The 115,343-nt window shown below is 54.6% G+C and carries 96 protein-coding genes and 1 pseudogene; 55 read left to right on the top strand and 42 right to left on the bottom strand.

The window, feature by feature from the left end:
- Nucleotides 1–219 precede the first annotated feature (219 nt).
- Nucleotides 220–1,239, bottom strand: coding sequence for a multiple monosaccharide ABC transporter substrate-binding protein (chvE, locus tag BGK68_RS08375; RefSeq protein WP_233149446.1), 1,020 nt, complete (start codon nucleotides 1,237–1,239; stop codon nucleotides 220–222).
- A 327-nt stretch (nucleotides 1,240–1,566) separates the two neighbouring features.
- On the opposite strand from chvE, the gene BGK68_RS08370 reads away from it, so the two are divergent.
- Together BGK68_RS08370 and BGK68_RS08365 are read left to right on the top strand one after the other, a co-directional pair.
- Nucleotides 1,567–5,190 (top strand): autotransporter domain-containing protein, encoded by a 3,624-nt coding sequence (locus tag BGK68_RS08370; protein ID WP_083657763.1) that lies wholly within the window; start codon nucleotides 1,567–1,569, stop codon nucleotides 5,188–5,190.
- A gap of 376 nt (nucleotides 5,191–5,566) precedes the next feature.
- Nucleotides 5,567–5,788, top strand: a complete 222-nt coding sequence (locus BGK68_RS08365) for a hypothetical protein (protein WP_143432994.1) — start codon at nucleotides 5,567–5,569, stop codon at nucleotides 5,786–5,788.
- Nucleotides 5,789–5,981: 193 nt separating this feature from the next.
- Here BGK68_RS08365 and BGK68_RS08360 read toward each other — a convergent pair.
- The 3 genes from BGK68_RS08360 to BGK68_RS08345 all read right to left on the bottom strand — a co-directional run bounded on the left by BGK68_RS08360 (nucleotide 5,982) and on the right by BGK68_RS08345 (nucleotide 9,368).
- Nucleotides 5,982–7,072, bottom strand: a protein-coding gene (locus BGK68_RS08360; protein WP_143432993.1) for an IS3 family transposase whose coding sequence is annotated in 2 segments (ribosomal slippage) — nucleotides 5,982–6,820 and nucleotides 6,820–7,072 — 1,092 coding nt in all. Because the reading frame shifts where the segments join, the coding sequence is not laid out codon by codon here.
- Between the two features lie 331 nt (nucleotides 7,073–7,403).
- Complete coding sequence (locus tag BGK68_RS08350) at nucleotides 7,404–8,270, bottom strand: Rossmann-like and DUF2520 domain-containing protein (RefSeq protein ID WP_233149262.1); 867 nt, start codon at nucleotides 8,268–8,270, stop codon at nucleotides 7,404–7,406.
- A 708-nt stretch (nucleotides 8,271–8,978) separates the two neighbouring features.
- Nucleotides 8,979–9,368, bottom strand: a complete 390-nt coding sequence (locus BGK68_RS08345; RefSeq protein ID WP_075256715.1) for a MarR family winged helix-turn-helix transcriptional regulator — start codon at nucleotides 9,366–9,368, stop codon at nucleotides 8,979–8,981.
- Between the two features lie 357 nt (nucleotides 9,369–9,725).
- Here BGK68_RS08345 and BGK68_RS27390 point away from each other — a divergent pair.
- Nucleotides 9,726–9,860: pseudogene (locus BGK68_RS27390) on the top strand (transposase); the annotation flags it as partial.
- A 30-nt stretch (nucleotides 9,861–9,890) separates the two neighbouring features.
- On the opposite strand, the gene BGK68_RS28660 reads toward BGK68_RS27390, so the two are convergent.
- From BGK68_RS28660 to BGK68_RS27150, 3 genes are read right to left on the bottom strand one after another with little or no spacing between them, the layout of a single operon-like run.
- Complete coding sequence (locus BGK68_RS28660) at nucleotides 9,891–10,016, bottom strand: ABC-three component system protein (RefSeq protein ID WP_407645645.1); 126 nt, start codon at nucleotides 10,014–10,016, stop codon at nucleotides 9,891–9,893.
- Nucleotides 10,017–10,041: 25 nt separating this feature from the next.
- A complete protein-coding gene (locus tag BGK68_RS27385; protein WP_198937181.1) occupies nucleotides 10,042–10,653 on the bottom strand; it encodes a hypothetical protein in 612 nt (203 codons plus the stop codon).
- A 23-nt stretch (nucleotides 10,654–10,676) separates the two neighbouring features.
- A complete protein-coding gene (locus tag BGK68_RS27150; protein ID WP_083657762.1) occupies nucleotides 10,677–10,973 on the bottom strand; it encodes a three component ABC system middle component in 297 nt (98 codons plus the stop codon).
- Between the two features lie 34 nt (nucleotides 10,974–11,007).
- On the opposite strand from BGK68_RS27150, the gene BGK68_RS08320 reads away from it, so the two are divergent.
- Complete coding sequence (locus BGK68_RS08320) at nucleotides 11,008–11,232, top strand: ABC-three component system protein (protein ID WP_324617595.1); 225 nt, start codon at nucleotides 11,008–11,010, stop codon at nucleotides 11,230–11,232.
- The gene (locus BGK68_RS08315) at nucleotides 11,199–12,512 is read left to right on the top strand and encodes a TrlF family AAA-like ATPase (RefSeq protein WP_143432990.1); all 1,314 of its coding nucleotides are present in this window, start codon (nucleotides 11,199–11,201) and stop codon (nucleotides 12,510–12,512) included. The genes BGK68_RS08320 and BGK68_RS08315 overlap by 34 nt, the downstream gene beginning before the upstream one ends.
- A gap of 305 nt (nucleotides 12,513–12,817) precedes the next feature.
- Here BGK68_RS08315 and BGK68_RS08310 read toward each other — a convergent pair whose 3' ends face one another.
- The 7 genes from BGK68_RS08310 to BGK68_RS08280 form a co-directional block, all read right to left on the bottom strand.
- Nucleotides 12,818–13,888: a PDDEXK nuclease domain-containing protein gene (locus BGK68_RS08310; protein WP_075256711.1), complete on the bottom strand. Its 1,071-nt coding sequence runs from the start codon at nucleotides 13,886–13,888 to the stop codon at nucleotides 12,818–12,820.
- On the bottom strand, nucleotides 13,885–15,084 hold the full coding sequence (locus tag BGK68_RS08305) for a tyrosine-type recombinase/integrase (RefSeq protein WP_075256710.1): 1,200 nt from the start codon (nucleotides 15,082–15,084) through the stop codon (nucleotides 13,885–13,887). The genes BGK68_RS08310 and BGK68_RS08305 overlap by 4 nt, the downstream gene beginning before the upstream one ends.
- 339 nt (nucleotides 15,085–15,423) lie before the next feature.
- Nucleotides 15,424–16,908: a DegQ family serine endoprotease gene (locus tag BGK68_RS08300; RefSeq protein ID WP_075256709.1), complete on the bottom strand. Its 1,485-nt coding sequence runs from the start codon at nucleotides 16,906–16,908 to the stop codon at nucleotides 15,424–15,426.
- A gap of 220 nt (nucleotides 16,909–17,128) precedes the next feature.
- Nucleotides 17,129–18,463, bottom strand: coding sequence for an ATP-binding protein (locus tag BGK68_RS08295; RefSeq protein ID WP_075256708.1), 1,335 nt, complete (start codon nucleotides 18,461–18,463; stop codon nucleotides 17,129–17,131).
- On the bottom strand, nucleotides 18,460–19,116 hold the full coding sequence (locus BGK68_RS08290) for a response regulator (protein ID WP_075256707.1): 657 nt from the start codon (nucleotides 19,114–19,116) through the stop codon (nucleotides 18,460–18,462). Before BGK68_RS08290 ends, BGK68_RS08295 begins: the two co-directional genes overlap by 4 nt.
- 22 nt (nucleotides 19,117–19,138) lie before the next feature.
- A complete protein-coding gene (locus BGK68_RS08285) occupies nucleotides 19,139–19,333 on the bottom strand; it encodes a DUF2905 domain-containing protein (protein WP_006461312.1) in 195 nt (64 codons plus the stop codon).
- A 10-nt stretch (nucleotides 19,334–19,343) separates the two neighbouring features.
- Entirely contained in the window at nucleotides 19,344–20,504 is a 1,161-nt protein-coding gene (locus BGK68_RS08280) for a class I SAM-dependent methyltransferase (protein WP_075256706.1), read from the bottom strand.
- A 78-nt stretch (nucleotides 20,505–20,582) separates the two neighbouring features.
- Here BGK68_RS08280 and BGK68_RS08275 point away from each other — a divergent pair, with 78 nt between their 5' ends.
- The 4 genes from BGK68_RS08275 (at nucleotide 20,583) to BGK68_RS08260 (ending at nucleotide 22,587) form a co-directional block, all read left to right on the top strand.
- Entirely contained in the window at nucleotides 20,583–21,350 is a 768-nt protein-coding gene (locus BGK68_RS08275; RefSeq protein WP_075256705.1) for an SDR family oxidoreductase, read from the top strand.
- Nucleotides 21,351–21,367: 17 nt separating this feature from the next.
- Nucleotides 21,368–21,763 (top strand): dihydroneopterin aldolase, encoded by a 396-nt coding sequence (locus BGK68_RS08270; RefSeq protein WP_075256704.1) that lies wholly within the window; start codon nucleotides 21,368–21,370, stop codon nucleotides 21,761–21,763.
- Nucleotides 21,764–21,883: 120 nt separating this feature from the next.
- Nucleotides 21,884–22,177 carry a type II toxin-antitoxin system HigB family toxin gene (locus BGK68_RS08265; protein WP_075256703.1) on the top strand — a complete coding sequence of 98 codons (294 nt, stop codon included), beginning with the start codon at nucleotides 21,884–21,886 and terminating at the stop codon, nucleotides 22,175–22,177.
- A gap of 11 nt (nucleotides 22,178–22,188) precedes the next feature.
- Nucleotides 22,189–22,587: a helix-turn-helix domain-containing protein gene (locus BGK68_RS08260; RefSeq protein ID WP_233149261.1), complete on the top strand. Its 399-nt coding sequence runs from the start codon at nucleotides 22,189–22,191 to the stop codon at nucleotides 22,585–22,587.
- A gap of 89 nt (nucleotides 22,588–22,676) precedes the next feature.
- On the opposite strand, the gene BGK68_RS08255 is transcribed toward BGK68_RS08260, so the two are convergent.
- Both BGK68_RS08255 and BGK68_RS08250 read right to left on the bottom strand, forming a co-directional pair.
- The gene (locus BGK68_RS08255; RefSeq protein WP_013236323.1) at nucleotides 22,677–23,309 is read right to left on the bottom strand and encodes a YitT family protein; all 633 of its coding nucleotides are present in this window, start codon (nucleotides 23,307–23,309) and stop codon (nucleotides 22,677–22,679) included.
- Complete coding sequence (locus BGK68_RS08250) at nucleotides 23,302–24,492, bottom strand: amino acid aminotransferase (protein WP_075256702.1); 1,191 nt, start codon at nucleotides 24,490–24,492, stop codon at nucleotides 23,302–23,304. Before BGK68_RS08250 ends, BGK68_RS08255 begins: the two co-directional genes overlap by 8 nt.
- Before the next feature lie 14 nt (nucleotides 24,493–24,506).
- On the opposite strand from BGK68_RS08250, the gene BGK68_RS08245 reads away from it, so the two are divergent.
- The 7 genes from BGK68_RS08245 (at nucleotide 24,507) to rfbC (ending at nucleotide 31,178) form a co-directional block, all read left to right on the top strand.
- Nucleotides 24,507–24,797: a hypothetical protein gene (locus BGK68_RS08245; protein ID WP_075256701.1), complete on the top strand. Its 291-nt coding sequence runs from the start codon at nucleotides 24,507–24,509 to the stop codon at nucleotides 24,795–24,797.
- A gap of 177 nt (nucleotides 24,798–24,974) precedes the next feature.
- Nucleotides 24,975–25,898 (top strand): LysR family transcriptional regulator, encoded by a 924-nt coding sequence (locus tag BGK68_RS08240; RefSeq protein WP_075256700.1) that lies wholly within the window; start codon nucleotides 24,975–24,977, stop codon nucleotides 25,896–25,898.
- A 177-nt stretch (nucleotides 25,899–26,075) separates the two neighbouring features.
- Entirely contained in the window at nucleotides 26,076–27,038 is a 963-nt protein-coding gene (gene ttcA / locus BGK68_RS08235) for a tRNA 2-thiocytidine(32) synthetase TtcA (RefSeq protein WP_198937179.1), read from the top strand.
- A 428-nt stretch (nucleotides 27,039–27,466) separates the two neighbouring features.
- On the top strand, nucleotides 27,467–28,540 hold the full coding sequence (gene rfbG / locus BGK68_RS08230) for a CDP-glucose 4,6-dehydratase (RefSeq protein ID WP_198937178.1): 1,074 nt from the start codon (nucleotides 27,467–27,469) through the stop codon (nucleotides 28,538–28,540).
- Between the two features lie 54 nt (nucleotides 28,541–28,594).
- Nucleotides 28,595–29,605: a UDP-glucose 4-epimerase GalE gene (gene galE, locus BGK68_RS08225; protein ID WP_075256699.1), complete on the top strand. Its 1,011-nt coding sequence runs from the start codon at nucleotides 28,595–28,597 to the stop codon at nucleotides 29,603–29,605.
- 14 nt (nucleotides 29,606–29,619) lie between these two features.
- Complete coding sequence (gene rfbB / locus BGK68_RS08220; protein ID WP_075256698.1) at nucleotides 29,620–30,636, top strand: dTDP-glucose 4,6-dehydratase; 1,017 nt, start codon at nucleotides 29,620–29,622, stop codon at nucleotides 30,634–30,636.
- Nucleotides 30,633–31,178, top strand: coding sequence for a dTDP-4-dehydrorhamnose 3,5-epimerase (gene rfbC, locus BGK68_RS08215; protein WP_075256697.1), 546 nt, complete (start codon nucleotides 30,633–30,635; stop codon nucleotides 31,176–31,178). Before rfbB ends, rfbC begins: the two co-directional genes overlap by 4 nt.
- A gap of 152 nt (nucleotides 31,179–31,330) precedes the next feature.
- Here rfbC and BGK68_RS27380 read toward each other — a convergent pair whose 3' ends face one another.
- The gene (locus BGK68_RS27380; protein WP_143432988.1) at nucleotides 31,331–31,681 is read right to left on the bottom strand and encodes a hypothetical protein; all 351 of its coding nucleotides are present in this window, start codon (nucleotides 31,679–31,681) and stop codon (nucleotides 31,331–31,333) included.
- On the opposite strand from BGK68_RS27380, the gene BGK68_RS08205 reads away from it, so the two are divergent.
- The 8 genes from BGK68_RS08205 to BGK68_RS08170 all read left to right on the top strand — a co-directional run bounded on the left by BGK68_RS08205 (nucleotide 31,674) and on the right by BGK68_RS08170 (nucleotide 39,286).
- On the top strand, nucleotides 31,674–32,672 hold the full coding sequence (locus tag BGK68_RS08205) for a GHMP family kinase ATP-binding protein (protein WP_075256695.1): 999 nt from the start codon (nucleotides 31,674–31,676) through the stop codon (nucleotides 32,670–32,672). The two genes, BGK68_RS27380 and BGK68_RS08205, sit on opposite strands and share 8 nt — an antisense overlap.
- Entirely contained in the window at nucleotides 32,672–33,661 is a 990-nt protein-coding gene (locus tag BGK68_RS08200) for a GDP-L-fucose synthase family protein (protein ID WP_083657761.1), read from the top strand. Before BGK68_RS08205 ends, BGK68_RS08200 begins: the two co-directional genes overlap by 1 nt.
- An 84-nt stretch (nucleotides 33,662–33,745) precedes the next feature.
- The gene (locus BGK68_RS08195) at nucleotides 33,746–34,900 is read left to right on the top strand and encodes a DegT/DnrJ/EryC1/StrS family aminotransferase (RefSeq protein WP_233149260.1); all 1,155 of its coding nucleotides are present in this window, start codon (nucleotides 33,746–33,748) and stop codon (nucleotides 34,898–34,900) included.
- A 3-nt stretch (nucleotides 34,901–34,903) separates the two neighbouring features.
- Nucleotides 34,904–35,626: a sugar phosphate nucleotidyltransferase gene (locus BGK68_RS08190; protein ID WP_075256693.1), complete on the top strand. Its 723-nt coding sequence runs from the start codon at nucleotides 34,904–34,906 to the stop codon at nucleotides 35,624–35,626.
- Nucleotides 35,623–36,210, top strand: a complete 588-nt coding sequence (locus BGK68_RS08185) for a D-sedoheptulose-7-phosphate isomerase (RefSeq protein ID WP_075256692.1) — start codon at nucleotides 35,623–35,625, stop codon at nucleotides 36,208–36,210. The genes BGK68_RS08190 and BGK68_RS08185 overlap by 4 nt, the downstream gene beginning before the upstream one ends.
- Nucleotides 36,211–36,359: 149 nt before the next feature.
- A complete protein-coding gene (gmhB, locus tag BGK68_RS08180) occupies nucleotides 36,360–36,950 on the top strand; it encodes a D-glycero-beta-D-manno-heptose 1,7-bisphosphate 7-phosphatase (RefSeq protein WP_075256691.1) in 591 nt (196 codons plus the stop codon).
- Between the two features lie 10 nt (nucleotides 36,951–36,960).
- Entirely contained in the window at nucleotides 36,961–38,109 is a 1,149-nt protein-coding gene (locus BGK68_RS08175) for a glycosyltransferase (protein ID WP_143432987.1), read from the top strand.
- Nucleotides 38,110–38,215: 106 nt separating this feature from the next.
- Nucleotides 38,216–39,286, top strand: a complete 1,071-nt coding sequence (locus BGK68_RS08170; protein WP_075256689.1) for a class I SAM-dependent methyltransferase — start codon at nucleotides 38,216–38,218, stop codon at nucleotides 39,284–39,286.
- 92 nt (nucleotides 39,287–39,378) lie between these two features.
- On the opposite strand, the gene BGK68_RS08165 is transcribed toward BGK68_RS08170, so the two are convergent.
- Both BGK68_RS08165 and BGK68_RS08160 read right to left on the bottom strand, forming a co-directional pair.
- Nucleotides 39,379–40,299, bottom strand: a complete 921-nt coding sequence (locus BGK68_RS08165) for a hypothetical protein (RefSeq protein ID WP_233149259.1) — start codon at nucleotides 40,297–40,299, stop codon at nucleotides 39,379–39,381.
- A 47-nt stretch (nucleotides 40,300–40,346) separates the two neighbouring features.
- A complete protein-coding gene (locus BGK68_RS08160) occupies nucleotides 40,347–41,396 on the bottom strand; it encodes a glycosyltransferase family 4 protein (protein WP_075256687.1) in 1,050 nt (349 codons plus the stop codon).
- A 264-nt stretch (nucleotides 41,397–41,660) separates the two neighbouring features.
- Here BGK68_RS08160 and glmU point away from each other — a divergent pair, with 264 nt between their 5' ends.
- Nucleotides 41,661–43,019, top strand: coding sequence for a bifunctional UDP-N-acetylglucosamine diphosphorylase/glucosamine-1-phosphate N-acetyltransferase GlmU (glmU, locus tag BGK68_RS08155; RefSeq protein ID WP_075256686.1), 1,359 nt, complete (start codon nucleotides 41,661–41,663; stop codon nucleotides 43,017–43,019).
- 49 nt (nucleotides 43,020–43,068) lie between these two features.
- On the opposite strand, the gene BGK68_RS08150 is transcribed toward glmU, so the two are convergent.
- Nucleotides 43,069–44,115 carry a glycosyltransferase family 4 protein gene (locus tag BGK68_RS08150; protein WP_075256685.1) on the bottom strand — a complete coding sequence of 349 codons (1,047 nt, stop codon included), beginning with the start codon at nucleotides 44,113–44,115 and terminating at the stop codon, nucleotides 43,069–43,071.
- A gap of 171 nt (nucleotides 44,116–44,286) precedes the next feature.
- Nucleotides 44,287–44,766: an Lrp/AsnC family transcriptional regulator gene (locus BGK68_RS08145; protein WP_069375136.1), complete on the bottom strand. Its 480-nt coding sequence runs from the start codon at nucleotides 44,764–44,766 to the stop codon at nucleotides 44,287–44,289.
- A gap of 159 nt (nucleotides 44,767–44,925) precedes the next feature.
- On the opposite strand from BGK68_RS08145, the gene glmS reads away from it, so the two are divergent.
- Entirely contained in the window at nucleotides 44,926–46,743 is a 1,818-nt protein-coding gene (glmS, locus tag BGK68_RS08140; protein WP_075256684.1) for a glutamine--fructose-6-phosphate transaminase (isomerizing), read from the top strand.
- 177 nt (nucleotides 46,744–46,920) lie between these two features.
- Here glmS and BGK68_RS08135 read toward each other — a convergent pair whose 3' ends face one another.
- Together BGK68_RS08135 and BGK68_RS08130 are read right to left on the bottom strand one after the other, a co-directional pair.
- The gene (locus BGK68_RS08135; RefSeq protein WP_075256683.1) at nucleotides 46,921–47,424 is read right to left on the bottom strand and encodes a dual specificity protein phosphatase family protein; all 504 of its coding nucleotides are present in this window, start codon (nucleotides 47,422–47,424) and stop codon (nucleotides 46,921–46,923) included.
- Between the two features lie 48 nt (nucleotides 47,425–47,472).
- Nucleotides 47,473–48,015, bottom strand: a complete 543-nt coding sequence (locus BGK68_RS08130; RefSeq protein WP_075256682.1) for a DUF6471 domain-containing protein — start codon at nucleotides 48,013–48,015, stop codon at nucleotides 47,473–47,475.
- Between the two features lie 1,032 nt (nucleotides 48,016–49,047).
- Here BGK68_RS08130 and BGK68_RS08125 point away from each other — a divergent pair.
- The 9 genes from BGK68_RS08125 to BGK68_RS27365 all read left to right on the top strand — a co-directional run bounded on the left by BGK68_RS08125 (nucleotide 49,048) and on the right by BGK68_RS27365 (nucleotide 60,537).
- Complete coding sequence (locus tag BGK68_RS08125; RefSeq protein WP_233149258.1) at nucleotides 49,048–50,418, top strand: ATP-binding protein; 1,371 nt, start codon at nucleotides 49,048–49,050, stop codon at nucleotides 50,416–50,418.
- Between the two features lie 38 nt (nucleotides 50,419–50,456).
- Entirely contained in the window at nucleotides 50,457–50,717 is a 261-nt protein-coding gene (locus BGK68_RS27375; protein ID WP_143432986.1) for a hypothetical protein, read from the top strand.
- A gap of 488 nt (nucleotides 50,718–51,205) precedes the next feature.
- A complete protein-coding gene (locus tag BGK68_RS08120) occupies nucleotides 51,206–52,453 on the top strand; it encodes a TnsD family Tn7-like transposition protein (RefSeq protein WP_158035431.1) in 1,248 nt (415 codons plus the stop codon).
- A 19-nt stretch (nucleotides 52,454–52,472) separates the two neighbouring features.
- Nucleotides 52,473–54,119 carry a TniQ family protein gene (locus BGK68_RS08115; RefSeq protein ID WP_075256679.1) on the top strand — a complete coding sequence of 549 codons (1,647 nt, stop codon included), beginning with the start codon at nucleotides 52,473–52,475 and terminating at the stop codon, nucleotides 54,117–54,119.
- Nucleotides 54,116–55,180, top strand: coding sequence for a PDDEXK family nuclease (locus BGK68_RS08110; RefSeq protein ID WP_075256678.1), 1,065 nt, complete (start codon nucleotides 54,116–54,118; stop codon nucleotides 55,178–55,180). Before BGK68_RS08115 ends, BGK68_RS08110 begins: the two co-directional genes overlap by 4 nt.
- 97 nt (nucleotides 55,181–55,277) lie before the next feature.
- On the top strand, nucleotides 55,278–55,865 hold the full coding sequence (locus tag BGK68_RS27370; RefSeq protein ID WP_143432985.1) for a hypothetical protein: 588 nt from the start codon (nucleotides 55,278–55,280) through the stop codon (nucleotides 55,863–55,865).
- A 395-nt stretch (nucleotides 55,866–56,260) separates the two neighbouring features.
- Nucleotides 56,261–58,528: a hypothetical protein gene (locus BGK68_RS08095; protein ID WP_075256675.1), complete on the top strand. Its 2,268-nt coding sequence runs from the start codon at nucleotides 56,261–56,263 to the stop codon at nucleotides 58,526–58,528.
- A gap of 13 nt (nucleotides 58,529–58,541) precedes the next feature.
- Nucleotides 58,542–58,838: a helix-turn-helix domain-containing protein gene (locus BGK68_RS08090; protein ID WP_075259729.1), complete on the top strand. Its 297-nt coding sequence runs from the start codon at nucleotides 58,542–58,544 to the stop codon at nucleotides 58,836–58,838.
- 790 nt (nucleotides 58,839–59,628) lie between these two features.
- Complete coding sequence (locus BGK68_RS27365; RefSeq protein ID WP_143432984.1) at nucleotides 59,629–60,537, top strand: PDDEXK family nuclease; 909 nt, start codon at nucleotides 59,629–59,631, stop codon at nucleotides 60,535–60,537.
- Nucleotides 60,538–60,616: 79 nt separating this feature from the next.
- Here BGK68_RS27365 and BGK68_RS27800 read toward each other — a convergent pair whose 3' ends face one another.
- Nucleotides 60,617–60,757, bottom strand: a complete 141-nt coding sequence (locus BGK68_RS27800; RefSeq protein WP_158035429.1) for a hypothetical protein — start codon at nucleotides 60,755–60,757, stop codon at nucleotides 60,617–60,619.
- Nucleotides 60,758–61,124: 367 nt separating this feature from the next.
- Between BGK68_RS27800 and BGK68_RS08075 the strand changes: the two genes are divergently transcribed.
- The 5 genes from BGK68_RS08075 to BGK68_RS08055 all read left to right on the top strand — a co-directional run bounded on the left by BGK68_RS08075 (nucleotide 61,125) and on the right by BGK68_RS08055 (nucleotide 67,686).
- Nucleotides 61,125–61,868: a hypothetical protein gene (locus tag BGK68_RS08075; RefSeq protein ID WP_075256672.1), complete on the top strand. Its 744-nt coding sequence runs from the start codon at nucleotides 61,125–61,127 to the stop codon at nucleotides 61,866–61,868.
- A gap of 263 nt (nucleotides 61,869–62,131) precedes the next feature.
- Entirely contained in the window at nucleotides 62,132–62,650 is a 519-nt protein-coding gene (locus BGK68_RS08070; RefSeq protein WP_143432983.1) for a hypothetical protein, read from the top strand.
- 95 nt (nucleotides 62,651–62,745) lie between these two features.
- Complete coding sequence (locus BGK68_RS08065; protein WP_075256670.1) at nucleotides 62,746–64,482, top strand: ATP-dependent nuclease; 1,737 nt, start codon at nucleotides 62,746–62,748, stop codon at nucleotides 64,480–64,482.
- Nucleotides 64,472–65,905: a UvrD-helicase domain-containing protein gene (locus BGK68_RS08060; RefSeq protein ID WP_075256669.1), complete on the top strand. Its 1,434-nt coding sequence runs from the start codon at nucleotides 64,472–64,474 to the stop codon at nucleotides 65,903–65,905. The genes BGK68_RS08065 and BGK68_RS08060 overlap by 11 nt, the downstream gene beginning before the upstream one ends.
- A 353-nt stretch (nucleotides 65,906–66,258) precedes the next feature.
- The gene (locus BGK68_RS08055; protein ID WP_075256668.1) at nucleotides 66,259–67,686 is read left to right on the top strand and encodes a Shedu immune nuclease family protein; all 1,428 of its coding nucleotides are present in this window, start codon (nucleotides 66,259–66,261) and stop codon (nucleotides 67,684–67,686) included.
- A gap of 385 nt (nucleotides 67,687–68,071) precedes the next feature.
- Here the strand turns inward: BGK68_RS08055 and BGK68_RS08050 are convergent, their stop codons facing one another.
- Nucleotides 68,072–68,758 (bottom strand): hypothetical protein, encoded by a 687-nt coding sequence (locus tag BGK68_RS08050; protein WP_143432982.1) that lies wholly within the window; start codon nucleotides 68,756–68,758, stop codon nucleotides 68,072–68,074.
- A 38-nt stretch (nucleotides 68,759–68,796) separates the two neighbouring features.
- Between BGK68_RS08050 and BGK68_RS08045 the strand changes: the two genes are divergently transcribed.
- The gene (locus BGK68_RS08045) at nucleotides 68,797–69,228 is read left to right on the top strand and encodes a hypothetical protein (protein ID WP_143432981.1); all 432 of its coding nucleotides are present in this window, start codon (nucleotides 68,797–68,799) and stop codon (nucleotides 69,226–69,228) included.
- Between the two features lie 110 nt (nucleotides 69,229–69,338).
- Here BGK68_RS08045 and BGK68_RS08040 read toward each other — a convergent pair whose 3' ends face one another.
- The 5 genes from BGK68_RS08040 to BGK68_RS08020 all read right to left on the bottom strand — a co-directional run bounded on the left by BGK68_RS08040 (nucleotide 69,339) and on the right by BGK68_RS08020 (nucleotide 76,330).
- Nucleotides 69,339–71,081, bottom strand: a complete 1,743-nt coding sequence (locus BGK68_RS08040; protein ID WP_075256665.1) for a hypothetical protein — start codon at nucleotides 71,079–71,081, stop codon at nucleotides 69,339–69,341.
- Nucleotides 71,078–72,235 carry a dsDNA nuclease domain-containing protein gene (locus tag BGK68_RS08035; protein ID WP_143432980.1) on the bottom strand — a complete coding sequence of 386 codons (1,158 nt, stop codon included), beginning with the start codon at nucleotides 72,233–72,235 and terminating at the stop codon, nucleotides 71,078–71,080. The genes BGK68_RS08040 and BGK68_RS08035 overlap by 4 nt, the downstream gene beginning before the upstream one ends.
- Before the next feature lie 574 nt (nucleotides 72,236–72,809).
- Entirely contained in the window at nucleotides 72,810–73,973 is a 1,164-nt protein-coding gene (locus BGK68_RS08030) for a RelA/SpoT domain-containing protein (RefSeq protein ID WP_198937177.1), read from the bottom strand.
- Nucleotides 73,974–74,404: 431 nt separating this feature from the next.
- A complete protein-coding gene (locus tag BGK68_RS08025) occupies nucleotides 74,405–75,778 on the bottom strand; it encodes a nucleotide-binding domain-containing protein (protein ID WP_083657759.1) in 1,374 nt (457 codons plus the stop codon).
- Nucleotides 75,779–75,790: 12 nt separating this feature from the next.
- Nucleotides 75,791–76,330 (bottom strand): Pycsar system effector family protein, encoded by a 540-nt coding sequence (locus BGK68_RS08020; RefSeq protein ID WP_143432979.1) that lies wholly within the window; start codon nucleotides 76,328–76,330, stop codon nucleotides 75,791–75,793.
- A gap of 880 nt (nucleotides 76,331–77,210) precedes the next feature.
- On the opposite strand from BGK68_RS08020, the gene BGK68_RS08015 reads away from it, so the two are divergent.
- From BGK68_RS08015 to BGK68_RS07995, 5 genes are all read left to right on the top strand, one after another.
- A complete protein-coding gene (locus tag BGK68_RS08015) occupies nucleotides 77,211–78,152 on the top strand; it encodes a hypothetical protein (RefSeq protein WP_075256660.1) in 942 nt (313 codons plus the stop codon).
- Between the two features lie 127 nt (nucleotides 78,153–78,279).
- Nucleotides 78,280–79,536, top strand: coding sequence for an HNH endonuclease (locus BGK68_RS27145; protein ID WP_083657758.1), 1,257 nt, complete (start codon nucleotides 78,280–78,282; stop codon nucleotides 79,534–79,536).
- An 80-nt stretch (nucleotides 79,537–79,616) separates the two neighbouring features.
- Nucleotides 79,617–80,774, top strand: a complete 1,158-nt coding sequence (locus BGK68_RS08005; protein WP_075256659.1) for an AlbA family DNA-binding domain-containing protein — start codon at nucleotides 79,617–79,619, stop codon at nucleotides 80,772–80,774.
- 58 nt (nucleotides 80,775–80,832) lie between these two features.
- Nucleotides 80,833–81,786: a lysozyme inhibitor LprI family protein gene (locus BGK68_RS08000; RefSeq protein WP_075256658.1), complete on the top strand. Its 954-nt coding sequence runs from the start codon at nucleotides 80,833–80,835 to the stop codon at nucleotides 81,784–81,786.
- Nucleotides 81,787–82,072: 286 nt separating this feature from the next.
- Nucleotides 82,073–82,837: a hypothetical protein gene (locus BGK68_RS07995; RefSeq protein WP_075256657.1), complete on the top strand. Its 765-nt coding sequence runs from the start codon at nucleotides 82,073–82,075 to the stop codon at nucleotides 82,835–82,837.
- A gap of 1,131 nt (nucleotides 82,838–83,968) precedes the next feature.
- Here the strand turns inward: BGK68_RS07995 and BGK68_RS07985 are convergent.
- Nucleotides 83,969–84,571, bottom strand: a complete 603-nt coding sequence (locus tag BGK68_RS07985; protein WP_075256655.1) for an XRE family transcriptional regulator — start codon at nucleotides 84,569–84,571, stop codon at nucleotides 83,969–83,971.
- 286 nt (nucleotides 84,572–84,857) lie between these two features.
- Nucleotides 84,858–86,399 (bottom strand): type II toxin-antitoxin system HipA family toxin, encoded by a 1,542-nt coding sequence (locus BGK68_RS07980; protein ID WP_143432978.1) that lies wholly within the window; start codon nucleotides 86,397–86,399, stop codon nucleotides 84,858–84,860.
- A gap of 395 nt (nucleotides 86,400–86,794) precedes the next feature.
- Here BGK68_RS07980 and BGK68_RS27360 point away from each other — a divergent pair, with 395 nt between their 5' ends.
- Both BGK68_RS27360 and BGK68_RS07975 read left to right on the top strand, forming a co-directional pair.
- The gene (locus tag BGK68_RS27360) at nucleotides 86,795–86,995 is read left to right on the top strand and encodes a hypothetical protein (RefSeq protein ID WP_143432977.1); all 201 of its coding nucleotides are present in this window, start codon (nucleotides 86,795–86,797) and stop codon (nucleotides 86,993–86,995) included.
- Between the two features lie 113 nt (nucleotides 86,996–87,108).
- A complete protein-coding gene (locus BGK68_RS07975) occupies nucleotides 87,109–88,260 on the top strand; it encodes a hypothetical protein (protein WP_143432976.1) in 1,152 nt (383 codons plus the stop codon).
- A 1,143-nt stretch (nucleotides 88,261–89,403) separates the two neighbouring features.
- Here the strand turns inward: BGK68_RS07975 and BGK68_RS07970 are convergent.
- The gene (locus tag BGK68_RS07970) at nucleotides 89,404–89,907 is read right to left on the bottom strand and encodes a DUF6471 domain-containing protein (protein ID WP_143432975.1); all 504 of its coding nucleotides are present in this window, start codon (nucleotides 89,905–89,907) and stop codon (nucleotides 89,404–89,406) included.
- Nucleotides 89,908–90,721: 814 nt separating this feature from the next.
- Here BGK68_RS07970 and BGK68_RS07965 point away from each other — a divergent pair.
- The 6 genes from BGK68_RS07965 to BGK68_RS07930 are packed head-to-tail and all read left to right on the top strand — an operon-like array spanning nucleotide 90,722 to nucleotide 99,148.
- Nucleotides 90,722–92,110 (top strand): hypothetical protein, encoded by a 1,389-nt coding sequence (locus BGK68_RS07965; RefSeq protein WP_075256652.1) that lies wholly within the window; start codon nucleotides 90,722–90,724, stop codon nucleotides 92,108–92,110.
- Nucleotides 92,095–93,849 (top strand): hypothetical protein, encoded by a 1,755-nt coding sequence (locus tag BGK68_RS07960; protein ID WP_075256651.1) that lies wholly within the window; start codon nucleotides 92,095–92,097, stop codon nucleotides 93,847–93,849. Before BGK68_RS07965 ends, BGK68_RS07960 begins: the two co-directional genes overlap by 16 nt.
- Nucleotides 93,850–95,391, top strand: a complete 1,542-nt coding sequence (locus tag BGK68_RS27355; RefSeq protein ID WP_143432974.1) for a TniQ family protein — start codon at nucleotides 93,850–93,852, stop codon at nucleotides 95,389–95,391.
- A complete protein-coding gene (locus tag BGK68_RS07950; RefSeq protein ID WP_143432973.1) occupies nucleotides 95,388–96,362 on the top strand; it encodes a PDDEXK family nuclease in 975 nt (324 codons plus the stop codon). The genes BGK68_RS27355 and BGK68_RS07950 overlap by 4 nt, the downstream gene beginning before the upstream one ends.
- Nucleotides 96,359–98,797: a hypothetical protein gene (locus BGK68_RS07935; RefSeq protein ID WP_143432972.1), complete on the top strand. Its 2,439-nt coding sequence runs from the start codon at nucleotides 96,359–96,361 to the stop codon at nucleotides 98,795–98,797. The genes BGK68_RS07950 and BGK68_RS07935 overlap by 4 nt, the downstream gene beginning before the upstream one ends.
- A gap of 12 nt (nucleotides 98,798–98,809) precedes the next feature.
- The gene (locus tag BGK68_RS07930; RefSeq protein WP_075256645.1) at nucleotides 98,810–99,148 is read left to right on the top strand and encodes a helix-turn-helix domain-containing protein; all 339 of its coding nucleotides are present in this window, start codon (nucleotides 98,810–98,812) and stop codon (nucleotides 99,146–99,148) included.
- Between the two features lie 54 nt (nucleotides 99,149–99,202).
- Here BGK68_RS07930 and BGK68_RS07925 read toward each other — a convergent pair whose 3' ends face one another.
- The gene (locus BGK68_RS07925) at nucleotides 99,203–99,733 is read right to left on the bottom strand and encodes a HipA domain-containing protein (protein ID WP_267889737.1); all 531 of its coding nucleotides are present in this window, start codon (nucleotides 99,731–99,733) and stop codon (nucleotides 99,203–99,205) included.
- Nucleotides 99,734–101,630: 1,897 nt separating this feature from the next.
- Nucleotides 101,631–103,181, bottom strand: coding sequence for a methyl-accepting chemotaxis protein (locus BGK68_RS07915; RefSeq protein ID WP_075256642.1), 1,551 nt, complete (start codon nucleotides 103,179–103,181; stop codon nucleotides 101,631–101,633).
- Between the two features lie 844 nt (nucleotides 103,182–104,025).
- On the opposite strand from BGK68_RS07915, the gene fliD reads away from it, so the two are divergent.
- Complete coding sequence (gene fliD, locus BGK68_RS07910; RefSeq protein WP_075256641.1) at nucleotides 104,026–106,050, top strand: flagellar filament capping protein FliD; 2,025 nt, start codon at nucleotides 104,026–104,028, stop codon at nucleotides 106,048–106,050.
- Nucleotides 106,051–106,516: 466 nt separating this feature from the next.
- Here the strand turns inward: fliD and BGK68_RS07900 are convergent, their stop codons facing one another.
- The 7 genes from BGK68_RS07900 to BGK68_RS28215 form a co-directional block, all read right to left on the bottom strand.
- The gene (locus BGK68_RS07900; protein WP_075256639.1) at nucleotides 106,517–109,579 is read right to left on the bottom strand and encodes an efflux RND transporter permease subunit; all 3,063 of its coding nucleotides are present in this window, start codon (nucleotides 109,577–109,579) and stop codon (nucleotides 106,517–106,519) included.
- Entirely contained in the window at nucleotides 109,579–110,640 is a 1,062-nt protein-coding gene (locus tag BGK68_RS07895) for an efflux RND transporter periplasmic adaptor subunit (protein WP_075256638.1), read from the bottom strand. The genes BGK68_RS07900 and BGK68_RS07895 overlap by 1 nt, the downstream gene beginning before the upstream one ends.
- Nucleotides 110,633–112,000, bottom strand: a complete 1,368-nt coding sequence (locus BGK68_RS07890; protein WP_158035427.1) for a TolC family protein — start codon at nucleotides 111,998–112,000, stop codon at nucleotides 110,633–110,635. Before BGK68_RS07890 ends, BGK68_RS07895 begins: the two co-directional genes overlap by 8 nt.
- Before the next feature lie 65 nt (nucleotides 112,001–112,065).
- On the bottom strand, nucleotides 112,066–112,827 hold the full coding sequence (locus tag BGK68_RS07885; RefSeq protein WP_075259726.1) for a COG4705 family protein: 762 nt from the start codon (nucleotides 112,825–112,827) through the stop codon (nucleotides 112,066–112,068).
- Nucleotides 112,828–112,913: 86 nt separating this feature from the next.
- Nucleotides 112,914–113,780, bottom strand: a complete 867-nt coding sequence (locus BGK68_RS07880) for an FTR1 family iron permease (RefSeq protein ID WP_075256636.1) — start codon at nucleotides 113,778–113,780, stop codon at nucleotides 112,914–112,916.
- A 63-nt stretch (nucleotides 113,781–113,843) separates the two neighbouring features.
- On the bottom strand, nucleotides 113,844–114,383 hold the full coding sequence (locus BGK68_RS07875; RefSeq protein ID WP_158035425.1) for a phosphatase PAP2 family protein: 540 nt from the start codon (nucleotides 114,381–114,383) through the stop codon (nucleotides 113,844–113,846).
- A gap of 506 nt (nucleotides 114,384–114,889) precedes the next feature.
- A partial coding sequence (locus BGK68_RS28215; protein ID WP_233149256.1) for an integrase core domain-containing protein occupies nucleotides 114,890–115,343 on the bottom strand: 454 nt, incomplete at its 5' end.

The following is a 115,343-nucleotide window of genomic DNA, read 5'->3' as shown; positions in this document are numbered from 1 at the left end:
CGATGCAGATCACTTCGGCGTTCTGAAGTCAGGCCAAGCCTATCTCTTTTCGGAAGAATCAAAAACATCGAAGAATTGATGCACAAGACGGTATTTATATTCGGACACATGAAGGATGGCTGTTTCTGGCCTCAGTAATCGACCTGTTCTCTCGTCAAGTAATTGGTTGGTCAATAGGGCCTTTATTCGAAGCGCTCAAACGATGCAGGCTGAACCTGGCTACTTGACTTGTGTTTCGGTGTAGTAGCCGCTGTCGACCAATACCTTTTTCCAGTTATTGCGGTCGACACTAACTGGCTTCAATAGAAAGGCCGGCACAACCTTGACACCGTTGTTGTATGTTGTGGTGTCGTTGATCGTCGGCTGTTTTCCCGACAACATAGCGTCAACCATGGAAACAGTAATTTTGGCTAAATCACGCGTGTCCTTGAAGATGGTGGATCGTTGCTCACCTCGGATGATGGACTTGAGCGAAGGTATTTCCGCATCTTGGCCTGTAACGACAGGCATCGGTAATTTCGGTGTACCGTAACCAACTCCTTTGAGCGAGGAGATGATGCCGATGCTCATTCCGTCATATGGCGACAGCACCGCATCGACGTGTGCGTTGGTGTAATAAGCACTTAGTAAGTTGTCCATACGGGATTGCGCAGTCGCGCCATCCCAACGCAACGTGGCGACTTTGCCCATACCAATCTGTTTGCTGCGCACAACCAGCATGCCTTTGTCGATGTAGGGCTTGAGCACTGACATGGCACCATTGTAGAAGAAAAATGCATTACTGTTATCAGGCGAACCACCAAAGAGTTCAATGTTGAACGGGCCTTTGCCTGACGTTAGATCCAGTGATTTTTCGATGTAAGAAGCCTGCATCACACCGACCTGAAAGTTGTCGAATGTTGCATAGTAATCGACGTTCTTGGTCTTTCGAATCAGACGATCATAGGCGATGACTTTAATGCCTTTGTCTGCTGCTTTCTGGAGTACCTCAGACAAGGCAGTGTCGTCGATGGCGGCGATGACCAGCACTTTCACACCCTTGGTCACCATGTTTTCGATTTGCGCCAGTTGATTTGGAATGTCGTCTTCAGCGAATTGCAGGTCAGTCTGGTAGCCCTTTTCCTTGAATACCTTGACCATGTTGTTACCGTCTGCAATCCAGCGTGCCGATGATTTTGTCGGCATGGCAATTCCAATCAGAGCTTTGTTCTGAGCTCTAACTTGCACATTCATCGCCATCAGACTTATGCACAGGCCGAACGCCAGTCCGATCAACACCAATTTGAGTTTCATAATTTTGGTTTCCTCAGTTATTTGTTGTTTTACTCACAAATGCGAAGCGTGCCAAAATCACGGGGGGGGGGCGAGAAGATCAATGCTTCGCAAGGCTTCCACGATAATCATTAAAGCAATGTATCGCCAATGTTTTTTTCCGCAAAAGAAATATTGTTTTGAATATCGGTCTTTCTTGTGGGGGGTCTTTCAAATGATGTTCCAGATCCAATATCAATCACACCATGACTATGAGTAAATCGTCATGATGCAAATGCGATCTATAGCTCTCCAATGGTGTTTCCAATACAAGCCCTTTTCAAGGCTGGCCAACCCTCAATAAACCAAGAATATTTTCAATCAGGAAAAGTCGAAACATTTAATTATGCCGTAACAATTTTTTCAAATAATAGCCCCTTTCTTAACATGGATTTGCATGTGCATAGGGGACTATCAATGAATTTTTTTCTTAGTAAATTCTGCAAATTCAACGCCGCGCCTCATTGCTCTTCTATCACGATGATCGCTGCAACCATGATCACTTCACCTGCGGTCGCAGAAGATGCGAAGCAATTTACGAAAGTATTGGTCGACCAGTACGATAAACTGAGACAAAGCGATCCGAAATTCCAAGAAAAAAATCTTCAGATGGTTCGAGACATCATGAGCAACACCACGCAAGTACGGAAAGACCTTGCAGTTCGAGACAATGCCACCTTCAACATGGCAAACATGATGGATCGTGCCAAGGGTGGTTTGGATGCAGGACTATTTAGTGGTATTGGCGGTGAGAATGCTAATCCTTTCATGAATTCGGGCGATTTCTCACCGGGCAAATTGCACGAATATGGTAAGGGGATGTCTAACTCACCACGTCCTTGCGCTGCCAGCCTATCTGGTCACATTATGCCGCTTTTTGGTTGCTCGACAAGTAGTTCGTATCCGAGTGGTCACACTGCAAAAGCTACCGGTGCGTCACTTCTCGCAGCTTATTTGTTTCCAGAGCGTTTCCAGCCATTCATTGCCCGTGCTCAGGAATATGGCGAAAGCCGGATCGTGGCGGGGCAACACTATGCACTTGACGTGATGGCCTCCAGAGTGATGGCCTATAAAGCGGTCGCTGATCTGTTAGCGCAGCAGAGCCAAAATCCGACGAGTTGGCTTAATACTGCTGCTAATCCCGAACGGATACGCCAAAACATGGTGGAGCGGTGTGGCGGGATGGCACTTCAGGCATGCGCAGATAAGCGTACTGATAGTTTTTCTGATCATGATCGAAACAAAGCTTTTTACAATTACACGAAATATTATCGATTTGCGCCAATCGGCCCAACTGACAAGCCGATGATCGTGCCAGAAAATGCGGAATATCTCATTCAGACACGATTTCCTTATCTTTCGGCCGACCAACTCCGAGAGATCATTCGCACCACCTCTGATCCATCAGGGCAGATACTCGACGATCCTTGGAGTCGCATTAATCTCTTCGCAGCCGCTGATGGTTATGGTCGCTTCGATACCGATGTATCGGTAACGATGGACATGACCAAAGCCGCGAACCAAGCCAAGCCGGGCGCAGGCTACAATGCCACCGATATTTGGCGCAATGACATCGGCGGTACGGGCCGCCTAACCAAGGCGGGTGGCGGCGCACTGACGCTGACCGGTACCAATAGTTTTGGTGGTTTTACACTTCAAGCTGGTACGCTTACACTGACTGGCACGAACACCTTGACCGGTTCCTCCAATACCACAGGTGGGCAACTCGTCCTTGATCATGGCTCGCTTTCGACTAGAGGAGATCTGTCCGTATCAGACAATACCAAGTTGAGTCTTCAAGCTGCGTCGATTTCTGCCAGCGGACAACTGGATGTAGCAGCAACTACCGTTCTGCAAGGATCCGCCGCCATCACAGTTGGCCAAGGGCGGATGGGGTCCATATCCGGCACGATTAATGGCGGCGGAGGGCTCGTCAAACGTGGTGATGGGAGATTGTTACTGGCGGGAGCCAATAGTTTCTTGGGGGATGTGAAAGTTGAAAAAGGTACGTTGGCGCTCGGCACATCCACAGCGGCAGGGAAGGGCGATATCATTCTCGCCGATCAAACCACACTTGCCTATATCGACGGAATCAATGTCAAGAACCGGCTCGTCCTGGAGGGGGGGGGCAATCTCGACGTTGCCACTGGCCGTGCGACCCAGTCCGGCACCATCGGGGGCTCGGGAAATTTCCGGATTAGCGGCGCAGGTATTCTCGACATTACCGGTGATTTTTCTGGCTTCGGTGGCACGACCAGAATCTCCGGCACCACCGTTGTCGCCAACAATGCGTTCGGTGGCAAGGTTGCCATCGCCGACGGTGGCGTGTTTATCGCAAATGGGCCAACCATCGCAACAGTTGAAGTGGAAAAAAACGGGACATTGAAGGGATTAGGCAGTGTTGGCACAACTACCATTGGCACTGGTGGCGTCATCGCTCCGGGAAATTCGCCTGGTACGATTACCATCTTGGGCGATTTGACCTTTAAGGTTGGCGCGACGTACCAAGTGGAAGTCAGTCCTTCTGGTGAAAATAGCGATTTCATCAAGGTTTCAGGTCTCGCTCGTATTGACGGCGGCAATGTCCAACATGTCGGACTTGATGGCAATTATGCGCCTTTCGTTACTTACCGTATTTTAAGTGCTGACGGTGGTGTACAGGGAAGATTCGACACCGTCACCTCAAACTATACTTTTCTAACGCCCAATCTTGTCTACTCGGCCAATGCGATCGATTTAACGCTTGTACGAAACCGTACAACCTATGCCTCCGTGGCAGTCACGCGCAATCAGAAGTCGGTGGCGAATGCCCTCGATAGCGCGCCAGAGGCTAACGCAGTTAGCCGAAATCTTGCAACGCTGAATCCACCGTCCGCTCGTGTCGCTTTCGATTCGCTTTCGGGGGATATTCACTCTTCGATAGTTGCCTCCCTGCAAGAAGAAACAAAGTCAATTCGTACCGTCGTGTCCGAAAGATCACACTTTGGCGTTGATTCCGCTAAGGCGACTTTAATGTCCAACTCCGATGGGAAAAGCCTTTCAGACGATTCCTCATCAACTGTAAACACCAGTTGGGGTTATACGTTCGGTAACTTCGGGAGTCGGAAGGGAAATGATTCAACAATTGGAGTCGATACCAGCGGTCTATTGGTAGGAGCAGACATTCCTTTTATGCAGAATGCGCGACTCGGCATCATCGGTGGATATAGCCACAGCACCTACGACGCCGGAAGTCGTTCCGGTTCGGCCAACAGTGACAGTTATCATATTGGCCTTTACAGTTCAACAAAGGTTGATGGTATTTTACTTTCAGGCGGAACTGCTTATTCTTGGCACCAAATTACCAACCAGCGCTCTACATCGGTTGGAGATGGGCTGGTGGAGCGTGTGCGCGGCGACTACCATGGCCGTACCTTCCAGATTTTCGGTGAGGTGTCCCGACCATTCACCAATCACGTGGCAAGCCTTGAGCCGTTTGTCGGGGTTGCCTACGTTCGTACTGGCATCGACAACTTCCAAGAAGAGGGTGGCTTGACCACCCTGTCTTTCCCTTCGCAGAGTATTGACACAACCTTCAGTACGATCGGACTACGCAACTTAAGCACTTTTTCCATAGGCCAAACGGAAGCCGCACTTCGTGCCACGGTCGGTTGGCGTCACGCATTCGGCGATCGGGATGCGAGTCTTATTCGCCAGTTTTCCTCGGGTCCTAATTTCTCCATCGCTGGTGCGCCAATCGCCGAAGATGCCATACTTATTACTGGTGGCTTTGATTTTCAGGTAAATAGAAATACGAAAATTGGTGTCGCTTACAATGGTCAGTTCGGTGGTGGCACCAGAAGTAATGGATTAAATGTGAAACTTAACGCTAGCTTCTGATAGGTTTTTCCTCGAATGAGCCGAGATGGAACACTAGGCCATTTTAAGGGTTAGTTTTCGGCGTTAAATTTTCTTGGGCAAGGCCGAATGCCTTGCGAGCAGAAGAACGGAGCGATAGACGTGGCACTACTTGGAATAATTCGACACTGGTATTTAGAGACCGCGTCCCAATTAGAGAAATTGCCAGGCGACTGGATATATCAAGAAACACGATCACGATATATACGATCGTCTGAAACGATCGAATCAGTCTATACCACCTGACAATCGCCTCAGCTCTTTCGTACACGGGTCAATTAATGAGGGGGCAATTCTGCGAGCAAATCAACATGCTGCATGGTGAATTTTCCTCATTCAAAACCCGAAAAAGCATGCCTTGCCAGCAAAGATTTTGGAAAGCGCATTCGATCTTTCAGAGCACCGTCTTAAACGGCAACTGGCCGAGCATCCCATTGAATGGATCGGCGTTGCAGTGTGTGTTCAGAAAGTATTGTGGAGTGGGAAGAACGAAGACATTCCATTGGCGATCGCCATGGATCAAGTCATCCCGTGGTTCGAGTCTCTCGTTCAAGAGCATCCGGCGATACTCTTGAATTAAGCAAAAAAAAAGTTTTATTACACGTTATCGATAAATAGCGGCATGGCGTTTTAATGGATTGCCCAGGAGAAATCATGTCCCCTAAGATGCAAAAAGATTCATATCATTTTCTCGTCGTGGACGATTTTTCGACGGTGCGACGGATCGTCAGTGGTAATCCCCCCATTTCTAGCGTTTGGCAGAAGTAGAAACGTTAAGCAGCCATGGCCAGCCGCTGTTTCGGGGTGATTCCGCCCAAGGCCATATTAGGGCGTTCATGGTTATAGGTCCACATCCAGGCGGTGGCGAATCGCTGCACGTGGTCCAGATCATCCCAGTGATACTGGGATAGCCATTCGTAGCGCACGGTTCTGTTAAATCGTTCGACGTAGGCGTTCTGCTGAGGATTTCCAGGCTGGATGTAGTGCAGCACAATTTCGGCCTGTAGCGCCGCCCATTCTGTAATGGCTGCACTTAGGTATTCAGGGCCGTTATCACAGCGAATCATTGCAGGCTTTCCGCGCCATTCTATGATTTGTTTCAAACTACGGATCACACGCTCCGAAGGCAGTGAGAAGTCCACCTCGATACCCAGTGCCTCCCTGTTGAAATCTTCAATGACATTGAACACGCGGATGCTGCGACCATCATCCAGTTGATCGTGCATGAAGTCCATCGACCAAGTTTCGTTAACGTCGATCGGAACACTAAGCGGTCCTGGTTTCTGCCTTACCAGGCGCTTGTGCGGCTTGATACGCAAGTTCAATTCAAGCTCACAATAGATCCGATATACCCGCTTGTGATTCCAGGCGAATCCACGCACGTTGCGCAGATACAAGTAACACAGCCCGAAACCCCAGTTGCGGTGGTTGTCCGTCAAGCGCATCAGCCAGTCTGCAATGTCGTCGTTCTCAGCCTTGTGCTTACCCACGTAGCGATAACAAGCCTCGCTGACATTGAACGCGCGGCATGCCAATCGGATCCACACCCCACGTTCCTGCACTACCCGTTTAGCCATCTCGCTACGGCGAGATGGCTTTACCACTTTTTTTCGAGTGCCTCCGTGACGATCTCCGCCTTCAACTTTTCCTCGATGTACATCTTGCGCAGTCGGGCATTCTCCGCCTCCAGCTCTTTCATCCTCGCCATGAGCGATACGTCCATGCCGCCGTACTTCCAGCGCCATTTGTAAAAAGTGGCTGAGCTGATGCCCAGATCGCGGCATAGATCGGGCACGCCTAAACCGGCCTCGACCCGTTTGATCGCTTCAATGATCTGGCTATCGGTGAATTTGGATCTTTTCATGCTGTAGAACTACTCAATGAGAATATTCTACTTCTGACGACGCTGGTTTTAAGGGGGGATTACCCAAGAAAACACATGAATTCCTGCAAAATGAATATTCTCTGCAAAAGAGCCACGCAAAATTCTTAAGCGGTACCACCTTCTGCCTACAAGACGCACCATCCAATCTACTCAATAGGAACCAGGTCGAGTATCTCAGACACCACTCTTCAGGACAGATTCGGCATTTTCCCCGCCATCATTGGAGTGCCCCTCGACTTATCTTTAGCAACTAAATGTGGTCAAGAAAATAGCGATTGACCGGTTAATGGCCATTGAACAAGTGCTTTGTTCAATTTGAGTTCTGCAATAAAGCCGCTATATCATCTGCTCGCGGTGGTGCTAACGTCCCCCGCTCGATTGCCAGTGGGATATTTCTGGTAGCCAGTTCTCGATACAGGTTGGCAGCGGCGCTGTCGAAATCTTCGAGCGCTCTGAGATGCTTCTCAATGGTTCCAATATCCCCTCGTGCCACGCACCCGCCCATGCCTTTTGCCAGGCCACCATCCAGAACGGCAGCCACAGTTCCTTGCAGAAGAGGCGTCATGGCATCCAACGCTTGCCGCTCTGTTGCGCCAAAGCGAGACCACAAATTGGCCCCTTCCTTCAGTAGTGTGATCAAAAATGGGCCTACGTAATAGGCGGAAGCATGGTAAAGCGGACGAACGTCGGCGGGCAGAGAAAACGGTACGCATTTGATCGATTGCGCCAACGATTGCAAATTGCGTAGAAGATCGCCTTCGGCCTCAATACCAACAGTACAGCCCGGAAGGCCTGCCAGAGCAACATCGGGGTTCGCGAACATCTGCATCGGATGAAAACCGCCGACCTGGGCGCCGGCTGCACGAGCGGCATCCAGCGCCGCGACCTCGGTGGCGCCAGAACAATGCACCACCGCGACGTCGGATCGCCATCGAACACTCGCACAGACCGGGCCGATCGCGTCGTCGCTAACGGTCAAAAACACGATACTGGCCTGATCCGCCACCTCTTGCGCTGAGTCAACAACGATGGCATCTGGACACCGAGTGCGAAACTCTGCCAAATTGGAGGCACTTCTGGTGCTTACAGCAACCACTTGACAGTTGGCTTGCACAAAGGCCGCAGCTAGCGTCTGTGCTACGCGGCCGGCCCCTACGAACCCGATGCGAGAAAGCATTGCATCTGCTCCCATGACGTTTTTCCCCGTTGATTAAAGAACAGGCCGCAAACGGCACCTGCGTTGGTTGATTATACGGACCGTACAAAATACTGGTGACCAACCCAGTCACTGTTGCACCAAGCAACGCCGCAAATCCCGAAATGCTGGTCGTATGCGGTCCTGCTTGTGCAGTTGGAGCGCTCAGCAGATAGGCCACACCGGAGACGGCAAGCGCCACGCCTACGAGCTTGAGCGGGCTGTAGGCTTCACGCTTTGTCACGATCGCCAGGCACATCGTGAACAATGGCATAGTCGAAAACACGATAGCACATGTCGTGGCCTACAAAGTGGTCAGCGCATGGTTAAGAAGCAGCATAAGCAATGCGAACTGGAAGATCCCCAAAACAGCAATCGCCATCCCATCGCGGGCTTTGAAGCGCACACCTTGAGATAGTCCGATTGGCACGATGAATACGGCAATGCCAATCAGGTATCTCAATCAAGAAGGCCAACGTCGCCAACGAAACGTCTCCAGACACGGTCTTAGTGGACACCATGGCCACGCCAACTCCCCCCAGTTGCTGAAGCCGCAAGAGCAGTTTTACCTGATGCACTCATAGAAACCACCGAATACGTTAGGGAAGCTTTCTGACAAGGCGCTGCTCAAGGAATTCCTTGCCCTACTGGCTGCCTGGAGTCTCTTCAACGCAGGCAAAACCGTAGGATTCATAGAGAATGCCGGGCAGGGAGCAAACCGGAGAACGTCCACAGGTGGGTTTCGTCAAATTTGTAACCCTGAACGATCTTGAATTTGGGAGCGCTTGTCCGTTCGGTTTCGGCTACAAACGCATTGGTGTAAAGCTGCAGCCCCTCCAGCACAGTGTTGTCCTGACCAGGCTCCAAACGAGCCAACGCAGTGGCCACCTGGCGGCGCCCGAAAGCGTGAATCGAGCGCGCTCTTGCCTGTCCTGACTCGGTCAAGAAAAGCCGCTTTGCCCGGCCATCACCTTCGTCCATCTGTTCTACGATATCGCCTACAAGGACTAGCTTGTGGAGCATCCGGCTGACGCTGGATTTTTCTAATCGCAAGACGGTGCCTAATTCGCTGGCGCTCATGCCTGGTGCATGGTCTAGCTCAAGAGCGTGTGAACGGCCGATGGCGACAAGCTGGTGCCAGCAAAATCTCCGCCCATAAATCCGAGTTCTCGCACTAAGGCGCGTGATGCGGTCCGAATTCCGTCGACGACTTTTGGGTTATTGGTCATACTGCTTTCCATTTGGTTGTATTTTGCAACTATATTCCTAAGCGAGGCCTTTGAAAAGGCCTTTCCTCAAAAGCTGTTGCTAGCCAAGATGATCCAGGACGTCAGCCTGACCGTGCGCGAGGGGATCCGCCAGAAGGTTCTGACCAGTTGATCTGCATCGGTAGACCCAGACCACCCCGAAAGTGAGTTTTTCGGCAAGCTAGGCCTTATAACGAAGGAGGTTTGCCATGAAGAAAAACGTTTCTCAATAGAACAGATTGTTGCGGTTCTGAAACAGGCTGAATTGGGTATGCCCGTAGCAGAAGTGATTCGTAACATCGGGATATCGGAACAGACGTTTTTTTGACTTCAAATGGTCGTTGATCCCATCTTTTCATTCTGCGTCCCCCAACAACTGGCCGACACGGCTAAGGAAACGTGGATGCCAATAGACTCTTGGAAGTGGTCGGCTGTTTGCAAGGATATGGAATCCGCCGCGCACAACATAGGGCTCGGTCACACGCTCCCGAATGCGAAGCGTGCTGCTATTGTCGCTTCGCTTCCGTGACCTTCTTGTCTCGGAGCTGCTTTTCCTCGTCGCGCAGTTTTTTGAGTTCGTCTTCCCAGGCTTGAATCTTCTCTGTCGCAACCTTGGACTCTTCCTTGGCTGCATCCGATGCTGTGGGGTCCTCGACTTGCGCGGGCTTTGCTCCTTCGAGGGCAGTCAACTCGGCGACCTTGGCGTCGAGTTTCTCTTGGAGGGACTGCTTGAACTCCGACGTAAGACGGCGTTCGGTTTGCAATATGTCGGCATTGGCCTTCGAGATTTCTTTGAGCACTTGCTCGCGCGCACTGTCGATCTCGGCGACTTTGAAATTTAGCAGCTCATCCATGGAGTTGTAGCCCAACCGGGCCTCTTCCGGGACGTGCGTGTAAATGATCTTACGCAGCTCGGCGTCAAACGTCGCTGAGCCGCCATCGCCAAGCTCGTTACACAGCGTCTCAAGGTAGTTGTGAACAATCGACGATGGCGTGTGGACATGCAAGTCCCACTTCTTCCAGGTAGAGCCAGCCGGTTCATTTTTCATTCCTCCTCCATCTTCTTGTTGAACGGAATATACGGCGCCAATGACGGAATTCGGAATCTTGTTAGTCATGGTTCCCCATCCAGTTCTTCTGATCAAGACGTTGACTTAGACATCAAGGGCCAATCTTCCGGCACTAGCGCTGGCGGTTTGGTCCATGGCTGCTCAACCAAGGAATCTTGGAACCATTGGTCCCGAAGATTGGCATGTTCTGTCACGATGAGTTGGAAGCCAACCAGCAACTGCGGATTCTTTTCGACGATTTTCAAAAGATAGCTGCGAGAACTGCCCGCAATCACTTCGCGAGCGTCTTTCTGCAAACACAGCGGCAGTACCAACAGCGCAAGAGAGAACGGCATGCTGTCCGGGTTCTCCTCCTCATAGCCTTGCAATGCTCTGAATAGAACCAGGCCGCAGAATGCGGGATTGAAAAGTTACCGAGCTTTCGAGCAGAGGTCTTCCTGGGCTCGCCAAAACCTCCTTGTCTCGGGAGAAATGGAAGAATACGAAGACCGCCTTATTGATGAATGGAGTCGATACCGGGATGTGGTCTTCGAGGAGCTTGATGAGGATAGTGCTGATGCAGTTCTTTTGGAAGCGGGTAAAGCGCTGTATCAATGGGCCGACTTGGAGAGTGGCAAGCCGTCCTGAGCCGGATCACTCAAGCCATCGCCAACCACAAAAAAGCCCACGACCAGTTTGTCGCCCAGTTGACCCCGATGCTGTTAGAGGTTAGCGGGGATTTGAAAGCGGACGAGTTGGATTTGAAGATCGACACCACGAAAATCGAGGCGCTCAGCAAGGCGACGAAAGATTCGATCACGAGCGTCGACGCGGCGCTCGCCAACCAAGACCCATCTGGTCTCAACAAGAGGCGCGAAGCGGCCGAGGCTGCCGTTGCCGAGATCAAGAGCAAGCTCGGCGAAAAGCAGCGCTTGTTCGTCCTCTTCAAAGAGCAGGTCGCCAGGTGGGAGCGAGCCAAGGAAGAGCTCGTGGGCAGCAAGGAAAAGTCCCAATCAATCGAATGGTTCAAGGCAGAAATCGAGTCGCTGGGCGCCCTTCCAGCCAAGCTCGCGGAGTTGAGAGCCAGCCGCATGGAGTTGGCCAAGAAAGTCCTTGAGCAGATTGTCAAAACGGTTGAGGAATACCGCCGGCTGTATGAGCCCGTGCAGGAATTCGTCAAGTCAGCCGCCCAGATGGACATGCATCTACCACTGGACTTCGATGTGCGCATCGAAGAGCCCAACTTTCAAGAGCAGTTTTCCCCGCGAATCAACCGCCAATCTCGTGGCAGCTTTTCTGGCGTGGACGACAGCAACCAGCTCATGCGCGGGCTGTTGAAGGAGGTCAATTTTGGGGACGTGGACTCCACCCTGAAATTTCTCGACACCATCGATGACATGCTCCACTTCGACCGTCGCGAATCAGGCGGCGGTCGTGAAACGAAGATCGCAGACCAGCTCCGGCGTGGCGGTGAGCCTCAGGACATCTTCGACTACCTCTTCGGCATGAGCTACCTTGCGCCGAGATATTCGCTGACGTTCGACCAGCAGGAAATCAGCCAGCTTTCGCCCGGCGAGCGCGGACTGCTTCTGCTTGTCTTTTACCTCCTAGTGGACAAGGACGACATCCCGATCATCATCGACCAACCGGAAGAGAACCTCGACAACCAGACGATCTTCAAGGTGCTCGTGAAATGCATCAAAGCGGCCAAGCAACGCCGCCAGGTCATCATGGTGACCCACAACCCCAACCTCGCCGTTGTGTGCGATGCCGAGCAAATCATCTGTGCCACATGCGACAAGGCGACGAACACCTTCAACTACATCTCCGGCGGCATCGAGTCGCCATTGATTAAGGCCAAGGTCGTCGAAATCCTCGAAGGTACCGAACCGGCTTTCAAGAACCGGAAACGGAAATACGGCTTGTGAGGCGTCCCTTTCAATTGGGTTGCCGGCAAGCCGACATCGACGAGTGACAGCTACGCTGTAAAGCGGCTGGCGTTGGCGCCTATCGTACATACATCGTGCAACACATGGGCGTGGCATCGAACCGTCGAAAATTGTTTCGTCAGAAGCTCGTTTGGCCGTTCATGCGTCGCACACCATTGTGATTTTCGTGATGGAGCGCTGGCTCGGCCAACGTCGCGTGTTGGATTAATAGCTTTAAAATCAATACTGCGCAGAGGCGTTGAGCCCGCACGTTAATCTGGTTCCTCTGTCATCTGAGTTGTTCGTCATGACTCGTCTTCTCGATTGCCGCGTTGCTCAATCTGCAACTGTGCCCGCTGGGTGGCTTGCTGCAACCGCTTCACTAGGACCGCACGCGGCGGCAAGGTCGTCAGGTACTCGGCGACATGGATGCCGGACTTGTCCAGTTCCAGCAACTCGATCTGCTCGGACTTCTTGCCGGTGCAGAGGATGATGCCTAGCGGTGAGGCTTCCTCCGACTCTCGCTCGAACTTGTCCAGCCAGCGCAGGTACAGCTCCATCTGCCCTTTGTATGCCGCCTTGAAATCGCCGACCTTCAGCTCGACTGCCACCAGCCGCCGCAGTTTCCGGTTGTAGAACAGCAGGTCGAGATAAAAGTCATCTCCATCCAGCTGAATGCGCTTCTGGCGAGCGACGAAGGTGAAGCCCACGCCCAGTTCCAGCAGGGACGACTCCATTTCGCGGATGATCGCTGCCTCCAGGCCGCCTTCCTGCCAGGTGTCGCGCAGCCCCAGAAAGTCTAGGATGTACGGGTCTCGCATGACCAGGGCCGGCGACATTCGCTCGGTGCCCTGCAGGGTCGCCAGTTCCTGCGCGATCAACGCGTCGGGCTTCTTGGACAACGCCGTGCGCTCATACAGCATCGAGTCGATGCGCTCGCGCAGCGTCCGCACGCTCCAGTGTTCGGCGCTGGCCATCTGCGCGTAATAGTCCCGCTGGAGCGGGTCTTTCAGCGGAATCAGCGCGATGAAGTGGGTCCAGCTCAATTGTCGTATCAGCGATACGACAATCTGTTCATCCGGGAAGGTTGCGGCGAACTGGGCCATGCGGCGCAGGTTTTTCACGGCAAAGCTGCCGCCGTAATCCTGCACTAGCTGAGCAGCCAGCGTGGGGAGCACTTCCTCGCCGTAGTCGGCCCGCCGCCCCTCCAAGACCTGCGTATGGATGCGTTGGCCAACGAGCCAGTAAAGCATTGTCAGTTCGCTATTCACCGCCGATGCGGCGCGCTGCCGCGCTGCATCGATCAGTGCCCGAATGTCACCCAGCAGCGCCGAAGGCCCTGCGGGCGACGATATAGATGCTTTGGGTCTGATCATGCGGCCACCTCTTCGTTGCGGTGTGCCCCGGTGATGGTCTTGCGCCGGTTGGCCACCAGTTCGGCGGCCTTGCGCACCGGATCATCCTCGGTATGTACATAGCGCATGAACATGGCCACGGTCTTGTGCGCCGTTAGGACCATGCCGACCTTGACGGGAATGCCCGAATTGGCAATGTCGGTGGCCGAGCGGTGGCGGATGCCATGCGTCCCGACATGTGTCGCACCAGCCATCTTGAGCGCACGGCTCCAGCCACCGTAATACTCGCCCGTGGTCAAGTGCTTGCCCGGGTGGCGCGGAGAAGGCAGGACATAGGGATTGCCCTTCTGCCGGGGTGCCGTCGAGAGTAGCCGATAGGCTTCCTCGCTCATGGGTTTGGACATGCCGCCGGTCTTACTATCGGGCCAGACCACCCGACGGTTGTCTAAATCCACCCACTGCCATTCGAGCGCGACGATTTCGGAGCGACGGCCAGCGAACTCGAATTGCAGGCGGATGGCCAGGGGGATAACGTAGTTCTCCAGCCCTTCGGCCTCAATCCTGTCAAGCTGTCGAAACAGCTTGCCCATTTCTTCGTCGCTGATGAGGTGGGTGGACTTGCCAGCGGGGTACATAGGGACATGCCGGCAGGGGTTGGTGCCATCTGGCCGATAGCCCCAGACCTCGGCCAAGTTAAACATCTTGCGCAAGACGCTGAAGACCTTGTTGGCTTCGGTTTTCTTGTACGAGAGTTTTTGCATCAGCGCAGCAATGTCGGGGCGCTTCACGTCATGAACCTTCTTGCGGCCCAGTAGTGGAATGACGTTGCGGTTGATGACGGCCCGATAGCCTTTCTGGGTGCTGGGCTTGTTGCGCTGCTTGGAATAGTCCGCCATGAACTTCTCGCATAGCTCAGTCACCGTGGGGGCTTTGCGCGCTTCGGTTTTGGCGGCGCCGGGATCACCGCCCCGGCGCACCTCGGCCAGCCACTCCTGGGCGAGAGAACGGGCCTGATCGACCGTCAGTTCCCCATACAAGCCCAAAGCAGGCTTACGTCGTTCACCAGCATTCGTGCGGTACCGGAGCATGAACACCTTGCGACCTACTGGTGTAATCTTGCACAGGAAGCCGGGAACCAGCGTATCGCGCAGTTCGACGGGCTGCGCCTGGGGTTGTGCCGCATCGACAGCGGACTTGGTGAGCTTGATCTTGGCCATGACCACTCCTAGAGAAACCCCGATTTCCAGGTGTCGGCTGGGAGCCGAGCGAAGGAAAAGCGGAGCGGGTTGCGGAAAGCACCGGCATATGGTGAACCCGTTTGCTCCCTAGGAAAACTTGTTGTGGCGAGCCTTAGCGAACGTCAGCCAAATTCGATGCTAACGTCATGGTGAAATAAAAAAGGGCCGGAGACGCTTGCGCGCATCCGGCCAAATCCCTCACTGCTTACTGCTTACCACTTACTACGAGGCTACTGCTCACTACTTACTGCTCACCGGTACTACTCACTGCTAAACACAAAACCAGATAAATCATTTAAATAATTCAAAGAATCGGACTCAATTCAGCGCCAGCGGCACGAAGATCTTTTCGTCACCGCGCTCCACCAGCAAGGCCACGTTCTTGCCCGCGTCGGTGGCCAGCTTGCGCAGCTGCGCCACGCTGGAGACCGGGGTGCCATTGACCGCCAGGATCACGTCCCCGCTCTGGATGCCCGCCACCGCTGCCGGACCGCTCACGTCTTCCACCAGCAAGCCCTTCTGCCCGCCCAGCTGGGCCTGTTCATCCTTGTCCAGCGGACGCACCGCCAGGCCCAGGCGGCCCTGGTCATCGGACTTGCCAGCCTTGGCGTCATTCTTGGCCTGCTTCATCTCACCCACGGTCACGTTGATGGTGCGCACCTTGCCGGCACGCATCACTTCCATGGGCTTGGTGCTGCCCGGCGGCGTATCGGCCACCAGGGTCGGCAGATCCACCGAATGATCGATGGCATGACCATTGAAGCTGATGATCACGTCGCCAGCCTGCAGCCCCGCCTTGTCAGCCGGACTGCCCTTTTCCACCGAACTGACCAGCGCACCCTCAGCCTTCTTCAGTCCGAAGGAATCCGACAAGGCCTGATTGAGGTCCTGCACCGAGACGCCCAGGCGGCCACGCGTCACCTTGCCATGCGTGACCAGTTGCTGTTCCACCTTCATGGCCACGTCGATGGGAATCGAGAACGACAAGCCCTGGAAGCCGCCGGTCTGGCTATAGATCTGCGAATTGATGCCGATCACCTGGCCGTTCAGGTCGAACAGCGGACCGCCGGAGTTACCCGGATTGACCGCCACATCGGTCTGGATGAAGGGCACGTAGTTGTCATCCGGCAGGCTGCGCGACTTGGCGCTGATGATGCCGGCCGTGGCCGTGTTGTCAAAGCCGTAGGGGGAGCCGATGGCCAGCACCGGCTGGCCGACCTTGACCCGGGAAGGGTCGCCGATCTGCACCGTCGGCAGGTTCTTGGCATCGATGCGGATGACGGCGATATCGCTCTGCTTGTCGATGCCCAGCACCTTGGCCTTGAACTCGCGGCGGTCGGTCAGCTTGACCACCACTTCCTGGGCGCCATCGACCACGTGGGCATTGGTCAGGATCAGGCCATCCGGCGAGATGATGAAACCGGAGCCCAGGCCATGCATGATGCGCGGCTGCTGCGGCATCTGCAGTTGCGGGCCGAAGCGCTTGAAGAATTCGGAGAAGGGATCATTGGGGTCGAGACCATTGTCGTCATCATCGGCCACCTTGCGCGCCTTGCCGGTGACGCTGATGTTGACCACGGCCGGGCCGTAGCGCTGCACGATGCCCGAGAAATCGGTTGCCGCCGCGACCACCGGTCCGGCCGGGGCAGCGGGCGCGGAATTGGACGCCACCAGCGGGGCGTTGACCGCGGCCGCGTGCGCCGACGGCAGGTCGGCGCCGCGAAAATAGACGTAGCTGCCGCCGACCACTGCGGCAATCATGACAGCCAAAGTGTTACGAACGAAAACGATGCGACGGCTCATCTTCTTCTCCTTGATCGAACGGGTAATCGATGGTCGGGGCTGTCCTGCCGCACCTGGCGGCGTATCGGCCTCAACCGTTGGAGTGAAGATTAAGCAGCGAAAATTAAGACAAACTTAAGGCTGGATGAATGCTGGCTTAATGCTGGCTTAATGCTGGCTTAATGCTGGAAAAAGGAGCATTCATCCCAGCTGAATACTCCCTTGCCGGGAGCAAGCGCCCTCACGCAGGCGATAGCGGAAACACCACCCGCGCCTGCAGCCCATGGCCGGTATTGCGCAACTCCACCGGCACCCGATGCAGGTCGGCAATCTGGCGCACGATGGCCAGACCCAGCCCGCTGCCGAAGGCGGCCCGGCTGCCGCTGCCCTCCTGGCCGTGCTGGGCGCGATAGAAACGGTCGAACACACGCGGCAGTTCGCTCTCGGCGATGCCCGGCCCGCTATCCTGGACCACCACCGTGCAATATCCGGCGGTGGATAAATCAACTCCCACATCGACCACCCCACCGGCCGGGGTATAGCGCAGCGCATTGTCCACCAGATTGTTGAAGAGAATGCGCAAGGCATCGGCATTGCCTGTCACGCGCAAGGGCCGGCCATCATCGCCCTGGTCCGACAATCCAAGGTCGATGCCGCCATGCTCGGCCACCGACGCCAGGTCGCCCACCACACTGCCCAGCAAGGCGCGCAGATCGACTTGCGTGAAGTTCATGGCGTCGGGCTCTTGCCGGGCCAGCGTGAGCAGCTGGTGGACCAGATGGGTAGTCCGTTCCAGCCCGTTCTTGAGATCGGCGAAGGCGGCGCGGCGCTCCTCCTCATCCACAGCGCGCTCGGCCAGTTGCGTCTGCAGGCGCAGGGCGGTGAGGGGCGTGCGCAATTCGTGGGCGGCATCGGCAACAAAGGCGCGCTGGGTTTCGGTAGCGTGCTTGAGCCGCGCCAGCAGATCGTTCAAGGCGTGGGTAAGCGGCTGGATTTCCTGCGGCATGCCCACATCGGCCAACGGCTGCAGCGAATTCATGTCGCGCGCGGCCACCTCGGCCGCCGCCTTGCGCACCGGCGCCAGCCCACGGCTGACCGCCACCCACGAGAGCACGCCGATGAGCGGGAACAGCAACAGCAAGGGCACCACCGTCTTGACCGCCATCTGCGCCGCGATCTCATCACGCGCACTCTGCGGCTGCGCCACCTGCACCACGGTGCTGCCGATCTGGGCGCTGTAGACGCGCCACATGCCGTTAGGACCGCTGACGTTGGCAAAGCCCAGTTCCGCCTGGCGCGGCATGGCACCGCGTGCATGCGAGTGATAGATCACCGCGCCACGGCTGTCCCAGATCTGCATCATGATCTCGTCTTCCAGCTCGGGGAACTGCTGGCCCGGCGAGATCGGCGAAAACGCCTGGCGCGGCAGCGAGGCGGCGATCTGGCGCATCTGGTAATCGAAGATCTGGTTGGCTTCGCCACGCGCCTGGAAATACAGCGCCACCCCGGCCAGCACGATGATGGAGAACAGGCCCAGGCCCAGCCACAACAGCAGCTTGTTGCGCACCGAGTTCATGCCGGCACCAGATAGCCTACGCCGCGCACGTTCTTGATGAAGTCGCTGCCGACCTTCTTGCGCAGGGCGTGGATGTGGACTTCGACGGCATTGCTCTCGATGCTGTCATCCCAGCCATAGAGCTTTTCTTCCAGCTGCGCGCGCGAGAGCACCACGCCAGGCCGGTCCATGAAGGCCTGCAAGAGCGTGAACTCGCGCGCCGACAGGTTGACCGGCTTGCCACCCACCGTCACTTCATGGGTCGCGGGATTCAAGATCACTTCGCGCACCTGCACCAGGCTCTCGGCGCGCCCCGCCTGGCGGCGCGAGAGGGCGCGCATGCGGGCCGACAGTTCTTCCAGGTCGAAGGGCTTGATCAGGTAATCGTCGGCGCCGGCATCGAGCCCGGCCACGCGGTCGGCCACCGCGTCCCGCGCCGTGGTGATCAACACAGGGATGGCGTTGCCGCGTTCGCGCAGCGTGCGCAAGACCGCCAGCCCATCCTTCTGCGGCAGTCCCAGGTCCAGCAGCAGCATGGCGTAGTCCTCGGTGCGCAGCGCCACGTCGGCCGACTTGCCATCCTGCACCCAGTCGATGGCAAAGCCATCCTGGCGCAAACCCTTGCGCACCGCTTCGCCCACCATGGGATCGTCTTCCACCAGCAATACGCGCATCTCAGGGCTCCTTGGATCAATCTCAGAGTAGCTTCGCCAGCAGGAAGACCACCACCGAGATCAGGATGGTCGAGGCGAAGGGCAGCGAAAAGATGCGGCCAAACAAACGGAAACGCAAGTCCCCCGGCAAGCGGCCTATCCCCAGCTTTTCCAGCCAGGGCAAGAGCGTCGAGAAGACGATGACCGAGAGAAAGATGACGACGATCCAGCGAATCATGCGCCTCTCCTCAGAGCCGGTGGGTACGGTCGTGGCGCAGCATGCGGGCCGGCCATTCGACATTCTTGCCAATGGCCAGCACCTTGAAGAGCTCGCCCATCTCGGCCGGGGAAATCAGTTTCTGCATGCCATTGGCCAGTGGCAGGTAGCGTGCGCTGTCCTCGGGCGAGGTGCGCAGCAGCAGCTCGCCGATGCCGGCATTGAGCAGGAAGGCGCCCTGGCTGGTATAGGCCAGCACTTCGGCGCCCTCTTCCACGGCGGCCACCGCCATGGCGGTGAAATCGACGTGGGCGGTGATGTCCTGCAAGCCCGGCCAGTAGAAGGGATCGGTATGGGCGTGATGGCGGTAATGGCACATCAGCGTGCCCTGGTCGCGCTCGTGCAGATAATATTCTGCGGCCGGGAAACCATAGTCCGGGAGGATCGCCAGCGCACCCGGGCCGCTGGCCAGCATGCGGCCCAGCGTGTGCATGAAGCCGATGGCCACCGGCGCGACTTCGGTGAGATAGCCTGGCGGCAGCTCGTAGGCGTCGGGAATCTGCGCCACCGGCAAGTCGTCCACGCTGCGGTCCTCGAAGCGCAAGCGGCCTGCTGCATCGAGCGCCACGCCGCGCTCCTGCCAGCCTTGCTCGGCCTTCACGGCCAGCCGCACCGGCATGGCGTCCAGCACTTCATTGCCGACCACTACACCCGAAAATGTTGCCGGCAAGGCATCGAGCCACTGCACCAGCGGCGCAAAGGCGGCCAGTGTCTCCTGTTGTCGTGCGCGCAACTGGGCCGAGATTTCCACGATGAAATAATGTTGCGGCAAGGCCGCGCGCGCTTGCAGTTCGGTCAGGATGTCGTGCGCCAGCTTGCCGGTGCCGGCCCCGAACTCCAGCAGCACATTGTCCACCGACGGGCTGGCGGCGATCACCTCGGCGGCCAGGCTGGCCAGGGTCGCGCCGAACAGCGGCGAGATTTCCGGTGCGGTTGTAAAATCCCCCTCTTTGCCCAGCTTGGCCGAACCGCCGCTGTAGTAGCCGACCTGCGGCGCATACAGCGCCAGTTCCATGTAGCGCTGGAAGGAGATCCAGCCACCGGCCGCGGCGATCTCGCCGGCGATCTGGTGCTGAAGAGTGTGCGAGGCGGACTGTGCGTCCTCGCCGGGTTCGGGTAGTTGCAGTTGCATGGGCCGTATTGTAGTAGAACTCATTTCATCAATAGGTATCGCCGTGAAATGCGTTCCAGCGAATTGGAAACCGGGAACATGACATCACCCTCTTCTGCAGGCATCGCGCTGGTCACCGGCGCAGCACGGCGCATCGGCCGCCACATCGCCCTGGCCCTGGCGCAGTCGGGCTGGGACGTGGCCGTCCACTACAACCGCTCACGCGAAGAAGCCGACACGCTGGTGCGCGAGATCCAGGCCCTGGGCCGGCGCGCCCTGGCCGTGCAGGCCGAGCTGGGCGATGAAGCCCAGGTGCGCAGCCTGCTGCCCCAGGCCGCCCCACTGGGACGCATCTCCTGCGTGGTCAACAACGCTTCGCTATTCGATTACGATGACGCCGCCAGCTTCGGCAACGCGCGCCTGTTGCGCCACATGAGCGCCAATGTCGGCGCGCCGGTGCTGCTGGCGCAGGCCTTGTATGAGGCCACGCCGCCAGGCCAGCAGGCCGTTGTCATCAACCTGCTGGACCAGAAACTGTACAATCCCAATCCCGACTTCCTGTCCTACACCCTTTCCAAGGCTGCGCTGCACAGCGCCACCACCCTGCTGGCGCAGGCGCTGGCGCCCAAGGTGCGGGTAGTGGGCGTGGCGCCGGGCCTGACCATGGTCTCGGGCGACCAGACCGAGCAACAGTTCGAAAAAGCCCACCAGGTCACCCCGCTGGGCCATGGCAGCACGCCCGAGGACATTGCCGCCGCGGTCTGCTACGTCGCTTCGGCGCGGGCCGTGACGGGTACCACCCTGCTGGTCGATGGCGGCCAGCATTTGCTTCCCCTTTCGCGCGACGTCATGTTCGTGGCGAAATAACCTTTATATTTCTGATCATGCTCTTCCTGTCCCATCCTTCCCTGCAAGATTGCCGCCGCCTGTTCCTGCGCAACTACGAGGTGTTCATCAACATCGGCGTGCACGAGTTCGAAAAGAAGGGTGAGCAGCGCATCCTGATCAACGTCGACCTCTACGTCCCGCTGGCCGAAACCACGCCCACCGCCGACCACCTCGACGAAGTGGTGGACTACGACTTCATCCGCTCGACCATCGCCGAACGCATGGCCCGTGGCCATATCCACCTGCAGGAAACCCTGTGCGACGACGTGATGACGGCCATGCTGGCCCATCCCAAGGTGCGTGCGGTGCGGGTGTCGACCGAGAAGCCGGATGTGTATCCGGATTGCGATTCGGTGGGGGTGGAGACCTTCCGTATCAAGACGGTTGGCTGATCCCACTGCCGTTGGCCCTGCCCGAACCCCGCACGCTGCGGGGTTTTATTTTTTCGAGAATGGCCTGCTGTTTGCCACTTCCGCTCCGCTCCCAAGGTGGTAGCATGCTACGGTGCGTCGATGCGCATCATCGCCCTCTCCACCTTACGGACTTTCTGGACCGCCCACCCTGCGGCGGAGACTGCGCTGCGCGCCTGGCACGCGCTGGCAAGCCGGGTGAACTGGAAGACACCCGCCGATATCAAGGCGGCCTACCGCAACGCCAGTTTCACCAGAAACAATCGAGTGGTGTTCAACATCAAGGGCAACGATTACCGTCTGGTGGTCGCCGTGCGCTATGACAAGGAATTGATCTACATCCGCTTCGTCGGTACACATCGCCAATACGACGCCATCGATGTCGAAACGATCTGAAGGAATGTCACATGCCCATGCAACTCAAACTGATACGCACCCGCAAGGATTACCGCGCCGCGCTGGCCGAAGCTGAGCGCCTGTGGGACGCGCCGGCCCGCTCGGCGCAAGCCGATCAACTCGATGTCCTGACGCTGCTGATCGCCCATTACGAGCGTGCGCACTTCGCCATCGATGATCCCGACCCCATCGACTTCCTGCTCCATGTGATGGAGGCGCGCGGTTTGTCGCGCAAGGATCTGGAGCCCTACCTGGGATCACGCGGCCGCGTCTCCGACATCCTCAACCGGGTGCGTCCGCTGACCCTGGACATGATCCGCAAGCTCAGCGCCGGCCTGAACCTTCCGGCTGATCTGCTGATTCAGTCCTATCCGGTGAGGTCGGATTGCGACGAATTGCTCAGCGCCTGAAGCCGCCAAGAAAAATGCCGTTCAGTCTGCACTGAACGGCATCTTTACCGAGGTGACCAGGGCGCACAGATGCTCCCGCCTCACCCGTACTACATCCCCATATACCTTCCCGCCCGATGATTCAGGGCGATGATCAGGTTGGCCGTCACCGCTCCCAGAATGGAAGCCAGCAAGACCTTGGGCGCGACCACCCACAGCGAGCACAGCACGATCACCACATCCACGCCCATCTGCAGCTTGCCCGCCCGCAGGCCATAGCGGTCCTGCAGGAACAGCGTGACCACGTTGATGCCGCCCAGGCTGGCGCCATGGCGGAACAGCATCACGAATCCCACCCCGATCAAGAGGCCGCCCAGGACGGCGCTGTAGAACAGGTCCAGCTTGCCATAGCTGATGAAGTAAGGATGCATCAGCGAAAAACCCGACACCAGCGCGACCGCGCAAAAGGTCTTGAGCATGAAGCGCTTGCCCATGCGTCGCCAGGCGAAGTAATAGAACGGCAGATTGATGGTGAAGAACACCGCGCCGAACGGCAGCCCGGTCAGGTAATGCGCCAGGAAGGCCAGGCCGGCCGTGCTGCCGGTCAACAGGCCCACCTGGGTATACATGTTCACGCCCAGCGAGATGAAGAGCGTACCGGCCACCAGCGCCAGCACGTCCTCATAGCTCCTGTGACGCACATCGGCCGCAGCCACCACGGCCTTGCCTGCCACTTCAGCCACGCAGCACCTCGGCCATCGTCTCGGCCACGCGTGCAACGTTGCTGTCGTTCAAGCCGGCCACGCAGATGCGGCCGGTACCCACGGCATAGACGCCGAACTCTTCGCGCAGGCGATCCACCTGGGCAGAGGACAGGCCGGTGTAGCCGAACATGCCGTGCTGGCGCAGCAGGAAAGAGAAGTCCTGGTCGGGCACGGCGCTCTTCAGTTGCGAGGCCAGCTTCACGCGCATGTCGCGTACGCGCACACGCATCTCTTCGACTTCGCCGCGCCATTGCGCAGCCAGCTTGTCATCGCCCAGCACATGCGCCACCAGCAAGGCGCCGTTGCGGGCCGGGCTGGAATAGTTGCGGCGTACGGTCAGCTTGAGCTGGCCCAGCACGTTGGCGGCCTGGCCGGCTTGCGGGCAGAACACCGAGAGCGCACCGATGCGCTCGCTGTAGAGCGAGAAGATCTTGGAGAAGGAATTGCTGAGGAAGAACGGGATCTGGCGACGCACGGCCTCGCGCACCGGCCAGATATCCTCGTCCAGGCTCTCGGCAAAGCCCTGATAGGCCAGGTCGAAGAAGGGCAGCAGGCCGCGCTTCTCGACCACCTCGATGATCTGCTCCCACTGGGCGCGGGTCGGGTCCACGCCGGTGGGGTTGTGGCAGCAGGGATGCAGCAGCACCACCGCGCCCTTGGGCAGCGAGTCGATCTTGGCCAGCATGCCCTCGAAGTTCAGGCCCTTGGTCTGGGCATCGTAGTAAGGGTAACGCTCGGTCTTGAAACCGGCGCCTTCGAAGATGCCGATGTGGTTGTCCCAGGTCGGGTCCGGCAGCCAGATGGTCGGTTGCGGGAAGAAGCGGGCGATCAGGTCCGCCCCCACCTTGAGCGCGCCCGAACCGCCCAGGGTCTGGACGATGGCCAGGTGCTCGGGCGCGGGCAGGTCCGCGCCGAAGAGCAGCTTGGCCACGGCCTGGCGATAAGCCCCATGGCCTTCCATGGGCAGGTAGACATACGGGGCATCGGCCTGCGCCACCGCCGCCGCTGCGGTGCGCACCGAGGGCAGCACCGGAACGACGCCCTTGCCATCGGTATAGATGCCGATGGAAAGGTTGACCTTGTTGCTGCGCTCGTCGCGCTGGAACTGTTCCATCAGGCTCAGGATGGGATCGCCGGCATAGGGCGGGAGATGCGAAAACATGAAGACCTCGTCAGATGAAGGAAACGCCGTGGCCGACACGCTCGCGCTACGCCGGCAAAACCGCCATGGTAGCGCGGCGCGGGGAAAATTTCCCGTCTAGCGCAACAGTGACCGGTATTTTTTTCAGGCGCAGACGCTACACGCCGACGCAAACCAGGCTGATGGCGGCGCAGGCCATCAGGGAGAAGCTGGGCGACACGAAGGCGTCGGTATTGCTGGAAATGGCCAGAATCGAAAGGCCTGCTGACCAGATCGAAAACGTTTTTGCAATATCAACTCTTGGAAGCCAGCCTTTACCAATTTAGAAAATGATTTATTCCGTTTCCGTGGCCACCTGATCCGACAAGCGGGCTTGATCCGCATTAACATGCGTCTTTCGGGGCGATTTTTTGATTTTGCTCGGCCCTGACTACCTTGTCGTCATTGTCACTGACAACGACCTGGATTGTCATAAAGTGAAATCTTCCTGATCACCTTCCCCCATGCAAAGCACCTCTCTGCGCTATTTCTACCAGGTCGGCCGCACCGGCTCTCTCACTGCGGCCGCCGAACGCCTGGACGTAGCGGTCTCGGCGGTCAGCCGCCAGATCGCCAAGATTGAAGAAGAAACCGGCGTCCCCCTGTTCGAGCGACGCGCCCGCGGCATGGTGTTGACGCCCGCCGGGGAAGTGCTGATGGCCTATGCGCGCCGCAACCTGCTGGAGTTGGAACAGGTGCTGGCCGAGGTCAGGGGCTTGCAAGCGGTGGGCCAAGGCGTCATCACGCTGGCCTGTTCGGAGGGCTTCGCGTGGGACTTGCTGCCCAATGTGACAGCGCAGTTCCGCGAGCAATACCCGGGCCTGCAATTCAAGCTCCACGTGGTCGGCGCTGCCAGAGCTTCGCAGATGGTCATCGACGGCGAGGCCGATCTCTCGGTCACCTACAGCCTGGCGCCGGCCGAAGGCCTGGCCGTCGCCTATCGCGAATCGGGGCCGGTGTTCGCCCTGATGAAGCGGGATCACCCGCTGGCCTCGCGCAAGCTCCTGGCCTTGAGCGACCTGTCGCCCTACCCGCTGGCGCTGCCGGAGGTGGGCACGACCGTGCGCCAGCTCGTCGACATCGCCTGCAGCATGCGCGGACTGCTGTTCGCGCCGGTCTTCACCAGCCATTCGCTGGGCGCGGTCTACCGCTTCACCACCCGCTCGCCCGATACGGTGGCCTTGGGCGGCTTCCTGACCGTCCATGAGCGCGCCGAGGAAGACGGCATGATCCTGGTGGCCATGGCCGAGAGCGAACTGCACCAGCGCACGGTGCAAGTGCAGACCATGGCTGGCCGCAAGTTGCCGCCGGCGGTGGCGGCGTTCTCGGACTTTCTCATCGCCGCCCTGCGCCAGGTGCGCGCGCGCCAGGAACTGGGTGTGCGCTGAGGCATCCGCGCGACGCTTGCAGCTCGGCCGGCATCAGGAAAATGGCGAGAAGCGGCGCTGCATGAGAAAATGCCGGTCCTCCGCCCGCTCCCCGTCGCCACGCCATCCGCCCCGCGCTTGATGGCCGGCAACAGCGTTGATGCGGCAGCAACAGCCTACCGATTGAAGGAATTTCCCATGAACGACATGGCGGCCACAGTGCCACTGTCCGACCCCATCCAAGCCGATGAGCTGGCCCAGGCCGGCTCGGAGCCCTCAGGCCAGAGCGAAGTGACCGCGCCCGGTTCGCGCCGCTTCGAGCTGCTGCAAAAGAACATCCGCCGCCTGACTGGCCGCGCCATCGCCGACTTCGACATGATCCGCGACGGCGACGTCATCATGGCCTGCATGTCCGGCGGCGCCGACAGCTACACCATGCTCGACACCCTGCGCTACCTGCAATCGGTGGCCCCGGTGAAGTTCGAGATCATCGCCGTGAACCTGGACCAGAAACAGCCGGGCTTCCCCGAGCACATCCTGCCGGAATACTTCGAGCGCATCGGCGTGCGCTACCGCATCGTCGAAGAAGACACCTACAGCATCGTCAAGGACAAGATCGCCCCGGGCAAGACCACCTGCTCGCTGTGCTCGCGCCTGCGCCGCGGCATCCTCTACCGCGTGGCCAAGGAACTGGGCGCCACCAAGATCGCGCTGGGCCATCACCGCGACGATATCCTGCATACCTTCATGCTCAACATGTTCTACGGCGGCAAGATCCAGACCATGCCGCCCAAGCTGATCGCCGACGATGGCCAGAACGTGGTGATCCGCCCGCTGGCCTATGTGCGCGAGCCCGACATCAAGAAGTACGCTGCGGTGATGCAGTTCCCCATCATTCCTTGCAACCTGTGCGGTTCGCAGCCCAACCTGCAGCGCCAGGCCATGCGCGAAATGTTGAATGAATGGGAAAAGACCAACCCGCTGTGGATCAAGAGCATGTTTACCGCCATGGGCAACATCGCCCCCTCGCACATGCTGGACCGCAGCCTGTTCGACTTCACCCACTTCACCCCAGGCCCGGGCAAGGAAGCCAGCGGCGACACCCTCTTCGATCGTGACGACAAGGTAGAAGAAGGCCAGTCCATCATCAACCTGCTCTGAAGCAACATTTGATGCGATGACTTGAGATGCGGCGAGACGATACACATCGTCTCACCTCATCAACTGGAAAGCCGCTCCACGCCTGGCTTTCAGCCTGCCTCCCGGTCCTGCGCAAAGTGTCTGAAGTAAATTTTTGTTACCCCGGAGCTATAGTTCCGGATTGGACGACAAATACCCTCCTGATCCTCGCTTGAAGCCCAAAAACCGCATGTTCTAATCTGGTCACTTTCAGTCAGATGCCGCGAGGCAGGTCTGCCTGGATCAAGATAAACACAACCAAGCAGTCGAGGTTTCGCAGGGAAACGTGATCCCGACACGAACAATACCGGGAGGCTGGCCGCGAGCATGGTCCAGCCATTGGCGTGAAACATCGCAATCGCCCCTCTGCACCCGAACGACTCTCTGCCATACGTGTAAGAGGCTGCCTGATGGCTAACTTTTGGCGCGACAAGCGCGTTTTCATCACCGGTCACACCGGCTTCAAGGGAAGCTGGCTGACGCTGTGGCTGCACCTGATGGGCGCAAAAGTCAGCGGTTATTCCCTGCCCGCGCCAACCAGTCCCAGCCTGTTCCACCTGGCGCGCCTGCACAATTGCGTGCAGACCACCACCGGCGACGTGCGCGACCCCAAGCATCTGGCCGAGACCATGGCGGCGGTGCAGCCCGATGTGGTATTCCATCTGGCCGGACAGCCGCAGATCGAACATTCCTACCTGACCCCGCTGGACACCTTCGCCACCAACGTGATGGGCACGGCGCATCTGCTGGAAGCCGTGCGCAGCACGCCCAGCGTGCGCTCGGTGGTGGTGGTCACCAGCAACAAGTGCTACGAGAACCGCGAATGGCTGTGGGGCTATCGCGAAGACGACCCCATGGGCGGCCACGATCCCTTCAGCAGCAGCAAGGGGGCCGCCGAACTGGTGACGGCGGCCTATCGCCGCTCCTTCTTCTCGGCCGATCCCGACAATCCGGTCGGTGTGGCCAGCGTGCGCACCGGCAACGTCATCGGCGGCGGCGACTTTGCGGCAGACCGCCTGATCCCCGATTTCATCCGTGCGCTGGAAGCAGACGAGCCCGTCACCATCCGCCAGCCGCATGCCGTACGGCCCTGGCAGTTCGTGCTGGAGCCGCTGTCGGGCTACTTGCAGATCGGCAGGATGCTCTACGAACACGGCGCCAGCTACGCCGAGGCCTGGAACTTCGGCCCCACCGACACCGACCTGCAGACGGTGAGCCAGCTCTGCGCGACCTTCAATCACTCGCTGCAGAAGAACGATGTCGAGCCCGTCGAAGTGCGCCTGGAACAGGCCGGCGCGACCCTCTCCGAAGCCGTGCTGCGACTGGATACGTCCAAGGCGCGCCAGCGCCTGGACTGGATTCCGCGCATGGAGCTGTACACGGCGCTGGAGCTGACCGCGCAATGGTATGCCGGCTACCTGAACAATGAAGACCTGCGCGCCCTGTCCGAGAATCAGATTGCCTTCTACCAGAGTCTGACATAATTGCGGGATCGCGCTCGCGCATCGCTTTCCGATCCTCAACAAGACCTTTCGCTCATGAATATCCTCGTCACTGGGGGAGCCGGCTACATCGGTTCCCATACCTGCGTGGAACTGCTCAATGCAGGCCACGAGGTCATCGTCTTCGACAACTTCTGCAACAGCAGCCCCGAATCGGTCAAGCGGGTGCAGCAGATCACCGGCAAGACGCTCTCCCTGGTCAAGGGCGACATCCGCAACCGCGAGCAGCTCGAAAGCGTGCTGCGCGAATTCAAGTGCGAGGCGGTGATCCATTTCGCCGGACTCAAGGCGGTGGGCGAATCGGTCGAGCAACCCCTGATGTACTACGACAACAACGTGGTCGGCACGGTGCGTCTGCTCGAAGCGATGCAAGCCACGGGCGTGAAGACCATCGTGTTCTCCTCCTCGGCCACGGTCTACGGCGATCCGCAATACCTGCCGCTGGACGAAGCCCATCCGCTCTCGGCCAGCAACCCCTATGGCCGCAGCAAGATCGTCATCGAAGACATGCTGCGCGACTACTACCGCGCCCATCCCGACTGGAAGATCGCGCTGCTGCGCTACTTCAACCCGGTCGGCGCGCATGAGAGCGGCCTGATCGGCGAAGACCCGGGCGGCATTCCCAACAACCTCATGCCCTTCGTGGCCCAGGTCGCCATCGGTCGCCGCGAACGCCTCAACATCTGGGGCGGCGACTATCCCACCCCCGACGGCACGGGCGTACGCGACTTCATCCACGTAGTGGACCTGGCGCGCGGCCACGTGGCCGCCCTGCAAGCGCTGGACGCGCCGCAATGCTTTGCGGTGAACCTGGGCACCGGCGTGGGCTACAGCGTGCTCGACGTGCTCAAGGCCTACGAGAAGGCCTGCGGCAAGACCCTGCCCTATGCCATCGCCGAACGTCGTCCCGGCGACATCGCCTCGTGCTACGCCAATCCCGCCGAAGCCAAGCGCAAGCTGGGCTGGGAAGCCACGCTGGGGCTGGAGGCGATGTGTGCTCATTCGTGGAAGTGGCAGCAGATGAATCCGAACGGCTTCAAGGCCTAAAGCCTCGCCAGACCATGCTCTTCGTCACAGGCGGCGCCGGTTTCATCGGCGCCAACTACATCCTGCATTTCCTGGCGGCCCCGCACGATGAGGCCGTGCTCAACATCGACAAGCTGACCTACGCCGGTAATTCCGGCAACCTGGCCAGCGTGGCCGGTGATGCGCGTTACCTGTTCAGCCAGACCGATATCTGCGACACCGCGGCCATTGCCCGCCTGTTCGCGCAGCACCGCCCGCGCGCCGTGGTCCACTGCGCCGCCGAGAGCCATGTGGACCGCTCCATTGCCGGTCCGGCGGTGTTCATCCAGACCAATGTCAACGGCACCTTCAGCATGCTCAGCGCGGCCTACGACTACTGGAGCACGCTGCCAGCGGCTGAGCAGGCGGCCTTCCGCTTCCTGCACATTTCCACCGACGAGGTATTCGGCAGCCTGGCCGCACACGCGCCGCCCTTCACCGAAACCTCGCCCTACGCCCCCAATAGCCCCTACTCCGCCTCCAAGGCGGCTTCCGACCATCTGGTGCGGGCTTTTCATAGCACCTATGGCTTGCCGGTCCTCATCACGCATTGCTCCAACAACTACGGGCCGTTCCACTTCCCCGAAAAACTCATCCCGCTGGTGATCACCAACGCCCTGGCCGGCCAGCCGCTGCCCATCTATGGTGACGGCCAGCAGGTGCGTGACTGGCTGCATGTGGCCGATCACTGCCGCGCCATCGAGCTGGTCCTGGCCCGCGCCCGGCCGGGCGAGAGCTACAACATCGGCGGCAATAGCGAGAAGACCAATCTCGAGGTGGTCCTGACGTTGTGCGATCTGCTCGATGAACTCGCCCCCAAGGCGCAAGGCCAGTACCGCGACCAGATCTGCTTCGTGCAAGACCGTCCCGGCCATGATCGCCGCTATGCCGTCGACATCAGCAAGATCCAGCGCGAGCTGGGCTGGTCCCCGCAGCACGCCTTCAGGCAAGGGCTGCGGCAGACCGTGCAGTGGTTCCTGGCGGCCCGCCATGCGTCCGGAGCAAGGCCATGAAGATCGCCGCCACCCTGCTCCCCGGCGTGCTGGTGCTGGAGCCCACGGTCTTCGAAGACGAGCGCGGCCATTTCTTCGAAGCTTTCAATGCGCGCCAGTTCACGGCCCTCACGGGCCTGGCCCCGCAGTTTGTCCAGGACAACCAGTCGCGCTCCAAAGCCGGCGTGCTGCGCGGCCTGCACTATCAGTTGCAGCAGCCGCAGGGCAAGCTGGTGCGCGTGATCCATGGGGAGATCACCGATGTGGTGGTGGACCTGCGCCGCCAGTCGCCCGGTTTCGGGCAATGGGCCAGCGTCACGCTGTCGGCGCAGAATCGCCGCCAGCTGTGGATCCCGGAAGGTTTCGCCCACGGCTTCCACGTCCGCAGCGACATTGCCGATGTGCAATACAAGACCACCGCCTACTGGTCTGCACCGGATGAGCGCTGCCTGCGCTGGGATGATCCCGACCTGGCCATCGACTGGCAACTGACCGCCCCGCCACTGCTGTCGGACAAGGACCGGCAGGGCGTGGCCTGGCGCCACGCCGAGGTTTTTCCGTGAAATCGCGGTGATCGGCGAGCGGCATTGCCAGCTGTCCCTACGCTGGTCCGCCCTGGCCATGCGCCTGCCCCGGCACGAATGCTAACAAAAAAGGTAGACCGGAAAATCCCCTGTAATCCCGCCATCTGATCCGGTCAATCCACGTAGACTGCTCAGGATGCCCACATCCTGCAGCCCCGCTGCGACATGGAGAACAGGCGGAAACAGTCGTTTGCCTTGCCCAATCGATGCATGATGGAAAGTCTGGCCGATGGCATTGCAAGCGCCATGAGGAGATATCCAAGGTGCCAGAAACAAAGAATATCGATGTCGTGCTCGTCAATCCCGGCAGTCGGCAGGCCCTCCTGCCACATGGGCTCACCCGAGCCGCCAACCCGTCCATGCAGGGCATGACCAGGATCGAGCCACGGCGCAAGATCCTCGGAGACTGAACCCCGGCGGCGCCGCCTGGCACCGCCCATCCATTCAGCAGGGCCAACAGCACGGATAACGATAATGATCATCACCCGTACCCCTTTTCGCATGTCCTTCTTCGGCGGCGGCACCGACTATCCGGGCTGGTATGCCGAACATGGCGGGGCCGTCCTGGCCACCAGCATCGACAAGTACTGCTACATCACCTGCCGCTACCTGCCGCCGTTCTTTGAACACAAGCACCGCATCGTCCACTCCCTGATCGAGAACGTGCAGACGGTCGAGGAGATCAAGCACCCGGCCGTACGCGGCATCCTTGGCTGGACCGGCTGCGAGCGCGGCCTGGAAATCCACCACGACGGCGACCTGCCGGCGCGCTCCGGACTGGGCTCCAGCTCTTCCTTTACGGTAGGCATGCTGCATGCGCTGGCGGCGCTGGAAGGACGCTATGCGTCCAAGCAATACCTGGCCAGCACCGCCATCCATATCGAACAGAACGTCCTGGCCGAAAATGTGGGCTCGCAGGACCAGGTGTCGGCGGCCTATGGCGGCTTCAACATGATCGAATTCCATCGCAACGGCAGCTTCTCGGTCTCGCCGGTGGTCTTGCGGCAAGAACGTCTCAACGAGTTCCACAGCCACCTGATGCTGTGCTTCACCGGGTTTTCCCGCATTGCCTCGGAAGTGGCCAAATCGCAGATCGACAACCTCAAGCAGCGCCAGGCGCAGCTGCATCGCATGCGCGAGATGGTCGATGAAGCCATGGCCATCCTGCAAAGCGAGCATACCTCCATCGAGGAGCTGGGCAAGCTGCTGCACGAGAGCTGGCTGTGCAAGCGCTCGCTCTCCGACAAGGTCTCCACCAGCGAAATCGACTACCTGTACCAGGAAGCGATGCAGGCCGGCGCCATCGGCGGCAAGATCATGGGTGCGGGCGGCGGCGGCTTCCTGATGCTCTTCGTCAGGCCCGAACAACAGCCAGCCGTGCGCGAACGCCTGAAGCACCTGATCCATGTTCCCTTCAAGTTCGATGACGGCGGCACGCGCATCGTCATGTACAACCCCACTGGATTGAATTGATGACGCTTCCCACTCCCGCTGCGCTGCCGCCCGACATGCCCTCGCGCGACGCCTCCATCTTCGTGGCAGGACACGCCGGCCTGATCGGCTCGGCCATCCTGCGCGCATTGCAACAGGCCGGCTACCGCAAGCTGATCACCCGCACCCGCGCCCAGCTGGAGCTGCGCGACAAGCAGCAGGTCGACGCCTTCTTTGAAGCGGAACGTCCGGACTACGTCATGCTGGCCGCCGGCAAGGTCGGCGGCATCCTGGAAAACCAGAGCTTCCCGGCCGACTTCATCAACGCCAACCTGGCCATCTCGCTCAACGTGCTGGAGGCGGCCCATCGTTGCGGCGTCAAGCGCCTGGTGATGTTCGGCTCTTCCTGCATGTATCCGCGCGAAACGGCGCAGCCGATGGCCGAGACGGCGCTGCTGAGCGGCCACCCGGAACCGACCAGCCTGCCCTATGCCATCGCCAAGCTGGCCGGCGTGCAACTGTGCCTGGCCTACAACCGCCAGTACGGCCAGCAGCGCTTCATCCCGCTCATTCCCAACAGCGCCTACGGCCCCAATGACAACTTCGACCCCAAGTCGGGGCATGTACTGTCCTCGCTGATGGCGCGCTTCCATCAGGCCAAGCTGGATGGCGCCGAGGCCGTCACGCTGTGGGGCAGCGGCACGCCGCGGCGCGAATTCATCCACGCCGATGACATCGCCGCCGCCGCACTGCTGATGATGCGCGAGCAATTGCCTGCGCTCACGCTGCCCCTCAATGTCGGCTCGGGCAGCGACATTTCCATCCGCGAACTGGCCCAAGTCATCGCCGGTGTGGTCGGCTATGAAGGCCGCCTGGAATGGGACAGCAGCAAACCCGACGGCGCCCTGCGCAAGCTGCTCGACAGCAGCCTGATGCACCAGCAAGGCTGGCGCACCCAGGTCGGATTTGCCGAAGGACTGCGCGATACTTACGCCTGGTATGTGCAGAACAAGGCCGGCCGCGCCGTTTGACCGGCGCACGGGATGTCCCGACAACGACAAGCAATGCTCTCCCTCACCCTCGCATAACGGAACCGCATGATGAAATACCCACTGATGAGAAACAATATCCTGCGTGAAGACCTCGATGCCGTCATCGAGCATCTGCGCCAGGACGACCCCATCCTGACCAACGGACCGAACGTACGCGCCTTCGAGAAGGAATGGTCCGAATGGCTGGGTGTGAAGTACAGCGTCTTCGTCAACTCCGGCGCCTCGGCCAACCTGCTGAGCATGGCCGTGCTCAAGCTGCGCAACCCGGAAGGCGGCGAAGTCATCGTGCCGCCGCTGACCTGGATCTCCGACGTGGCCACGGTCATCCAGAACGGCTTCACGCCGGTCTTCGCCGACATCGATCCGCGCTCGCTGGCCATGGCCCCGGAGCAGATCCTGGCCAAGATCACCGAACGCACCCGCGCCGTGTTCCTGACCCATGTGCAGGGCTTCGACGGGCTCACCGACGAACTGCTGGCCGAGCTGGAACGCCGCAACATCCCGCTCATCGAAGACGTCTGCGAATCGCATGGCGCTACCCACAACGGCCAACGCCTGGGCAGCTTCGGCTGGATGTCGAACTTCTCCTTCTACTATGCCCACCACATGAGCACCATCGAGGGCGGCATGGTCTGCACCAACGACCCCGAGATCTACCAGCAGGTGCGCATGCTGCGCTCGCACGGCATGGTGCGCGAAGCGACCGATGACGACCTGAAGCTGGGCTATCGCCAGGACAATCCAGAGCTCAATCCAGACTTCATCTTTGCCTACCCGGCCTACAACGTGCGCAACACCGAAATCGGCGCCATCATGGGCCGCAGCCAGCTCAAGCGCCTGGACGCCAACTGCGCGCGCCGCACCACCAACATGATGCGTTTCCTGGGCCAGATCGACAGCCAGCGCTACCGCGTCGATTTCAAGACCGAGGGTTCCAGCAACTACGCCTTCAACCTGGTGCTGCGCGAGGCCGACGACGTCTTCGTCGAACGCCTCATGCAGACCATGCGCAGCAACGGCATCGAATTCCGCCGCGGCAGCGCCGGCGGTGGCAACCAGGTGCGCCAGCCCTACCTGAAGGGCATCGTGCCGGCCGACCACTACCTGCAATTCCCGCAGACCGAGCACATCCATTTCTACGGCTTCTACATCGGCAACTTCCCCGACCTGTCCGACGCCGAAGTGGATGACATCTGCCGCATCCTCAACGCGGTCTGAGCCATGACGATACAGTCCGCCGTCATCCTGGCCGGAGGTCTGGGCACCCGTCTGCGCAGCGCCGTCCCTGACCTGCCCAAGCCGATGGCGCCGATCGAGGGCCGCCCCTTCCTCGAATACCAGCTCGACTACTGGATCGCCCAGGGCATCGATCACTTCGTGCTGGCCGTGGGTTACCGGCACGAGGCCATCAGCGGGCACTTCGGCCAGCAGTACCGGGGCGCGCGACTGGACTACGTGGTCGAGGAAACGCCGCTGGGCACCGGCGGCGGCCTGCTGCTGGCGCTGCAGCGCTTGCCGGCGGACCAACGCTTCCTGCTGCTCAATGGCGATACCTACTTCGCCGTGCAGTTGCCGGCGCTGGAACAGTTTGCCCTGCAGCAGGACAGCGACTGGTGCTTCTCGCTGTTTCGCACCGGCCAGACCAGCCGTTACCTGGGCATGGGCGTGGCCGCCGATGGCCGCATCACCGAACTCAAATCCAGCCAGGATGGCGACGAATGCCTGGCCAATGGCGGCGTCTATTGCATCCATCCGCGCGCCCTGGCCAGCCTGGGTGTGCAGGCCGGCGATAGCACGTCGCTGGAAAACGATCTGTTCCCGCGCGCCTTCGCCGCCGGGCAGCGCATGGTGGGACTGGAATTCGACGGCAGCTTCATCGACATCGGCATCCCCGATGACTACCACCGCGCCGCCACCGTACTCAATGCAAAGGAGACCCCATGAGCTCGCCACTGCAACGCCTGCAACGCAACCTCGACGCCTCCATCCGCGCCAAGCAACAGCTCATGCAGGAGAGCGCCACCCTGGCCGTCTTCGACGCCGCCGTGGCCGCCACCATCGCTGCCTATCGCAATGGCCGCCGCATCTACATCGCCGGCAACGGCGGCTCGGCTGCCGATGCCCAGCACCTGGCGGCCGAGTTCGTCAGCAAGCTGGCGCGCGATCGTGCGCCCCTGCCAGCCGAAGCGCTGACCACCGACAGCTCCATCCTCACCGCCATCGGCAATGACTATGGCTACGAGCAGGTGTTTTCGCGCCAGTTGGCCGGCAAGGCGGTGGCTGGCGATATCTTCCTGGGCATCACCACCTCGGGACGCTCGCCCAATATCCTGCGCGCGCTGGAGCAATGCCGCGCCATGGGCGTGCCCAGCATCCTGTTTACCGGCCGCGATGGCGGACCGGCGCTGCCGCTGGCCGACCACGCCATCGTCGTCCCCGGCGAGGCCACCAGCACCATCCAGGAATTGCATATCGTACTGGCGCACACCCTCTGCGAGAGCGTGGAAGCGGCCCTCTTCGGCGAATGATCTTCAGCAAAGGACGATCCATCATGTCTTACCACATCCTCGTCACCGGCGGCGCCGGCTATCTCGGCTCCATCATGGTGCCGGCCCTGCTGGCCGCATCGCCGAACTGGTCAAGGGCTACACCATGACCAAGAACACCAAGTACGGCAATGTCTGAACCCGCACGCCCCTGCGTCTTCATCGATCGCGATGGCACGCTCAATGTCGAGAAGAACTACCTGCACCGCTACGAAGACTGGGAATGGATCCCGGGTTCGGTGGACATGCTCATGCAGCTGCATGCGGCGGGCTTCCTCAATATCGTGGTGACCAACCAGGCCGGCGTGGCGCGCGGCTACTACGACGAGCAAGCCATCCACCGCCTGCACGCCCAGGTCGACGCCGGCATGGGCGAGGCCGCCGGCTGCATCGACGCCTACTATCACTGTCCGCATCATCCCCAGCATGGCGACGTGCGTGACTGCGATTGCCGCAAACCCGCGCCCGGCATGCTCCTGCGCGCCCAGCGCGAATGGAACATCGACCTGTCGCGCTCATGGATGGTGGGCGACAAGCTCAGTGACATACAGGCCGGACTGGCCGTGGGCGCGCGCTGCGTGCTGGTGGCCACCGGCTATGGCCGTGAAGAACGGGACCACTGTCCCCCCGGCGTCCTGCTGGCCGACGATTTCGCCCGCGCGGGTGCGCTGATCCTGCGCGAATCCCGCCAGGCCAGCGCCGCCAGCGCCGCTCTTGCATGAGGTCAATGACGTGACGACTCCCACTCCCCGCATCCTGTTCATCTTCCTGGAGTTTCCCGACTGGCGCCTGGCGCGCAGCCTGGGCTATCCCACCCAGATGGGCGTGGAGCAAGCGCTGCGCCAGAGCGGCGCCGATGTGTTCAGCATTCCCAGCATGTTTCGCATGGACAACACCAGCCGCGGCAACTGGCTCTCCCGCTTGCGCCAGATGGTGGGCCAGCGGACCTATGACCAGGTCTGGATCGAACTGGTCCATGCGGACTACGACGAGCAGTTCCTGTCCTGGATCAGCAGCCTGGCGCCGGTGCGCCTGGGCTTTGTGATGGAGTCGCTGCAATACGAGCCCTATGTGTACGAGCTCGAACCCAAGCTCAAAGAACGCAAGGAGCGCGTGGTGCGGCGCCTGTCCTACATGACCCACGTGCTGCTGGCCGACGAACAGGACGCCACCGACCTGAACAAAGATGGTCAGGTCCAGGCCATGTGGTGGCCGCAGACGGTGCCGCGCGACAGTATCCAGGTCGCCTCCCGCGCGGCCCAGCCCTATGCGGTCTTCTACGGAGCGCTGTATGGCAAGCGGCAGAGCTGGCTCAAGCATCCGCAACTCGACGGCCTGCTGGTGCAGCCAGGCCCTTCGCTGGAATACCAGACCGAATTCCCGGCCCTGTTCGACCGTTTGCAAGCCCTCACCACCGAGGCGCTGGAACAGGGCCTGCAGGCCACGCCGGTGGTGCTGGAACGCTATCTGCAACTGCTGCGCACATTGCGCCAGGATATCTTCGCCCTGTGGCTGCGCAGCCTGCAGCAGGGCGTGGCGGTGGTGAACCTGCCTTCCTTCTTCCAGGGCTTCCCGGGTCGTGTCTACGAGGGCATGGCGGCCGGCAAGCCGGTCATCTCCTGCACCATCCCGGGCCGGCCGCGCACCAATGCCCTGTTCGCCGACGAGCAGGACATCCTGCTCTACGACCCCGAATCACCGGAACACCTGGCCCACCAGATCCGCCGCCTGCAGCAAGATCGCGCATTGGTGCAGCGACTGGTCGGCAATGCCCGCCACAAGCTGCTCACCCTGCATACGGCCGAGCTGCGGGTGAAGCAAATCCTGCGTTGGCTGGAAGACGGTGTCGAGACCGATTTCAGTCGTGTAGAGGCAGCATGAACTGCTACAATCGTTTGCACCTACGGCCAGCACGAGGATGTGAGCCGACCCAGGGCAGCGTCGCCGGAAAGCCCTTCCTTTTCAAGTTCTTCTCATAGGAACCATCGTGACAGCAGCAAGCTTCTTCATCAAACCGGGATATCGGGCCCGTACTCAACCGGAATACTATGCCGACGTCCACGATGACGGCACCATCTGGCAACCGGAGGTCTATCCGCTGGCGGCCACCCTGGCGCGCCAGTACGGTTGCCGCTACATCATCGATATCGGGTGTGGACGCGCGCGCAAGCTGTCGATGATGTACCCCGAGTTCCAGATCATCGGCATGGACTTCGGCAGCAACCTGGAGCACTGCCGCGCCCAATATCCGTTTGGCAACTGGGTCGAGGTGGACCTGGAAAACAGCGACGGCGTGCAATTCCCGCCCGAGGTGCTGCAAAACGCGGTGGTGATCAATTCGGACGTGATCGAGCACCTGGTCAACCCGACCCGCCTGATGGCCCTAATCCGCTCCTACCTGGTGCATGCCAAGGTCGCCGTGATCTCGACCCCGGAGCGTGATCTCGAACGCGGTACCCACGACATGGGGCCGCCAGCCAATCCCACCCACATCCGCGAATGGAACCTGGCCGAGCTGGAAACCATGCTCAGCAGCGAAGGCCTGCGTCCGGCCTATTGCGGCCTGACCATCAGCAACGACCGCGACATGCTGCGCAAGACCTCGCTGGCGGTGGTGCCGGGCTTGTCGCTGAACTCGTCGGCGGTGCGCGAGCTGGGATCGTTCTGCGAAAAATGGCTGGCTGCCTCTCCGGAGATGCGTGACGCCGGCAATGGACAGTACCTGCAGAACCTGGCCCAGCTGGAACGTGAGATGGCCTCGGCACAGTCGGCCGCACAGCCGCTGCTGGCGCCCATGAGCCCGCTGGAAATCGGCATGGAGCACATTGCCTCAGCCCGCTACGAGGAAGCCTTCAAGGTCCTCACGGAAGCCCTGCAGAACGATGGCGAGAATCCGGCGGTGGTGTTCCAGCTGGGTCGCCTGGCGGCCATCTGCAACATGCCCGAGGATGCCAAGGAATTGTTCTACCAGGCCACGCTGCGCGCGCCGGAAGTGGTCAAGGACATCTTCGATTTCTACCAGGAGCAGTTGGCGCGAGCCCGCGCCGGCCTGGAATGAAGACCACGCCATGGATGTGAAAAAAGGCTCCCGCGGGAGCCTTTTTCCATGGTGCCGACCGATACGACCGGCGCAGCGTAGTGCCATCCAGCTCAGCTATTGAAACGATGCTGCGCCGTCAGGCTCAGGCCGAAGTCTTCGTAGCCAGCCAGTTCCTTCAACGGCACCTGCTCGACCATGAGGGCGTCGCCCACCAGCTTGTCCTCGTAGTATTCGCCATCGAACAGTCCGGGGAAACGCATCATGGTCATGACCAGTTTTTCCAAGGGCCCCGGGCCCAGGTAATAGGCCCCGCCCATGGCCCAGTGCCGCCAGAAGGGCTTGCCATAGGAGATGGTGTTGAGAGACTTGTCTTGGCACTTGTTCCAGTGCCAATTGCGGTCATGGGTAGTGCCCGATACCGGCACACCCGCATACACATTCAGGGTATGCAACTGCTCCAGCAGTTGGCGCGCGCGCACCGGATCGAACAAGGTCTGGTCGTCGTCCACCTTGAGGATGCCGACGTTGCGACCCACGTTCTCGTAGACCCAGGTGCAGGCCGCCACGGTCTTGCGCGGCAGACCCTCGTAGTTGTCCGGCGCGGCCACCTGCACGGCGCGCGGATGGTTGATGGCCTCGGTATCGTGACCGGAGATGATCAGGCTTTCGATCCCCGCTTCCTCGTACTGACGCTGCAGGCTCAGGGCCTTCTGTTCGTACTTCTTGCAACTGATGATCAGGGCCAGGTTCTTGATGGTGGAGGCATTGGCGACCAGGTCGCGGTATTCGCGGATCAGGTCTTCGTTGTAGGGATTGAGCGCCACCGCGCGACGCGCATGGGCGACCGCGCCGGGCTTGTCGCCGCGCAGCTTGCTGACCTGCCCACGCTTGTACTCGAGCACCCACAGGAAACCTGAGGGGATATAGGGATTGTCCTGCTCGATACGGACGCACTCGCGCAGGATGCCATCGGCATTGAGCACGGTCGGGCGGATGTTGAGCAGCTCGGAGATGCGTTGATTGAAATCCATGATGGGCAAACGTTGACTAAGGATGTGAGGATCAGGGACTGGACGGATCAGAATCCCATCTGCTTGACGGTGATCTGCGCCTGCACCCGATAGATCAGGCGTTCGAAGGCGTCGGTCCAGTCACTGGTGAGATTCTTGAGCAGCAGGCTCTTGCCGGCCCGGGTGATGCGACGGCGCACATCGTCGTGATAGAGCACCATCTGCAGGTTCGAGGCCAGCAGCTCCATATTGCCCACCGGGTGCATCATGGCGTTGACGCCGTGCTTCAGGCCGATGTGGCGATAGGTCTCCAGGTCCGACAGGCAGATCGGGACTTCCAGCTCGAAGGCTTCCCAGATCGTCAGCGGCTGGGACTCGCTGGAACTGGCCAGCACATAGGCGTCCGCCGAGGCCAGGTAGCGCAGGGTTTCTTCGTTGGGCTGTTCGCCCAGGAAGCGGTAACGCTCCGGCAGCGCCTCAGCCAGCTTGCGCGCGCCATCGCCCAGCTGCAGGTACTTGCCGATGAAGATGCATTCGATCTCGGCACGCTGCGCGCTGCTCATGGCATTGACGGCCAGGATGGTGTCTTCCATGCGCTTGCGCGGTTCGATGGTGCCGATGCAGACGATGCGCTTCTTGTCCTTGGGCTTGGGCTGCAGATCCTGCTGGCGGTAGATGGCGTCGTTCCAGAACGGCAGCACATGCACCATGGCCGGACTGTCGAAGAGGAAGCTGCCATAGACGATGCGCTGGAACTCGGTCTGGAAGACGATGTGCGAGGCGCTCTTGAAACCCTGCGCCATCTGCGGATAACGCAGCAGCAGGTCACGGCCGACCTCGGCCTCATGCACCCACCAGATCACCGGGCAACGCGGCGCCAGCTCACCCACCAGCGAACCCGACAGGATGCAGTTGGACACAATCAGCTCAGGCTCGCCAGCCAGGTCCTTGACGATGGGAATGCCCAGCGCTTCGAACTGCTTCCTGATCTCGCCCTGGCCATCGATACGCGGCAAGACCGACACCTCGTGGTTCTGCACCAGCCGCTCGGCCAGGCGCAGCATGGCCGTGCTGGCGCCGGTGGTGTAGAACTCGTCGTTCAACAAAAGAATCTTCATGCAATGTCCAAAGAGGGCGCGACCGCAGGCCGGCCGCCTATCGCTTATTCGTAATGGCGCTGCGCCGTCACCCAAAGATTTCCCTGATGCAAAACACGCGCAGCAAGCCGCAATCTGCCATCTTAATGAGCCATGCAGGCCTCAAAGGGCGGAGCACACGCGCAAATGCCCTTCAGCTTCCTTTTTGACCACAAGCAGCCCGGCGGCGCCGGGGCTGCATGCTAGACTTTGCCTTTTCGGCAAGTCCACCAACCCCGCTACGCCATGAACATCGTCATCCTCGCTGCCGGCATGGGCAAACGCATGCAATCCTCCCTTCCCAAGGTCTTGCACCCGCTGGCCGGCAAGCCCCTGCTGGGGCACGTCATCGACACCGCCCGCGCGCTCGCACCGTCTCGCCTGTGCGTGATCTACGGCCACGGCGGCGACGCCGTGCCGCAGGCCTTTGCCGACGGCGACCTGGCCTTTGCCCGCCAGGAACCGCAGCTCGGCACCGGCCATGCCGTCATGCAGGCCCTGCCGCACCTGGAAGACGGCGCCGCCACCCTGGTGCTGTATGGCGATGTCCCGCTGACCACCGCCGCCTCCCTGCAAAGGCTGCTGGCTGCAGCCGGCCAGGACAAGCTGGGCGTGCTCACCGTGACGCTGGACGACCCCACCGGCTATGGCCGCATCGTGCGCGAGAACGGCAAGATCACCCGCATCGTCGAACAGAAGGACGCCAGCCCCGCCGAGCGTGCCATCACCGAAGTCAACACCGGCATCATCGTCGCCCCCACCGCCCGCCTGCGTGACTGGCTGGCCAAGCTGTCCAACGACAACGCCCAGGGCGAGTACTACCTCACCGACGTGATCGCCGCCGCCGTGGCCGATGGCGTGGACGTGGTCTCGGCCCAGCCCGACGACGTGGCCGAGACGCTGGGCGTGAACAGCAAGGTGCAACTGGCCGAGCTGGAGCGCGTGCACCAGCGCAACATCGCCACCGCCCTGCTGGAAGCCGGCGTGACCCTGGCCGACCCGGCCCGCATCGATGTGCGCGGCACGCTCGACTGCGGCCGCGATGTCAGCATCGACGTCAACTGCGTCTTCGAGGGTTGCGTGCGCATCGGCGAAGGCGCCAGCATCGGCCCCCACTGCGTCATCCGCAACGCCAGCATTGCCGCCGGCGCCAACATCAAGGCCTTCACCCACATCGAAGATGCGGTGGTCGGCGCGGGTGCGCAGGTCGGCCCGTATGCGCGCCTGCGCCCCGGCACCGAGCTGGCCGACGAGGTCCACATCGGCAACTTCGTCGAGGTCAAGAACAGCGTCATCGGACTGGGCAGCAAGGCCAATCACCTGGCCTACGTGGGCGATGCGGATGTGGGCAGCAAGGTCAATATCGGCGCAGGCGTGATCACCTGCAACTACGACGGCGCCAACAAATTCCGCACCACCATCGAGGACGAGGCCTTCATCGGCAGCGACAGCCAGCTGGTCGCACCGGTAGTCGTGGGCAAGGGCGCCACGCTGGGCGCAGGCACCACGCTGACCAAGGATGCCCCGGCTGGACAGCTGACGATCTCGCGTGCCAAGCAGCTGTCCCTGCCGGGATGGCAGCGGCCGGTGAAGATCAAGAAGTAAGGTCTGCGGCGGCAAGCCGCCTCAGCAGCTCAGCCTCGGTAGCTCAACTTCAGTAGCCCAGCTTCCGGAGTTCCGCGCCCATGGCGGCGCGGGCAATGATGCGCTCGAACTCATCGGCCCAGTCGCGGGTGAGGTTCTTCAACAGCAAACTCTTGCCCGCGCGCGCCAACTCTCGCGCCAGCGTGGGACGGGTCAGCAGCTGCTGCAGGTTGGCGCTCAACACCGCGGTCTGGCCGACCGGATGCATCAGCGCATTGCGGCCATGCTGCAGGCCGATGTGACCATAGGTTTCCAGGTCCGAGAGGCAGACCGGCACTTCCAGCTCGAAGGCTTCCCAGATGCTCAGCGGCTGCGACTCGCTATAGCTGGCCAGCACATAGGCATCGGCCGACGCCAGGTAGCGCAACACCTCGTCATTGGCCTGCTCCCCCAGGAAACGGTAGCGCTGCGGAGCCGCATCGGCGATCCGGCGCGCCTGCTCCGGCAATTCCAGGTACTTGCCGATGAAGACGCACTCCACCTCATCGCGCAAGGCGGGCGGCATCGCCTCCACCGCCAGCACGGTATCTTCCATGCGCTTGCGCGGCTCGATGGTGCCGATGCAGACGATGCGCTTGCCGCGCTTGGGCTTGGGGCTCAGGTCTTCCTGCCGATAGATGGCGTCATTCCAGAACGGCAGCACATGACAGCTCGCCGGGCTATCGAAGAGGAAGCTCTGGTAGACCTTCTGCTGATAGCTGGTCTGGAAGACGATCTGCGAGGCATGCTGGAAAGCCGGCGCCAGCGCCGGAAAGCGCAGGATCAGGTCGCGCCCCACCTCGGCCTCATGGATCCACCACACCACCGGCACCTTGGGCCCGGCCTCGGCCACATGCAGGCCAGCCATGAGCGTATTGGCCACCACCACATCCACTGTAGTGACGTTGTGGACGATGGGAATGCCCAGCGCCTCAAATTGTTTACGGATTTCTCCCTCGCCATCGCGGCGCGGCATCACCAGCACCTCATGCTGCTGAACCAGCCGCTCAGCCAGCCGCAGCATCGCAATGCTGGCGCCGGTAGTGTAGAACTCATCGTTGAGCAGGAGGATTTTCATGGGCAGGCAAAGAAGGCAAAGGTGAGAAGGATGAGGACAATGACAAACTCATGGCCCGGTCAGGGCAGACCGACAGCATAAGCCCGCCCACGCCAGCCAAAGGCCGAAGAACCACCGCAAACCCGGCCGATCTCGGCCCTTTGCATGCGCTGCGCACAGGCTGCAAGCCGTTCAACTGGCCGCGTCATCGATAGGAATAGCCGTCTCGAACTTGCTGCGATGGATGGAGAAATAACTGCGCACATTGCGCACATTGCGCTGCGAGGCAAACAGCCGGTGCGCCAGCGCATGATAGGACGGCATGTCCCGCACCAGCACCACCAGCACGAAATCCGGCCCCGGCGAGACCCGATAGCACTGCTGCACCGCCGGCTCATCGGCCACCAGCGCCTCGAAGGCCTGCTGCTCCTCCTCGCCCTGGCGGTCCAGCGTGATTTCCACCACCGCCGTGAGCGCCGCCGCCACCTTCTGCGCATCCAGCAGTGCCACCTGGCGCGCAATCACGCCCCCCTCAACCAGGCGCTTGACCCGCCGCAGGCAGGTCGGCGGCGAAGCATGCACCCGCGCAGCCAGCTCCTGGTTGGTCTGGCTGGCATCGGCCTGCAAGGCCTTCAGGATGCGGCGGTCGAGGTCGTCGAGTTCAAATGTCATCAGGATTAGCAATATTCATTCAAATATCCGTCTAATTTTAATGAATATTTCACGAGTTTTGATGCCAGCAATATTAATTCATTATCCATCATTTTTAGAAATCATATTTCACATCCCCTCGCCTAATATGCATGCACATTCTTTCACACGAGGTATTCCATGTGCGGCATCGTCGGCGCGGTTGCGCAGCAAAACGTCACCCCCATCCTGCTCGAAGGCTTGAAGCGCCTCGAGTATCGCGGCTATGACTCCTGCGGCGTAGCGCTGCACGTGGACGGCAAGCTGCAGCGTTCGCGCAGCACCTCGCGCGTGGCCGAACTGCAGCAGCAGATCGCGCAGAGCGGCCTGTCCGGCTTCACCGGCATCGCCCACACCCGCTGGGCCACGCACGGCGCGCCGGCCACGCACAACGCCCACCCGCACTTCTCGCGCGAGCGCATCGCGCTGGTCCACAACGGCATCATCGAGAACCACGACGAACTGCGCGCCGAATTGCAGGCCATCGGTTACGTCTTCGAGAGCCAGACCGACACCGAAGTCATCGCCCACCTGGTCGACCACATGTATGACGGCGACCTCTTCAACACCGTGCAGCAGGCCGTACGCCGCCTCACCGGCGCGTACGCCATTGCCGTCTTCTGCGCCGACGAACCGCACCGCGTCGTCGCCGCGCGCCAGGGCTCACCGCTGATCGTGGGCGTGGGCGAAGGCCAGAACTTCGTCGCCTCCGACGCCATGGCCCTGGCCGGCACCACCGACCAGATCATCTACCTGGAAGAAGGCGACGTCGTCGACCTGCAATTGCAGAAGGTCTGGATCGTCGACGCCGCCGGTCGCCCGGCCGAGCGCGAAGTGCGCACCGTGCAGGCCTACACCAGCGCGGTCGAACTCGGCCCCTACCAGCACTACATGCAAAAGGAAATCTTCGAGCAGCCGCGCGCCATCGCCGACACCCTCGAAGGCGTGGTCGGCATCATGCCCGAGCTCTTTGGCGACAAGGCCTACAAGGTCTTCAAGGAGATCGACTCGATCCTGATCCTGGCCTGCGGCACCAGCTACTACGCCGGCCTGACCGCCAAGTACTGGCTGGAATCGATCGCCAAGATCCCCGTCAACGTCGAGATCGCCAGCGAATACCGTTACCGCGACAGCGTGCCCAATCCGAAATCGCTGGTAGTGACCATCTCCCAGAGCGGCGAAACCGCCGACACCCTGGCCGCATTGAAGCATGCGCGCAGCCTGGGCATGCAGCACACGCTGACGATCTGCAACGTCGCCACCAGCGCCATGGTGCGCGAATGCGAACTGTCCTACATCACCCGCGCCGGCGTGGAAGTGGGCGTGGCCTCGACCAAGGCCTTCACGACGCAACTGGCCGCCCTCTTCCTGCTCACGCTGGCGCTGGCCCAGACCCGCGGCCTGCTGACCGAAGAACAGGAAGCCGAGCACCTCAAGGCCATGCGCCACCTGCCCGCGGCATTGCAGAGCGTGCTGGCGCTGGAGCCCTCCATCGTCGCCTGGGCCGAATCCTTCGCCCGCCGCGAGAACGCCCTCTTCCTGGGCCGTGGCCTGCATTACCCGATTGCCCTGGAAGGCGCGCTCAAGCTCAAGGAAATCACCTACATCCACGCCGAAGCCTATGCCGCCGGCGAACTGAAGCACGGCCCGCTGGCGCTGGTGACGGACCAGATGCCAGTGGTGACCATCGCGCCCAATGACGCGCTGGTGGAAAAGCTCAAGTCCAACATGCAGGAAGTGCGTGCGCGTGGTGGGCAGTTGTATGTGTTTGCGGATGGTGATTCGCACATCAGCTCGGCCGAGGGGCTGCATGTGATCCGTATGCCGGAGCACTATGGAGTGTTGTCACCGATCTTGCATGTGGTGCCGCTGCAGTTGCTGTCGTATCACACGGCGTTGGCTAGGGGGACGGATGTGGATAAGCCGCGGAATTTGGCTAAGTCGGTGACGGTGGAGTGAGGGGGGGCCATTTATCACTTTGTATTGTTAGTGACCAATGATTGCCCTACTCGCAGGCCCTAAATAACTCAATTTTGCTGGGGGTCTGACAGGCCCAAAGCCCAGCCCCCATCTGATAAATAGACTAATCATTGGTCACAAAAAAAGGACGAAAGTGAATGGAGAAAGTTACCCCATTCATTTTCGTCCTTTCTTCGCATTTAGTTTCATAAAAGCAACGTCCTTAAGGGTCCGTAGAACCGAGGGATTCGCCTCCCCCAGGCTCGCTCTGTCGGCTTCATAGCCGTAGATATCGGCAAGTGCCAGCGCGATGGCGCATGAGCGCGAGTACCCACCCTCGCAATGAACGACGATTGTCCTGATGTTCTGCGGCAGCGCCTCGACGAATGCCAGCACCGTCCCCGCCTGTTGCGCCGTGAATGCCGCCTTCAGCTTGGCTTGGCGCCTCTTAGTCATTTCTGCGCTGAGGAAGTCGACATCTGCGAAGCTGAGTCGCAGCACGTGCTCAAACGCTGCCAAGCTCGCCTGCAGCTTTTCAGGAGCCGTGACTGATATAACAGCCACAGAATCGACAAGAGGAATTTGCTCTGCTACCGAGCGCGGGACGGCCACAACTTGACGCACGGCGTTAGATGAGGGTCGAAAGATTCGCTCCAGGACTTGATGAAGAGGAATTGGCATGACACCTCCTATTGTCAGTCAGCACTGACAATAATATGTGGCAATACCTCATTTTTCCAGCAAAGATAGTCCCGAAGTTTCGTCCCCGAGGAGACTCTGAAGCGCCACCGAAAGCAAATCCTTAGAGTCAGCAAAAAACTCTAAGCTTGGGCTTCTAATAATCACCAATAGCCGAAGAAAGACAGGGAGAAAAATCTCTCCGCTGCTGACATGTTTAGATAGCGTCTTCTCAGTATGGCCGGAGCCCAGTGCCGTCAGCTTAGAAGTAATCTCATGCATTGTTATGAGAGGGCACTCTCGCCTCTCAGCCGCAATCACAAGCTGAGCACGCTCCTCCCACGTAACTTGCGTGGAAAAGACGTCCGCCCAGAGAGGGGGCACCTTACAGTCAGCTACGTACAATATCTGGAGAAACAAAGAGAGCCGCACGCGCCCCAAGGTCACGCGCGCAGCCAGCGCTTTTTCATCCTCTTTATAGCCCAGAACCGAAAGACCACTGACGAGCTTGGCATAACTGACATCCTTGCGGGCAAGAACGACACGCACAATTCGTGCTGTCAGGCCAACCCACGGCGAGTTGGATTCGCTCACAAATATCCTTGCAATTACAAATAGATTGACTAAGGTAAACGTAAGTTAAGACTGACATCCATATGAAGGTGGGTGAAATACCCACAATGACTGCAGCCTCAGGCACTGATGTTACTACGGCGCCTCATTGTAGGGAGAGATAGCACTGGTAGCTATAACCATACGACACCCCCAACTTACTCAAGTTGATTGGTCACCCAACACAGAAGGGAAATACAGCCGAAGTTATGGAGGACTCAATGGGGCATCAGCCATACAAGGGCGTAAGCACGCCACAGGACGCAGGCCAGAAAAAAAATAAAAAATATTTTTCCGCTCACCGCAAATGAGAGATAAGAGCACTTAGAACGAAGAAGCGAGAACTTAATGGCATTTATTGCAATATAAATAACTTTTTGGTATAGCGTGAAAAATGCCTTTTGTCACATGTCAAGAGGGGGGGCAGTTGGCAGCGCCGTTTACGTCGGGAACGCATTGCGCTTAATATGCCGACCTTCTATATCGTTGATTCTTTTCTGGAGCCACCCATGCGCAATCATTTTTCATCACGCAAATGACAATGGGGCCGTCACGATGGCAGTCGTGAAGCCCCATTAATTTGCATCAAAGAAAGTTTCCCGTGAGGAAGCACCGCCCATGACGCCTTTACACGCGCGGATAATCTCACGGGCGGCCAATTATGTCAAGCCATGTCGGCGGGTATCGTCACGTCCAGACATTGGCATCAAGGAAATGCCATGCGAGAGACTATCTGCGAAGCGGGCCGAACATGCCCGTATCCTAAGGCCTTATCCGGCCTACGCCCTCCTTTTCGCCCAGGCCGCGACACAACCCGGCTGCTTCCTCCAGCGTCATACTGCCGACGCAAAGTAGCTTTTCCAAAGCGGCTTCGCAATGGCGCAGACTGCATGGGCGGGCATCATGGCTAACAACCTCACGACCAGACCGACTTGGCCCCAGTCATCCCCATCGCCAGGAATGGCTGTCGTCGACCACCCGCGATACCCACTTTCGGACGTCCGACAGTGGGAGATGAGCGCACTCATGGTCGCACCAACCGCTATAGAGATGGCCAAAGAATTGACGCACCTTGGCGTGAAGGCAGACGTCATGATTCAGCCAAACGATGGTGGCGCCAACATCGTGGCTTTGCAGAACTACATGCGGACCTACTTTCCTCCAACGGAAGTGGTGTACTTCGCGATTGAGCTGCTTGCGTCCACCCATAGTTTCTTCCGAGCGAAGCAAATGGGCGACGAAGAGTTTCGGCGCTATCTGTTTTCGACCTTGATGACGCGAAAGAACAAGCGGGTACACGCCCTACCTGCCTGCATTCAAGAGGTTCCTGGCGGCGTCTTTGTCCTTTGCGGTCCATCGGGCGCGGGTAAGACTGCATTTTGGGTCCGATATGTTGCGCGACTGCCGAAGCCATTCGTTCTCAAGACATCCATGGAGCGTGGCCTAGAGTCGCTAGCAGGAATTTGGGTAATTCCCGTGGTTCATATTTCTTATCCGGTGTGCGGTACCGTCAAAGGGCTAGCTCGTGACTTGCGCGACCACTTCGTACGCATCATTGACGACGTCAGAAACGAAGAGGACGAATTCGACCACTTGCCTCCGTTGCCCGACATGCTTGCGGGCGAGCCGATGAACGCAGTAATTAATGCTTGCGTCTCACTGAACGTTGGCTTGTTCGTATTGGACGGTGCCGGCATACGTCACTCCAATACTCAGAGCTACGAAGTGCTGGAATTCCTGTTGAAGCTCCGAGAGAAAGGCGGCGTGCCAGTGGCGTTATCGTGCACAGCAGCCTTTCTCAAGAGCATCGAACATCTCGAGACAACATACGCCAACTTGACCAACTCGACGATGATTAATCTCGAGCCGATTCCTGCTCCCAGTCCAAAGCCTAGCCCTGGTGCGGACGGTAAGACACCGCCCGATTTTGATGTTTTTCGGCAAATGTGCCGAAACTGGTGGGCCGCCGGTTTGCTGGGTCGAAAGTCTACTATGCCCGACAAGTTGGAGTATTGGATTCACGAGATTACGCAGGGGAACAACCGCTTTACGGCGACCGCCCACTATGCAATCCAGAAGTACATCGCGACCAATTGCGCTGCGGCCCCTGAATCAAACACGCCCTACACCTTCAATACAGCTGCCCTCTCTCGAGACATCGTCGAAACAGTGATTAGACAAAGCCTCTTTGGAAGCAAAGGTGCGCTCACTGCCATTGCGACGGCGATGAACCTGCCAAGCTCAGATGAGCTTGGTGCTACACCTGTCATCTCGACCGACATCTTGAACTATGTTGACTATCTACCGACGTCTCAAATTCAGAAGCAACGTATCTCTGCATGGGTCACCCCTCAGCAAAACGCACCAAGGAAACGTAGAAAATAATGAAATCCATTAAGAACCCAGTCACTACGCGGAAGCCCATGTCGCCCCCCAAAAAGAAGGAAGCTATCAACTTCCTGGAACGCTATCTGAATGCTTTGACAGCAACGATGAGCGACCCTCAACCGATTTCTGAACTTCCGCCAAAGCAAAGCAAGACGGCCAGTGTGTACGGCGGTAGAAGAATTCCCAATTCTGCTTCCCGTATTCCCCCAAATAAAATCTTGACGCCTGTTCCGAATATCTACCGAGGCGTTCGCATCCGTCTGAAGCCAGCTTCGTCGGATAAGGATGAGCCATGACGACTATTCCCCCGCCCCTAGCGGTAGTGACAAGGATTGCACCCGGCGAAGACGTGAAACGATACGTCGAACGTACCGGCGAATGCTCCGGAATTCCGGCTCCGCTTGTCACGTCGAGGCGACTCTTGAGAAGGCCGCGCCCAGCCCAAGACGGCATGACTAATGGCCTTCTGGTTGCACACAATCTGCTCGGACACGCTATTGGTTCACTTGAGAAGCTAAAAACGGAGCACACTCTCTGGCCGATGTATTGCTGCGGGTTGCCTGAGGAAAAACATACGCTACAGTGGGAACGACTTCTTCGGCAGGGCTTTGGACCGGTTCGGTCTACGCGTGCACCAGTGTTGTTCAGCGTAGGAGAAGTGACAAATCACCAGTGTCCTGAGTGTGAGCAGGTCTCCCTGAAAGCCCTCTGGGGCGGGTTTACGTACTTCCACCGTCGCCTGGCAGTTCCCTATGCATCTGTGTGTCCTATCCACAAGATTGGAGTGCGCATCATAAATGAACAGCTGCGGCTGTACGACCAACGGTGCGCCGGTGAACCGAATGCATATCAGTTCGAGATGGCCTGGACTTTGTCACTGCACATGGAACACTGCCTCGACGACGCTCCGAGCACATCGAAGTTCAACAAAGTAGCGGCCATTGCTACCTTAAAGGCTGCAGGGTGGATTGACGCGAATGGCCGAATCCACTTGCAGGTGCTCGTGGCGACGTTTATTAAATTCTTCGAAGGTGCCTTCGCCGACGCACGGCTTGCGCTGCTCTGCCAATCTGAAGAGCACATTACCAATGCGCTGAGGTCCCTACTCCGAACAGACCGCGGAGTCTATCCGGTTTGGTGTGTGTTGTTCGTGTGGTTCGCGGAGCAATGCCAGTGCAACCTGCTGAAGATGATTCGCCCATCACTCCCTCCACCGGGAACTGAGCCGCCCACATCCTTGGAAGTGAAGATGGCCCTTGACACGCACGGCACTCTGAAAGCTGCGGCGAATGCGCTCAAGGTGTCCAGGCAGACATTAGCCGCACTTTGTAGACGCTTCGGCGTGGACTTTAGTCCGCGTCCAAAGAAAGTTGATGCCAACCTGCGGCAAGAAATCCACCAGGCACTAACGGTCGGCATGCCTGCGGAAGAAGTAGTTATACGCTATGGCATCTCCTTGACCACTCTCTACAGGGAGCTGAAGGCCTGGCCGGAGCTACTTCTTCCTGGCAAGCAAAAACGACTTGCCCACATTGAGAAGGCTCGATTGAAGTGGATGGCACTTCAGGACGAACATCCAGGGGTGGCTGACACAACACTCAGGAAGTTGGAGCCGGCGGCGTGGTCGGTTCTGTATAGAAATGACCGCGCGTGGCTCGCGGCACGACGTCATAGCGATATTGAGAAAACACCACGCAAACCGAAGCAATACCAGTCCGACCTTCTGAATATGTTGAATTCCTCGCTATCGGATGCTGCTCAACTCTGTGCCGATGAAGACTTGGCACCGGGTCGCAAGTCCGATTACAGCCTGCGGAAAATAGCGGGAATCACGGAGAGTCAGTACCAGGTCATGACCAGCAAAGGATTGATTGCAGACTACAGGGAATCTCGCACTGAGTACATCGAGCGACGTCTGGCATTTGCCAAGCGGAAGGGAACCGACTCCGCCATGCCGGACTGGCGGCTCGCCAAGGCCGCAGGCCTGCGTAAGACCACGATTGAACGGCACATCAAGAGCACGGGCAAGTAACAAGAAAAGGTGAGGATAGTTGAAAGTTTCGAATCGCCGGCCACGGTCAGCAGTTATTCAGATTGGTATCGAGCAGGACATAGGTAGTTATGGCGTACAGCAGTTGTACTTTTTGGCGCAGAGCAAGTTAGAGCATGTGCTGTTCCTTCAGGGCCATAGCGGCAATAAATTGCGTTGGCTCTTTCCCAGCAACCTAACAGCCCTGCTAGCTCGCCCTGAAATTAGGACGCCACCAATGGAGCGAGTGCTGGAGGAGCACACACGGCTTCCGCTTTATCGGCCCTTCATCCCCAGCGAACTGGTGAAGAAGTTGACAAAGCACCACATCGGAAATCGCGTCAGAAGAATGACTGCATATGTTTCTCCTATCGGCTCAATGACCGAAACACAGTTCGGGATTTGCACTGAATGCGTGAAGGAGGATTACAGGTCACCAGGATATCCAATTAGCCGGAGACTGTTTTTCGTTCCAGGGGTGTTGGCGTGCCCGAAGCACAAATGTGGGCTGATGACGTTTTGCAAGGGATGCCAGAAGAAGCGCTACTTCAACCTGCTTCCTCAGTACATGGTTCCTGGACTGGTATGCCCTTGCGAGAAACCGCTCGAAGAAATGGCCAACTTAGATGAGGCGGGATTAGAAGCGGCAGTGGCAATAGCAGAGATGGCCATTCTTCTACTCAAAGGGCTTGGGCCGAAAAATCTCTCCGCCAGACAACTCAGAAGGACGATTTCCAAGGCGTATTCATTTAGCGAAGAAATTCCTGGACCTTTGAAAGCAGTTCAGCTCAGAAACACCTTTGAACAAGCTCTTAGCAAGGAGATTCGGCGGCACCTGCGCATAACCCAAGCAACGATGGTTCGGTTTATTACCGAAGGTCGAGACTTGGTACGCAATCCAATTCAGTCAATAGCGGCAATTTATGCGGTCTTTGGAAGTTTTGAGAATTACTCGAAGTGCGCCGAAGAGAATCAACCGAACGCTCGCTATCAATTGAGCTATGTACATCAGCCATTTGTTCGGATGCGGCCACTGAAACCGCACGTCAACCCAATTAAAAAAGCTGAGTTCTTTGATTGGGTGCATTCCATGACTCCGACTGAGCGAGAGAATTTCAAGCTGGAAGCACGAACGTGGATGAAAAAACTGATGCAAAGGAGGCCCGAAGTCACGAGGAAAATCTTCCATCACCGCATAGGGGATAGCCCCGAACTCCGATACCTACGCTGGTTTGACAGAGATTGGCTAGAACTGCAGTTCGGCGCGGCAGACAGGAAACCACCTAAGTGGGGCATCGATACGGTTGATATCGAGAAAGTCATAAAGAACGTTCAGAAACTGAGCAAGCACCTTAAAAAGGCGAGTCCTCAATTGAGGGTCTTTGCAACCAGTCTGAGGGGCGAGATTCCGGTTTCTTCATTTCAACGGCTTCTGCTGAAGAGTCCTGCACTTCAAACAGCGGTGGCTAGTGAGATTGACACGGACGAGAGTTGGCGAGAGCGGACCACCTTATACCTCACGAATGAAGTGAAAAGATTCAAACCTAGCTCGAAGTGGGCCCAGCGAAGCACCTTCGACAACGCGACATTCGCTGCTTTTCGAGCAAAGATTGTCCTAGCGGGAATTTCTATTCGACAGCATAGGCAGAAACTGGAGAACCGAAAATGAGTGCGGCGCACGATAAGGCGTACGAAAAGAAGTTGCGGGAGGCCTACATGAAAATGCTGATGGCAATGGGGAAAAATCGATTTCCAGCGCCATTTCATGGGGATACGTCTCATCTTCCTTGCTCACCCGCCGACGCGGCGCGGATTGCGCTTACTGGGGAGTTGAGCTCCGTCCTTCGGCCGTCTCATCCAGAAAACCCCACTGGCTTCAACCTCGAAGCCCAATTGGGGCGGTTCGTCCTCTCCTCGAAAAATTCGGTACCTGAATTTGACCCACGAGGCCATCCAAGCGCCGAATCCTATGAAGCATGGAGGAAAGCAAACCACAGTCGTATTGGGATTCCCAGCAACACATACAGCATCAAGGGGCGAGGAATGGTGGCCTGCCTCTCCGACCTAGAGCGGCGATTCCTGAGCTACTGCGAAATGAATCCCATGGTCTTGGAAATTCGTAGCCAATACCCTGAATGGGATAGGAAAAAAAGTGCGTCCGCCCTGGCTTCAGACGAAAAATTACTGGAAACAGACATTATGACCATCGATTTCGTTTTGACATTGCAGAGCCCGCATACGAACAAAGTTCGATACCACGCCGTCTCCTGCAAAACCTACAAAGAGCTGTATTTGCCGAAAACAATTCGCCGTCATGCCCGAGAGGTTGAGTTTCTCCGCCTGTGGGGTTGCACGCATCAAATCGTTACCGAGTTCTTCTTCAGCAAATACCAAGACGTCAATAATCAGCGGCTACTGCAGTTCATGCTCCATACGAAGAACATCTACGAGCTCATTCCGGCCGCATACAAGTTTGCATCGCTGATTCGTCGCGCAAAAGGCTCAGGAAGCCTGGACGAGCTGATTGCTTGGGCCGCTAAGCAGCTCGGTCTCGCACTTGACGCCGGCTACACGCTCCTCGGCGTCGCACACTATGTCGGCTTCATGGTCTGCGACCACTCCAAAGAGCTGCTTCCAGAAACCCAACTAGATTTTAATGAAGAGAACCGACGCTTCCTTCCTAGAATCGACCTCAACTTGATATCTGGAGCTACTAATGACGACGAATGACCTCCCCTCTTTCTGCAGCCCTATGGTTTTGATACATCCGGAAACATCGTGCTCGACTGTATATCGTGTCCTCTATAGGGACGAGGAGAATCTCCACTTGATGGCTATTGGAAGAATTGAGCCTGGCCGCCGAAAATATCTGGCCATTGCTCTATCGGGGAAGGCTCGCCCTCCCATCGTACGTTTCTCGATGACTCACGTTGAGTCAGAAATGCTGAAAGGCACCTTTCGCCTCCAACGTCATGTAGGCGTTTCGAATGAGATGGGGATTGACCGCGGTCCCGCACGAAGTGAACTGCTTGAAAAACGCTTGTGCTACGTCTACGAAGTCCTCAACAAAATCGGCCCCATGGCATTCACGCGTTCCCCCGCAGCTAAGGGAACTTGCGAGGAAGTAGCCTGGCGACATAACGTCTCCAGCGAAACGGTTCGCAAGTGGGTCGATACCTATGCTTACTACGGCGGCCATCCCAATGCGCTCATGACCCGACAGGGGAACTTCACTTCAGCTTCGACCACCCCCAACTCTAAACGCAGAAAGAAAAAGGATACGCCGGGCCAGGTATCTCTGTTGCGCAATGACTCGCCGTTCAACAGTGTCCTCGGGCGGGTGCTTCGTCACACCCGAGCTAAAGAGAGGCGTATCGCCCTCGTCCAGAACTGGGGAGATGACAATGAGATTTGACAACGCCCATACAAAGGATGGACGGGCATCCCTTGTAAAGCAAGGCGCGACGAAGTCAGTCCGCGACCGAATTCGCGGATGTTACTCCTACGGCATCTCGGTCATGCCGGTTTCTGAGCTTCAGAATCTGCGGAAACGTTGGAGGAATCAGTCATGAGCGCCAATTATAAGATTACACATCACGTCGCTGCGCAACGGGCCGCTCTTCATATCTCGGTCGCCTGGCTCCGCAGGAAATCCTCTACGGTCGCCTCTGTCGTGCTGCGGGCGGTCGACCGCGCGACGAATCGCATAGTTGGACATAGCCTCTCGTTCCAAGAATTCTTGATAGGCAAACCAAAAACAAGGCATTTGGTTGCACTGATAGAACATGGTCGGCTCAATAGGAGGTAATCATGGAAGACAGACAAATTCCTCCTATCTATGCACAGACCGGCAATTGGAACAGGAAAGATTGGCGCGGGAATCAGGGAATCTTCCGAGTCATCGCGCAAACCTCAAAGAGTATCTATGTCATTCAAATTGGCACCATCGAGAATGATGTTTTTTGTCCATTTCCAGCTCCTAAAACGAAACAGAGATACAAGGTATGGGCTCGGAAACTAGCGGACGAAGAGTTTAAAAAGGGGCATCTTTTCCACATCGACGAGCGCGGAATTCCTGCTGAAATGCTAGCGGCAGAGGTGCCGACGCCGGGGAAGGACTTCGACTACGACAAGCGAAAAGCGCTGGTCACCTACATCGAAGCCAATTGGGGCGACGCAGTTCTGACGGACAAGAGTAGTTATGCCCAAGCTATCACAGTCACCTCGACACATTTCAACATGTCGCCACAGACTGTGCGTGTCTGGTATACCCGGCATCTATTTTACGGCCGTGTCGACAAGGCGCTGGTAGTACAAACATGGAAACGCGGAGGCCCTGGAAAATTGAGACGGGGACTCAGAGGGCCAGATGGGGAATATGTACTACGAGGTGCCAAGCCAAAAAAGCAGATTGAGGAAGGTGATACTCATGACCGTAGGAAGCTTTTCACGCCAAAGCTTTATAGAGAGTATGCCTATTATCTGAAGACGCATGCCTGGTGTACCTCAGATAATTTTACAGCTGTACATGAGCGTTTCAGAGCATCGAGATATGCGTTCAACCGTGACCCAAAAACTATGGAGACGGTGGCTCACCAAATTCGAATTAGTAGGCTTCCGGTGGACTCGTACATGCGGAAAGTTGGCCGTGCAATCTATCGCACAGAACGCCTTGCGAAAGCCAAAGCGTTGCGAGCTATGGACAACTTCCGGCCCACCCAGGTCAAAGGTAGTGCCAGAGACATTGTCCATGACCAGATTCCGGTTCTTGATATTGATGCCACGTCCGTGTCTAACGGGGTCCTCTTTCCCGATTTACCCGATGACGTCAAAGAACACGGAAAGCCCACTGTATACCTGGGCGTGGACAGAGGTAGCAGCGCCATTGTCGGGTACTACGTATCCTTCGAGGCCGAGAATGGGCGTGGATACTTGGCGTGTCTATTCTCGTGTTACACGCCAAAGGACCGAGAGCTTCATCGGTGGGGCGTAAAGCATTTGAAGGGATTCGTTTACGGATGTACTGCAAAGGTATTCTTTGACCGGGGCCCGGGCATCAGTAAGAAGGTTCTTGAGGTCATGGAGCGACTACGGGCGAACATGCTGATTGCAGCGCCCTATCGGCCAAAAGCAAAGGGGCACGCAGAGGGCTCTATCTGCATAGTTCAGAAGAAGATGTCCGACCTCCCTGGTTCGACATTTACACGTGGGAGCGTCGAGGAAGACAAGGTTTATTTGAAGCAGGCGAGGTTGGAATCTGTATCACTGAAGACGTTCATGCAAAAACTTCTTACTGCAATCAGTGACCACAATCTGAAGATAGGGACCGCACGCGACCACACGCCCGACATGCTTTTGCAGAAAGTCATTCCCTGTCCCGCCGATATCTATTGGTACAAAAAGGGGCGCATCCGAGGAGACGCAAAGCAGCAGTGGTTGTGGTCTACGGAGAAGATTTTCCGGACGTTGTGTCCGACTGAGCCGCGTCCCGCACCCGGCGGCGTCGTTACTATCAGGGGAAATCGGCTGCAGTTCACTTCGACTGAGCTGGAGAAATATTGTGATGACTACTACCGGCAGCACGGAGCGACTGCCATAGTTACTGTTCTTGAGGTGGTTCAATCGACCGACCACGCTATGTGGGAAATGCCTGATGGAACTCTTGGCGCGCTTCACCCGACATCTAGAACTGCAAGAGCCTACAAAGATGGTACAGAGCTCACGGTCGCGGCGTCAAACAGGAAGCGCTCTAGCCTGGCATATGACGCGATGATTCGAGGCTTGGATATGGAACAGGAGAAAATTGACCGAGAAAAGGCTGAAAGACAGAAGGGCCGAGTAGCCAAAAACACTATGAAACGGGTGAAAAAGGTGGATACGACTGCCACTAGCTTCATGATTCCGCCCCACAAGGAGCTGTTGCAGAATGCTGCGTCCACCTTGAGCGCTGACAACGCTGAAAGCGTGCTCAACTCCATCAGCCGTGCCCCGGCATCACCGCCTAAGGAGAATCTGACTGTTGACTCTCTGTACGCCTTCCAGAGTGGGCAGCGTTTGATGGTCGATATTGCACAGTAGCTGCGAGACGATTGTGAAAATTCACCAAGCAGCTGCACTATCCCCCCAGTTGGCCAAAGAATCGGCCGACCTGGGGAGGCTTGTGGCGCGACTTCGTAGGAGGAACCGGCTGAAGCAGGTTGATGCAGCGGCGTTGGCTGGTATTGCGCGTAGCAGTGCCAGTCGTCTTGAGGTTGGGGATGGCAGCGTGGCAATTGGCATGCTCTTCCGCTATTTAGATGCCATTGCACCTGGCGTAACTCTGAAAGACCTTCTGAATGGTACCGATGCAGGGGCTGGCAATAGTCAGCGCCAGATACTCAATAAATAGGCTTCATACTCTCGGGCATTGAACAGGCTGCGCAGCCAGGACGCTGCGTACGACCTCCGATGTTAAGCCCGGGCGCTCAATAGTACATTCTTCACTATGTTTCCATGGCAACCATGACCAGTTCAGCAATGTCGGCTGTTACTTTCACCACGCTCAGCCCCGCGATACCTTTAGATTTTATATGTCCTCGAGGCAAACACAGCATATCGTTGTGCAGATTGAGTGTAGCCCTACGAGAAAACGTCTGCTGCGATTGATACGTCTCCGAACTCGTAAAAGCCCCACATAGGCCGTTGCTAGATGATTCATTCAACGTGGACGAAGGTGATAGGCGCAAGACACGCCTTACGTGTGCGGAATGGCTTTCGGTAGGGGGCATGCCGACCAGCATGAATTCTTCACCTACGAAAAATTGATGAGCGCAGAAATAACAAATTCTGGGGCTTTTCTAATGGGCATTTTCATGCCGGCACTACCGATTCGGAATTACTTCCGGCAGGATGTTTCCGCTATCAAGAAGAGAATGCCGTCGAACATTTTCCACGCTCAGTGGCCATCTGTTGGCGTCTGTGAATGGAGTTGGGCGATGTTTGCGCTTTGACCGTCAGTTTGACAATCTGGACCAAAGGGCCTTTCAAGCCGACTCGCGAGGTCGCCCGCCACGTACAGCTTGGCGTAGCCACCGCTAGGTAAGAATCGGACACGAAGGACCAGAAGCCCCGCTAGTGGGGCTTCTGCTTTTGTATACTTCGGTGAAATTGTCCAAATTGGTGGAGCGGGTGGGGGGAATATGAAATTTGACGAAGACGCTTTGTTGGCACGGATGCCACTTGTCCTAGACTGGCTTGGGAGTCTGGGTATTGCCGGGAGAAGTTCTCGATATGGTCGATATAAAAAAATAATTAGCGATTTTCATAGCCAATATGAAACCACACAAGACGTTGACGATGCTGTGTTCAAGGAATTATGCAGCGCCTACCAGGAGTGCCTAGACATCGCAATGGTTCATCACCGATTCGCGGATGTTCGAGGCGAGAAGTTTCTTTCTAACCTGGCGAGAGTTGTAACTGGTTCGCTGACGCCAGAATTAAGGGATGCCGGCCCATCTCGGGACTATCTCTTTGAGATGTTGGTCGCCACAATTTTTACTGCCGCAGGGTATGAAGTGGATTTTAGTAGTCATCATCTGACAGATGTCGTGGCACGGCGAAGTGGGAATCTGGTTAGAATCGAATGCAAAAGGCTATCTTCAGTAAAAAAGTTGGGCGTAAGAATGGCAGAGGCAGCCCAGCAGTTAAGAAATTCTCGTGAGGGGATTATTGCAGTCCCATCTGGTTTCTGCTTCATCGACGTATCGAGCTGCGTACTTGATGATGTGGGAAGGAAAGCTGAAACTATAGAAGCAGCAGGTCGTGCAGTGAGAAACTCTATTGGGAGGTTCATTACGAGACACTATAAAACTACAATTATTGAGCAACTGAATGATGCTATAGATGTCTCATACGGCACCGCTTTTTATGCCAGACTGCCCTTCATAGTTAAAGATGAAGAATCCCAAGAGGAGCTTATGAGCTCTCATATGGCTATGATTTTTCGAATACCCAATGTCTGGGACGAGTCCATGACTGAACATGCGAAAGGCCTTACCCAAGGATTAGACACGGCGTATGCCACTTTTGGCGAATCATTCGAGAAATAAAGCCTAAAAAAGGAAGAAGTTACCCGGTGTCGCCGCGCATCTTCCTTCGTACCTACGTTTATGCCTTAGCCGCAACACATCAATTTTCCTTTGGCACCCAAGTTTCCAAGGTAACCGCGGCATCGAAAAACTTCAATTCCATTGGCGTCAACTGACCTAAAGTGAGGTCATCCAAGGAAAAGGCTGCACGACATGCCGGCGCCACGAAATCGTCATCCATAGTTTCCCCTCCCCTTTTCATAACCGAAGATGACGGCCTTATTCGGGGCGCCGGGTAACACGGCGAAGACAGTGGCACCCCGCGCCAACGTGGCCCAGCACCATCGACGCGTCTTAGGAGTAGACATAGGTCTGTCCGGACGGCAGGCCCGCATTTGAAGACACATGCGTTCCCACCGCCACAGTGGATAACCTGGGGCGTGAGGAGGCTTGACATGCCGCAGGTCTCTAATTAATCTGCTGACTAGGCTACCTGGACCCAACTTGTCGTCGAGTTAAACAGGTGATGCAATCTTGAATTTTCTGACCTTCAATCCGAGGTCGGTGCGTAATCGACGAACGCCGGCCGCTTTCTGATTGAGGTATCTATGGCGAGCATTCCGCTCTCTTCCGACGCCGTTAAGGCCGTCAAATTGGATTTAACTAAGCGGTTCAATGAATGTAAGTCAGGACATTTGTCCGAGGCCTTAGCCTATGCGCTTGGGTTCAAGACCAACGCTGCCATGCGCGACGAAATCGTGGCTCAGGGTACGGACCCGTTGTTCTTCTTTGTAGACGAAGAGCGCTTCCTCAAACGCCTCAACGATTTTGGGTATCTCGTTACAGGACCATTCAATTTCGGTCCAGAAGAGGATTCCGTGATGCGTGAGACGGAATGCATGTACGCCTATCAAATCGAATACAAGACGAAGAGGCAAAAAGCCTGGCGAAATTTGATGGTACACACGGTCAACGAAGCTCTACGCCGGCGTTTGTTCTCGCTACGCCCGTTTGATAACCGCTGGCCTGGGAACGAGGACAGAAATACGACTCACACGTTCGACTTCACTTTTCCAACAGGAGACATTGGGCGCGTTGAGTTGCACGATATCGGTTACTGCGAAGTTTCGGTTGATGTGGTGATTAACCCGAGAATTGAGCTCGCACATCCAGCCTACCATGCGACGCTAAAAGATTGCGACGCAGTCGGGATGACCTGGGTTGAAAGGAAAGAAGGTGCCTGGATACAGTCGGCATTAGATTCGTTCCGGTGCAACAATACTTTCTTGAATAAGTTGCTTGACCTAAATGTTGAACCGCTTGGCTACGGCGACCGAGGAATAGTGAAGTAAGCCACTGAAGTTATTCAGTGAAAGCGCCGCCGTGAAGGCGGCGTTTTCAATTGCCAGCCAAATTCCCAAACTTCCAGCAGGAAGCCAAGAATTGGCGGAAATTCAGCCCTTTATTCAGCACCTCGGGGTGGGCACAATAGGACTATCGTGTACTCACCGCACCACGTAGCCCCATCAGGCCGCGCCTCATCGGAGGACGGGGCTTTTCTATTTTCAAATTGACCATCGGGGAATGTCTTTCCAGTTCAATCCATATAAGAATCATGAGAAGAATTGCACTGACTTCATTGCTTCTATTTTTAATTTCAGGTTCGGCCAGTGCCCAATTTGCCACTTACAGCAATGAGAACGAGGTATTGGGGGCCGCAGCCATTTCACCACTATCTACATATCAGATTCTCCAAAAGCTGATAGCAAGGTGCAGCGAGGTGAGTGCAAGTCTCCGTTCCAATGGTAATGCGCAGTTGGGGGGCTGGGAGAAGCGCCACCATGCCTTTCTGCTGGAGAACCAGCGTATACAGGCCCAGCTAGAGCGTTCGTACACTGAGCCCGACGCCAAAAAGACGTTTCGAGACATGCTGGACAGGCAGGTGCCGGCCGCTGTGCAGAAGCAGTATGAAGCTTTCGTCTCTCCCATTGACACCGCACTGCAGAAGTCTCAGCAGGAACAGCTATGCCAGGTGTATGTCAATGCCATCCAAGGGGGAAAATTCGATTTGAAGAATACCGACCCTGTCGTGAGCAAATTCCTTGAGAAGCGAATTCAGTCTGACGGGCGCTAGCGCCGCGAATTATCTGTACCCATTGGTTGGTCTGGGGCCAACTTTTCATTCAGCGTTACAATTAGCTCAACAATAACGACTGGGGGGCTATTCCTATGGCGCGTATTCGTAAGCTGGAAATTCGCAATTTTCGTTCGATACAAGCGCTGGATTGGAAACCATCAGCGGGCCTAAATTGCCTTATTGGGCCAGGGGATAGCGGTAAGTCGACCATCTTGGATGCTATCGACTTGTGCTTGGGGGCACGTCGCAGTGCGCCATTCGGAGATACCGACTTCTACGGTCTGAACGTCAATGTCCCCATCGAGATTTCGCTTACGCTGGGTGCTTTGGAGCCAGCGCTATTGAATCTCGATTCTTATGCTGACTATTTACGCGGCTTTAATCCGACCACCGGCGCCGTAGAAGATGAGCCAGCTGCCGGATGGGAACCTGTACTCACGTTGCGCTTGAGAGTGGAGAGCGACCTCGAGCCAAACTGGACTTTGTATTCGGAAAGAGCTGCCGCCCAAGAGCTATCGCGGGGACTTGCGTGGAAAGACAGAACAGCTTTGGCGCCGGCCCGTATAGGTGCCTACGCACATACAAATCTGTCGTGGTCACGTAATTCTGTTCTGAACCGCCTCACCGAAGAACGTGCGAATCTCGGCGCAGAATTGAATAGCGCCGCTCGAGATGCACGTGCGAGCTTCGGCGATAGGGCTGGCGTCCAGCTGGAGCAAACGCTCCGGGTCGTTACCACTACTGCGGCCTCACTAGGCGTGCCAGTGGGCGGGGGCACCCAAGCCCTCCTAGACTCTCACTCGGTATCCATTGGTGATGGCGCCATTGCCTTGCATGACGCGGCTGGCATTCCTTTGCGCTCACTGGGTACGGGCTCATCCCGCCTTCTTATAGCGGGCTTGCAGCGGGCGGCCTCCCAAGCGGCCACCATTGTCCTAGTTGACGAAGTGGAGTATGGGCTGGAGCCACATCGCTTAATTCGCTTACTTGATTCCCTTGGCGCAAAGGATACGAATCTACCTTTGCAGGTGTTCATGACTACACACTCCCCGGTGGCTTTGCGAGAGCTATCAGGGAACCAGCTGTTTATCGTACGCCCTGAGAATGGCCACCACATTGTTCTTTGCCCCGGTATCACCGACGAAATTCAAGGAATATTACGAGCGGCACCAGACGTGTTTCTCGCAAAGTTCGTTCTGGTTTGCGAAGGAGCGAGTGAGGTTGGTTTTATTCGAGGCCTAGACCAATACTGGAACGAGGTACACGGTAGAGACGCGATACCGGCATTAGGTGGGGCGTATCTTGATGTGACCGGCGGCAGTCCAGACCGTTGCCTTGCTCGTGGGAAAGTTCTGTTGGACTTGGGATATCGTGCCATCGTGTTCGTGGATGCTGATAAGCCAATTACCCCAGCGGTCCTCAACGAATTCACCGCGGCTGGTGGGGACTACATTATTTGGAGGCCGGGTCGAGCAATTGAGGACGAACTATTCCACAGCTTTAGCGACATCGTCATTGATTCGCTGATGGTACTCGCCAAAGAGTTAAAGGAGCCGTTACTCGTCGACCAGCACATTCGTTCAAAGTCCAATGGAACCATGACCTTAGCCAGCATAGAGGCGGCGCGGCTAGCCGGATTGCCTTATACGCCAGAAATGCGCGCTGTGCTGGCGGCGGCGGCAAAGAACAGCGCGACGCCCTGGTTTAAAAATATCACGTCGTTCCAGAAGGTCGCGAGGAGCGTCGTTGGGCCTCATTACCAGCAACATGCTGATGCAGGATATAGCCAAGTCGTGAATAGAATTTGGGAGCTCACACGTGCCCCCTGAACTCAATATATTCGCGCAGCCTAGAGGCTCGGTGACCGCGCCAGCTGGATGTGGGAAGACCCAACTCATTGCAGACACACTGGTAGAACACCAGGGAGACAGGCCAATCCTCGTCCTGACACACACCAATGCAGGTGTGACAGCGTTGAAGGCGCGTCTGCAAAGAGCACGAGTTTCGTCATCCGCATATCGACTCGCTACTCTCGATGGCTTTTCTATGCGGTTGATACGCAGCTTTCCAATGCGCAGCGGACATAACCCTCATGTGCTGGAGCTTCGAAATCGCGGAGGCGACTATCCGGCTATTCGCAATGCCGCTTTCCAATTGATTCAGGCAGGTCATCTCAATGAGATATTGAGTGCCACATACTCCCATTTGATTGTGGATGAGTATCAGGACTGCAATATCGCACAACATAATCTCGTAACGGCTCTTTCAGCAGTTTTGCCAACCTGCGTATTGGGAGACCCAATGCAAGCAATTTTTGGGCTTGCTCAAAATGTGCTGGTAAATTGGCCTGTCGACGTGGAGCCAATATTCCCGTCAGTAGGCCAACTAGCGCATCCGTGGAGATGGATTAGAGTTGGCACGGAAGACCTTGGGAATTGGCTTCTCGAGGCGAGGCAGACGCTGCAGGCCGGCGGAAGCATCAATCTCGTCGAAAGAGCACCACGAGAAGTTGAGTGGATTCAGCTCAATGCGCAGAATTTCCAGGTCGCAGAACGCCAACGTGTGGCCGCCGCGGGCATCGCAGTCGAACGGGACCAAACCGTACTTGTCATTGCAAAGGCAACGAACCCTCAAGCTCGCCATCAAATTTCAAGTCAAATACCAGGCGCAACGGTCGTAGAGACCGTCGAATTGCTCGACCTGGTTGCCTTTGCCGACAGATTCGACCCGGCGGCCGAAGACTCTTTGCAGCAATTGGCTGCTTTCGCCACCAGTGTAATGACAGGTGTGGGACAGACAAATTTACTGAATCGAGTACGGTCAATTCGCAATGGTCGTAACGAAAATCCTCCAACGCCAATTGAGGCCATGGCAGTGGCATACACGAACGCACCAACGATGACTGCAGCGGTCGACCTTCTCCGAGCCTTTTCCGAGCAAGACGGTTCCCGCGTGTATCGGCCCGAGGTTTTTCGATGCTGTCTGACGGCGATGCGAATGGCGGCGGATGGCGCTGCAAACTTCTCTGAAGCGGCAATTCAAGTACGAGAGAGGAATAGACATCTGGGACGTCCGCTTTCCAGGAGGTCCGTGGGGAGCACACTCTTACTCAAAGGCTTAGAAGCCGACGTGGTCGTACTTCTTTATCCTGAGTTGATGACTGCACAGAACCTTTATGTGGCCTTGTCGAGGGGAGCTAGGCGAGTTTGCGTCTGTTCTACAGGGCCATTGCTGAGGCCTGCGCCAGGCTAACTTCACAATGTCGCATTGAGCTTCGAAGAGCCGCGGATGATAAGTTTACGTGCCTTGGGTGAAGGAATCATGGTTGAAGCCTGCTCGAACACCGAGACTCTTGCGACTTGCAAGGAGAACCAGCCTTCAACCGACATCTATCCTCTAACAAAAATTGGAGCTGATGTCATCTGAATCATAAGATTGACCAGCCTCAGGATAGTTCTTTTTCTTTGTACTTTCTTTAAGTTTAGCGTGGTCTTAGCGCGTAAAGCAGGCCAAACCTCCTTGTACTCTACGGGCTAGCAGCGATAGCATCGCTCGCGCGAACCGGAGGCATTAACCATGAAAAATATCCTTCGAGGAGGGGATTAATGGCATCGCTGACCCAATCGGAATTTCGCGCACAGGAGCGAGCTGACGGTGGCCCTTTTATTTGGCTCGATGAAGGGATTTCAGAAGAGGGAAAGCAAGAGGTTTATGTTTTCTTTTCAGATGTCCCACAAGAACGTGCCGGAGATAAATTCGCGTGCATTCTCACGGTCCAAACAGATTTAATTTATATCTACCCTGTCGGAGTTCGTCCAGACAAGCCTGATTATCTCAAGCCGCGCTATGGAACCCTAGAGCGCATTTTGCTCACCCGAAAGGTGGCGCGTCCTTTTCAGCTACCTAAGGCAGCCGAGGATGTGGAAAGTCTTCTTGACGACCTGCCGCCCGGATTTTTGAAGAATTATCGCTTCGGCCTAGGATTCCAGTGGGAGTATCGCTCTCTGACCAACACGCTCCAGCAGGCACCAGAGGTGAATACTCTCGTTATTCATGGTGGCGATGGATTTCCAGAGCTTCTTCCTACTTCTTTCGTCCTGACGCTGAACGAGTTTAAATATCTCTGCGCAGAGGTTAGGCGGATAGCTGGTCGTGCAACCCGCAGCGCATCGCGGGAGAAGGGACAGCTGATGCATAACATGCTCTTGCACCGCCTGGACCCGGAACGGTTCCCGAAATCAAAGCGCGAAATCAAGAGCGGAGATATCGCCGAGTTACGTGGCGATTTGCGAAATCCCGTAGCACTTTCTAAGTGTGACAGGCGTGCGGTTCTCTCAATGTTATCTGCAAACGTCTCGCAATTGGCGAGTACGGAACCCCACAGCTTGATGCAGCTGAAGGGTGATATCGAATTGGTGACTTTGGGGCAGCTTATCGAGCGCTATTCTGAAATGCTCACGAAAGAATACTCGGAAAGTAAGTGGCAAGGCTTCTTCGAAGACAACCCATTTATTCTCAGCTTGGCATTTTCGGTGCCCTTTATGCTGGTTCAAAGTCAGCCCTATGCTGGAGGAAGACGCTCTTATGGTGGCGGTGGGAAACATCCTGATTTCATCTATGCTGCGGCTGCTACTGGAAATCTTGCCGTCATTGAGATAAAGAAGCCGAGTACGGTCCTATTACAGGCAAAGGCCTATCGGGGCGATGATATTTTTGGTTTATCGTCCGAACTGAGCGGTGCCGTTTCCCAGGTTCTGAATCAACGTGAGACCTTGCAGCGAACACTTCCCGTTTTGAAGTCCGAATCAAAGGACCTGCTTGACAAGTATGGGTTCTCGACAAGATGCATTGTCGTAGCTGGTAGAAGTCCAACCGAGATAGCGCATCAGAAATCATTTGAATTGATGCGAAATTCGATGGTGGACGTGGTGGTCATGACATTCGACGAGCTTCTTGAACGACTCCGCATGATTCAGGTCGCGTTGACGCCACCAACCTTGAAAGCAAGCGGTCCGTTCGACACTCCGTTCTAATCAATGCAGGATTTCACTAATAACTTCAACGAGGACTCAATGTCAGGTCTTCCACATCCGCTTCGTAGTAGCCACAGCACCGGCGTTCCCGCGACTCGTCCTTTTTCATGCTAATTCGCCGCGGTTATTCGCGCACTTCCCTGAGCCCCTGATACTCGGCCTGTTGGGCGACCAGCGTCAGAGGATTTTAAGCCGACGGGCACGAAGCCCCCCGTCTCGTATCCCGAAAGTCGGAAGAAACCTGTGCTTCAATTGAATCAACCCAGTCAGAAGCACATTTCGCACCTTATCAACGATATATGGGCGGCAGAACTGAATGGAAGTGGAACGCTGGGGTTGGCTGGATAAGAGGTCTACACTCACTTCAAGCGCAGACCTTTGTGGGCTACGAGCAGATGCGGGGGATACCCCAGGCCGTCATCAGTAATGGGAAGTTGAACAGCGTGAAATACGCGGTCATGACGAGAAAGTATACGACAAGGAGATTGTGAAATACCTTTCGGCCGATACGCCTAGCCAACCGTGCGGAGTAGATAACCAGCTTCAAGTACAGTAGCGCGCAAATAGCGGGACCATACAGTAAGCCAAGAATGACACCATCACTGCCGATTAAACCTACCGTGAGAGCGGAAGTGATGAATACTGCCCCCGCGAGGGAAGACAGGAAAAATGCCGGCCAGTTGATAGGAAGTCCAGATGGGATAAGTATAAAGGTCAAACATAGCGTAGAAACTACTACAGTACATAGCATTCCCCAGATAAATCCCTGCTTTGCGCGCAACCTAATTTTTTCAATCAAGTCCTCGATGGTTGACGAGCCACGTTTGGACCACACGCCGATGGAACCTGACATCCAGAAACAAAGTATCCAAGCGATACCGAAGGCATATTTGACTTTGTCGAGGTCGGGATTCTTCCATTTTGCGAGCACGATAGAGAGAACCAGAAAAAGTACAGCTAGTGAGCCGAAGAATTGCCAGAAAAACTGGAGTGTCTTCCGGTCGGAAAGCTCCGCCATTTGCTCAATTCCAAATCTTCCTAAGGCATTTACGTCCTTAATCCACTTTTCCATACTCTTGTTAAACTGGAAAACGCTGAAGGACGTCAGGAGTGCGCCAAGAACATAAAGTACATAAAGCAACGTGCAAAGGAGAATCACTGCTACCTCTCGAAACAGTTATTGATTTTTGGGAAGCGTCTATTGCCGTGCTGCGAACAGGAAAATTGGATTTCGTCAAAAATCAACGATTTATCATTTTGGCTTCCGCCACGATAGAAGTGAACACTAAAGCTAGAGGCAATGGTAAGAACCATCGTATCGAAAGCTGCCCTGTCCAGTTCATATTGCAATTTCAAGAGCACGTGGCCTGTAGCTTGCAGCGTCGGCGCAACAAAGTCGTCAACCCGAGCGCTAATACGGATATTCGACTGAGGGTACTTAACTCTAAGTTCTTCATCGGCATCAAGAAGTACCTTGTCGCCCAAGCGCTGGATTTTGATTTATTCGTTCATTTTTCTTTTCGCTTTGTGTGGCTCTTTTGAACAGCACAATATCTCTAAGAAGACGCATGCAGAAGCAATGGCTTTTGACATATGGCCCATCGCGCCTCTCCCTTGTTTGTTGACAGCCGCTTAGTGACAACCCATATACGTCAATCTTCGGTCAGTTTTTCAATTAGCTTCTTCTCATCGAGAGCTTTCTTCAGAGATTTCATCATCTCCGCAAGAAAGCCGACTTCCTTGAAGTCTTCTGGATTGAGTAGCCCACGTTTCGTGGTCAATGGCACCACGTTGAAATTTGAAATATCGACGTCCTCAGGCAGCATCTCCACAGCCAAAATAATCTGTTGGTTGATTCCGACTTCAGCATTCAAAATTTCAATCATTGAAGACAAGTTCTCCAAGTCTTGTCCTGATTGCTGCAAGGTGTCAACAACGAAGGGGAACAGGGGGGTATCACCATAGGCCGCATTCGATTTCACCATTGCCAGATGAACGGCTAGCAGAGAACGAGGTGCGGAACTGCCACCTGAGTTGCCGCGGTCACCTGGCTTGGTCTTCTTAATTTGCTCTTCGGTTGGTACGTTCAGTTTGTTTGAGAACCAGGCAACGCTGTTACTGAAGTAATCTCCCACTTCTTTGCTTCTTGCTCGGTTCTCGTACTTCTTGTATGCGTCTTTCAGTTTCTCAACTTCTATGGCATATGTGGCGATTTCTTCTGACAGCTCCGAAGTCACTGCCTCGAATGCATTGTCCAAAGTCTCGACGCTATGTGCAGCGAGAAGCATTTCCTTGGCTTGAAAGCCGGCTTGCTCTTCTCGAATTGAAGCGGTTATCTCGCGACTTTGTCTACTGACATCCTCAAGCTCCGCGACTAAAAGCTCATGACGTGCTACTGCCTGATTCTTCTCGGCGCGAAGCTCGGCTACAAGTAAGGCGAATGCTTGAGCGTCTTGAGTCAGCTGCAGTCGAGCATGGAACGAATTCTCGTGCAACGTTCCACAGGTAGGGCACTCTATATTTTCTTCATTCCGTTCGCTTATGAAGCCTAGGTCATCCGTTAAATTCCGATGATTCTCCACCGCTAGCTTTAACGAAGAGACAATCTGTTCTTTGCGGTTGACGGCAACAATGAGCTTTGCCCGCAATTCGTTCTGGCGCTGCTGCAGCGCACGGGTTTTTTCACCAAGGTCGGCCAGTTCATTCTCGAATCGCTCAGAGCTAAGAACTGGAACATTCTTCGGCAATATTTCGCGAACTCGTTTGAATGCAGCTTTCTGTGTATCAAACTTGTTCTGCATCCCTTTGAGCCCGTCTGATGCTTCCTGCCAACGCTGTTTGGCGGCGAAATAGGCATTGGGCCTAAGTCCAATATATGCCTCGAACACAGGCTTTTTCCAAGCGCGAAATTGGCTAAGGCTTGTGAATGAGCTCCATTTGGCACCCCATCCACCATCTTGGTCAATATAGGTCGGGAGCGTGAGGTAGTCGATTCCCACTCGGGATGCACTGATGCTCTGCGGCCGTTGTAGCATCAATTTGTAGCCAAACTTGTCTGCCATGATGCCGTCCCACGTTCCCATCTTATCAGCGCATGCAAGCAACTCACCGTTCTCGGCAAATAGGCCAAGATTTTTGCGTTGTCGAACGACGGTGTACGTCTTGCCTTCAAATTCGAGCTCCAAGACACCGATAAAATCGGGGTCCCAGCCAGCAGAGAGTTGTTTCTCAGGCGAGCATCCAAGTGTCCAGAACAGGTTCTTGGTGATTCTGGATTTACCGGTCCCGTTCGTTCCGAATAGAATCGTTCGCTGATTTGGGAAGGTCTGCTTCTTTGCTTTTTGCTCTGTCTCCGAGACGAGCCAAAGCGTCTTGAAGGTTACGTTGCGGTTCATTCTTCACCCTTAAGTTGCGAATTAGTCGCAACAGTGAATACGTTGATGTCGATTCCATTGCGAATCACCATGAGAGAAAGAGCATGAATAAAAGGCATTTCCATCGCCGCGAAGTCTTGTTCGTTTTTCTTGAGGGCTTCCGCCGTAAGGCGCTCCATGAAGCTGCCCAGCTTTTTGGTATCAGGTCCACGCTCCACTTTGAGCGGCTTGTAACAGTCCACCAATGTTGTCACCTGGCGTTTGAACAACATGTTCGTACGGTCTGACATCGCCGAGAGCAGTGCCACCTTCTGCATCCTGATGTCGTCGACCATAGCGAAGTCGTAGTCCTCAGCATCGAGGCGACTTAAGACATCCTTGAAGATGTCATCGATTCCTGGTGGCGGCTCTGAGACTAGAATAAGTGTTTGAAGCGCATCTCCGCGTGTCATCAAACGCCTTGTCTTTAGCTCTTCAAATGTCGAAGCAAAGCCAGTGTTTGACCCACGCTTTCGCATCTCCGAGGCCAGCATGGTTGCTGCAATGGCCGGCTGAGATACCTTAAACTCAAATTTTCGACGATGAGCAAGGTCGCTTAATTTCCCACTGATGAAGAGATGCTGCTGCCCCAAAGGGAGGTCGGAACGGTGCAGCCGGATTTCATCAAGCGTAATTGTGCCGGCATCTAATTCAAGCTGCCTCGCAAGCGCAGCGGCAACAGTTTTCTTGGCCGTTTCTGCAAGACTCTCAAGCCGGTATTCATGCAGATTTACCGAACCCGTAGTTTCTTTCAGCTTGATGGCGGTATTGGTTACGAAGCGCAGTTTGGTCGGTGCGCCGGCGAACTGATGCCTTCTCTTGTATAGCTTAGCCAAAATCGAAAGCGGGAACGTCCCATCCTTGAGCCTACGGCTGGGTGCTTTATGGAGTTCCTCAAACGTCCAGGCGATGACCTGTTCATTCGTTTTGACCTGGCAAAATTCAACGGTGGTCGGCGCTGTAGCTGAATCCAAGACGGCGATATCTTCTTTCACTTCCATTCCGACAGCGAAATCGTCTTCTTTTTCTAGTAGCTCCGCAATTAACAGAACTGCGTACCACTCTTGATACGTGAAACCTTGAGCTGCTACTTGCCCGGCCTTGTCGTCCTCTGGCTTATCCGCAAGCAGCTCCATGAGCGACTTCTGCACTGTATGCCTCCTCAGGCTTTGTGATTTTTGGAAGATGTGCGAGCTCTTCGATGAAGCTTCGTCACTCTAACAAAATGTTTTTACATGCATTTCAGGCAAGCATTTTAATGCAAGACAACAATTAAGGTCTGGCTTTACATTGCCCCTCCCCATGAGTGGTCGAACAGTCTGATTATATAGTTGACTTTTGATTAAGCCTGAGCGGCGGCAATTAGCAGTGGCGCGAATGTTTTAATTACCCTGGCGGCTATAGAAATATCCATGACCTTGGCAGTCTGGATAAACCGCTACGGACATGATGACGATATTTGGGGCGGTCAAGTCATGGCCAATCTCTTCAGTATTTCTAGGACTCTTCAGAGTCCTTAGGGATATTCATATCGAAGTTCTTTTGAGCCTATTGGTCGGAGAAAGGATGCATCCCGAACCGAGTATCCGCCGGTCAATGCGCCCCTGGATGATGAATGCCGTTCAGAATAGCCAATAGGCCTCATGGGGCGCGCGAACGTTTGATAATGTGGTTGATATCGATTTCTGTGAAAGCGGCTTGAGCAGCGTCCTATCGACTCCACCACTGTTTTTTGTTGCGAGGACCCTTGGCGTGCCTCTCTGGGGCCAGGTATTGGGGGCCTTGACCAGGAAGATTCAGATGCTGCGCGGGAATGAGAAAGGAGCGCTTTTTCGACTGAGCCAGAATTGAGCATCCCTTTTCAATCAGGTCGATGAAATCTCGAACGTCGGAAAAGTAGTTCTTAAACGCTGTTCGCACAAATTGGGCAGATGCCGCACGAACGAGGACTACGTCCCAATCTGGATGGTCATTTTCAATTTGAAACAGTTCATTGATTGCATCAGAGGCAGTTGCGTAGTCGCGGATATCGAGCTCGGGAGGTGTTTTCTTGTAGATAAGAATTACGTTCGAAACAGGTATTCCGTGGCCGGGATTCGGGTGAAGGGACCGCAACGTCTTAATCAAATCGAGTTCTTTGTCGAGACGAATAAATTCTTTGACCAAGGTCTTATCATCGGTAGTAGGCAATGGACCTTTTGATGATTCGTGAGCACGAGCCAAAATTTCGCTTGCCAACTTCATAGCTTGAAGTATGCGTTCATCTCCTTTGTCAAATTTTGGTTGGCTGTCAGTGACTGTGGAAAGAACTTCATTCGCGGTTGCCCAGGCGTGTTGGACGTACGTTCGGTACTGCACTTCAACGAAGAGGCCCGAAAGGTATTTCCCTGTTGGGCCGCTAGCGCAATACTCGTAGACATCGTGGATACCTCGATAACCGTTCTTCTTCGGTTTAAAGATATAGTCGTACTTATCTTTCGGGTTCTTTAGACGATGCCCAAGATTCTCTTTTTGGAGAGCATTTCGGTACTTATGAAGAGTTTGAATACTGGGGAAAATTAGCCGGCAGCCGGCGATGTCATCCATTCTCGCCAAACTCATTTCAGGTTGGCGAAGCAGCTTGTCGAACACGGTGTTTTTTCTTTTATGACGCTGTGCGAGCACAACTTTCTTGCCTCTGGCGCGAGCATTCAAAATCCCCAAGAAGTCGGTCATGACATCTCGATGCGCGGAACGCCAGTCTTCGATTACGCGCAAGTCATCATCGCTCGCAGCACCCATTCGAACCATGTCGCCAGCACGATTGACGCGTGTTTTTGAGCCGCCCGGAAATCGTTGCGCGTGTTCGCTGTTATCAGTCTCGGAATCTTGCATCTCTGTATGCACCCAGAAAGTTCGGCTCAATTGTAGTCGCCATTTAGCCGCTCAACCTGTGCCGCTCCCCTATTATAGGAAGGTGTGAGAGGCGACAGCCAGGGAGGATGAGTAGAGGCTATACTTCTGCCTTCGAAATCACATATGCTGCAGCAGTGAATCAAAATGGACGCGGTATCTGTAGAACTATTTTGTCCTCCTTGCGGAGCCAAGGCCTAAGTGCTGGGGGTATTTGAACACCTAATTCAAGAAACCAAGACTCGCTGTGCCCAGTGCAATCGAGCCCCTAAAATTGCGCAACCGCTAAGCAATCTAAGTGTCACTTTTCAGATGCATGTGCGCAAGGTTAGCCCGAAAGCGGAAGTTAGTAGGTACGCGCCACATCTAAAGTAGACGTCGGCGCACGCATGCATGTGCCCCCCTTAGGAGCACTAGCGAATATGTATGGCAATGATGTCGGCGAACATCAGTTCGTTCTTGGTATCGAATATCCTGACTTCCATCGTGTGGATGCCTCGATATTCTGCATTGCGATTCCAGTTGAAGACGCTTGGCTCACGTCCGCGATTGGCCGTGTTGGGGAGCACATTGAACGTGCCACGCTCATCAGCCTCCATTTTTGCGTTCACGGCTTCTTGGCCATGATTTTTGCGAATCCATTCCCCCCGTAAAGAAAGGCGAAGTCCATTAAGGGCATGGGCCTCTATCTGAATTTGGAAAAATATCGTGGTGTTCTTGTTAACGCACCGCGATAGAGATTTGTATTCTTTTGATAGGTGCGTGTCTTGAGACAGCGCTCTGAACGTAATTCCCGGATATGCTTTCGCTCCATTCACCAAGGCTTGGCGCATGTCTAAGGGAATCGGAAGCAGCTTCGCGAATTCCTTAAACTTAAGCTCATGAATTTCATAGTTGTGACTATCGCCGTCCGGGAGTATGTAGTTCGGCCTTAGGTACGGTACTTCTACCGGCTTCCCATCCTGCATTTCCGTCTTCTTCCCAATGTACATCTCTGGGAAATCGAGGTATTTCACAAGATTGTTGCCGAGCATTGCTCTGTCTTTGGACGCCATCGATTGCAGCTTGGCTGCCGCGTCAACATAGAAAGAGGTGGCGGTGACCTCTGACACGTCGGTGTATCCATAAGACGACCAAAGAACCTGGTCGTCACCACCATAATCGATGCCCACACGGAAGCCAATATCGCTCGGGTCGATTCCTTGCTTTTCCAAGCCGGGGCCGATGGACTCATCCATCAGAAGTCGTAGCATTGCGGCGCAGTTGATAGCCGCCATGCAAGCGCTTTCCCTATCTTGGCGAACGCCGCCGAAGTATGCCATCAACGCATCACCCATGAAGCGGTGTACATGACCATCCAGCGCGCGCACAGTCTCGGAAGCAGCCCGGAGAATCGTATTTTTGATTTTTCGTACGACCATTAGGTCATAGCGAAGAGAAAGGCGAGTCGAATTCTTGATGTCGATGAAGACAGTAGTGATGTGATGTTTTCGCACGACGTCCGTGCCATCCAGATACTCAAAATCAGGATGTGCGCCGATTGTGCCAGTGTTGATGCCTTCCTTTCCAAACCATTCGCGAATAGGACGTTGAATAGCATATTCATCAGCATCAATTTGGGCAACGTCAAAGCCAGACCCGTCAGCTGCATCGAACGTGTGAACGGAATCGGACCGGCGAACTGCCTCGTCGAGAACCTTTTTGGATTTCGCAAGAGTAGAGTAGCTATCGGAATTCAACATTGACTCGAAGCTGGAGCGGAACAGGTCTTGGTTTCTTTTGCTCATGGTCCTGACTCGTTAGGTCGTCAAACACAAGAAGAAGATGGTCAGTAAGCTCAGAGGGAGCTGTGCTTTTGCGAGGATGCGAATGGACCCATTGAGAGTTTTCATTTTTTCTGACACGACCCCAGCCATGACATGTGCCTGACGCGCCAAGTCCTCGACAATCTCTGAATCGGTGATTTCGTTTATGCGGTTGACGTAGCCATCGCGGCCGCCGGCTAGGTTCGCCACATCCCCGAAGAACACAATTGAAGGCTGTTCGTGCTGAGCGCGTCCTGGTGGCGTCTTGGGATTGAGCGCTTCATATGCCTGATGAGCAGCGTAGAGCGTAGCCGCGACTGAGGCGCCGGCGAAAAGTAGTGACAGCCACCAAGACCAATCTGCAGTGCGTTTGGCAGAAAGGTCGATGACTTTGAAGGCCACACCGCCGACATATGCCATGCAATAGGAAAGAATGACCGCAATCTTGGCGTTGGTGGCACCGATATACACGTCATATCGTTTGATAATTTCAAGAAGAAGCTTTTGCTGATTTTCAGCGCGCTTCGAATCCACTACCCCCCCATCTGCCATGTAGCCCCCCCCCACATTCTGTGATGTTGATTTTTTATTATGACATGAGAGTCTTTGCCTGACCAACAGCTGAGTTGGCTACCTCCATCCGCTGTCCAGGCGCACCAGCCTCTCTGCGGACCTTTCTCGTGAAAAGACGCCTGTGAACGTAGTCGGCAATGCAGTTGGCATGAGCCATAGCTTCTAAATTCAGAGTGCAAAAAAGGGAGGGGCGCGCTTTAGGGCCCTTTTTTCTGCCAAATCGGAATTAATCGTTTGCATTCACTCCTGTCAATAATTGCCAATACGGAAATTATTTGGTTGAATTCGGCATATTGAAAAGACAATAAATTTATATATTTCAATTAAAAAAATACATTAAAAATTCACCGCTTGGTTAGTTGCGTGACGCTGACACTGCTTGTATAGTGAGACCCACACCTCGGCAGTGAGGGGTGTAAATGTTGCAAGTCGGTTTCAGTGCCGACCATACAATCTATAGTTCTTGTTGTAATTTTGAAAAGAACTCATGGGCGAAAAGCGTCCAGCCTAGAATAATAATGAGAAGGTTGGTACGACGATAATCGTGCCCCAGAGCAACGGCGGCATAGCTAATGTGGTCTCGATACGATTAACTTGGTCGTGTCACGACGAAGCAAATTTTGACCCGAGTCGGGCAAGGTTTGATTTGTTTACGAGGCTGGATAAATCGACGTCAAACTTGAGAGTTAAATCCCCTGTTTGGACGTGCGCAAAGTAATTTTCAAATTGTTTTTACGCAGGCAATACGGCTTTCGCCATTTGCCATCGATTTCTATTTTCTATGGGGCTTTCCATGAGGACCTTTCCTGGTCAATCGCAACAAATCACGATGACAGTTTCGATGTCCCGTGACCAATATGAAGAAATGCGTCCGATGCTGGAATATTGGATGTTGATGGTGCCAACGCTATGTTTTTTGGATGTTTGCTCCGTCGGGCATATTAAAGATTACCTTGCAACCGGCGCGTTCAAAGATGAGAAGCACGAGGCTTCGATTTTGAATCTGAAGCGTTACGACATGGCTCAGCACGGCGTTTCGTATTTGCCGGCCCTCATGGAGAAAGCAAGCGACCAACGAAGCAAGTTTGACGAAAATAACTTCGTTATTGAGGCAAAGGGGGATTGGGAGGCGTTGCGCAAGTTTTTTGACAGCGCACGTATTGTTGAACCTCAAGAATTCATTGAATCTTATGCCCGAGAAGTGTTCGGTGTTCATCCGGAAATTAAGATTCCAGATTATTTGAAATTCTTAGAATTTGCTAACAGTCTCCGTCTGCACGATAACATCAAAGGTTCGTCCAAGCGGTTGGGCGTCCTCGATATGTTGTGTGAAAAAGCTGACGAGTTGGACATTTCGAGACGACACCCAGTGGTAATTACCACCGCGGCAACTTTGTTCGGGTGCGAAGCCGCTAAGCATGTCATGAAGTTCTGCGGAAATCCGAATAACTTCAACGCAGGCAATGCACTTGGTGACATCCAACTCGTTCAGCGCGTGAAGGGAACGCTGACTAAAGCTATTGAGCAGGAGGAAGCGCGTGGTGGTCGATTCAAGAAAGGTGAATTCATCACTGCTGATTCAGGCCTCCAGAAACTGTTCCAGTATTTCAAGGTTCAGGTTCTGGATGAGCATGTCGGGGAAGACGGGGTCGCTCAAGAGTTTCATGTCGAGCCAGTGCAATGTTATCTGTTTGTCGACCTTTTCGACGAGAATCTGAAACCTAAGGGCGGTAAGGCTGGCAAGGCGCTGGAGCAAGTTCGCAAGATGCTTCTCCTTGCGTAGTCTCTAGCTAGATAACAGGCTTTCGTCGTATCTCTCAATTAGATGGCTGGTTATTCTGACTCCAGGTTCTGTCTAGGACTTGGAGTTTTTTTCGCTAAAAACAATATCAAGAACCGGATAGAAAAAGATGTCCCCTAAAACTGACTTCCACGCTCTCGCAAATTATTTGGCGGAGCTAGAACAAGACACGGTGACGATGACCATTGATGAGATACGGAGCAAAGTTGGACATCTTCCCCAAACAGCAATGCGCCATACTTGGTGGGCTGATTGTGGCGACGCTACACGGGGAATGGCACGGCACCTGAAGGCGGTGGGTTGGAAACGCTTAGAAGCACGACTTAGTGAACGCAAGGTTAAATTTTGTCGTATGGCAATGAATCTCGCCGAGATGCATTTAGCCCTTCGCCCCACTGCAAAGAAAAAGATTTACGACCTACTGGGACAAGCAGGGATTTCTACAGCTGGTTGGCACAAAAAGTTCGATGGGACTGCGGTTGTGAAAGTAAAATCCAATCCGAACTTTTGCTATAACTGGTCGTTTGGTACGCCGGAGGAAGGGTACGTCTTATGTATCTGGTATGAATTTCTACGTGTCGATGGCGATGAAATCGTATATACCGAGAACATGCGGGCTTTGGCAAAAAGGCTCACGGAACAGTCAAATGACGAACGTGTGGACGAAGCACAAAGAAGGCGTGCAGCTTCGCAAGCCTCACGCGCTACTCAGTACGACATCGTATTGGCTGACTCATTTAAGGCATCGAGCGCTGTAAGAGTGATTGTATCGGACGGTACGCGCCACGACCGTGAGCAACAAGATGAAGAGGGTAGTTCCACGGTAAAGAACCGTGAGCTGGACCGGATGCCATGGTATGTGCATAGCTATAGCGTTCAAACTGGTGACATTCGTATGGTTCGCGGGAGGCGCCCCGATACTTTGGAAGACGTGGCAACCGAACCAGGGGATGACAAGAATGACGGGGATAAAAAAAGGCCTGACAAGATTCAGCTGCGCGCCATCAGAGTTCGTCAAGGGCAAGTGGATTTTCGGAGCGAACTGAGGGCGGAGTATTCAGATACATGTGCAGTCACCGGCTGCACTGTCATCGAGTTGCTCGATGCGGCTCATATCCGACCGCATTCAGTGGCGCCAAACTATAATTCTTCGAATGGCTTGCTACTTCGCACGGATATTCACACGCTGTTTGACCTGCACAAGCTTTGCATTGACAGCGATATGAAGGTCCGGCTTTCACAAGACCTTTTAGACTCACCAGAGTACCAAGTGCTGGAAGGGCGTTTGATTAAGCTGCCGAAATCAGCTAGGGCACGGCCAGATAAAGATGCGCTGCAGGAACGCTTCCAGCAATTCAGACCTTAAGGCGGGAAAGCACACGACCTAGCCCGAATTAGATTCGAAGCTTATATTCACACACAATTAATTCCGGTCAAACAATAAAAATGAGTTTATCAGACGGTATCCTGCAACAACTTCTATACAAAAGCGAAGGCGTCGACCTGGACTTTAAACAGGCTCAATATCGATTCATCGGCGGCGATGAGGCGGTGAAGGCAGAGCTCTTGAAAGATATACTTGCCATGGCCAACTCTTGGCGCGATGGAACTGGCTATATCCTCATTGGCTTTAAGGACCGAGCACCTGACCCGGCTGAGGTCGTAGGTATTGATGCTAGCGAACGAATTGATGATGCACAGCTTCAGCAGTTCGTGCATGGCAAGGTGACTCCGAATCTGAGTTTCAAATATGAAGAACGCATGTTTGAAGGGAAGCGTATCGGTATCATCTCGATTCCGGTTCAACCAAGACCATTTTATATTTCGACGACGTATGGTCGAGTGAAGTCAAATGTCGTGTACTTACGCCGCGGTAGTTCTACTGCCGAAGCAAGTCCGCTCGAAGTCATGAAAATGGGCGAAGTTGCAAAGGTGGCTGACGCACCTCAAGTCAAAATTGACGTTCTGAATGCGGACAACAGTGAACACTCATTGTCTGCAAATCTGAAATTCCTACGGCATGGAGAGCTCCGCGACTACACGGCCGCTCCTACGACTATAGGTATATTGCCCGTTCTTGGAACTTTCGCAAACTCAGATTATTACCGTGAGTTGGCGAGCTATGCCACCTTCACTGCGGGCAGCCTGACGTTGAAGCTAAGAATAGGAAATCATTCAGTGTTTCCTCTCAAAAACTGTAAATTCGAGTTTCGTGTCGTGCCCCAAGATGTGCCGCACCTTATCGTTCCAGAATCGGATTATCCGGATAAACCGAAGCGCACTGTGGGCTACTCCGAGAACCTTCCCTTTTTCGAAACGTTGGATAAGCAAGTCATCCGACTTCGAAAGAAGGGTTCTCAAGCGACTGGGTACGCGCGCTTAGATACTATTCTGTCGGGAGATGAATTCGTTACAGAAGAATTTATGATTCAGCTGTTCGAGCCTTGCAAATTCGAGCTTGAGGTAAAGGTCTTAGCAGAGCAATTGTCGCCACCCTTTATTAAGAGAATCGCTTTCACGGTCGATGGTGAGCACATTGCAGTCAACGAAAATACGCTGGTACACGATTTCCCAGTAAAGGATGAGGAAGAGCTAGAAGAATAATTCAGTTGTTGAACTGCGAGGAACACATCTAAAGACCAGAGGGAATCAGGGGGGAGATATGGCCGGTGCACGCGACATCATTCAAGAAATAGCGGAAGTAAGAGAGCGACGTCGATATGGCTCGGCGATGGCGGAGCTTCCGATACGACTCCATGCAATCCGTAATGCATTTTCGCAAGTGGATTCCGAGCAGAGGGAGTTGCAGAGGTACTTTCCTGTGGCGCTAGTCGCATGTCTGGAAGGCTACTTCCGTATGGCAATCAAGGACTTAATTGATTTCGGAGAGCCGTATCTTTCGAATGCGGAGAAACCTGCGAACGCGCTGAAGTTCGATTTCACCGTGATGCGTGCCATTCACGGTAAATCGATAACGTTCGGTGAGCTCATCGCCCATGGCACTCCAATTAGCCGATTGGAGCATATCGACAGCATCCTCTCAACCTTAGTTGGCAAGAGCTTTCTGACTTCCCTCCGAACCGTGGAAGACCGATGGGCACAAGAAGTCCATGGGATGCTCCCGGAGCCAATTCTTTCTGACCCAGATGCGGTCTTCAAAGGTGTGAGTAGAGCCTTTGAGCTTCGGCACATCATTTGCCATGAAATCGCTTCAGCATACGAGATAACCAGTGCCGAAGTAGCTGACTGCCTAGAGAGCTGCATGTTTTTTTTGAAGGCAGCAGACGAATTTATCTCAGAAACAATGCACCCCAATGCACCACTTTCTCAGAGTGAAATGAATATTGCCGCGTCAGAGGAGAATGCCCAGAAGATGGAGGAGCTTGAAGCTGCCATTTCTGAGTTCCGGCAGAAAATTAATGAGGCGGAGCGTGCGGAATTCGATGTGACCCAGAACAAGTGGAATGAATACCGCTCTACGTGGGCCAATTTTGCTGCAGACCTTAATGCCAAAGGCGGGACAATCTGGCCGATATTTTTCTTCGAGGCGCAAAATTCAATTATTGAACATCGAAAAAGCGAAATTGCTCATTGGGATAGATTTAATTCCAACTGAGGAATTCACCAGCTGTCTCGGTCGTTGACGGACTCTCAGGCAAGCATGTGATGTTCGATTTTCGTCGGTGGATAAATGCCAGTTGGAGGCCAGGCTTCTCTGCAAGTAGCTAACGTGCCCGTGTTCAGGAATGACTCGAACGATTTTGCCAACCGTGTGATTAGAAGGTATAGATTACTTGCCCTATGACTACTTCGTTTTTAGGCTCTTGCACCATACAACCCCCTTCATTATTTTCGAATCTTAACATTGCTAAATCCAGCGTACTTTCGACAGGAGTCTCTCAATGCGTGACCCTCAAATTGAAGCAGTTCAACGGAAATATATTGCTGTTACGCTTGAACAAAAGGTACGTGAGTTAGGATTTTTCCTTGCGATGATGAAGCAAGGTGGTACTACTTCCGAGTGTCTTTTTCATGTGTGGATGAAGGCCAAGAGGAAGGCGTCGGAGGCGGAAGATGAGGCTCTCAAGGGAGCCTCTCGTGCAGTTCTTTTTGGATGCTCAGCTTTCTGTAATGCTGCGTTGACACTGAAAGATGCCGTCCAGACCGTAATTCAAGAAGATATTACGTTGGAAGAAATTCACGCGTGCCGGCATGGTGAATTTATATTTCAGCTTAGGAATGCTGCGACTCACGATGGTATCCCAACCATGGATGCATGGGTTGATGGGAAATACTATTTCTTGTCCACCCGGGTCCGCTATGGTCAAGGGAAGAAGAGCTCGCCAATTACCATTGCTCCACCACAAGTGGATATCGTAACATGTTGCTCTGAATTTGCTCACGATTGGTGTGTACTGCTGGCCAATCGTTTGGCTCCACATGTCGGCTCATCTGACCTGATTGGTTCCATCTTCACCCCCGAATCGCTTGATGAAGCTTGGACCAAGACAGATATCCTTCCCGCATTCACTGTGGATATGTATCAGCGGCTTAGAGACAAGATTCATGAACGAATCAAAGCTGATACAACTGACCCGTTACCTGTTGCCATTTCAGAGCTGCAATTAGTCGCTAGTGAGAACCCAGTACAGGTCCCGCCGAAGTAATTAGGAAGCGCCTGCGGCAAAGTGCCCAGATACGTATCATTTGTCGAGGAGAGGGTTGAAATGCAGAAGCCCCGACTAGCGGGGCTTCTGGTACATCGGGTCCGATTCCTCTTACCTAGCAGTTGCTAGGCCAAGCAGAACTTGGCGGGCCACCTCGCGTGTCGGCTGGAGAGGTCCTTGCTCGAAGTTTATGAGGCCTGTATTCAACACGTAAACCCCAGAGCAGCCGAGATGCGATACCGTCCACGATGTCGTAGACATTTGAATCGAGTAGGTCTAGTTTTGATGAAGTCATGTTCCATCGAGTTGCCTCGTAGCGAGGTTAAACCGTCGCGAGAATACAGAAGATTGGTGGTCAGCGGCTTCTCTGTCGCAGCACGTGGAAATGCCGCAACGCTGGTCACAAGTGGCACAGGAATAATGATTCCGGTATGGCCGCGAAAATGGTCGCAGGGCTTCTCTTGGTTATTCCACTCCAGGTGGAACCTCATTCCTGAGGCGGCGCTTAGCTTTTGCCACGGACACCCGCTTTGCTAAGCCTTGCTGGTCTTTCGACTAGACCTCCTTACTGGCTGTTGGCTTTCACCGAAGCGGCAGGGAGGATTTATGCTCTCTTAAGATAACTGGACCAAGGTCGTATGTAACGCCAATCGATTTCGGAGCACGAAACCAGCCACGGCACAAATACCGCATCTACATGCAGAAGCCCCGACAAGCGGGGCCTCTGGTCCATCGGGTCCGATTCCTCTTACCTAGCGATTGCTAGGCCAAGCATAACTTGGCGGGCGACCTCGCGAGTCGGCTCAAGAGGTCCTTCAGAACAGAATACCAAGCTGATGGTTACAACGCAAACTCAATGCAACCTGGGAGCGATTCCGTCTACATGTTTCAACAGGTATCGCAGGGCAACTTCATTGGCTGCGCCGAGGCTCAACCCGACATAGCTCTTGGCAAGACGGTAAGAGGAGCCGACATAAAGGTCAACCAAGTACGGCCCCTCCAACCGGCAACCAGGGTCGAATGTCGGGTCTCTACGGACACACACATGCACGAATTCACCTGGATGGACGTCCGAGAGAACGGAGAATGCCTCAACGAGCTCTAGTGCGGCTGACCTATTCAAAACGGGCATTAGCTTGTCTCCAGCCCCGTCGAGTGCATACCATCCCCGCCTTCGATACGTGGCATCACTTGCGTCATGTCTGTCGTCAAGTCGGCCAGCCTGTATCGTTGGCGGGTCGACTCTTCTATTCTGAAACGGACACTCTTCCCCGCTCGCAACAGAATATCGACGAGAGAATCGATAGTGATATTCTCAGGATTCATCCGCGTTATTTCATACACCCGCGCGGGCTTCACCCCAAGTTTGTCTGCGGCACCGGCGTACGTGAGTTGGTTCTCATCCACCCAGGCCGCGACCTCCTTCATCAGGCTCTCCATGAGAGCCAGTTTTTCCATGAGGACCGCGTCCTTTTCCTCCTCACTTTCCGGAACCTCGGTCGAATAGAGCACTGCGGTCGGTATGGCACTCTCGACGTCCGCTACAGCAATACGAATTGCCTGCTCCAAAGAGGTAGCACTGCGCGTGAAATCGAGAACAATTTTCCTAGGCGCACCTATGCCAACGAGAGCATCCATGCAGCCAGCCTCACCGAGCCTCTCCAAGATATCTTCCACATCACCGGCGTTGTCGGCTGGGTCCAGCCCAAATCGAAGGGTGAATTCATGTTCCATGTCGCTTCCACGTGGAGCCGATGGCATCAGTTCAGGCCGCCCCGCGACGAAAACAAGCTGCTCTCAAACAGAGCATCGAATGTCCGAAACAGGTGCCAATTTTTCCCAGCTTGTCCGAAATCCACTTCGATTTATGGTGGATTTGTCCGAAAAGTACGTAGATTTTAAGATTAGTTTCCGGAAGAACATTGCTCGACCTTCGTTCTCCAGAATTACTCCGAGTAAGCGGCGTTATACAGATTTAGGACAATTATCCGACTCTTGGATAACGCCGATTTCAAGTCAGTTACCTCAACCGCTCAGCATTGGCGTTCACCTGCGCTGACATTTCTCGAACTGTGGCTGGTCGAACATCCGCCGCCTTAAGCACTTCACCAAATCTACCCGCAACGACCAAATGCCTATCTATATGTTCTTGCGCCGTACCGGTCGAGATACCTGCACTGGCGGCAAGCTCAATCATGTGCTTGCGAGTAATCGTCTTTGCTTCCCCCATCACATCCATATGATGATAACCACCGGGGCCCGGCGCAAAGGTTAGGTCGTACGCCGGCGAGAGCTTCCATTGACGCTCTCTATTAAGCCTGAACGAAAAATTCTTGGGATGGTCATCCCGATTATTGAAGACGACATTGAAAACTACACGTGCAAATGCTTTCTCTACTTCGTGCTCGTCCTTCGTGAAATTGCGCGTTACCTTAAGAAAAGTCTGGTAGTCGAGCGCCCCTGGCAGGCGGAAGTCGGCGTTGGTCGCACCAGCCAAGGTATGGATTGGGACGCACATACCGTCTTCTCTGTCAAAGCGAGCAACACCAAATGCTCCAAGCTCCGCAGAGAGGTCAAAATAGCGAGTGTCAGGAATATCTATGCCACAGTCTCGGGCAAGGCTGGCATAGCAATGCTCAATAGAGCAGACCTCCTTATGTTCGCCACTCGATTGAAATTTCACCAACCAAGGGACTCCGTTCGGGACTCCCTGAACTCCCATGGCGCCGGTGGACACGTTGTAATCCACTAGTGCCTTCGGGCGTGCGCCGTGCGGTGCTGCTCCCAGAGAAACCAGCCTTTCTAAGAACTCACGGTCCTTCCCACTCATGACTTCCTGCGCATGTTCCGCAATCTGGAGAAGACTCACGTCATTCTCAGTGTCCCGGTGTACGTCTGATAGCAGGTATGTAAGCGCGCCCATGGTGAAATGTCCCACGAACGACAGCCGGTCCAAAGGAGTCTTATTGGCAACCTCAATACCCTGCTTCATCCATAGTCTTTCCATCAATAACATCCCCCATCCATCGGGGAGACTATCTGCAATAAGACCAGGCAAACGATGCTGCGTCTCGGGGAACCCGGAATATACGTTTCTCGATAGCGGTAGCTTGAGAGGGGAAAGCTCAAGGGTTTCTTCCAGAGCTTGCCGGCTGTATTCGAAATAGATATTCTCGCCAGCGCCCTGCTCTAAGGTTCCCAGGAGCCAGCACTCTCCCCAGCCTCCGTAATAAACATCAATATGTCGCCTGTGGCAAACGCTCATAGCGGCCAATCTGTCTACGGCAATTTGGACCTTCGTCTTAACACCCAGCTTTGATGACAGTCCGCGAGGCCCCTCCCTCATCATCTTCAGCTCTTCTTTCTCGAAGATATCGAGTTCGAGGCCGAATCGCTCAAGAACGGCCATAAGCTCTATGACTGAATAGTCGCCAGTTGCATCTAATATGCGGAGTATCGTGCCGACGCGCAGTCCTAGTTCTTCATCTAGGTCATCGTAGTTATAAGCGCACCGACTCAGTTTGTTTCTGAGAAAGTCGGAGATATCCTCAATGTTCTTCATCGTAGAAGCCAAAGTGATTTCAACTCCCTTGGGAAGTCAGTATAGGTTGGGAAATATATGGTGATGGCGAAGTGCATGGCAGGTCTCTGGGCGGCACCAATGAAGACAGTTTAAGCGGCCATGCAGAAGGAAAACAGGGCGATTCGAAAGGCAATATCGGCGATGCCTCATTAGACGGACACCGGAAGTCCTGAGGCCGATTAGGCGGTCAAAAAAGGCCAATTGACGGAGGTCGAAATTGTGGTGTTGGAAGAGCACCCCCACTGCAACATGACCTCTGCCCGACCGATGAATTTCTATGGCCGCCAAGCCGGTCCGTCCCTAGCGTGCCCGACTTCGGTAACCGATTGCAGCTAGAATTACCATGGGGAATCACAATTAGGGGAACGTACTAGATGTCGAATTTCAATTTCACCGCAACCATTACACCTTTCGTCGGCGGCTTGGCTAATCAATTGAGCTTCATCAAAGGCGATTCGTCCTGGTATACCTGGCGAGGTAAAGATTGGGAATACGCCTTCTCTGTTGAATTCAACCCGACTAACGACCGCATCGAGTTACGCGTAGAGAGGCGCCCAAAACAACCTCCGGCTTGAAGGGACTTCCCGTAATTCCCATCAACATCGGACATGCTGGTTCCTTGTCGAATCAGAACGACACTACTGCCAAATACTTTTGAGACATCCACATCATATTGGGGGAAATTGAAGTGAGTAACGACCAAGATACGCTATCTGATGAAAAAATCACCACTCCTACGGAGAACCAACTTAAGGCAAGTAGAGAAAACGAGGCAGAGTTGCAGGCGGCTCTCAGCTGGGCCATGCCCCGCGCAATGGAAGATGACAACCAAGTTCGGAAAACAAATCAGCTTAAAGAACGCTCTTGGGCTGCGCTCACTCCGCCCAACCAAGCGCAATCAGCTGTTAGGCCAAATGCGAATGGTTATGACATGCTGGCCGTTATTGGGGCAGAGCGATTTATTATCCTCGAACATAAAGTCCTGAATAAAAAGAGTGACGGTACGTACGAATTTGATTCTTCGGGAGAACAGATGTCTTTAATGGCTAGGCATGCGGAAAATAATCTGCCTTGCCATTTCACTTTCCAAGACCCTGACAAACCAATTCCACAGTTTTCTTATCTTCCTACATACGCAAAGGCCCGCGAAAAGCTCGAAGACATTCGGGTGGTTCTCGCAACAGATTTACGTTCGCAGACGCAGTTCGTCCTGACTGAGGATGAATATGGCGCTCTAAAGAAAACGAATGTCTTTGAGCTGATGTTTGGTACGCAGCACTCGGCAGCGGGAAATGGAATGTCAGTCGATATCGTCTCAACGCTCATTGAGATTTTAGAATCAAAAAACGGACGACTGGACAATCTCACATTGTTGCTACTGGGGCGTGCGAATGTCACGATGATGTCGGGCGCCAGAATCGCTCAACTGGTAAACAAGTTCTACAACCAGCGTCAATATTTCACCCTCAAGACTTCTGGGGAAATTCTCGGTAAATTTTTCCTAAAAACTATATCAATTGCAATTCTCGAGAATCCTGACAATCTGTTCCCGGACCAAATAGACAGCCTTGTTTCAAAAATGAGCGAGGTACTTGAAGATTCTAAGCTAGCTCGCCAACAAAAGAGCGACGAACTAATGCAAATTTGCTTTGGCGGCGTCACGCCAATCCTCACTAACGCTGCGCAGGCTGCTTATCCCTATCTGGATTCGCTCTATGAGCGCGTGAAGAAGCCGAAGGCGGACAATGACGGAAAACCGCAAGAGGATGTCGATGCCAACCCCTTTAAAATTATCGAAGAGACCGAAGCAACATTGAGAAAAACCAAACTAAAACGCTAGGGTGTACAAGAACTCTGGTCACGCCGCATCCGCGGCGTTTTTTTATGCCGATATCGGAGAGGTACGTCGTTTTAGATTTGCATCGTGATGGGGGTCAAATCGGCCGTAAACCCAGCCCCCATATGATAAATAGAGAAACCATTGGTCATTTTTCATTTAGACCGAAAAACTCACTTGAATGGGGTAACTTGTGCCATTCGATTCACAATATTTTTTGAAGATTTTCCGAATGAATTCAGTTACTTGCGGCAGTCTCCGCGACTCGATGAGTAGGGCAATCATTGGTCACGAACATGTATGTAGGCCAGAAATAGAAGGCTTCCCTTTTCAAGAGGGAAGCCTTTTTTCTTGGGGGGCAAATCTGGCGAGAGTCCACGTGCAGCATGGAAAGAACGACTTCTATTTCCGTTGTCCCTTGATGGGAAAAGAACGCTATTTCACCCCCACCATATTGACGAAGATTTGCTCCATTTCGATACGAACCGCATCTGAAGAGCTAATACCAACTCCCGTTTCCTCATTATTCATTGGGTCCACACCCGACAGGTGTCTTTGTCGTTATCGCAGATGAGATTTCGTCCGTTCATCCGAGCAAAAAATCGCCGTTCCTAATTGCAGCTGCTTGAGCATAATTAGGTTGCCAAATAAGTAATATTATCATAGTGATAATATTGTATTTTGGAATCAATATAGTCCGCCGCGTCCGACGTCAGTTGCGAAATTAGGTATTTAACGCTATACCAAAGTCAGTCCCAGAAAGGCTCTCCGGCTAGTTCCATGATTTTCAGGACTCACCATATTTCCATTTTGCAACTTCGCATTTCATTGCCCTAAAAGCAACTTTCCGGGCTTATCGAAAAAATATTTCGTTTTGGTTGTGCGCAATTTAAATTTTTTTTATTGTCAATAAGTCAATAAAATTCGATGAATTCGGGTGTCCTTTTGCTTTATTCGCGGCTAATTTTAATGCCCCAAAGTGGAGTCCTCGGAGAGGATTTTTAGGTCTTTTCACGAAGCAGATTTTCAGCATTTGCCCGTCAACCCCAATGCGACCATCTAGCGGCTCAGCACCAAGACTGAACCGCCTCAGCACAACACCACTAACATTAAATATATTCTTGCAATTCTATTGCCAATTTATTTTTACGTCGGCGACGACTTTCTACCTTTAGCGGCTGCATCGATGTCAACCTGCTGAAGAAAATTTCGAGCTGAATCCGACCGCAAGCAATAAAGAACAACGAAGAAATCTGCGAGCGAAATAGCACCCGTTTCGATATGCCTTCGCAGCGTTGCCTCCGAGTAACCCGCATTAAATCGAGTCGTCATCGGCAATAGCTCATCCAGACTAAGAGGGCTTGCGTCGAGCTCTGCATTCAGCAGCTTAACTGTCCTAGCTTCCCAGCTTCCGCCTGCTTTAAGAGGTTTATCCCACAACGCAGGCGCAACGTATTTCGTTGCCACCAAAATCTGAATGAAGGTCACTAGAGATACTGCGTCCTTAGAAATCATTTCGGCGACGGCGTTTTCTCTCGTCTTGACGTTGATGTTGAGAAGGAGCGCTTGTAGCTGAGATGGCTTGACATCTTTTATGGCAAGCACACCCTTAACAGCACGAGTCGCTAAATTTTTCCACGATATGTTCATTTAGCACTTGACCTCAGAAATTTAACGACTATTGTTTACTGCAAGCCTATTGCCATTTTCCACTCTACGTATTTGGTAGATTTGGGAAACGCAGCAATATCTAGTGATTGCGACTTTCGAAGCCAATGAGGAGTCAGCGAACTGAAAAATCAGACCGCTTATTAGCAAAGAAAAGTGGTGGCGAAGGCAGCCCTTGTGAACGAAAAAGGTACCTGGTTGGCGCACGCGTATACGCGCAAGCATACCCAAGAAGGCGCTGAATGGAGTGGTTATCGCCGCAAAAAAAGGGGGTTGCAGCGCCAAAAACCATCGGCTAGGATGCGTCGCTTAGTGAATTCGCCTCCCAGGCTACACATGCTGAGAGGTCGAAACATCCAGGGTTTAGCTTCAGATGTGCGAAGTTAACTTTTGGAAGTAGTAGTGTAGTTTATTAAGAGCGCAGTGTTTACTTTTCTGCGCCGAGTGACGGTATGACCGGCAAGCGTATTGCCAAGATTATCGACACGCCCAAAAAATTGGGCCCGGCCACGTTCCAGCGTGTCGGGCCCGGGCAAGCCCTAAGGCCATGCGAACTACGCGCGGATGGTCTCATACGGGGCTTGTCTTGTCAAACTTTGAGCGAGGGTTCGCAGGAATCCTTGCGCGTTGAGAGATAACATGAGGCCTTCAAGCATCCGCCGTCAATTTCCCTGCATCACCATTGCGTGCGAGGCTTCCCTCGTTCACGCAGACGCTGCGCCACCGCATTGCACCGAGCCTCCTTGGACCAGAAGTCCATATCGAGGCGAACCTGTGCATAGCGGAGAGCGCAGCTATGTCTGAAGAGCTTCTACCGTCTCCCTATGAAACAGCGGCTCCCGTCACAGCTGACGATTCCAGCGAAATCACGCTAGGAGCGCTGGGCATGTTCCCGCAACCTGAGCTCGAGGAGCTTCTTCAGGTGCGGTCGACGGATACGTTCAAGGAAGCCCTCAACCATCGAGCGATACCCGAAGACCCTGCACTGTGGGAGGGGGATGTTGCGCATAAGATTCGCGCATTATCGCGGTTCAAAGACAGCACCCGTATGACGAACGAGATGGTGACGTTCGTACAGGAAATCGACGGTTTGATGCAGAGAGGATTTCAGCTCCGCACGCACAGCGACCGAGGACATCGCCAAAACTTTCATAGTTTAGCGAGAGTCGCCAGGAAGGAGCTTAAAAGGCCCATGCCTCCAGTGTTCGATTCTCTGGACGGCCGCTGCGCGACCGTATCAGGTACCGCTGGTCAAGGAAAAACGCGGTTATGGCAGCGGTTGAATCAGGCGTATCCATCCGCGATGGAGCTTCGAGGGACATTGCCAGCACCCACCAAGATGTGGGTGATTCCGTTCTTTTATCAGCCCTATCCGTTCGACGGCACGTTTTTCGGCTTCATGCAGGATATGCACACACGCTTACTGTCGCACACGATGCAATTTGGCTTTACCGAGGATATTTTCGAGGACTTACTCAATACGAACATCGTGAGTGCAGCAAATGCAGCCGTTGCGATTCTGAGCTTCTTTAATGTCGGCATGTTCGTCTTGGACGGCTTCAGTGCAGCCGCAATCAACGCCGATGCGAACCCGATTTTGGCATTCGTCGGAAAGTTGAAAGACTGGACCAGCATTCCTGTGGTCTTGTCCGGCACAGATGCCTGGATGAATGCGGCAGGTTTGACAGGCACAAAGGGAACCTGCATTTTCAACGGCCCCTCCCTCAGCCTGCTTCCGACCCCGAATCCGATGAAAGGGGGCGAGGAAAAGTACGTGTCAAGTCTCTGGTACAAGCAGAACCAGTGGATGTGGGAGAACGGAGTCTTCTCACCCACTCACACCATGCCACCAGCATTGCCTATCTGGACCTATGACCTAACCTATGGAAACTTGGACTGGCTCTCACTAGGGTTCCAGGCGCTCCATGTGGCGATTGCGAAAGACGCGACACTTTTGGAGCGTGAAAAGCTTACACAGGATGAAGTCAGACGACATTTCCTGATTGCCCTTCGCCTTCTCCAGCCAGCTCGGAATTTTATGGACGTAGTGAGGGATAAGCCAAAGGGTGTGAATAAGTTTGATTTCGTCCACCACATCGACAGGCTGACTTTGGCCGAAATATGTCGGTACAACAAATACTGGGTTCAAAAGTCACATATGAGGGCGCCATGGCTTGCAAAGTAGGGGCGATTAGCCCGGTCTATCCGCCGTTCCCAGAAGGCGAGCTTGTTCCGTCGTTCATTCCGCGATTGCTTCAGTATGCGCGTAATGTTTCGCAGGCGAAGGCTTACAAGCTGTTCTTTGACTGCCGGCCCGGACTTAATGTCATGCCCAGACGAATGGCCGAGTTTCATGACCTCATTGGTCACAACTATGGCGATTTGCGTTCGAACATTACAGGACACACCCACATTTATCTGTTTCTCACGGGTCTCCCCTTCAGCCGTCACGAGGAGCAATACGCACGCCTGGAAGGCAACCTGCCTGGACGGACGCGCCTCGCAATTCTGCCGCCGCTATGCTCGGCGGTCGACGAGGCCTGGAAAGTGTGCCCAGAGTGCGAAGAAGAGCAAATGGACGGCGGCTTCACCTTTAGCCATCGCGAACTCGCGTTCGATGGCCTTGCGGTGTGTCCGAAGCACGGAATCCCTTTGCATTCTGGAGGGGAGCAGCTTTTGCTCTACGACAAAGAGTGCTTGAAAACTCTGACGCCGGCCCAGGCCAAGAACAATCAGGAATTGGGCATCAGAGCAGCTCATTGCATGAGAACACCTCCTGAACTATCTGGATATCACAAGAGCGACGTTATTCAGGCACTTCAGCAGGCTGGCTGGATGATGATGAACCGCCGCATGTTGCTCGGAAAGTTTATTGATGCCTTTATCAAGCGATTTGGTGGAAATCTCGGGCACGCGATGCTGGACTACCTATGTTCGAGCGAGGTCAATATCGAAAACGCCATCAGGAATCTGCTTCGTGAAGAGCGCGCGCTGCCTCCTTTGTGGTGCCTTCTCTTCGTATGGTTTTCGGAGGAATGCAAGCTTGAGGTGCCGCCGAAGGTCGAACGACAACAAAGAACGCGACGTCCCACAGTCACTCCGACAGCTGAACAGATTGCTGAGAAGCTGGCAATTCACGGAACGATGACTGCGACCGCCAACGCAATGAACATCAACCTCAAACGCCTTTGTGCCCTAGCTACCGCGTATGAAATCAAATTTAGCAGTCGTCCTAAGGTCGTGGACGAAGCACTTCATGCAGCAATTATGCGGGCTTATGACGAGAAGGTCCGTCCGCAGGAAGTCGCGCGGAGATTTGGTATCAGCTTGGGGACGGCCTATGCACAATTGGTGAGCCATCAAGGAAATTTCAGCCCGAGTGAAGAACTTAACGCTGCCCGGACCGAAAAGTCGAAATATGAATGGAATCGGCTGAGGGCATCTCGTTCCGAGGAAAGCGCGACGGCCTTGAGGAAACTGAATCCAGGCGCTTGGAAGCAACTCCGCACGAAGGCTCCAACATGGCTGCGGGACAACTGCCCTCCCCTTCGTTCACCAATTCGTACGAAGGGGCGGGAAATGGACGCTTGCCTGCAAGCCCTACTCCTGGCTTCCTGGAAGAAGGGAAATGACTTATTCACCTCGCCAGGAAATAAGCCTGTTCGCAAGTCTGGTTATCGCATGCGCGCTGCCACAGGCATCAGAGCGTCGGTATTGCGTCGCTCCAAAGCATCAGGGGTGCTTCAAGAATATTTGGAGACTCACGAGGAATACATTCAGCGACGCCTAGATTGGGCATTCCCGCACGGCTTCCCTGAGGATACGCCTACGTGGTTCCGGGCAAAAAAATGCGGCGTGAGGGAATCTTCCCTACTCAAGATTCTGAATGCAACACACAACTCTAAGAAGAAAGAAAAGCCGTAGATGACGCATCACGCATTTCCCATGCAATTTTTTGAAATGAGCATCAGACCGCAAGAGGACATAACGAGTTTTGCAAGAGATTGCGCGTATTACCGAATGCGAGGAGACATTCCATTGGCAATGAGTTTGCGAGGCGGTACGAAGCGAAGCCCGTCCTGGATACATCCGGGAGGTCTTTCTTCATTTGTGGATTGCGTCCCAAGTCTTCTTCCAAGTCTCGATGCTGTCATTAGAAATCACACTCGCTATCCATTGTTTGCAGCAATGCTGTCTCCGCAAAAAAGAGAGATGCTTTATCAGTATCACGTAGATAGCTTGTCGATGCCGTTCAACCAAATCTCACCTCGGATGAGCGGCCCCCTACCCGGCCGCCTCGCGATGTGTCCCGACTGTTATGAGGAGGACCTTGATAATGGTTACGCGTTCTGGCATCGGGAATTTCTTACGCCTGGGGCAATGGTTTGCATCAAGCACAACAAATTTCTGCTGAAACGTTGTGATGCGTGCGACGTCGACTCGCGCGCCGTTTCGTCGAATTGGCCAATAAGCCTGGAATGCGCCTGCTCAAAAAAGCTGACGACAGTTGCTGAACTACCCTTAGCAGAATACGTATCAAATCATTCTTACATGAGACACGTCCAAAACTATCTCGACGGAACGCAACCCGAAGAACTTACAGCAGACAACGTTCTAAAAGCCATTCAGCACAAGTTAAGCCGAAATCGAAATCAGCAGGCTCCTGCGCATCAGCTAAACATGGCATTGGAAAAGAGAATTGGTTCAGCCGGTATCAATCGACTTAAGTTTAGTGCGGCGACTATCGACGGCATATCTGGGTCGAGACGCAAGATAAAACCAGCGAGGAACCCACTTCAATTGCTTACGGCATTCGATGCTGTTTTCGAAAATATTGAGGATTTCCAAATGACCCTCCGGGAGGCCGACGAAATGTCCGAGACGAATGCACCCTCCAGGGGAAATAGATGGAGGCAGCTTACTAAACAGGAAATCGACCATCAAACACATGAAAGTCGGAAATGGCTTAAATCGGCATTGAGAAAAAATCCGTCGATATCGAGAAGCCGTCTGCTACGTATTCCTGGAGCAGGCCGACATCTATATCACCTATATCACCATGATGCTGCATGGTACGCGATGCAACTTCCACCGGCCGCTCAACTTGGGAAGCGGCCTCCAAATAACCTTGAAGAGCTGGTGACACAGATGGTTTGCCATATCAGCTCTCGGTATGAATTAGGCATGGAGATTTGGCCGCCGATGCGAGTGACTAAGCGCTTTCTGACTGAAGGAACTACGAACAAGAAGTCGGTGAGCGTGATGACGTCGCCGGAGGTCATCAACACTCTCTCGCAGTGCATCGAAAGTGACGCGGAATGGCAGGAGCGGCGAATTCAAGAAGTCTGCAAATTTGTTGCTACGAAACGTCCTGATAGCCCCTACGCAAATCCTGAGACATATCGCGGCCTCCAGGGAGCAGCCCTGGCTAATCGAATCTTCTATGCTCGACACGGGGCACGATGATGCGCAAGGATAGAAAAGAGCCATGGGGCGCGTATTCCAGCCTTCCTGCCGCCGATAGACGCTGGAAGAAAAAACCTGTCCCTCATGAAGAGGAGCTGGAATTGAAACGTCTCACCGATGCACTTCAAGCTCCAGATGACACTTATGCTTGGCCGCCAGTTCTGCCTGAAACGGATAAACGAGGCGTGGACCAGGTAGGCCATGGATACAAGCCGTATCACAAGGCAGCCAAAAGCAAGGTCGGCACCGCAGGAAATATGTTTTTATTCAAGGCACAGGGGATGTCTCCATTTCACTCTCACGTGGAGCAAAAGCTACTTTTGTACTTGGAGCAACTACCCAGAGTTCGTGCAATCCGCCCTCAGTACGCCTACTGGGATGCAAAAAAGCTGCAGCAGTATTCGGCCGAAGGTAAGCGCTTCCCGAAGTCGTTCGTGCGCACGTTTGACATTGCGGTCACGGTAGACCGCCCCGGAAGCACGGAGTTGGAAGAAATCCTATTTTCGGCGAAATCATCAGCAAAGTTGGAATCTGACGAGAATGGGAGCATCGAGGCCCGCCATGAGCGTGACCAGGCGGCCGCTGATTTGCTTGAATGCGATTTCCGGGTGTTTACGGAAAGGGCTGTGCCGAAACTGACCCACCTGAACAATGCGCGAATTGCCATGTATATGTGCCGCGTAGAAATCGACGAAATTGAAAAGCTGTCACCTGATGCCGAGCGCTTCGCGAATGCGTTGAAGGCAACGAAAGCAAAGGGTTCATTGAAGCGTGTCATCACCATGGTTGCGAAGAGGCCAGCGTTCGGCTGGACAGTGCTTGAAGGTCTCCGCCATTTCGCGGTTGCGCACGTGCGTGGATATTTGAGATGGGACCACAACAGCAGATTGCGTCACGACCTTCCTATGGTGCTGGTCGGGGATGAATCGCACGTGCGAAATAAGGCCGCGGCAAAGAAGGGGAAAGCATGACCACATCCCCTCGTCCAGTGCTCTCTACACATCAGCTATATGTCGTTCCGTTTCGCGGCCAAGACTTCGCGTATCGTTTCCTGGCTGACGACGGCACTGACTACCATTTTATGGAGGTCGGTGCGTTCATTGGCAAAGATTTCAAGCGCCACGCGCCCCCTGATGCAAAAAAGGAGAGGCGAGTCCGCTGGACATTGCGAAAAGTTCGAGAGCTTAAAGAAGAAGGATATCTCGACTTGGACCATCGAGTTGAGGCCAGACTTCCTCCAAGGCTCATCAGAGCTACTATCCAAAGAGGTCAAAATCCCAAGCTAGATGAGGCGCGGGAGGTTCTCGCCCTGATTTTCCCACAACCCGCTCCAACCCCTAAAACTCCAGGCGCCGAAATCACGGATGAGGATAGACGGGGTGCGAGACTTCACTACGAAGAAAAAATCTACCCTCAGCAACTTCACACGCTCGTCACTGACGATAAAGCATATAAGCAGGCTATTACGGCGGCTCATAAGGAGTTTCCTCACATCCCACGAAAGACAATCCGTGCCTGGGTTGCCAAACACATCTTTTATGAAGCTCACGAAAATTCTTGCCTCTCTCACGACTGGCTAAAAGGTGGAAAAGATAAGCCGCGAGCAGATATAAGGAGCGTTTCGGGGACGCTTCGTGCACGCGGGAGACCGACCAAACACGAAAAAGCAAACAAGAATTCGAAAATCAAGCGGAGACCAATTTCGAAGTACCACCTGCGCCGTTGGTTTTCGTTCTTGCGTGATGTTGGCGCAAAAAGCATGGCGACGATGAAGACACTTGTCGCTGATTTCAAGGCCCTTGGTGTGGCACATAACACGCCATCCGGGAAGAAAATTCCGGAGGAAACTGATGCCTCAAAAATAAATGCAAATAGGAAAAAATCGGGGAAAAAGGATAGAAGTGAAGAGCGAATAGGTTTTCGCATAAATCCGAAATACCTCGGAACGGATGACTATCTTGCCAAGCGCGGTCGCGTCCCGTTGAGCCGCGCTCGCGCCGCTTATCGTGAGAAGCACCGCTGGGACGTCGCACAGCGGATGACCAGCGGCGGTAGTGCTCAGGACTTGGTTGATGGCGATTTGTCCGTTCTCGACCTCGACGCAACTTTGCCAAAAAACTTCATCGTTTTAGAGGGCGAGGAGGGCACACGAAAGCTAAATGGGAATGCACAGCCACTCGTATTTCTTGCTGTTGACCGTCGCACGACAGCAATTGTTGGGTGGTACGTCTGTTTCGGCCATGAGAATGGTCGTGCATACGCCAGCCTACTCTACTCAGCATTTACCGATAAGGAAGATGAGTTAGCTCGATGGGAGGTTTCTGGTTTAGAAGGGATGGTTTTCGGTTTTACGAATACGATTTTTGTTGACCGCGGCCCCGGGATATCTGAGGCAGTACAGCGGAAGGCCTGCGAATTGTTGCGCCTGATGTCTTTGTACGCGGAGCCCGGCAGAGGCGAAGCGAAAGGACATGTCGAAAATCGCAATGGCTTGATGCAACGGGACTTGATGCACCTCCCTGGTTCAGGCCTCGAAACCAAGAGCAAAGTTGAAAATCACCGGCGCAACAGAGACATTCGTAGAGGTACTGGGGTCACTATCGAGGTGTATATGCAAAAACTGCTCGGCTGGATTAGCAAGCGGAATTTGACTGTCAACAAGAAAATCTGGCTGACCGAGGAAATGCGCATTGCTGGAGTTCCTCAAACACCAAAGGCCGTCTATGAATTCCTCAAGAAAACACCAAGTGGTGATAGAAGCCTCCCATGGTCTCGCGAAGAACTCTACAAGAAACTCAGCACAGTTTGGGACCGTACGACACGCGATGGCTACATTCAAATGCCAGGTGGTCGCAAGTTCTTCTCCCCTGAACTTGCAAAGGAAGCGGAGGAATACTTTGCTGACCACCGAGAATCTATGCCTGTGAAGGTACTTGAGGTCCCATCTCAACCCTTGGAATTGTCGTGGGAGCGAGAGAGCGATGGGCGATTGATGCCTCTCAAGCCGACAGCTACCACAGCGGAGGCGTTTGCAAACACATACAGTTGGGTCCATGAGAAGCTCGAAGAGCTCACAGACCTTGATAACAAGTTGAACGCGATGAAGGAAGAACAAAAGCAAGTGAAAGAACACAACCGCAAGGTTCAAACCGGCATGATTTCGCTCAAGACTCAGTCAGAAATGCAGAAAAGCGACGCGAAATCTACTATGTACAGCAGCACTGGCCAGAAGCGTCGAGCACTACGTAAGTCCGCGAACGTTAAACAGGGTGAAGTGGATGCGCAGCATCACAGGGATATGTTTGACAAGGATAGAGGAGGTACCTCTGATACGCAGGGCCGTACGCAAGCCTTTGTGCACGACGACGATGACATATCTGTCGTTGATGACCAGCAGGATTTCTAGTGACCTGAGACTATGAAAAAAACTCAGTCGGCCCTACTCCCTCCTGCCTTGACCACGGAAATGGTCAAGCTTGGAAACCAGTTTAGTCGACTGAGGCTTGCGCATAAGGTCACTCAGACAGATGCTGCGTTGCGCGCAGGGATATCACGCAACACTGCCTATCGCATAGAAAGCGGAGATGCCGGAGTAGCTGTTGGCCAGTTGCTTCGCTATATGAAAGCCATAGCGCCTAGTTTAACGTTCAAGGAATTAATCAATGAGTCTTCAGTGGAGCTACTGGCATTAAGCGCGCGTGAGAAGACAAGGCGTACCAGAAGTGCTTGGGAAATTCTTTTCAAGGACGGTCCTTGACCGCATTCGCTGGATTGCCATCAGGCGGTCCGCTGGATGCGGCCCGAACGCTCTTCATATGGACTTCGTCTTTGCCAGAATTCTGCCTGGTCCCTTCAACCGCAATAAGCGACGGCTCGCAGAGGCGACGCCCAGGAGATGAGTCGCCTGCGTGCGCACAAGCTCGGCAATGTTCAGCAACAGCGCCCTCTCTTCATCAGTATACATATTAGACGTTGCTAGCTCAAAGGCATGTTCCAGCGCCGCCGGCGCCATCGCCTCGATTTCCTTAATCAGCTCGTCGACGGTAATACCGGCATCCGTGGCGAATATATCCAGGTCGCTCGCAGTCACCTCCTCAGCCAAGAGGGCGTCACCAAATGCCATAGCCATCTCAGACACCACGTCATAGACACGGGTTGAGACCAGGTCATACGCTGGCGCCGGCGAAATTCCGAGTCGATACTTAAAGAACGAGATGTTCTTGGCATGCGCATCACTGTTCCCGATAAGCATGTTGAATAACGCCCATCTAACGAGCGCAGTCGTTCCGTGAGTAGGTACCATGAACTGCGGCGCCATTTCGAAGAGCGAGCGGAACCCTATACAGTCATCTTATGAAGCCGATGCTTATTAGGCTAGCGGGACGAATGCCCAATGACCTTAATGCTCGATATATCGAGCATTAAGGTCTCTTGGTACGATTTGAGGAGCATTTACGGACCAGAGCCTGGCCCGGAACTCGGCCGCGAATCTGAGTCATGGTCAGAGTCTGGGTCAGAACTCTGATTTGAGGTCGGGCCCAAAATAGGTCCGTTACTTGGCCTATTGGATTGATGGTCCTGCATCCATTGGTAGACCTCAGCGAACGATTGAAGCCGCACTGATTTCATCCGACGCAAATCGGGGTCTAAGGCAAGGAGAGTCAATGTCGACTTGCTAGCGCCGCTTGTGTCAAGCATAACCCACGTCACGTAGGCCTCAAAATCCTCCCGACTTACCGACCTCGCACTGCCTCTCCGCAGAAATTCTGCTGCAAACTCTACACCCCATATCCGAGTGTACTCATCTGGCTCCTCGTCGGCCAAGCCACATTCCGTTCCAAATACGGATGTATTACATACCTCTTTCCGATAAATGTTCAACCGCCCTTCATCCGTTGCGCTATCGGTCCAAGCGATAAAGTGACACTGGTCATGAAGGCTGCGCATATCCCGCCTTTCGGCGACAAGCTGGCAAAGTTTACGTCTGCGCGGCTTTCTGTTCTCAGAAACACAGTCGATTTCCGTATGCTTGAATTCTATAAGCGCGAATCTGTCTGAATCAGAGATTACATAGTCACCACCCACATCTCTATCTTGGGCGCCGACGGAGAATCGATGGAACTGCCACTGGTATGCCTCGGCTGCCCGTCTCATGTGCTCGTTGAAGTTGTCTGCAAATGCTTGTTCGCTCATATGCTCCTTGATATCGAAGTTTTGCCGAGGCTATCGCAGCTTGGCCCTGAGGGGCTTACTTAGGCTGGCAATAGAAAGACGCTGGAACTCAGCTTACCAGCCAATGCACTTGGCGCCCTCCATATCGGTATAACTGCCCTATCCGTAAAAACTTCCCCTGGATTTGGCTGTGCGGGAGCCATCAACTTCCATCGAATGAGATATTTAAATACGTCTGCCGAAACGTATCGAGGCTTCTGAGAAATGTGCTTAGCCATGACCCCGTTGTACACATTCACGTCAAAATAGCCGACCCTATCAACTTGACCACTTTTGTCTCTTAAGACACTAACAACGGATACCCAATGTCCTTCTCTACCGGGTATTGGAGTTCCTGCAGGAAGACTTTTCGTCTCATCTTGGAGTAGCGCCTCGAAGGACTCCTTTGCTCTAACCTGAACGAAAACATCATTCCCGCGGTCCAGCTCCATGACCGTGCGGTAAAACGTAGCATCCACAGGCTCATAGAATGTTATGGAATTTCTCACCCCTAAGAGGTCTAGCGAACGTGAGAGGTCCCAAGAACTCATTCCCCAGCTACGCAGTCCTCCAAAGAAAGCCCATTTATCAGACCCAAACATCGAAGTAGCTGTTTCTCTTTCGCGAATTCGGTCTACCCAAGCAGTGAAACCACCAGGAAACTGTCCATCCGAATAGGTTGCAAACATAGCCGATGGACCACAAAGTCCTGCTTCCACAATTGAATCCTTTGGGTATCCACGTATACCCTGTCCTCGTTGGATAGCAATCCGATACCTCTCCTCGTTACGCAAATTACTAGCCGTAATGGATTCGTCGCTGGAATAGCGCCGTTGCCAGCGCTCATACTGAAGTTGCAGAGATGCATTCTTCAAAAAGGAAATTGCGTACCAGACAACTACGAGTCCAACAAAAAATAGAACCAGTCCTCTGTTGGTTATGCGTGGCCACTCCAGATTTTCTGCTTTCCCCAATTCTTTCCCCTCGATTTGATATTTTAAGAAGATAAAACTACGCTAAACCAACTACTACCTCAACTTGAATACGCTAACCAATCCAGACAGGGTACTTGCTTGTTCCTGCATTGACTGAGCAGCTGCAGCAGCTTCTTCTACCAATGCAGCATTCTGTTGCGTCACTTGGTCCATTTGGGAGACGGGGCGGTTAATTTCCTCGATGCCGGCACTTTGCTCATTGCTCGCCGCTGAGATTTCGGCAACGATATCAGTCACGCGCTTTACGCTCTCGACGACCTCAGCCATTGTCGAACCTGCCTCACGAACCAACGTAGTACCTGTTCCAACTTTGCTAACCGAGTCGTCAATCAGCTCTTTGATTTCCTTAGCTGCCGATGCTGAACGCTGAGCGAGACTACGGACTTCAGAAGCAACTACCGCAAAGCCACGCCCCTGTTCGCCAGCGCGGGCAGCCTCAACTGCGGCGTTCAACGCCAGGATGTTTGTTTGGAACGCGATACCGTCGATAACACTGATAATCTCGACGATTCTATTTGATGCATCGTTGATAGAAGCCATGGTCTCAACAACTTGGCTAACCACGCTTACCCCCTGGACAGCAACGTTTGACGCTGTGACTGCCAGCTGATTGGCTTGACGTGCGTTATCGGAGTTTTGCTTGACGGTCGACGTCAGTTCTTCGAGAGCAGATGCCGTTTCTTCAAGCGATGTTGCTTGCTCCTCCGTACGACTCGATAGGTCCAAGTTTCCGGTCGGTATCTGGGTCGAAGCTGTAGCGATGCTGTCTGTTCCGGTTCGTACGCTACCAACAACATGCAAAAGCCCCTCATTCATTGCCTTCAACGCCGACATAAGCTGCCCCGTCTCGTCAGAGCTCTTTACTTGAATATCTGCAGTAAGGTCGCCTTTAGCAACGCGCTGAGCTACTGAAACCGCGTCTTTCAAGGGCTCCGAAATGATACGCGCGACAAATAAGGCGAGTGCCACTCCGATAGCTAAAGCTACAACCAGGAGGCTGATAACTAGAATTCGACTTTTCGCGAATAGCGCGTCGGCGCCTTGAGTAGCGGCATCCCCATGGACCTGATTTACTTTGATTAGCGCTTCAAGATTAGCCAAAATAGTTGGATAAATCTTATTGGAGCGCCCGAGGTACAAGTCTCTTGCTTCCGCATTGTTCTTTGTCAAGAATGCGGAAACAATCTTTCTATGTTCTGCCAAAAACTCAGACACATCCTTTTTGACTGTTGGATAGAGCTGTTGCTCTTCTACAGTATCAATTGAAGCTTCATATTCCTTCATGGTCTTATCTAGGCCAGTCAGAATCACCTGGCTACGCTGAACCAGAGCATTCATTGCATCTAGGTCACCATCGTAGATAGCCAGCTGAGACTCTGTTCCCCGTAAGCGGACGAACAATAGCTTGATATCTGCGAGAGATTTTTGCGCCGGCATCCAGTCGCGCGTAATCTCCGAAGATGCATCGTTGACTTTCGATAGCGCCGAGATTGAGAAAACCCCTAGAACTGCGGTCAGGAGAAGCACAGAGAAAAAGGAAAGCAGCAGCTTTTTTGAAATTTTCAGATTAAGAAACCAGGTCATTTTTTCCCCAAGACCAATATTTGAGAACAATAGTAATTACCAACTTCGCCGGCGTAGCTCATCGCAATCTTCTGTGCGATTTTTCTCGCCGCAAAGGCCGCCCCTCCAAGTCATTATGAATTTCAAAAATCCATTTCAATCGCGGAATAAAAGGGGCATTTAATGTCGCCGAACAAGCTCCTTTTACTCCTTTCCGTTGTCGAAATAATGGATTGTTTTTGGCTGGAACATTTATGGCGCAGCTTGTTTGCAACGAGTTCTGCAATCCTCCCTAATCCTAAGTTTCATCTAAGTATTAAGGAATATTCTTCTTATCGTCGGGGCTACGGTCGCTTACTTTTGTTGCCAACGTTTCGCCAATACATCGCTTCCGACGAGAGATAATTTTTATGGGGGTAGAAATGAACATCAGTGCAATCACTGCAAAGCCTGTAACGGCCGAAGATAAGAACGTCGGGACAACTACGGCGCCGAAGTCAGCCCAAGCGACTCGCCAAGACGGCACTACTCCGGCCTCCGATTCCGCAAATGTATCCCCCAGCACCAAGGTCACAATTAGCTCCGCCGCGCGAGCTGCTCTGGCTGAGGCGACAGAGACCGCTCAACAAACTACTCAAGAAGCTCAGAGTGGCGACCGTCAGGCGATTAATCTCCTCGCGAAGCAGGCAAAAAGTCACGCGCAACACTGAGGTCCGCCACCCCTTATGGGGTGGCGCACCAAAGTCGTTTTGAGCGCGACTGCATAAGCCACCGCCTCAACAGCCAATAAGCATCATCCCTGAACCCTGGAAGGTACTTCCTGACCGGGGCGGTCAAACTCATCTTCGGAATCCTAGAGGACAGCATGCCAACTTCTACTGGCTCCATTTCCACCTCCGCGGGCCCACTTGATGTAGCGACATTGGTTTCGCAACTAATCTCTGTTGAGAGCAAAGCGCAGCTCACTCCATTGACTACAAAAGCGTCTGGAATCAATGCTCTGATTTCTGGCTATGGAAACTTAAAGAGCGCGCTCACTACCTACCAAAGCGCACTGAAAGGGCTAACGGCAGCTAGCTTCAGTTCTCAGAAAGCAGCTCTTACGAATGCTGGTACTGGGACAAACCTCACCACAGACCCATTCACGGCTGACATCAACACCGACTCTTCAACCAAGGTCTTGGCTCAGAAGCTCCAATCGGGGGGATTCGCACAGGGCCAAACCTTCAACGCAGGCGATACGATTGCCATCAAGGTTGGGACAAATCAACCCACTTTTGTCACCCTCAAGGCCAACGCAACGCTGGCTGGCGTACGCGACGCTATTAATGCAGGCAACACAGGTGTGACCGCCAGCATTGTCAGTGATGGAAGCGGCGACCATCTGGTTTTTGAGGCAAATACTGGAGGCACAGCGAATACCATTAAGCTGACTGCCAACAACAGCTTGTCGAGCCTTTTCTACGACGCGTCCTCTACTCATCCTAGTTCGGTGACCCAACTGCAGGCGCCGAGAGACGCATCGAAGGCTGCGTCCGGTCAGTACGCTATAGCTGTTTCGCAGCTAGCCCAGGCACAGAAAGTCAGTTCCACCGGAATCGCTCCAGGTACTACGTTCGACAACGGCATTCTGGCCATCAAGACAGGAACTGGGTCGACCGCAATCATCAAACCAACGACCAATACGCTTGCCGGCGTTCGCGATGCAATCAACGCCAGCGATGCCGGAGTAAATGCCTCCATCATTAGCGATGGAACGAATGACCACCTGGTTGTAACCGCCAAAGACAGTGGTGCGGCAAATACGCTGCGCATCTCTGGAACAGGCAATTTCTCCATGCTCTCCTTCGACCCAAGCGGCACCCTGATTTCCCCAAGTTTCACAACTGGCCAGACATACAACGCTGGCTCCCTGACGCTGCAAGCCGGTGGGCAAAGCGTGACCATCAATCCGACGGACCTTGATGGAAATGGCTCAATTGGCCTAAACGACGTGATGAAGGCCATTAACAATGCGAATGCAAATGTCACCGCCAGCATTACCAGTTCCGGGGGACAAGACCATTTGGTGTTGGCGCCGTCTGGCACGAGCCCGATTTCCCTCGTAGGGGCTGGCGATTATGCGAATCTAAGTGGCAGCTCGATGGGGCAGCTAGCGAAAGCCCAAGACGCCCACGTCTCGATTGACGGCGTCGCCGTGACCAGTTCAAGCAATAAAGTGGCTGATGCTATTTCCGGAGTAACACTGAACCTAGCGAAGGTTACTAATAGCAACGACAATTTCTCGTTAGCGATTACCAACGACAACAGCGGAGTCAGCACCGCGGCCAATACGTTCGTCAATTCTTACAATACCTTGGCCAAGACAATCAGCTCGATGACGGCTCAAAAGCCGTCGACGACCTTAGGCGCTGCGAATACATCCGCCCCCTTAGGTGCCGAATCCTCTGTCCAAAACATTATCAATCAGCTGCGTAACACACTCATGACGTCCATGGGCACGACGAACGGCACACTCACGCTTTCTCAGATTGGCATTTCGTTCCAGAAGGACGGTACTTTGGCATTGGATTCGGCGAAGCTCACGACCGCCACAAACGCCAACTTCGATGGGATAAGCACACTACTGACCTCAACCAATGGGGTCATACCTAAACTTCAAACGCTGATGGATTCAATCTTGAGTGACACAGGCATTATCGCGACCAAGACAAATGGCCTGCAGAACAGCCTGAAGATAAATACAGACCAACAGACGGCGGTCAATGCTCGCCTGACCCGTTTGAAGGACACCTATACAAATCAATTTAACAAACTCAACGTCACTTTATCTTCCATGCAATCCACGCAGAGCTACCTGACACAACAACTCGGGAAGCTGGTCAAGTGAACGAGATGCACCTCCTATACAGATAACATTAACGCCTCCTGCTAACTATGTCCCAAAATCTCGCTGAAGCGTACAATTTGATTCGTGAACAGGCAAATCAACTTGGTCGACTTGCTCAGCTAATGGAAGCGAATATCGCTATCCGTGACGCGCACAATACGGTTCTCCAGTCGTTAATACCGCTATTGCGCGATGACCCTAGATTTGCTTCGATTGTTACGGCTGTCAACAACATCCGTCTTACTAGCCACGTTCAACAAGATGTTAGTAACGTTTTTGTTGAAACATACATTGACGCTATCAATGCGTTGATGCCTGACAATTTGAAGGTGCCACTTTCCTCTATCGATTTCGCGAATAGAGGGAAATAGCGAAAGATTTTCCAATTGGTAGAAATCAGAACGGCTGCGTGTGATTTATCATCACGCAGCCGTTTTCATTGATGAGACAATTCTTCGCCGTCTGTTCAATTGCCAGTTTTCAAGCGCCCACCTCCGCTCAACCAGTTGTACAGCACAGGCATCACGACGAGCACCAGCGGCAATTGAACGAGCAATCCCGAGATGATGGCAATCGCCAGTGGTTGTTGCATCTCCGAGCCCTCTCCAATAGCAAATGCCAGAGGAAGCAAAGTCAGGATTGCAGCCAGGGTGGTCATCGCGATGGGCCGCATTCGATTTTTGCCGGCCTCAACAAGGGCATCAACGCCTTTGAAATGGCCACTTACCTCTCGTTGTTCGGAGAAGTAGAAAATCGCCACCTCCGTCACAATGCCGATAATCATCGTCATCCCCATCATTGCTGAAATATTCAAGTCAATCCCAGTGAGGGATAACCCAACGAAGACCGCTGACACTGATACAAGTGACGTAAAGAGGATGACGCTCGCCATCAGAAAGTCTTCGTACATGAACAGCAAAAGCAAGAAGACAAGCACTGCTGCGGCCGCAAACACTTGCATCAAGCCCTGGAATGCCAGGCGTTGCTGCTCATAGAGGCCACCAAGTTGGTAATAACCGCCCTGCGGGAAGGTACCCGCTTTATCCAACTCCGCTTTGACATCTGCAACAACCGAACCCAGGTCGCGGCCGCTGATACGCCCGGTAACCGCAATCATCTGACGCAAGTTCTCACGTGCAATCTCTGCCTGTCCGGTCAATACATCGAAAGTTGTAACCCGCTTGAGCGGAACTAGATGACCGTCTGGGGCTTTCACCGTGATGTTTCCCAAATCATTGTCGGTGCTACGCATCTCATGCGGAATCCACACGCGGATTCCGACCGGCTTCACGCCCTCAATCAATTGGGTCGCAACATTGCCACCTAGGCTGTCCGATAAGCTCTTGGAAATGGTTGCTGCATCCAGGCCCTCCCGAGCGGCCTTGACCGGGTCAATATGCAGCTGCAATGCATCGCCGGCGGGATTGATACCGTCCTTAACGTCGACAACACCAGAAATTTTCGATATCTTCGCCGCCACTTTCTTCGCTAAGACAGGCAACTCTTTAGGGTCGGCTGAGAAAATCTTCACCTCAATCGGCTGAGGTACTGCGGTCAAATCTCCAATTAAGTCTTCCATCAGTTGGGCCATCTCGACGTGGATTCCTGGTACGTCGCTTTCGATACGCGTCCGGACCTCCTCCATCACAGCGTCCACTGGCTCTCGATTACCCTGTTTCAAACGAACGAAGAAGTCACCATGATTAGGCTCGCTGATACCACCTCCCAGGCCGGTACCGGTGCGTCGGGAATATGTCTGAACATTGGGATTGGCGCGAATAATTTTCTCAACCTGCTGAACCAATCGGTCCGTTTCAGTCACTGCGGTCCCGGGCTCACTGTAATAGTCCAACACGAACCCGCCTTCATCCATCGACGGCATGAATCCTGAGCCGACCTTCTGGAATCCTATGAAACCGGCACCTGCCAACGGTAAGATGACCAAGAGGACAAGAACGGGGCGCTTGAGGAGACGATGCATCAATGCTTCATAGCGGCCATGGAACCACTTCGTCAGCTGGCCCCCATCATCGTGCTGCGTGTCTTTCTTCTTTAGCAGCATCCCCGCCAAGACTGGGACAGCAAGCCAAGTAAAGAGAAACGAAATGAAGAGGCCCGACGCCATGGTGATTGATAAGGCCTTGAAGAAAGCGCCTGTTACTCCGGTGAGAAAAGCCAGTGGCGCAAAAATGACTAACGTAGATGCGCTGGAGCCGACTAGCGGCCGTACAAACTCGCGCGCCGCGTCCATCACTCGACCGTGGATAGGACCACTACCATCGTGATTCTGATGCAGCCTTCTGACGATATGCTCAATCATGACAATGGCATCGTCAATGATTAGCCCTACGGCCGCAGCCATCCCCCCAAGGGTCATGATGTTGAAGTTCATGTTCAACAGGGTCAACAGCACCACCGTCGTTGCCAAGACTGCAGGCACAACCAACACAGCAATCAGAGTAATTTTAAGATTCCGCAGGAACACCAACAGAACGATAGCAGCCAGAGCTACACCAATGAGAATGGCGTCTCGCACGCTGGAGGCGGATGCGGTTACCAGTTGGCTTTGGTCGTACCAATTGGAAACTGTCACGCCTTTGGGCAATTGGCTCTGGAAATCTTGAATTTTTGCTTTGATGTCCTTCGCAATTTGGATACTGTTGCTGCCTGGCTGCTGGTAGATAGACAGAAGTACCGAGTCTTGTCCGTCCGCCGTAACACGAATCCATTGCGGAACGGTCGACCGGGTAACAGCGGCAACATCACGAATACGAACAATCCCATTACTGCCACTTGCAACAACTACGTCGCCAATCTGCTGGAGATTCTGCAGGCGTGCGTCCGCCATTACTAGGAAGAGCTTGTAATGGTCCTCCAGTCTGCCAACGACATTAATAACGTTGCTAGCGGCAAGAGCACGGGAAACATCGTCAGCGGACAGTGCTCGCGCACTGAGTTTCTGCGGGTCTACCGCTACTTGATACTCTTCGACGGCCCCACCTATCGATTGCACTCTTGCGACGCCATCTACTCCCGAAAGCAGCGGCCGCAATTGGTATTCCGCGATGTCATATAGCTGCGTCGGAGATACTGACTTCGAGGTAAGACTGTAGGCGATGATGGGAAAGACGGTCGGGTCCATACGACGTGTCTTGATTACCGTCCCTGGCGGCAACTGTGACGTAATCTGGGACATTGCAGCATTGACCTGCAAGGCAGCTGCAGTCATGTCCAGCCCCCAGTCGAAATTGACTGAAATCTCAGCGGAGCCGCGAGCTGTCGTCGACCTGACTGACTTGACGCCTGGAACGCGACGAACAGCCTCTTCTACAGGCCTCGTGACCAGCAGCTCCATTTGCTGCGGTGGCTGGTCGCCGGCATCCAGGGAAACGACTACCCGTGGAAAATCAACCGTAGGGAATAGCGAGGTGGGCATCTTGAACGATGCAATCAAACCACCTATCGCCAGTACCGCAATGAAGAAGAGTATCGAACGCCGATGAGAATGTACCCAAGAACTAAAATTCATCATTGGGCCACCCTTACTGCCATTCCTTCTGTCAGTTCATAGTTCCCAAGTACGACTACGGGCTTAGCGCCATCGATAGCGCCAGTCACGCCGACAATTTTGCCATTGTCGACTATCTTCTTGACCGCAACTCTGTGCGCAACGTTGCTAACCACTTGAAAGAGATAGCTACCATCGGCGTCTGTGAGTACCGCTTGGCGAGGTACTTCATATGCGTCTTGACCTGGAAGAACAATATCCGCCCGGACACGGGAGCCCGGAGTCAAGTGTGCGGTGGCAGGGATTTTCACCAAAACATTTGCCAACTGAGTCTTGGGGTCCACTACACTGTAGACGTCGGCTACTTTCGCCTCAACCATTGGACCGGCGCCACTCAGCTCGGCAAGCCTGACAGTGAGTCCCGGTCGTACAGAACGCAGGTCTGCCGGGTCCACTCCCAGCAAAACTTTGAGTGTTTCAGTTGAACCTATCTGCATGAAAGGTACACCAGGTTGCAAACGGTCTCCTTGGGCTGCACTCAACGAAAGCACAACACCGTCAACAGGCGCCTTGATGATTTGACCGGCCCTATCGCCACCCAGCTCGCGCTGTGCCACTAGATTTGCTTCGGCGTCCGCCTTTGCCTTGCGTGCCACATCCACTTGAGTCTGTGTTGCCAGCTTCGAGGTCTGCAATTCCAGCAGACGTGCGAGGTCCTCCTTGGTCTGTTCCACGCTGGTCTGCGCTTGCTCGTATGCCAATCGTGTCATCGGGTCGCCACCGAGAACCGCGATTATCTGCCCCCGCTTCACGGCAGCCCCCTGCATGACGTTTAAGGTAGTGATGCTCGCCGCGCTGGCGCTGCTGACTGACCTTACGGTACCGGCCGCGACATCTCCATATGTGACCAACGTCCCCCCCATGGACTTCAACTGAACAGGCTTCACAACTACTTGGGCGCTCTGTTTAGATTGCGGGTCGGTGGATTGTGCGTGCGCCCGGCCCGACTGATTGCTCACGAGCGAGGCTGCGAAAATGGCGGCAAACAAGGTTGAGGCCAGATAGACGGTTCTTTTATTCATGATATGTGCTTGCTTTCGATTGGGCCGGAATTTCTCCGCCAATGACGCTCAAGAGCGCTGCGCGTTGTTCCAGCAAGGCCTGTTCAAGGGTAATTTCTTCGGTCTTCTTTGTAAGACGCTGCGCTTCGATGCCAGCTAATGTCAGTGTGTCGACGTTGTTCGCTTTAAACGCCTTGGTAGTCAGCGACAGCTGGCTCTCGACTTCTTTTAGCCTAGCCCGCGACTGTTGTAGCTGTTCGTTGCCTAATTCCTGGTCACGCAGTAACCGGTCAACATCAGCAAATGCCACATTTACCCGTTGCTGATACTCATCGCGAAGCCGTTGCCGTGTCGCTTTTTCGATAGCGATGCTCCCTTGATTCCGATTGAAGATGGGAATGGAAAGAGAGACGTTGAATCCTTGAGACGACACATTGCTAGTGTCGCGGGCCCGAGTGATGCCGATGTTCAACGACGGGAATTGCGCCAAGATTGCCGCTCTATATCGGTTGTCCTGAGCGTCAAAGCCACTCTTAAGTGCAAGTAAATCTGGGCGACGAGAGGGGAGCTGTTGCAGTACACCCTTGATTGCCGCAGCATCCGGCACGGGAAGGTCAACATCATCTTTTAACGGAACTACGACGTTCGGTGCGAGGCCCAGTAGGTTGTTAAGGTCGTGGCTATACTGGTTTTGAGACTTTTTCAGGTCGGAGATTTGTTTACGCAAATCAAAAAGTGATGTTTCCAAGGAGTTACTGACATCAAAAGTCACCAACCCCTTGGCCAACGCCCGCTCCACATCCAGCACGCGAGGCTCAAGCAAAACTCTCATATCTTGAAGTGCAGCCAGCAGCCGATTGCCCTCTACCAAGCGAATATAGAGAACCCGAGCCTGAGATATGACCTGCCACTCTTGCCAAAGCAAATTCAGGTCTGCCTTAGTAGCATCATGCTTTGCCGCTCCCTCGAGATTTGCATGCGTCACCAACGCCATGAAGTCGTAACTAGGACCAACGGTGTACCCTCGCGATGAACCTGGGTCAGGCTCCCGCTTGTAGTCGGCACTCATGGACAACTGAGGGTCCGGCAGTAAAGAAGCAGAAAACGCTTGTGCATGAGCTATGCCCGCGTCATCCCTCGCTAGTTTCAGGTCAGGATTGTTGGTCACTGCCAATATGGCGACATCTGTGATATCCAGGCCTCCAGCATCGGGGTTAAAGGCATGTGGAGGGAGAGAGGGAAATCCCAGATTCTCGGCTGGAATCTGGATGCGAGGGATTTCCGTCTTCCAGCTAGGCTTGTCCGAAAGGGATAGCGGCTGGTAGGTTGCGCAGCCGGCTAACACTGCGGTGAGTACCAGCGCCGAAGTCATCGATTTCATGGGTGTCCATGTGAACATTGAATTCGATGAACTATAGAGGTCAAAAATTAGGCAACAATTAGGTTTTATCGCCGCTTCCGATACAACATGAATACGAGGCCGATAATCATGAGCATAAAAATGACGCTGGTGCCGGTCGTTCCGAATCCCAATCCACCATTCCCTTTTTCCTGCGCTAGACCATCGCCCACAGATGCCCCCAGCGGCCTTGTCAATATGTAGGCAATCCAGAAACTCACCACGGCCGAGAGATTGAATCGATAGTGAAGTAGTGCTACCAGCGCGATGGCAGCACCAAAGATTGCCGCAGACACGCCATAACCAAGCTGCAGACCTTCAGAGAACCAGTCGCCGGCGGCAGTTCCCAGGGCGAACGTGGCCAAGATAGCGAGCCAGTAGAAACACTCTCGCGTAGGAGAATCCACATGATGAATCGAAAGCGTACGCTCACGTGCGAACCAGATGCCAAAGACCGTCAGTAATAACGCAGAGAAGCCTACGGTGGACCATGCCAAAGGAACGCCGAGTACATCCGTAAGGTTGTCGGTTATCAGCGTGCCGAAGACACTGATGAATAGAACCGTAATCCAGTAGCGGATTGGGCTATAGCTTCGCGACGACATTTGAAAGTACAGTGCCACAGCAAACAGAATTCCAACAACAATCGACGTTCCCCCGAGTCCGAATCCCAAATCGGCATTCAAGAAGTCAGCTGCTGTTTCGCCAACAGTTGTGGACATCATCTTGATAAGCCAGAAAACTAACGTGGCCTCTGGGACCTTATTACTCCATGTGGAATGAGCTTCCTCTTTTGTTACTGAAAACATGCCGGCCTCCTTCATAGAAATTGAACGACTTCCAGCATGAGGGGCAATACTTAGACAACGCTTAGCATCTAACGAAGAGGCTTGCTTCAGCGGCGAGATTCGGGCACTTTTTTCAATTTGCTCTTTCTCATGGCAGCAACTATCGCCCACCAGTAGCCCGCGTAGATTATCAAGCTCATATAGACAGGCTGAGACCGATAGCCGGTCATCGTCGACACCATTCCGCCGGTAACCGTGCTGTCATCCAGAAGCCAACGCGTGTCCCATGCTCTGGCAGTGAGTAACTGGGAAATTGAGAGCCCGGACAGAAAATCGGTACTCTCGAGCAGCAAGTCAATGCATTTCTCCAAACCTGTCAAAAGGAGGCCGGCAGCCAGGAAAAACAGGATGAGCTCAGAAATCTGGAAGAATCGACGCCATGAAATAAGCTTCCCTCCGAGCTGCAATACAAAAAATGTAGCGATTGCTGATAGAAGTCCTATGGCTATTGCGCTCAGAAAGACGACAGCACTATCGGCATGGCCTACACCCACACCATAGAGAAACACAGCACACTCACTTCCCTCTCGGGTAATAGCTATTGCGGCAAGAAACAACACCCCCCAGCCCGTACTATCTTGCGATTTCCGGTCGAGGGAGGCCACCAAGTCAGCCTTCATCGTTCGGCCGCTTTTTCTCATCCAAAATGCCATACGGACGATTAGAGCCGCTGCGCTGAGAACAATAGCAATCTGGAAGTATGTTTGCGCATTCCCATCCAACGCGTCGTTGAAAACGACAAGTAGAAAACCAGCCAGCACCGCCGTTAAGACGCCAAGCGCAACGCCACCCCATAGATAAGGCAATGCAAAGCGGGTCCGCTCTCCGCCATTTTTCATCCAAGAGAAGAGGATGCCTACAATAAGCAGTGCCTCGACGCTCTCTCGCCAAACGATGAATGATGTCTGTCCCATACGCCCCTTGTAGATAACCTTTCTTGATACCTTGAACGTTAGGCGGCAAGACTTAGGGGAAACTTAGGATTTTCTATCGGGAAATATAGTTACGTTGTCATTCTTTAGCGGAAGTGAGCACAGCGCCGCCCACGCAATTCCGGCGAACCATCCCCCCAGCACATCTGATGGATAGTGCACGCCAAGATAGATGCGAGAAAATCCAACAAGGAAAACGAACAGCGCTGCGGAAATCCACCACGCTCTCTTGACTTCTTCTTGCATTACAAATCCCAAAGAGACAAGGAGTACCATGGTGTGCATTGAATGCCCGCTTGGAAAGCTGTAAGAGGCTTCCGAAACCAGGGTGTCCCAGAGTGCTGGACGCGGGCGCAAAAAGTATTCTTTGAGGACCGAGTTTAGGACGGCACCACCGCCGACAGCCAAAGCGAGAAATCCAGCAATTGCTATCTTTCTCTGACTGAGCAAGAAACATAGGAAGATTATCTCTAATGGAGCAAGCACTAGAGCTGACCCCATGGTGGTGATTGCAACCATCACCAAATCCATGAACTCAGAAGCTTGTGCATGGACAATTGCCATGATGCCCAGGTCAATGGACATTGTCTTCCGTTGGGAGATGAGATACGCAAGGAAACCGAACAGAAATGCTCCAGATGCTGTGGTTAGCATCCGGATTGACCGAGACATACTGCATCGCATACTTCCTGCTCGCTGCTGATTAATTTTTGACATTGGCTGACGAAAGATGTGGTCTTCGTCGAGCCTAAGTGCCAATACTTAGCACAAGCTTAGGTCTTCACGTGGCGTTGCATAGAGGCGTCAAAGGTTGGATTAAAGATAGATGACTTTGAGTGGAAGATGCGCGCGCTTCCAAGCTTCGTTAAAAAAATTTAATTTCTCTTCGATACAGTCTTTTAATGAGGACGTGAGCACCACAACCACTCAATTGAAATTCACATCACTTAAACTCCTCATAAACAGCTTACTTCCAGCGCGACTTTATTAAGGTTATTTAATTCTTGTAAGCGCACTTCTCGCGATTCCATCCCCCTACCATTAGCTCCGTTGTCGGCATTCGTGTAATGACCCAGCGAAACCTGCTCAAGTTATGCGGCTAAAGCAAACGCCTCAGCCGGTGTCTTCATGCCCAGCGCCTGATGCGGCCGGCGGTGGTTATAGAAGCCGATCCAGTCACCAATGATGCGACTGGCGTGCTGCAATGTTTCGAAGCGATGTCGATGAGCGCATTGCTCCTTTAGGGTTCTGATGACGCGTTCGACCATGCCATTCTGCTGTGGGCAATGCGGCGTGATGAACTCTTGCTGAAGCCCGTAACTGCGGACCAACGCGGTGTAACTACGGCTGGTGAACACCAAGCCGTTATCTGAGCGCAGCAAGAACGGCGCCGTCACGCGACCCAGTGAGCCATAACGCGCGATCAGCGCTTGCTCCAAGGCCGACTCTGCCGTCTTCGACTTGCCCGAACGCGACAGATGCCAGCCCAGTAATTCCCGCGTGTGGCAATCAATCACCAAGGCTAGCACCGCCCAGCCATCTCGC

Source organism: Herbaspirillum camelliae (assembly GCF_001929405.1).
GTDB lineage: Bacteria > Pseudomonadota > Gammaproteobacteria > Burkholderiales > Burkholderiaceae_D > Herbaspirillum > Herbaspirillum seropedicae.
This window is presented reverse-complemented; position numbering and strand designations above follow the sequence as displayed.

Coding starts and splice junctions, on each gene's coding strand:
- rfbG (WP_198937178.1), top strand. CDS start 27,467: ATGGCTAACTTTTGGCGCGACAAGCGCGTTTTCATCACCGGTCACACC.
- BGK68_RS07930 (WP_075256645.1), top strand. CDS start 98,810: ATGAAAAAAACTCAGTCGGCCCTACTCCCTCCTGCCTTGACCACGGAA.
- gmhB (WP_075256691.1), top strand. CDS start 36,360: ATGTCTGAACCCGCACGCCCCTGCGTCTTCATCGATCGCGATGGCACG.
- BGK68_RS08280 (WP_075256706.1), bottom strand. CDS start 20,504: ATGCAACTGCAACTACCCGAACCCGGCGAGGACGCACAGTCCGCCTCG.
- BGK68_RS08160 (WP_075256687.1), bottom strand. CDS start 41,396: ATGAAGATTCTTTTGTTGAACGACGAGTTCTACACCACCGGCGCCAGC.
- BGK68_RS07965 (WP_075256652.1), top strand. CDS start 90,722: ATGTCTGAAGAGCTTCTACCGTCTCCCTATGAAACAGCGGCTCCCGTC.
- BGK68_RS08310 (WP_075256711.1), bottom strand. CDS start 13,888: ATGATCAGACCCAAAGCATCTATATCGTCGCCCGCAGGGCCTTCGGCG.
- BGK68_RS08095 (WP_075256675.1), top strand. CDS start 56,261: ATGGAAGACAGACAAATTCCTCCTATCTATGCACAGACCGGCAATTGG.
- BGK68_RS08030 (WP_198937177.1), bottom strand. CDS start 73,973: ATGCAAGATTCCGAGACTGATAACAGCGAACACGCGCAACGATTTCCG.
- BGK68_RS08150 (WP_075256685.1), bottom strand. CDS start 44,115: ATGAAAATCCTCCTGCTCAACGATGAGTTCTACACTACCGGCGCCAGC.
- BGK68_RS08005 (WP_075256659.1), top strand. CDS start 79,617: ATGAGTTTATCAGACGGTATCCTGCAACAACTTCTATACAAAAGCGAA.
- BGK68_RS08055 (WP_075256668.1), top strand. CDS start 66,259: ATGGCATCGCTGACCCAATCGGAATTTCGCGCACAGGAGCGAGCTGAC.
- rfbB (WP_075256698.1), top strand. CDS start 29,620: ATGCTCTTCGTCACAGGCGGCGCCGGTTTCATCGGCGCCAACTACATC.
- BGK68_RS07900 (WP_075256639.1), bottom strand. CDS start 109,579: ATGAATTTTAGTTCTTGGGTACATTCTCATCGGCGTTCGATACTCTTC.
- BGK68_RS08205 (WP_075256695.1), top strand. CDS start 31,674: ATGATCATCACCCGTACCCCTTTTCGCATGTCCTTCTTCGGCGGCGGC.
- BGK68_RS08075 (WP_075256672.1), top strand. CDS start 61,125: ATGGCGAGCATTCCGCTCTCTTCCGACGCCGTTAAGGCCGTCAAATTG.
- BGK68_RS08345 (WP_075256715.1), bottom strand. CDS start 9,368: ATGAGCGCCAGCGAATTAGGCACCGTCTTGCGATTAGAAAAATCCAGC.
- glmU (WP_075256686.1), top strand. CDS start 41,661: ATGAACATCGTCATCCTCGCTGCCGGCATGGGCAAACGCATGCAATCC.
- chvE (WP_233149446.1), bottom strand. CDS start 1,239: ATGGCGATGAATGTGCAAGTTAGAGCTCAGAACAAAGCTCTGATTGGA.
- BGK68_RS08270 (WP_075256704.1), top strand. CDS start 21,368: ATGCTCTTCCTGTCCCATCCTTCCCTGCAAGATTGCCGCCGCCTGTTC.
- BGK68_RS08000 (WP_075256658.1), top strand. CDS start 80,833: ATGGCCGGTGCACGCGACATCATTCAAGAAATAGCGGAAGTAAGAGAG.
- BGK68_RS08185 (WP_075256692.1), top strand. CDS start 35,623: ATGAGCTCGCCACTGCAACGCCTGCAACGCAACCTCGACGCCTCCATC.
- galE (WP_075256699.1), top strand. CDS start 28,595: ATGAATATCCTCGTCACTGGGGGAGCCGGCTACATCGGTTCCCATACC.
- BGK68_RS08065 (WP_075256670.1), top strand. CDS start 62,746: ATGGCGCGTATTCGTAAGCTGGAAATTCGCAATTTTCGTTCGATACAA.
- rfbC (WP_075256697.1), top strand. CDS start 30,633: ATGAAGATCGCCGCCACCCTGCTCCCCGGCGTGCTGGTGCTGGAGCCC.
- BGK68_RS07970 (WP_143432975.1), bottom strand. CDS start 89,907: ATGAACATATCGTGGAAAAATTTAGCGACTCGTGCTGTTAAGGGTGTG.
- BGK68_RS07875 (WP_158035425.1), bottom strand. CDS start 114,383: ATGTCCATTGACCTGGGCATCATGGCAATTGTCCATGCACAAGCTTCT.
- BGK68_RS08135 (WP_075256683.1), bottom strand. CDS start 47,424: ATGCCAATTCCTCTTCATCAAGTCCTGGAGCGAATCTTTCGACCCTCA.
- BGK68_RS08040 (WP_075256665.1), bottom strand. CDS start 71,081: ATGAACCGCAACGTAACCTTCAAGACGCTTTGGCTCGTCTCGGAGACA.
- BGK68_RS07890 (WP_158035427.1), bottom strand. CDS start 112,000: ATGAAATCGATGACTTCGGCGCTGGTACTCACCGCAGTGTTAGCCGGC.
- BGK68_RS27145 (WP_083657758.1), top strand. CDS start 78,280: ATGTCCCCTAAAACTGACTTCCACGCTCTCGCAAATTATTTGGCGGAG.
- BGK68_RS07935 (WP_143432972.1), top strand. CDS start 96,359: ATGACCACATCCCCTCGTCCAGTGCTCTCTACACATCAGCTATATGTC.
- BGK68_RS08250 (WP_075256702.1), bottom strand. CDS start 24,492: ATGTTTTCGCATCTCCCGCCCTATGCCGGCGATCCCATCCTGAGCCTG.
- BGK68_RS08285 (WP_006461312.1), bottom strand. CDS start 19,333: ATGATTCGCTGGATCGTCGTCATCTTTCTCTCGGTCATCGTCTTCTCG.
- BGK68_RS08370 (WP_083657763.1), top strand. CDS start 1,567: ATGGTGTTTCCAATACAAGCCCTTTTCAAGGCTGGCCAACCCTCAATA.
- BGK68_RS08315 (WP_143432990.1), top strand. CDS start 11,199: ATGGGCCGACTTGGAGAGTGGCAAGCCGTCCTGAGCCGGATCACTCAA.
- BGK68_RS07880 (WP_075256636.1), bottom strand. CDS start 113,780: ATGGGACAGACATCATTCATCGTTTGGCGAGAGAGCGTCGAGGCACTG.
- BGK68_RS08305 (WP_075256710.1), bottom strand. CDS start 15,084: ATGGCCAAGATCAAGCTCACCAAGTCCGCTGTCGATGCGGCACAACCC.
- BGK68_RS07915 (WP_075256642.1), bottom strand. CDS start 103,181: ATGACCTGGTTTCTTAATCTGAAAATTTCAAAAAAGCTGCTGCTTTCC.
- BGK68_RS07995 (WP_075256657.1), top strand. CDS start 82,073: ATGCGTGACCCTCAAATTGAAGCAGTTCAACGGAAATATATTGCTGTT.
- BGK68_RS27375 (WP_143432986.1), top strand. CDS start 50,457: ATGTCGCCCCCCAAAAAGAAGGAAGCTATCAACTTCCTGGAACGCTAT.
- glmS (WP_075256684.1), top strand. CDS start 44,926: ATGTGCGGCATCGTCGGCGCGGTTGCGCAGCAAAACGTCACCCCCATC.
- BGK68_RS08240 (WP_075256700.1), top strand. CDS start 24,975: ATGCAAAGCACCTCTCTGCGCTATTTCTACCAGGTCGGCCGCACCGGC.
- ttcA (WP_198937179.1), top strand. CDS start 26,076: ATGAACGACATGGCGGCCACAGTGCCACTGTCCGACCCCATCCAAGCC.
- BGK68_RS07950 (WP_143432973.1), top strand. CDS start 95,388: ATGATGCGCAAGGATAGAAAAGAGCCATGGGGCGCGTATTCCAGCCTT.
- BGK68_RS08200 (WP_083657761.1), top strand. CDS start 32,672: ATGACGCTTCCCACTCCCGCTGCGCTGCCGCCCGACATGCCCTCGCGC.
- BGK68_RS08110 (WP_075256678.1), top strand. CDS start 54,116: ATGAGTGCGGCGCACGATAAGGCGTACGAAAAGAAGTTGCGGGAGGCC.
- BGK68_RS08070 (WP_143432983.1), top strand. CDS start 62,132: ATGAGAAGAATTGCACTGACTTCATTGCTTCTATTTTTAATTTCAGGT.
- BGK68_RS08125 (WP_233149258.1), top strand. CDS start 49,048: ATGAGCGCACTCATGGTCGCACCAACCGCTATAGAGATGGCCAAAGAA.
- BGK68_RS27360 (WP_143432977.1), top strand. CDS start 86,795: ATGTCGAATTTCAATTTCACCGCAACCATTACACCTTTCGTCGGCGGC.
- BGK68_RS08035 (WP_143432980.1), bottom strand. CDS start 72,235: ATGGAGCTGCTTGCGGATAAGCCAGAGGACGACAAGGCCGGGCAAGTA.
- BGK68_RS07895 (WP_075256638.1), bottom strand. CDS start 110,640: ATGAATAAAAGAACCGTCTATCTGGCCTCAACCTTGTTTGCCGCCATT.
- BGK68_RS07885 (WP_075259726.1), bottom strand. CDS start 112,827: ATGTTTTCAGTAACAAAAGAGGAAGCTCATTCCACATGGAGTAATAAG.
- BGK68_RS08275 (WP_075256705.1), top strand. CDS start 20,583: ATGACATCACCCTCTTCTGCAGGCATCGCGCTGGTCACCGGCGCAGCA.
- BGK68_RS07985 (WP_075256655.1), bottom strand. CDS start 84,571: ATGGAACATGAATTCACCCTTCGATTTGGGCTGGACCCAGCCGACAAC.
- BGK68_RS08295 (WP_075256708.1), bottom strand. CDS start 18,463: ATGAACTCGGTGCGCAACAAGCTGCTGTTGTGGCTGGGCCTGGGCCTG.
- BGK68_RS08290 (WP_075256707.1), bottom strand. CDS start 19,116: ATGCGCGTATTGCTGGTGGAAGACGATCCCATGGTGGGCGAAGCGGTG.
- BGK68_RS08015 (WP_075256660.1), top strand. CDS start 77,211: ATGTCCCGTGACCAATATGAAGAAATGCGTCCGATGCTGGAATATTGG.
- BGK68_RS08145 (WP_069375136.1), bottom strand. CDS start 44,766: ATGACATTTGAACTCGACGACCTCGACCGCCGCATCCTGAAGGCCTTG.
- fliD (WP_075256641.1), top strand. CDS start 104,026: ATGCCAACTTCTACTGGCTCCATTTCCACCTCCGCGGGCCCACTTGAT.
- BGK68_RS27355 (WP_143432974.1), top strand. CDS start 93,850: ATGACGCATCACGCATTTCCCATGCAATTTTTTGAAATGAGCATCAGA.
- BGK68_RS27800 (WP_158035429.1), bottom strand. CDS start 60,757: ATGGATGACGATTTCGTGGCGCCGGCATGTCGTGCAGCCTTTTCCTTG.
- BGK68_RS08050 (WP_143432982.1), bottom strand. CDS start 68,758: ATGGAAAAGTGGATTAAGGACGTAAATGCCTTAGGAAGATTTGGAATT.
- BGK68_RS08245 (WP_075256701.1), top strand. CDS start 24,507: ATGAAGGAAACGCCGTGGCCGACACGCTCGCGCTACGCCGGCAAAACC.
- BGK68_RS27385 (WP_198937181.1), bottom strand. CDS start 10,653: ATGACTAACAAGATTCCGAATTCCGTCATTGGCGCCGTATATTCCGTT.
- BGK68_RS08265 (WP_075256703.1), top strand. CDS start 21,884: ATGCGCATCATCGCCCTCTCCACCTTACGGACTTTCTGGACCGCCCAC.
- BGK68_RS27365 (WP_143432984.1), top strand. CDS start 59,629: ATGAAATTTGACGAAGACGCTTTGTTGGCACGGATGCCACTTGTCCTA.
- BGK68_RS08260 (WP_233149261.1), top strand. CDS start 22,189: ATGCCCATGCAACTCAAACTGATACGCACCCGCAAGGATTACCGCGCC.
- BGK68_RS08195 (WP_233149260.1), top strand. CDS start 33,746: ATGAGAAACAATATCCTGCGTGAAGACCTCGATGCCGTCATCGAGCAT.
- BGK68_RS08350 (WP_233149262.1), bottom strand. CDS start 8,270: ATGCTTTCTCGCATCGGGTTCGTAGGGGCCGGCCGCGTAGCACAGACG.
- BGK68_RS27380 (WP_143432988.1), bottom strand. CDS start 31,681: ATGATCATTATCGTTATCCGTGCTGTTGGCCCTGCTGAATGGATGGGC.
- BGK68_RS08190 (WP_075256693.1), top strand. CDS start 34,904: ATGACGATACAGTCCGCCGTCATCCTGGCCGGAGGTCTGGGCACCCGT.
- BGK68_RS08165 (WP_233149259.1), bottom strand. CDS start 40,299: ATGGATTTCAATCAACGCATCTCCGAGCTGCTCAACATCCGCCCGACC.
- BGK68_RS07980 (WP_143432978.1), bottom strand. CDS start 86,399: ATGAAGAACATTGAGGATATCTCCGACTTTCTCAGAAACAAACTGAGT.
- BGK68_RS07960 (WP_075256651.1), top strand. CDS start 92,095: ATGGCTTGCAAAGTAGGGGCGATTAGCCCGGTCTATCCGCCGTTCCCA.
- BGK68_RS08300 (WP_075256709.1), bottom strand. CDS start 16,908: ATGAGCCGTCGCATCGTTTTCGTTCGTAACACTTTGGCTGTCATGATT.
- BGK68_RS08025 (WP_083657759.1), bottom strand. CDS start 75,778: ATGAGCAAAAGAAACCAAGACCTGTTCCGCTCCAGCTTCGAGTCAATG.